The organism is Bacillus sp. YBsi01, from assembly GCF_038406745.1.
Lineage (GTDB): Bacteria > Bacillota > Bacilli > Bacillales > Bacillaceae > Bacillus > Bacillus siamensis.
The window spans coordinates 1,431,678-1,547,020 of the sequence record NZ_CP151679.1; the positions used below are offsets into that span (position 1 = coordinate 1,431,678).

Below are 115,343 nucleotides of genomic sequence, written 5' to 3' on the forward strand. Positions count from 1 at the left end.
TTTTAAATACACCATTCCGACGCCTTCTCCCAATACGATGCCGCCGGTGCGGCGGTCAAAAATATGAAACGCAGGCTCTTCACTTAACAGATTGCGAAGTTCGAACATCCGGTGGGTTTGACCGGATTCCAGCAGACTGACTCCCCCGACCACCGCTGAGTCGATTTCACCGCAAGAAAGCGCCTGTATCGCCATATTCATACCGACAAGCGCTGAAGAACAGGCCGTATCCAAAACGAGACTCGGCCCCTTCAAATCAAAGAATTGAGAAAGATTGGCCGCTAAGTAATTCGGGCCGGCGGCGACTATCGGATTTTTTGCATGCTTCAGACGGTTTTCGTCAGGCATACTGCCGCCGCGTCCTCCTAAATAGACACCGGCTGACCTGCCTTTCATTTCTTGTAAAGAGTAACCGCTGTCTCTGAACAGATGGAGCGCCTCTTCTAATATAAGAAAGGACTGGATATCCATTGCCTTGATGTCTTCTTCGGGAATAAGGAAAAACTCCGGGTCAAAATGCGTTACATTTTTTAAAAGGCCCGCATAATCCGCCTTCTCCGTTTTCCAGCGTTCTTTCGGCACCCTTTGAATGGCCGACGTTCCTTCAGACAGCAGCTTCCAATAAGCTTCAATTGATTCAGCTCCCGGAAAACGGCAGGACATCCCGACAACAGCGATGTCTTGCGCCGCTGGAGCTCCGGAAGGCTGAATGACAGCGGCTGCTGTTTGTTTGGGAATGTACGGGATTACAGGCTTCACCGGTTTTGAAACGGCAGCTTTGATTTCCGGATATGCTGTTTCAAGCCATCCCGCCAGCGCAGCAACCGTAGGGTATTCATACAGCACCGCCGGGTCAAGGTCAGCTTTGATCCTCTTTCCGATCGCTCTGGACACTTGGGAAAGCATGATGGAATCGGCTCCGTAATCTTGAAAAGGTGTATCAGATTCAAATCTTGACGGCTCCAGTCTTAATTCCCGGCAGCAAATGCCCGTCAGCCATTCCTCAACGCTTTCTGTATCGGCCTGTTCCTGCTGCTTTGTTTCAGTAAGGCCGGATGAAAGCAGCAGACGGTCAGGCTCCCATTTTTCCGGGTGGATGACGGCCGGCATAATAACAGACCCGCAATCGCCTGCCATAATGGCATCAAACAGGCTCAGCCCTTCTCTGTCAGTGATGCTCTTTAAACCGCTTTTCTGGTAGACCCGGCTTTTTGATTCGCCCATACCCGTTTCTTTCCAGCTTGGCCATTGGATGCTCAGCACCGGAAAACCTTTTGCGGCCGCAAAATAATCCATATAGGCGTTAGCCAGGGCATAATCACTTTGTCCCGCTCCTAATTCCGGCATCACGCCGGACACTGAAGAAAACAGCGCAAAAAACCGGAGAGGCTCCTTGTGCAGCGCTTGATACAAGAGGTCCAGTCCGTCTGTTTTAGGTTCAAGCACGGGCATCATCTGTTCTCTTGTTTTGCGGATAAAGGCGGGATGATCGAGATCTACGGCTCCCGCTGCGTGTATCACGCCTCCTATCGGCCCCATCTTCTCTTTCACCCGGCTGACGGCCTGCTCATATTCAGGGCCGGAAGATACAGACAGCACTTCCGTTCGGACCCCTTTTTGTTCGAGCTCTCTGATTCTTCTCACTTTATCGGAAAACGGGGAATTCCGTTTGATATGGTCATCCCACTCCGCTTTCGGAGGCATTGTTTCTTTTCCGGTAAGCACGAGTTTCGTGACTCCGTAACGTTCGGCAAAATGCCGGGCGAATAAATATCCGAGTCCGCGGGTCCCTCCGGTGATCCAGAGCACATGGTCTTTCGGAAATGAAAATTCTTTTTCAGCTAAGCTGTTTGTTTCCTTTAACCGCGCGTGATAGCGCACACCGTTTCGGTAACACACTTCGATGTCTTCAGAATCGCGAAAAAACTCCTCTGCGATCTGGTTTGCCAGCTCAGGATCTTCGGCAGTCCGTTCTGCATCCATATGCCGCGAGCGGATATCCTTATACTCACTTTGGAGCATCCGGTACAATCCGGCCTTTTTTGCACCTGAGAGATTTATCGTTTCATTTGCAAAAGGTTCAAGCCCCTTTGTCACACAAAGCAGCTGAAGCTTTCGGCCGCGGTTTCTGTTGTCAATGAGAGACTGCAGACGATGAATCCAGCCGTCATCACGCTTGATTTCCGTCCCGCATCCGGTCACATCAATCAGACCGCCAAACCGGGCCGCGTCCCCGGATATTACCGGTGATTCAGCCTCAATGATTTCAGACTCGGGGAAATAACGGGACAGCTCAACGGCCAAATTTCCTGTCTGGTGATCAGCAGCTATTCCGATGACGCCCCGCACTTCCTTAGCCGGAACACGGCTGCTTTCTGCCCAGCTTTTCTGTAAAAAGCGGATTTCACGAAATGTTTCAGCATGTGTTTCAGCATCACGGACATTGACCAGCGCTGCATCGTCCGGCCAATAACGATCCTTTATAAATGGATAACCGGGAAGGCTGATGCGGTGCGGCAGGCTGCCGTTATAAAGCTCTGACCAATCAATCTTCAGCCCTTTTACCCAAAGTTCCAGAAGCTTCGCGAATTTTTTTCTTTTCATCCATTTACGGACGGCTTCCTGCATATCTTCATCCTTAAAAACGGCTAGAATGTCTTTATGCTGTTTGCTTTTTCCCCTGAAGCAGCCGTCTGTCCCGCCGTCAATAAAACGCTGCAGTTTTTCCGCTAACTGCTCTGTCGACGTCACGATAAACGCCGCACGTTCTTCCATCGCTTCTCTTCCGGTTTGAAGGGTGTAAGCCGCATCCCGGAGGCTGCGGTCTGTGACGTCATTTTTTCTGATCGCTTGAAGAAGCTGCTGCGCCCGCCGCTTCAGGCTGGCCTCCTGTTTGGCGGATAATAAAATGACTGCGGGGTCTTCATCTGTGAATGGCTCAGAAATCTCCCTATCAGGTTCAATATATTCTTCTATCAATATGTGGGCATTTGCCCCGCCCGCGCCAAAAGAAGAGATTCCCGCGATTCTCGAAATCTCTTTCTGCGCTCCGTTTTCCTCAATGACCGGCCGTTTCCAGTCTGCCAATTCACGCTGCACCACAAACGGCGTCCGGTCGAATGCAATATTCGGATTCAATTTCCGGCAATGTAAAGAGGGGGCCAGCTTGCGTTTTTGAAACTGGAGCAGCAGTTTCGTTACACCGGCAATGCCTGCGGCGGCTTCCAAATGCCCGATATTGGATTTAACTGAGCTGATGGCGCAAAAGCCTTTATCTGACGTTTTCGTTTGAAATGCACGGGTCAAACCGTCAATTTCGATCGGATCTCCGAGTTCAGTGCCCGTGCCGTGGGCTTCGATACAGCTGATCATCCGCGGATGTATTCCTGATTTTTCAAGCGCGCCGGAAATCACGTCAGCCTGGGCGCTCGGACTCGGCACTGTATACCCGTTTGTTCTGCCGCCGTGATTGATATGAGTGCCGCGAATCACCCCGTAAATATGGTCCTTATCAGCCATCGCTTTTGACAGCGGCTTTAACAGCACGGCCCCGACGCCTTCACCGGGAACAAATCCGTCCCCGCCTTCACCGAAACTTTTGCACGTTCCGTCTTTTGAAAGCATTCGATAGGCGCTGAGCTCCGCATAAGCCGAAGGATGCGTATACACATTCACACCGCCGGCAATCGCCATGTCACATTCGCCGCGAAGGATGTTTTCACACGCTTCATGAATTGCAGTCAGCGAAGACGAGCACATCGTGTCGACCGGCATGCTCGGCCCTTTCAGATTAAGAAAATAGGAAACTCTGTTGGCCGCTGAACTGAACGACGTTTTCGGCTGCAGGGCGCCGCCGTTTTTCCAGTACATTCCGTACCCGTTTTTCGTAATGCCAGCAAAAACGCCGACCCGGCCGTTATACAGATTCTCAAGCTGTTCCTTCGTATAACCGGCATCCTCCAGCACCTGCCAGCACATTTCAATAAAGAGACGCTCCTGCGGGTCCATATTCAAAGCATCACGGGGTGAAATTTGAAAAAACAGCGGATCAAAGAAAGCGGCATCTTTCAGAAACCCGCCCCGCTTACTGTAGCTTTTCCCTGCTTTCACGGCCGCTTCGGGATCAGGGTTGTAGTACTTGTCCTTTTCCCAGCGCTCTTCGGGAATTTCCGTCACACAGTCTTTTCCGGCTGCTAAGTTATCCCAGTACTCTTCAAGTGTTTCAGCTTGCGGATAACATCCGCTGACTCCGATAATCGCAATCCCTTCTTTTGTCTGATTCTCATTGGAAAAAGAAGGCCGTTTCTTTCGCTTGATAAATGACGGAAGCACCGGAAAATCTTCATTTGCCAAAACCTGTTCTGATATGCCTGAACGGTGCTCATCATCATTTGTCCATTTTCGGCATTCTTTTGGATAATCCGTGACAAAGTGAGCTGCCAGGGAGCCCAGTGTCTTATATTCGTAAAAAACCGTTTTGGAAAGGTCACCGAAAAGCAGAGACAATTCGCGGTTCAATTTCGTCACAGTGACTGAGTCGATTCCGTAGGTTTCCAGCGGCTCTTCAGTATCTATGTTGGAAACAGCAATTTTTGCAGTCAGGCCAAAAAGCGTTTTGAGCTGAAGAAGCGTTTGTTCATACAAACGTTCACTGCGGTGTTCGGCATTGGTTTTTCCGGGAGCGCCCGTCTTGATGACAGGCTGCAGCTTCAACCCCGACAGGGAAGCCCATATTTTTCCTTCCTCGTCACATAAATCAATATAAAAGCTCCCCGCCTTCTCTTGTATCTCGGCCCGTACCTTGTCAGGACAAGATTCATAAAACAAAAGCTCGTTCAATGAAACCGGGGCGAGCGTTTTATATTCTTTGCCGCCAAGCAGCGCGCATGCCTCTGTCACACTTTGCATCACACAGGGAGGGAGGCCGAATCGGGAGGATTCTTTTTGGTTTGTCAATGGAATTGATATGTCTGCCAGCATCCGTCCTGCTGAGGCATAAATACGCTCAATTCCTTTCATGTGCTCATTGTATTGAACGGCATCGTTCTGAGTGATGGCTTCAATTTGCTGCTGATCCATCAGGGAACCGCTGTTTTCCTTCAAGCGGCTGATATCCAGCATGCCAGGCACAGCATCAACTGGCTGAATCGTCCCTTGGCTGTACACATCATGATGACTGGAATCGGCAGAAAATGGATTATAAATCTCAAACCTTTTGGCTTCACCCTCTGCGGGTATCAGCCTGATTTCGATATGGAACGGCTCAGCCTCAGTCAGAATGGGCTTTGACCACACAATATTCGTCAGCCGGACTGCCGCAGTCTCCTTTACTGTCAAAACAGCCGCAGCTCTCGCCATTTCCAAAAGAAGTTCTCCGGGCATAAGCTTTTTATGCTGTAAAGAAACATCAGCGAGAAAAAATTCCCGGCCGCTGAAAGCTGCCGAGAATCCCTGTCCCGTTTCATCGGAAATATGCTGCTGAGCAAGCGGATGAAGGGAAGCCGCTTGGCGAAGTCCCATCCGCATATCATAATCTCGCAAAATGCCGATCGCATCCTGTTTTGTCATTTTTTTATTTTTGACGTCAGAAAAAACCCGGTGCAGAAACTCTTTCATATGGTTTCCTCCATTACGCTAATCCCTGTAAAAACCGATCGTTCTTTTTACAGCGGCTTCTATGCTTATTTCGTTTTTCTCCAATTCATCAAGCAGGCGCTCATAAGTCTCAAGCGGGGACGTATCAGTCCCGTAAGTCTCCCGTTGTCTTATATGCTGCGCACTGTGCGGTATCCAGCAATGTGTTTTCGCAAAAGGATAGACGGGCAGGCTGACTTTTTTTGGCCTTTCGTCCGGATATAATTTATTCCAGTCGACATGTAAACCTTGCACCCATAATTTTGCAAGCATTGCATACTTTCCTGCTTCAATCCATTGATCTACGGTCCCGCTCATTTCTGCGTTATCCGTCATCTCTGTAAACAGCTGTTTCATCGCTTTGTTCCGGCCTGTAAAGAAATTCTGCCCCGTCTCCTTGCCGCTGAGGAAATCATTCAGCGCGTTCGTAAGCTCTTCTTTTGTTTCAGCAATGACGGCAAGGCGCTCTTCCATTTCATCCCGGCCAAGCTGAAGCGTATAAGCGATACCCGCAAGAGCTCCGTCAGCTGAATGTGACTTTTCCAAATATCTGCGAAGCTGTTCCGCACGTTCCTTCAGCTGTTCCGCCCGCTTTGCCGAGAGAATGAATAAGGACGGCTGAAGTTCACCGGCCGTCCATTGTTTCTCTTCAACAGGAGAAACATATTCTTCGAGCACGACATGAGCGTTGACACCGCCAAATCCGAACGAGCTGACACCCGCTCTCCTCGGCAGTTCATTTCCGCTATCATCAGTCGCCGCTTTCCACGGCTGAGTATCGCGGACGAAATAAAACGGGCTGCCGTCGAGGCTGATATACGGATTAACGGTTTCACAATGCAGACTTTTAACGAGCGTTTTGTGCTGCATCTGCAAAATAATTTTTAAAAGACCGGCCATGCCGGCGGCAAGCTCTGTGTGGCCGATATTCGTTTTGACGGAACCGAGGCCGCAATGAGGCTGATCGGGTGCCGTTACTCCGGCTTTCTGATAAAGCGCTGCAAAAGCCGCTTTGAGCCCGTTGATTTCTATCGGATCTCCGAGCGCAGTTCCCGTGCCGTGGGCTTCAATATAACTCACTGTACGGGGGTCGATGTTCGCTTGCTGATAAGCTTTTATCATGACTTCTGTCTGTGCTTTCGGATTTGGCGATGTAAGGGAAGCCGCCCTTCCGCCATGATTTTCCGCCGTTCCGCGAATAATGGCATAAATACGGTCGCCGTCACGTTCCGCATCGGATAATGTTTTCAAAACAATCATGCCCGCCCCTTCAGCTCTGACATACCCGTCCGCTTGATCGGAAAATGTTTTGCAGCGCCCGTCTTCACTGAGCATTCCCGCTTTATTAAAGCTGATATGCATATCCGGCGACACAATAGCATTGACGCCTCCTGCAATCGCGATGCTGCAGTCTCCGGCCTGAATTGCCCTGACCGCACGGTGAACAGCAACCAATGAGCTTGAACAGGCGGTTTCAATCGGTTCGCTCGGCCCATGTATATTCAGAAAATAGCTCATGCGGTTCGGACCGATTGACGGAACCGTTCCGGCGGCGGAAGAACCCTCAATCTCTATATGGAACTTTGAAGCTTCCTGAGCGTAACCGCTGTTTGCCGTGCCTGCAAAAATGCCTGTATTTGTACCTGACAGGCTTTTGGCAGAGCAGCCGGCATCTTCAATCGCTTTCCATACATGCATCATTAAAAGTCTTTGCTGAGGATCCATCATTTCGGCTTCATGCGGAGAAATACCGAAAAATAAAGGATCAAATTGAGCGGTTTCATCAATGAAGCCGCCCCACTTTACATTGCTGGCATTTTTATCTTTCTGCGGATCTCCGTAATACTGTCTCCAGTCCCAGCGCTCCGGCGGTATTTCAGAAATGCAGTCCTTTTCTCCGGCTAAATTCTCCCAAAACATTTCCGGATTTTCAGCCATTGGAAATGCACAGCTGATTCCGATTATCGCCACGGGCTCTTCAGGTGCAGCTGCGGTTTTTGTTTTAGGAAGGCGGGACGAAATCGAGAATGGCTCCGTCTTCATTTTTTTACGCACAATCGGTTTCTCCGTTTCTGTTGCTGTTTCTGCCTGTGAGCCGAATGTATCCGAATGTTCCGTCAGCAAGTATTGGGCAAAACTAAAGACTGTCGGGTATTCAAAAAACACGGCCGGTGTCAGTTCAAGCCTATACCTTTTATTTAGTTCATTTGCAAACTGCGTGAATGAAACCGAATCAAAGCCATAATCTCTCATCTCTGATTCAGCATCTATTTCTTCTTCTTTCACCTTCAGAATGCCTGATATCATATGTTTGAGTTCTGCTTGTACTTTATTTGGCAGATGGACGTGCGTCTTCCTTGACACATGAATGCTGCGGGACGGTTCCGGCGCTTCAGGCATCAGGTTTTTTCGAATCCGTTTTTCGTCGCCCTCTGCCACCATGACCTGGTGTTCTCCGGAGGCAAAAGCGGCATAAAGCGCTTGGATGCCTGAAGCCGATCGCATGGCTTTCATTCCGGTCTGTTTATACATCAGCCGTTCGGTCTCTTTATCCACACGCATACCGCCTTTTTCCCAAAGCGGCCAGTTGACGGACAGGGTCTGCCCGCTCCGCTTGTTGTCCCGCACGAGACGGTTTCGGCGGGCTGCATAAACATCCATAAATGCGTTGGCTGCCGCATAACCGGCCTGCCCTGGATTTCCCATGCCTCCCGCCAAGGAAGAAAACAGAATGAAAAAGTCCAGCCGCACATCTTTCGCTGCTTCATCAAGATTGATAAGCCCTTTCACTTTCGGCGCCATGACGGTCTTCCGTTCATTTTCTGTCTGGTTCAGAATGTAGTTGTCAGCGATCACGCCGGCGCCGTGAATGATCCCGTCGAGTGTTCCGTGCTCCTCCTGTATGCCGCGGACGAGGGCGATGACCGCCGCCCTGTCTGTCACGTCAACCGGTTGATACAATACGCAGGCACCCGACGCTTCCAAGCGCCGTAAGCGGGCGGAGCGATCTTCATCAAGCGCTTCCGCCCTTCCCGTTAATACGAGGACGGCGTTTTTGACGCGGGAGGCTATTTCTTCAGCGAAAATCAGTCCGATGCCGCCCGCTCCCCCGGTGAGGAGGTAAACCCCTTCGTCTTTCCACGGAACGGCGCCGCTTTGAGAGGCCGGCAGATGACGCCAGTTTCTGACGAGACGTTTGCCGTCTTCATAACGGATTTCCGCTTGTTCAGGATGCGCCCGGTTTTCTTTCAGTTTGGCAAGAAGCGATAATGCTGGCTCGTCTGGATCGGCTTGGATGACTTGGCCGTACAGCTTCGGATGTTCAAGGTGAGCCGTTTTCAGAAAAGCGGCCAGCCCCGCCAATACATTGTCTTCCCCCCTGTCGGGGACAAGAAGCTGGATCAGCGTTTTTTTCTTCTGTTTTTCTTTGATAAGACGCTTGACGATCGCTGACAGCTCCGCCGCGCAGGCGTCATAACGGTCTTCAATCGGACCTTCGCCGGCCGCCGCACATACGGCGCCGCTGATGTCTTCCGCATTCATTCCGCAATACAGCGTCACGTATCTGAAAGACTCTTCTTGTCCGCCTTCACCCGGCTGTGATTCCTGCCACTTTGGCTGAAGCAAGAGCGGTTTTCCCTCCGTTTCCTCTTCCAGAAAACGGGCGGTGAGTCCCGTCAATCGGACACATACCTCGCCGTTTTCATCACACAGCTCAAGATGATAGGCGCCGTCCGCTGAGGAGAGCACCGCCCACATCGTCTCCCGGCACGCAGAAAACACCTGCATATCCTGCAGGGCAAACGGCAGAAACGGCCGTCCGGACGCGGAACCGTTTGAGAGCACGAGACCGATAGAAGCCTGAAGGGCGGCGTCCAGCATGCTTGGATGCAGGATGAACGGCTCCTTTTCTTCACGGGCCGACGGCGGAAGAGTGAGCTTTGCGAGCACTTCTCCGCTCCCGGCATAGACGGCGTCAAGCGCCTGATGAGACGGTCCGTAGGTGATGCCGAGGCTGTCGAATGCTTCATAGCACTCAGCCTTTGACATGCGCCGGCCGCCGCAGCGCGCCTGAACCGCTTCCACATCGAGTACCGGAGCACGCTCCGTCTCTTCGAGCACGGCCTTTCCCTGGAAAAAGACAAGCGGCTCTTCCCCTTCGGCATACGCTTCAAAAACGATGTCTCCGTTTTCTTCCGGCTGAAGCTTTACATGAAGCGCCACTCCTTCAGAAAGCGCCGTCACCGGACGGAGCCAAACGATCTGTTTGAGCCTGACACCCGCTTTCCCGCCCGGCAAGTCTTCAGCGGCAAGCGTAACGGCGGCCCGGGCCATTTCTAAAGCAGCCGCGCCCGGAAGCACCGGTTTTCCATTGACGATATGATCGGCAAAGAACGGTTCACGCCCTGAAAAAACAGAAGTAAAGCGCTGGGCGGTAAAGGTCGATGTATTCGCGTGGAGCAGCGGGTGAAGTCTGGCTGCTTTCTCACTTTCCGCTGAGCCTGTTTTGTCAAGTGACACATCAGCTTTTGTGACCCAATATCGGTCTTTGGCAAAAGGGTAAGCCGGGAGACTGACGCGGCCCGGGTTGCGCTGATAAAGAGCTGACCAATCGACGTCAAGTCCTTTAACCCAAAGGTCAAGCAGCTTTCCGTATTTCCCTTTTTTCAGCCAGGCATTTATGGTAAGCGCCATATCTTCATCAGAAGTGAGCGAAGCCGCCAATGAGTGATGTTTGGCAGTCCTGCCCCGCCAGATATAAGCATGTTCGATATTATGATCGTTTGAGAAACTCATAAGCTTCATTTTCAGTTCTTCTATCGACTCGGCCGTAAATGCAAGCCGCTCAGCCATCGGTTCTCTTCCTGCCTGAAGCGTATAAGCGATCTTGGTCAAATCCCCGTCAGAACGTTTTTTTCTTATGACATCATCCAGAAGCTGGCGGGCGCGCTCTGTCAATTGCTGCTCATTTCGCGCTGATAAAATAATAACAGCCGGTTTTTGCGGAGAAACAGACGCGTTTTCCATTGGTTTCAGGCTGTCAGACGGCACATATTCCTGAATGATGACATGTGCGTTTGAACCTCCTGCTCCAAACGAGGAAATGCCGGCAATTCTCGGGTATTCCTTCATTTCACCCGTGATATTCAAGACAGGGCGTTTCCATTCCGTTTCTTTTTGCTGTACGAAAAACGGAGTGTGCTCAAACTCAATATTCGGATTCAATTCCGCCGCATGCAATGAAGGGGCAATCTTCTTATGTTTCAATTGCAAAAGCAGTTTGGTGATCCCCGCAATCCCGGCAGCGCTTTCTAAATGTCCGATATTTGATTTAATTGAACCGATGGAACAAAACTGCCTGTCTTCTGTTGTCAGGCGAAAAGCTTTTGTTAACCCGTCGATTTCAATCGGATCACCGAGCGCAGTGCCCGTTCCGTGGGCTTCCAAGTAACTGACCGTTCTCGGGTGAATGTCTGTCCGTTTCAACGTCTCTGCGATCAGATCAAACTGCGCTTTCGGATTCGGCACCATATAAGCGTTTGTCCTGCCTGCTGCGTTCAGCATGCTTCCTTTGATAACGCCGTAAATATGATCGCCGTCTTTCTCCGCTTGAGCAAGCGGCTTTAACACAATCGCCCCTACTCCTTCACCGTCAACAAAACCGTCCGCACTGTCTCCGAAAGATTTGCATTTATCACCGGGAGACAGCATTGAAAAAGCGGACAGCCGCTCATAGTGGGCCGGATCAACGATAAGATTGACTCCGCCGGCAATCGCTGTTTCACTCATTCCGCTCCGCAGGCTTTCTGCGGCGAGATGGACAGCTGTTAAAGAAGAAGAGCATGCTGTATCCACAGCCATACTCGGCCCTTGAAAATTGAACAAAAACGATACTCTGTTTGCGATAGACCAGTCGCTGGGAACTGTCGGGTAATTGCTGTTCATCACACCGACAAAGACTCCGATTTTCCGGCTGTCACAAAGCGCGGCCGGGGTATACCCCGCATCTTCAATGCTTGAATAAGCAGTCTGCAGAAACAACCTTTCCTGCGGATCCATCCTTTCAGCTTCCGCGGGAGATATACGGAAAAACAGCGGATCAAATTTATCAATGTCATCGATGAAACCGCCCCATTTTGAATAAATGGACCCCCATTTTCCGCGTTCCTCGTTATAAAACGTTTTCCAGTCCCAGCGATCTTTCGGCACTTCAGTAATAGAATGCCTGCCGGTTTTTACATTTTCCCACAGCTCATCAACGTGATCGGCGCCCGGATACCGGCCTGACAGACCGATGACAGCGATATCCTGGATATAGAGATCTCCGTTTGTCCTGCTGCCTTCCTCGTTTTGAGGAATCTTGTTTTGTTTTACATTCAGGTTATCTGTGTGATCAGACAGCTGCTCCTCACGCACACCCATCGCTTTCATAAATGCTCCCCGCTGAGAAAGAAGCAGGTAATCCGCGATTTCTTCTATCGTCTGATATTCAAAAAAGAGGGTGCTGGTCATTTGGTCAAACACGTTACGAAAAGCATTTGTGAGCCTGACGACCAGAATAGAATCCAAACCGTATGCGGTTAAGGAAACCGACGGATCCATTCTCCCGCTCGGAATCTTCAGCGTTTTTCCTATTAATTCCGTCAGATATGTGATCCCCCGTTCTCTTACGTTTGGAATCGGCGCGGCGCTTTCCGCGGGAGCCTGCACCCATCCGGCGTTTTCGAGATGAGCCCGTCCATTCCCGAATTGCCGCTCGAGCGCTTCTTTACGGGAAGACAGAAAGTAATCAGCAAGCTCATCAATGGTTTGATATTCAAAAAACAAAGTGCTGCTGACAGAACCGAAGACGTCTTTTAACGCGTTGGTCAGTCTGACGACCAGTATGGAATCCAATCCGTATGCGGTTAAAGGTTCATGGGATAAAAGACGATGCGCCGGCACTTTAAGCGCTTCACCGATTAACTTCTTCATCAGTTCAACGCTTTTTTCTCTCAAGCTGAAATGCAAGGTATTATCCGAGAGACCATCTGCGTCATACGGACGGCGCACCGGTTTTTCTTCTGATGCCTGCGGGAGGACAAGCCTGACCGTTCCGTCACTTTCAGCCGCTATAATCTGCTGGCCTAAGTCGTGTGCGGCTTCTGCCGGAAACAGAGGATGGGCGAATCCTTCAAGCGAAAGCGCTTCCGCCCAGCCGGCCGGCTTAACCCCCGGACAGCCCGGAATCCGTAAATCATGATCCTCATACAGCCACCAGCCTTCAAGAAGGCCGAACGTCACATGGTTGAATATGGTGCGGCTGTTGATCTCATTTATAAACAGCTGGCCGTTTTTTTGCAGCATTGCTTTCGCATGGCGCAGCGTAGAGCGGATATTTTTTGTCGCATGAAGCACATTGGTCGCGATCACTGCGTCATACGTGCCGATGTCCGGCGCTTCTGTTGATACCGGCTGCTCAGCGTTGAATATTTTATAAGTGACATAAGGATATTCCGGACCGAATATGTCTTCTGCATGTAAAAGAAATGCTTTAGAAATATCCGTGAAACAATATTCGGCAATATGCGCTTCATACGGTTTCAATTTTCTCATGACCGCGGCGCTCGTCCCGCCCGTTCCGGCCCCGATTTCTAAAATGCGGATTTTCGCCTGCGGGTCTTTTTCCAGACGTTCCCGCAAAACTGCAATCAATGTGTCAGCAAGCTTGTCATTGAAAAAATCAGAAATGATATTATTGCGGTAAATGCCTTCCACAAGACGGAAGGAGGAGTCAGGGAACATCACTTCGGTTGCTGGAAGCTTACCGGTTAAAATGTCTGGAAGCACACGCAATGTCTCTTCTGCCAATCTGACATGGGCCCTCATGTCTTTCTGGCGCAGCCAAGTCTCTTTTTTCCGCTCCCATTCCTCCCACATTTGCCCTAGATCCGTTTTTTCCGGAGAAAGCGCTAATTCAGTCAGGAAGACAAAGCTCTCTTTCAGCCATCTGCTGTATTGTTCCGTTATGCCGGCAGCTGATTGAAATAACGGCAAAGTCTCATCAAGCCTTGCGCCCATCTCATAAAGGGTTGATACAAGCATTTTTTCGATGAGGGACTCCATCTCTCTCATGCAGCTCATTACACTTGATGCTTTTAACCTCTCAGCTTCGTCATTCTGCGTGATGTTACCCGCTAATTGTCCGAGTGCGGGAGGAATCTTTTCCGGATAAACCGTTACTTGTTCTTTCAGATCGTCTTTCATAAAAACCGGATCTGTCATTTTGATCAGCGCCAACTGGTCATGAGGTCCGGAAAGCAGGGTTTCCAGCGTTTTCATCGCTTCGGGCGCCTCAATAGAAGCGATGCCGTCCCGCTCCATCCGTTTCCGGTATTGTTCTGAAGCCACGACGCCGACACTTCCCCAAAAACCCCAATTGACAACTTTTACGGCATACGGCGCTTTTTGTGAGATCCGCTTAGCAAAAGCGTCTTTAAACGTGCACCCGGCGGCATAATTGCTCTGTCCCGGCGCTTTTTGAAACGACATCATCGAAGAGAAAAACAACAAGAAATCCAGCGGTTCCCCTTCAGCTACCCGGGCAATCTGCAAGCTGACATCAGTTTTTGCAGAAAGTGAAGCGCGGAACTGATCCTCTTCCATATTGGCAAAGCTTCTGTCTGATAACACGATGGCGGAATGAACGATTCCGAGGACCTGTCCATTTTCCTTCACAATGGTGTCATACGCCCGCTTGAGAGAATCATAATCCGCAGCATCTGCGCTGAAATATTGCGGTGCGGGACCTAAAGCCGCAAGTCTTTTCAGCTTTCTTTCAATCTGTGTATCTTTTTTCCGTCTCCCGATCCAGACAATTTTCGCCTGATAGGTCTGAATCATATACTCAGTCCACACTTCTCCTATTCCGCCTGCTCCGCCGATAATCACATAAACCCCGCCGTGCCGGTATAACGAAGGCTCTTCTGCATGAGGCTGGCAGACTGCCAATTGCTGGCGGTGCCACTGACCTGCACGAAAGACCCACGGATTTCCCTCGGGGTCCGCCGGTAAAGAAAAGACATCGGGAAGATGCCGGTCTCCCCTTTGAGATTCCAAATCAAGAGGCCGGATGCTCCAATTGGTGTATTCTTTTGCGAGCGATCCCGCTAATCCGTGTATGCTTGCATGACTCGGATTGACCTCATCATGTTCATGAATCGGCTGTGCTTGAAACGTGCAGATTGTCAATGATAGTGGTTCCGTGTCAAAATTCAGAAGCAGAAGCGCTTTTACCAGCCGGAAAAGCTGCATGACCCCGTGCTCCTGTCCCCCGGCCGTATCCGCATCATAAACGGATGGAATGGGATGATCCGGTGCCGCCCATATCATGTGTTGAAAAGAGCCTTGCGCTTTCAGTGTTTCAGCCATTTGTTCCGCGCTGTCCAAAGAAGTGATGTCCGGAAAACGGACATCGGAATACATCTCTTTCAAAGCCTGCTGAAAATCCGGCCCGGCCCCGATGACGATTATTTTTTCTTCACGCATGAAAGACATGCCGGTTTCCGGAATGGTGACGGTGTTCCAAACCGGTGTCATAAGCAATTCTGTTTCACGGCTTTTCTTCGGCGTGGCGCCGGCTTTTTGGTTAAACCCGGCGCTTTCCTGCACCTCTTTTATGATAAAATCTTTCACTGCCGCCAACAGCACGCCGCGCTCATCACAAATATGCAGATCAAATTGGTGAACGGAGGCCGCTTTTACCTCCGCATGCACAAATACGGTTTTCGCTAACGGTTCAAGCAGCTGTATTTCTCCGAAGGAAAACGGTACGATAAGCGCAGGCTCTTTTTGAAATTGCAGCACATGCGCCATTGCAGTTTGAACAGCGCCATCCATTAAGGACGGATGCAGGATGTACTGTTTAAAATCGGCTTCCAAGTGTGACGGGAGCGTTAATTTGGCCAGTGCTTTCCTTTCTGTATAAGAGAATTCGCGGATGACCTGAAAACTGTCCTTTTGCACGATTCCCGCCTCAGAGAACGAGTGATAGATGTCTTTCGGCTCCGTTCTCTGCGTAAATGGCGCCGGGAGCTGAAAGACCGGGGCCTCAAAAGGCGCTCCTTTTTCTTTACAAATCACTTCTCCTTGCGAAAAGAGGTTGCCGTCCGCTCCTTTTTCTTTAATGACATAGCTTATACGCTCTTTTTCTGCTTCAAACTCTATCATGACGGATGTTGGGTCTGTCCCTGTCACAATCGGCTCCATGTACCACACACTTTGAAGAGAGACGACCGGGCGTTCTCCCCACAATCCCGCGCCGTATGCCGCCATTTCCAGATGACAGACTCCGGGAAGCACATATTTTTCGTTCACTAAATGATCTTTAAAGAAATATTCATCCTTGGAAAATATCTTTTGAAACGTCCCTTTCCGGGCGGATGAAACATTCTCATCAAGCAGAGGATGCATCGCTTCACGACTTTTGGTATTTTGGGGCTTTTTTGTATACCGCTTTTTTTGATCGGTCAGCCAGGACGTTTCCTTTAAAAACGGATACGTAGGAAGCGGAACTTTCTGATACGGCGTTTCCGGCTTTTTGCAATCTTGAAAGCCTTTCACCCACAGCGCGGCAAATTTCTCAGGATCTGAAACGGATTGGCCTGAAACGTCCGGCCGCCCAGGTGACGCTTTTCCGAAGTAAATATGCCTTCCGTCTCTGTGACCGCTTACAAACCCGTTTAATCGCTGTTTCAGCTCAGAAAGGGATGATGCAATGACAGCAAGCCGGAAGGAGAAAGGCTCTCTGCCTGACAATAGGGTGGCAGCGATATTTTCCAGGCTGTATCCGCCGGCAGAAGGCGAGTTTTCCAATCGGGTAAGAAAAGAGCTTAATTTCCCGGCATATTCTTTCAGCTGCTGTTCGGAATGTGCGCTTAGTACGACCGCATGCGGTTTTTGTTCAGTATTCCCGTCCGCTTGCCGTTTTGGCTGATAAGCACCTACGATCAGATGAGCATTAGAGCCTCCTGCGCCGAATGAACTGATTGCGGCGATTCTCGGTTTATCTCCTTCAGCCGGCCACGGCCGGTTGTTTCGGACGACATAAAATGGCGAATCAGAAAAAGAAATCTTGCGGTTCAGTTCCTCGGAGTGCAGACTGGCGGGAAGCGTTTCATGTTTCATGCTTAAAAGCACCTTGATTAAACCGGCGATCCCTGCAGCCGCTTCCAAATGTCCGATATTGGATTTCACTGAGCCGATTCCGCAGTCATTTTTCTCATCGGTCTGTTTATCAAATGCCATAGACAGACCGCGTATCTCAATCGGATCGCCGAGTGCTGTGCCGGTTCCGTGAGCTTCAATGTAGCTGATATCCGCCGGACTTACCGCGGCTCTGTTTATAGCGGATAAAATCAGGTCCCGGTGCGCTTCCGGATTCGGCACCGTATACCCGGTCGTTTTGCCGCCGTGATTAGTGGCGGACCCCTTAATGACACCGTAGATGTGGTCGTTGTCCGCAATCGCTTTTTTCAATGGTTTTAATAAAACGGCTCCCGCGCCTTCACCGGGCACGTAACCGTCTCCGCCTTCACCGAAACTGCGGCATTTTCCTTCAGAAGACAGGAAATGCGATTGGCTTAAAAACATGTATTTTTGCGGATGTAAGCTGAGGTTGACGCCTCCGGCAAGCGCCATTTCACAGTCGCCCGACATAATGGCCTGACAAGCCTGATGGACGGCGACAAGCGATGAAGAACACGCCGTATCAACAGCGATGCTCGGTCCATGGAGATCAAGGAAATAAGAAACCCGGTTCGGAATGCCCCAATATAAGGAGCCGGGGCCTTTATACTGATCTTTGAGGAAACCTTCTTCGTGTGCAATTAATGAATATTCATTCCAGGTCACTCCGGCGAATACACCGATTTGATCCGTCGGCCTCGCCGCCGGATTCCCGTAACCGGCATCCTCCATCGCTTCCCAGCAGCACGTGACATACAATTTTTGCTGAGGGTCCATTAAATCAGCTTCCCACGGGGAAACAGAAAAAAACAGCGGGTCAAATCGATCCGGATGATCAATAAAACCTCCCCATTTACTGTATGACGCGTATTCTGCCGTTTTCTCTTCCGAGTAATAAGAGCTGTCCCATCTGTCCTCAGGGATTTCGGAGACACAATCTTTATTTTCCATTAAATTGTTCCAAAAATCATGCTGGTTTTCCGCTTTCGGAAACATCCCGCTCATTCCGATAACCGCAATATCAGAGCTCCTGTCCGTTCCCGGTTCAGGCACCTTTTCAGCCGCCTGTACAGGAAGCAATTCTTCTTCCTGCCGGCTTCCCGTATCAGGCTCCGTTTCTTTGAATTCAAGAACGCTTTCGGGATTTCGTTTCTGCGCACTTAAAAACTCACTCAATTTCTCAATGTTCGGATATTCAAACAGCAGCGTTTCAGAAAGGCCGGTAAATTCTTTATGCAATATGGTCATGATTTCTTCACTGATGAGAGACGTCACGCCAAGAGTAAAAAAAGCGGTTTTATCTTCTGCTTCGGTCACCTCGGCACCCAGCTTTTGCGCTATTACCGTTCTTAAAAATTCGTTAATACATTTCATGAGGATACCATCCCTTGTACAAAAGAATTTTTCTGTGCTTTAACAAGTTAATCCGCCGTCAATTGCCATTGTCTGTCCGGTCATAAAGGACGATTCAGGAGAAAGCAGGAAACGAACGAGTCCGGTCATATCGTCTGTTTCGCCTAAACGCCCCATCGGCGTCCTTCTGATAATTTGCGATTTTTGTTTTTCCGGCATATTTTTCGTCATATCGGTGTCCACAAAACCGGGCGCAAGTGAATTGACACGGATTCCTTTGGACCCGAGCTCCCTGGCCAGGCTTCGCGTCAAGCCGTCAAGAGCCGCTTTGGATGCGCTGTAGACAGAAGTGCCTTTAAATCCTCTTGAGCCGATAATGGAGCTTATGTTAACGATTGATCCGGAATTTTGTTTCAGCATGACCCGGGAAACGTTTCGGGTCAGCTTGATGACTGAACCGATATTCAGATTGAGGATGCGGTCAATGTCATCATCATTTGTCAGGGGCAGCAGCTGATCAAGGTTCAAACCGGCGTTATTGACCAAGCCGTCTATTCTGGAAAACTTGCGGTATACTTGAAGAACAAACTGTTTCATGGCGGCATCATCCGCCGCATCCGCCGCTTCCCAATAAAAGCGGCCGCGGTACTTTTCACTCTCTCTCAATGTGTTAATAAAATCAGATTCACTGCGGCTGAAAGCGGCTACTTTGTAATCCTCATCCAAAAGCGCCTGTACAATCGCTTTTCCGAGCCCCCGGCTTCCTCCGCTGACGACCGCTACTTTTCCGTTATTCATATGTACCTCCTGTTTTACACGTTTCTTATTTTTTTAAATCGGTCATTAGACAGTTTCCGATCTGTAACAGAAATGATCTGCGGTATCTGATATGGCTGCAGCTTCTGTCTGCAATGAGCTACGGCCCGCTTTCTGAAAGATTTGATATCTTCCTCTTTTTCAAGCACGGCCTCTGCCGCGACAATCTCGCCCGTAATCGGATTTTTTCGGCCCGTTATGAGCACATCCCGGACATTCGGTATCTCCAGAAAAACGCTTTCCACCTCTGCCGGAAAAACTTTCTCTCCGCCCACATTAATAATTTCACTCTTTCTTCCGAGAATTCTTATATATTCGCCGTCTGTTTCCACCTGGTCACCGGTGTCGTACCATCCGTCTTCATCGAAAGGTGACGGTGCATTTAAATAGCCGAGCATCGCCGACTCAGAACGGACCCAAAGCGTGCCTCCGGTAATTTTGGTCTCTGTTCCGGCACCGCCTACTTTCATCCAAGTGGATTGGCTGTCTTTTGATTTCGTTGAGAATATACCCAGTTCAGTTAATCCGTATGTTTGTTTCAGCCGTACACCCGGAAACAGCCGGTGAATGCCGCGCAGCGTTGATAGGGGCATCGGTTCTGTGCCGTAAGTGATCAGCTGGAGTGAAGAGAGGTTATAGCCGGCATCCGCCTTGGACATCAGCAGCATGTTTAAAAAGGTCGGGGTGGCGGGGAGTACTTGGACAGCATGTTTGTCGACCGCCCGATAAACGGACTCCGGCGTTCTGCTGTCTGATGTGACGATTGTTCCCCCGTTAAACAGAATCGCAAACAGCGTATTAATGCCGCCTATATGATCCAATTTCAGAAAAATGAGCGTACGCAGCGGTTTTCTCTTCGCCGTTTTGTATTTTTCAAGCAGCCGGCCGGCACTTAACACGGATGCTTTGCTTTTGCCGGAGGTTCCCGATGTGAAAATAATAATGCCTGACTCCCCTCTCTCTCGCAGGTCATCAAGCAGAGGGTGAGAGGCGCTTTTAGAACCTTCACGAAGCGTCCAGCTGTCATTTTCATTTATTTCAATGATTTTATTCACTTTCGCGTCTTCAAACATATCGAGATGCTTTTCCCTTGATTCATTGCTGAGAGGGACAACGATATTTCGGTTTAACAGAAGCGCCATCAGCAAAAAAATGGCGTTCGGGGAATAATCCCCGATAAGCGCCACACATTCTCCTTCACGTATTCCGTTTTGTTCAAGTTCTTTCTGAAAAAAGCTGATTCGTGTCAGCAAATCATCATACGTAAAAGTCTGCCCTTTAAAAATGAGAAACTCACTGTCTTGCGTTTCCCTAAGCTTATCAGTCACCCAGCTGATATCTCCCCCGCTTTCTGTTATCATGATTGAGCACTGTCCATATATTTTTGATAAATATCACAAATGCTGCCGACGGTTGTAATGCTGGAAATTGTTTCTCCTTGGGAAAAAGGATCTACTCCGGTTTCCATCTCCATCTGTGCGACTAATTGAGCGATATCCAGTGATGAGAAGCCCAGATCCTCTATGACTCTCACATCATCTCCCGCTTCGACGGCCCGATATGACTGCTGTTCTTGAATGTCCTGGATGATTTGAGCGATGATCTGCTTCATTTCCTTGGTTTGTTCCATTTGCTTTCAGCTCCATTCTTCATTTTATAAACTTCTGATGACCCGTTTATAATCCGGAATATGATCTTGTGAAGAGGTCGGCACCGCCAGCAGCTTATCCACCTTGGAAATGGCCAGCAATGTATGATTTCTTTTCATATAGACTTCAATCTGATAGCTGATTTTCGCCACTGAGATCATACCGAGGGAATCACCGTGAAAGTCGGGATCGCATTCTTCAATGTGTCCCGTCATATAAATATCAAGCTCTTCATCTGCAAAACAATTTCCGTAATAATACGTCTCTCTCTCAAGCAAAAATAAATGCCGCGCGATTGAAACCGGAAAACCCGGCTTCGACCGGCGCGTCATCCATTCAAATTCCGCCGCATCCATTATCTTGCTGAATTTCGCAAACACCATGGCATGCCCCGGCGCAGCATCCTGATCAACAGGAACCCGATATGAAACGGGGTCTGCTGTTTTGAGGTTGCCCGGCTTCATACCGAAAGCATCCGTTCTGATTTTCTTTGACCGCATCAGCGCGTAAGGCGGCTTGGCTAGCTTAGAAAGTTCCGCAATGCATTCAGCCTTAGGCGCTGAGACTTTGCGGGTCGAACCTTCTGTTTGTGTGACGTCGACGACAATTAAACTATTGGCTTTCATAGAAGGAAACCGCCCGCGGTCCCACTCGCTTTTATCAGTGCTGACCGCTCCTTTCGGCCCAAACAAATAATCAGATTCTAATATGGTTTCTCCAAACCGGGAGATATCGACTCCGACGGAAACCTCGTCCCATAATCGGTACTGATCAAGAGGCTTATCTGAAGGAACTTTGAGATGTGTCATAAAATAAGCCGGATACAAAATCAGCCCTTGGTGATCGGCCATCTGATCAGGCCGGAATCCCGTTCCGTCCGTTAAATGGTGACTGTGTGCATTGCCGAATAACAGCAGCAGCGCGTACTCATTCAAATTCCCTAACCCGACATGGCTCATCGTTAATTCATGATTTTCAATCAGCATGGTAGTCCTCCGCAGAAAAAATGTAATGTCTGGTCATACTCATCCTGTAATCGATACCAGCCTTTGCGCAAGAAGGCCGGCTGTTTCTTCCATGAGCTGTTTGCCGATCAAGTCGACATGCCTGTTTCTCCAATTTTCAAGCGGGGTTCCTTTCACCCATTGATTAAACGCGCCGAGCGCAGGGCCGCAATGAATTTGGTAATCTATTTTACTTTCGCTTTTTCCTTCCAGAGCGAGCCTCGTCGTATGGGAAAAATACCATTTAAATACCATCGCCATTTTGTGTTTCGGATTCTGTTCGGCTTTGGCGATCTGTTCAGGAGATTTATCATGTTTCAACTGCTCATACACTTCTTCAAAACTGCGCTGGAAATACTTATCTTCAATTAATGTTTTCGTTTTTTCATCTATTTCATCTAAAGAATTGTATTGTCTGTACAAGTCAAAGAGTTTATTGGCTCTGGCCGGGAAAAACAGGCCTTTTTTCAGCACCTGCACCCTTGCTCCCGCTTCAAACATATCTCCCGCGGGAGCATATGACGTATCCTGCACGTTCGCTTCCTGAAGCAGATCTTTCACTGAATCACTTGTGCCGGCTTCGACCGTGCATTGATTAATAGAACCGGTTCCGATAAATTCGGCGCCGAGCAGAAACGCGGCAGCAGCCGCTTCCGGAGTGCCGATGCCGCCGGCTGCGCCGATTCTTACTTTTTTCGCATAACCGTGCTTCTCCATCATGCGGTCTCTGAGTCTGATCATGGCAGGCATTAATGTATACGGAATCCCTTGGTCGGTATGCCCTCCTGAATCCGCTTCAACGCAAATGTCATCAGCCATCGGAATTTCTTTTGCAAGCGCCGCTTCCCCGGCTGTCAGCCGATTGTCAGACACAAGTCTTTCCAGTATATGAGCCGGAGCCGGATTCAGAAAGGCCTCAGCGACTTCAGGCCGGGATACTTTCGCGATGATTCTGTTTTGAACTGACACCGATCCGTCATGATTCCTGCTTAATCCCTTTGCCCTGTATATAACGAGAGCGGGGGTTATGCCCATAAATGCCGAAGCTTCAATAAGATGAATGCCGTTTTTCAAATATAAATCTATCATTCTGACTTCCTTGTCAGGTGACATCATATGATGAAGAAGGTTCATTCCGAATGTTTCCCCTTGCCGCAGTGCAGACCGGATGATTCCGATGGCCTGTCCGATCCGTTCGATACTCAATCCGCCCGTTCCGTAAAAGCCCAGCATTCCCGCTTTTGCCGCTTTAATGACCATCTGTTCCGAAGCAATTCCCCTGTACATGGAGCCCGTCATGTAAGCATATTGGATGTTATAATCTTTTTTAAAATCTTCGTTCCCTAATCTCATTCCCGCCGTTTTTTGTGAATCAGCTGCCGCACTTGTAACATCAGCAGTATCAGACTCTTCTTTCGGCATAGGTAATGGGACGGCATCTTTTTTAATCTGCCGCGTCAGTTTTGTCAGCACTTCCCCGGGCCCGACTTCTGTAATTTCATTATTTTCAAGTCCCATCAGACGGCGTATCGTATCCGTCCACTTTACCTGATTGGTCATTTGCAAAGTCAGATTTGTTTTGATTTCATCATTCTTATAAGGTGCGGCCTGAAGATTTGAGATCACCGGAAAACGAAGAGGCAAAAACGCCGTTTCTTCTAAATAATCCGCAAACTCTTTTTCAGCATCTTTCATATAGCGGGAATGGAAAGCGCCGCTCACATTTAAAGGAAGGTACATCCTCACGCCGGCTTTTTCAAAGACGGGACGCGCTTTTTCAATGTCTTGTTTCGTTCCGGCGATCACAATTTGTAAAGGTGAATTATGGTTAGCGATATCAATGCCGGTCAGATGATAATCGGATAAAACATCTTTTACTTGTTCAGCCGTAAACCCCAAAACCGCCGCCATGCCTCCGGGAGCTGCCTTGCTCATGAGCTCCCCTCTTTTTTTCACAAGCTGCAAACCGGTCTTAAAATCAAAGCAGCCGGCCGCAAATAACGCATTATATTCTCCTAAACTGTGCCCTGCGGCGTAATCTGGCTCTCTGCCGGACTCTTTCATTTTCTTTAAATAACTGAGTGCACTCACCGTATATAACGCCGGCTGGGTAAATTGCGTTTTCCCCAGCTGGTGATTCGGATCCTCCAGGCACAATTCTTCTATAGAGTAGCCTAATATGTCATCAGCCTGACGTGTCAGATCTTGAAATTCATCAAACAGTCCGGCTCCCATTCCTTTAAATTGAGAACCCTGCCCCGGGAAAACAAACGTAAGCATCTTATCCCCATCCTTTCCGCATCGTCAATTTTGCACATCACATGTGGTTCTCATTACAAAAATGTCTCTTATTTCATATATTGACTGGTGTAAACACCGGCATAAAAATAAAAACACAAACGCGTTTGCGATTCAGCACAGGTTTAAAAATCGCAAACGCATTGTGTTTTCCTTTTCTAACATAATTTATATAAAAACATATTGCTTGTTGACTGAATGTTTCTCATGACAAGCTGCAGTGCCAATATGCCCGAAAACAGCCATGACGGCACACTTCTCCCTTATCATGTATATGTAGATATATACACTACAATCATTTTTATAATCCCTATTTCCTCTTCAACGTGCCGAAACAGCGATTGAAATTTAATAGGTGCTTTACTTTAATTTAATAAATTTAACAAATAGTTGCTATTTAAAGAGAATAATATCAATTTATAGATAATAATGTCAAGGCTTTTTTTCGTTATTTTCTGACATTTATTCCACAGTTTTATGTTCGGTGGATAAAATGTCAGATAATCCTCTGAACCCTTTTCATGTCAAAGAAAATTCATCGCTTCTCTGTCAATTGGGTCTATACTTATTTTTCATTTTCATATATTATGTAAAAAAAAGACGAAATAGAAAATTTTTTAATCATTTTAAATATTATCCATTAAATACTTTCTTTGTATAATAATTTCTTATTATTCTAAGGAGGATCAGTCATGAAATGGTACGCACTTTTTGTGGAGTCGGGAAAAGAAGAAGCAGTGCAAAAATTTCTGCGTCTGCAGTTTGATGAGCAGGCTCTCTACTCAATCATACCCAAGAAAAAAGTCACAGAACGAAAAGCCGGAATCAAATACGAGGCACTCAAAAAAATGTTTCCGGGATATGTGCTGTTTAAAACAAAGATGACAGAGCGGACATTTCATAAAATCAAAGAACTCCCCATTTCATGCAGAATCGTAAACAACGGCGCATATTATTCCAAAGAGCGTAAAACCTATTTCACGACAATTAAGGATGAAGAAATCCTCCCTATTATCAGGCTGATCGGAGAAGGAGACACTGTAGATTATTCAAAAGTCTATATTGAAAATTCAAAAGTAACCGTTGCCTCAGGACCTCTTAAAGGAATGGAAGGCATTATTAAAAAGATCGATAAAAGAAAAAGACGCGCCAAAATCTGCCTGTCTTTTATGGGACTGGACAAAATGGTCAACGTCGGAATTGAAGTGCTCTCCAAACCCTAGCATTTCAAAAAAAGCATCAACAGCATGTGCCGTTGATGCCCTTTTTATATAAACAGACGAAAGCCCGACATCAAAATAACCCCGCTCACCACTGTCACGGTCAGACTTTTTGTTTTCAAGGCAGTATTTTCATCCTGACAATCTGGTTCAAAGGACGCCACGCAGTCATCGGTGCGTTTCTCATCTATATTTGCTAAATGATCGGCTGTAAATGCCTGTTATGAAGATACGGCCCCGATGTGTATAAGAAAAATGCCCGTTCAGAACAATAAGAACGATGTGTTCAGCTGTGAGCAGTTTATATGACTGGATGATCATGAGTTGTTATAATCAATGTCTAAAAACATTCCGGGAGGCGAAATAAATGGCCAGAAAATTATTTACACCATGGACCGTTAAAGATGTAACGATCAAAAACCGTATTGTTATGGCACCGATGTGCATGTATTCCTCACATGAGAAGGACGGAAAACTGCAGCCTTTTCATATGGCGCACTACATATCGCGTGCAATCGGTCAGGTCGGTCTGATTATCGTTGAAGCGACAGCCGTTAATCCGCAGGGACGTATTACCGATCAGGATTTGGGCATTTGGAGCGACGATCATATCGAAGGCTTTGCCAAACTGACGGAACAGGTGAAAGCGCAAGGGTCTAAAATCGGCATTCAGCTCGCGCACGCGGGACGTAAAGCAGAGCTTGACGGAGAAATTTACGCTCCTTCAGCCATTCCGTTCGATGAGCAGTCCAAAACACCGGCTGAAATGACGATAGAACAAATTAAAGAAACCATTCAGGAATTCAAGCAGGCCGCGGCGCGTGCGAAAGAAGCCGGCTTTGACATTATCGAGCTTCATGCGGCACACGGCTACTTAATGCACGAATTTTTGTCACCGCTGTCCAATCACCGTACAGATGAATACGGCGGCTCACATGAAAACCGCTACCGCTTCTTAGGCGAGACCATTGAAGCCGTCAAGGAAGTCTGGGACGGACCGCTATTTGTCCGTGTTTCCGCATCTGATTATACTGATAAGGGTCTGGACATTGCCGATCATATCGGCTTTGCGAAGTGGATGAAGGAGCAGGGAGTCGACTTGATTGATTGCAGCTCAGGCGCACTCGTTCAAGCTGATATTAACGTCTTCCCCGGCTATCAAGTGAGCTTTGCGGAGAAAATCCGTGAGCAGGCCGAAATCGCAACAGGCGCCGTCGGTTTGATAACGACAGGAACAATGGCCGAAGAAATTCTGCAAAACAACCGCGCTGACCTTATTTTTGTCGCGAGAGAACTTCTGCGCGATCCGCATTTTGCAAGAAGTGCAGCGAAGCAGCTGAATACAGAAATACCGTCGCCGGTTCAATACGACAGAGCATGGTGACAGAAGAGACAGCCGGAATTTTTATCATCGGCTGTCTCTGAGAAACGATCGCCGAAGCATCTCCGTCTTCCTTATAGAACCAATTAGAGGGGATGACTCCAATGAAAGCAGCATGGATGGAAAGGACATACCTGATTGACGGCTGTCCGTTTTATACAAAACACCGTAAAGGTGCCGGCGAAGTGACGATCGTCTTTGAAGCCGGCTGCGGCACTTCTTCTGAAACATGGACACCATTACTCACTGACATAGATGAAGAATTTGGGGTTTTCACATATGACAGAGCCGGAATCGGCAAAAGCGGCCAAAGCAGAAACAAGCGAACGGCAGATCACATGGTACAGGAATTAAACGCCCTTCTGCTGAAGGCGGGCGTCAAGCCTCCTTACCTTGTCGTCTCGCATTCATACGGCACGATTATCAGCAGACTTTGGGCGAGCCGAAACCGACGGGATATTCTCGGAATGGTGCTCCTTGACCCGGTTTCTGAAGATCAGGAGACGAAAGTGCTTCCGCTTCTTCCCGAGGAAATGAAAGCGGCCTACCTGAAGCAGTTCAGATTAGAAGGATCACACGCGGAATTTTTGACAAGCCTTCGGCAGATCAAGCACCAGCAGATTCATTTTAACGATATGCCGCTGTTGATTTTATCATCGGGAGAGCGGGATGAGCGCTTAAAGCACGCTCATGAAGAATGGATGAAACTGCACAGAAGCATGCTTGATGTCTCTTATCAAAGCGGATGGATTCAGGCCAAAAACAGTTCTCATGCCATTCACCACGATGAACCGCATATCGTCCACCTTGCCATTTATGATGTTTGGTGTGCGGCGCGCCAGCAAATGAATGCTCCGGCCTATCAGGCGGTAAACTCATAAAACAAAAGCCATTGTGCCGTAGCACAATGGCTTTTTTATCGTGATCTACTTCGTCTCACGATGTAAAGTATACTTTTTCAACCGGGGTGAATACTTTTTCATTTCCAATCGATCCGGATTCGTCCGTTTGTTCTTCGTCGTGATATAGTTTCTGTCCCCTGTCTCTGTGCAGGCCAATGTTACATTCACACGCATCATTTTCACCTCTCAACCAAATCGCAATAATTACGTTTTATTATATATCCTCAAATCAAAATGTCAAGCGTCCATTTTTTAAGAGCGTTCCACTGTGACTTCCATAAAATCAAATGCGATCCTGCTGTTTTCAAATACCGCTTTCGCCTCATGTTCCAGACGCTCTATCGGCGATTCGCCTTGATACCTTGCGCTGATGTGAGTTAAGATCAGCTGTTTCACGCCTGCTTTTTTTGCCGTTTGTGCAGCCTGTTCTGTCGTCGCATGATAGTAATTATGCGCAAGCTTTGCATCTTCTTTGGCAAACGTCGCTTCATGAACAAGTACATCAGCATTGCGCGCAAGCTCGGTTACCCGCTCTGATGCCCGGGTATCCCCTGAAAAAGCGACGATCCTCCCCTTTTTCGGCGGCTCCAAAAAATCCTGTCCATCAATTATTCTTCCATCATCAAGCGTGACTGTTTCGCCTTTTTTGATCTTCTGATAGACGGGGCCGGGCGGAATATTCATTTCCTTCAGTCTGCCGGCCTGCAATGCACCGGGAATATCTTTTTCCTGTACACGGTAGCCGAACGCTTCTACACCGTGAATGACGGATGCTGCGGTAACGATGAATTGCTCATCTTCAAAAACCGTTCCCTCTTCAATTTCATGTACGGTAAGAGGATATGTCAAATGAGTCGCCGTCACATTCAGGCTTGTTTCGATAAATGCTTTTATGCCTTTGGGCCCGTAAATCGTCAGCTCTTCTTCACCGCCCTGAAATGACCGGCTTCCCAACAGACCCGGAAGACCGTAAACATGGTCACCGTGAAGATGGGTGATAAAAATCTTTTCAATTTTCCTCGGTTTGAGTGTTGTATGTAATATCTGATGCTGAGTGGCTTCTCCGCAATCAAACAGCCATACGGAACGCCTTTCTTCAAGAAGCTTCAGCGCGACGGACGTTACGTTTCTCGCCTTTGCCGGCATGCCGGCCCCCGTCCCTAAAAATAATAATTCCACAATGCTTCCTCCTAGATCTTTGTACTACTAAGGATACAGGATCAGGCTGAAAAAGTGAATTCACCCGGCGCTTCTCCGGCCTGATTAATTTTTTTCCGCAAACCTCAAAAAACAGGCTGAAACATTTGCTTTCAACGAATTTTAGATTTAAAATGAAGGAAATATGCGGGGTTTTAAACCATGCTTCAGATAAAGTGAGGTACTCTAAGTGAAAACAAACGACAAACCAAAAGCAGTAATTGTAATATTTGGTGCCACAGGGGATTTGGCAAAACGAAAACTTTACCCATCCATTCACCGTTTATATAAAAATGGTCAGATTGGTGAAGAGTTTGCAGTTGTAGGTGTTGGAAGAAGACCTTGGTCAAACGAGGACCTCCGTGAAACCGTTAAAACGTCTGTTTCTTCGGCTGGGCAAAAAGACATAGATGATTTCACATCTCATTTTTATTACCATCCGTTTGATGTAACGAATCCGGGTTCCTATCAGGAGCTGAATGTCCTGCTTGATCAGCTTGAACATACATATGAAATCCCGAATAACCGAATGTTTTACTTGGCAATGGCCCCTGAGTTTTTCGGCACAATCGCAAAATCGCTTAAAAATGAAGGTGTCACAGCGACCAAAGGCTGGTCCCGTCTCGTAATTGAAAAGCCGTTCGGCCATGACCTGCCGAGTGCGAAAGAGCTTAACAAAGAAATACGGGAAGCTTTCACAGAAGATCAAATTTATCGGATCGACCATTACTTGGGCAAGCAAATGGTTCAAAACATCGAAGTCATCCGTTTTGCGAATGCGCTGTTTGAACCGCTTTGGAATAACCGCTACATCTCAAACATCCAGATTACGTCAAGTGAAGATCTCGGCGTTGAGGATCGCGCGAGATATTATGAAAAATCAGGCGCACTCCGCGATATGGTTCAAAACCACATTTTACAAATGGTCGCTCTGTTAGCGATGGAACCGCCGATTAAACTGAACACGGAAGAAATCCGCAGCGAAAAAGTGAAGGTGCTGAGAGCTCTCCGCCCTGTCGCTCCAAACGAAGTGAGTGATTATTTCGTCCGCGGACAATACCAAGCGGGAACGATCAACGGAAACTCTGTACCGAGCTATACAGATGAGCAAAACGTAGCACCGGATTCCAATACGGAAACATTCGTATCCGGAAAGCTGTTAATCGACAACTTCCGCTGGGCCGGCGTTCCGTTTTACATCCGAACAGGGAAACGGATGAAAGAAAAATCAACGAAAATCGTCGTCCAATTTAAAGACATTCCGATGAACCTGTATTACGGCAATGAAACGAATGTAAATCCGAACCTGCTTGTCATCCACATCCAGCCGGATGAAGGCATCACTTTATATCTGAATGCTAAAAAATTAGGCGGAGCCGCACATGCTCAGCCGATTAAGCTGGACTACTGCAGCAACTGCAGTGACGAAATGAACACACCGGAAGCTTATGAAAAATTGATTCACGACTGTCTGCTCGGCGATGCAACGAACTTTGCCCATTGGGACGAAGTGGCGCTTTCTTGGAATTTCGTCGACGCGATTTCCGAAACATGGGCAGCCGACAAAACCCTTTCCCCGAATTATGTAGCCGGATCAATGGGACCTAAGGCTTCAGACGACCTCTTAGAAAAAGACGGCCTTCACTGGTGGAATATATAAGAAGAAATCAAAAAACCGCGGCGCTGTTCATAAGGCCCGCGGTTTTTACATATCAGAAAAGCCCCCGCAGTTATTGCGGGGGCTTCTTCATTACTTCATCCATTCAGTATGGAAAATGCCTTCTTTATCCGTGCGTTCGTACGTATGCGCGCCGAAGTAGTCACGCTGCGCTTGAATCAAGTTTGCAGGAAGCACTGCCGTACGGTAGCTGTCGTAATATGCAAGTGCGCTTGAGAACGAAGGTACCGGCACGCCTTGGGCTACGGCAAGTGAAATCACTTGGCGAAGGGCGCCTTGGTAGCTTTCTGCAATGTTTTTGAAATAGCTGTCTAACAACAGGTTGTCAAGCTCCGGTTCACGGTCATACGCATCTTTGATCTTTTGCAGGAACGCCGCGCGGATGATACAGCCGCCGCGGAAGATCATCGCGATTTCACCGTATTTCAGATCCCAGTTATATTCTTCAGACGCTGCTTTCATTTGGGCGAAACCTTGTGCGTAAGAACAGATTTTACTCATGAAGAGCGCTTTTCTGACCGCTTCAATCAGCTCTTCTTTGTTTTCAGTGACCGGCTTAACGTCAGGTCCGGACAACAGGCTGCTTGCTTTCACACGCTCTTCTTTCATTGCGGAAATGAAACGCGCAAAAACAGATTCAGTGATAATCGGAAGCGGCACGCCTAAGTCAAGAGCGCTTTGGCTTGTCCATTTACCCGTTCCTTTTTGGCCTGCTTTATCAAGGATGACGTCAACAAGCGGTTTGCCCGTTTCTTCATCTTTTTTAGTGAAAATGTCAGCCGTGATTTCAATCAGATAGCTGTCAAGCTCACCTTTGTTCCACTCAGCGAATACTTCGTGAAGCTCTTCGGCAGACAGTCCGAGCACCTGTTTCAGAATGAAGTATGACTCAGAGATCAGCTGCATGTCACCGTATTCGATACCGTTGTGCACCATTTTCACATAGTGCCCCGCTCCGTCCGGGCCGATATATGTCGTACAAGCTTCTCCGTCCACTTTAGCAGAAATGGCTTCCAAGATCGGCTTCACGAGTTCGTGCGCTTCCTTTTGGCCGCCCGGCATAATAGAAGGTCCCTTAAGCGCTCCCTCTTCACCGCCTGATACACCCGTCCCGATAAAGTGAATGCCGCTTTCGGCAAGCTCTTTGTTCCGGCGCTGTGTATCTTTATAGTATGTATTTCCGCCGTCAATCAAAATATCGTCTTTTTCCAGATGAGGAAGAAGAGATTGAATCGTCGCATCCGTTGCAGTTCCCGCTTTAACCATTAATAAAATTTTGCGGGGTGTTTCAAGAGACTGGACAAACTCCTCAATGCTGTATGTACCGACAACATTTTTGCCTTTTGCCTCTTCTAAAAACTCTTCCGTTTTGCTGCTTGATCTGTTGTATACAGACACAGAAAATCCCCGGCTTTCAATGTTAAGAGCCAGATTTTTACCCATTACCGCAAGACCGATAACTCCGATTTGTTGTTTTGACATATTCTAACGTCCCTTCTTCAAACGTTTAACCATTTTAAAATTTAAATTAAAATAAAATGATATTTATACTAAAGAAATTATCATACATAACCCCTTTTTTCAAGTTATTCACCTTTTCTTTTCATCCTGAAAAAAGTCTCTGTTAAAGCTCGTTCCCCTTGTTTTGCTTTCTTCTTTTTTCATGACGGCGCCTTTTCGGATCATGTGCCGGCCGTATTTTTCATTCAGCTCGTTCATCATCTGAACAATCGGCTCGTCCTTTGCATCCTCCTTGAATGAAAACAGGTCAAGCTGTTTATACGCCTGCTGTTTTTCGACCAGTTCCGTTCCGGTGATGCCGAGAAGCCTCACCGGGTTTTGGTTCCAGTGCTTGTCAAACAGTTCCATCGCCGCATTCATGATGTCTTTTTTCTGATCAGCCGGATTGCTGAGGGTCATGCTTCTTGTGACCGTTTTCCAATCCGCATAGCGGATCATGATGAACAGCCGGCAGGCCATGACCTCCTTACGCTGGAGCCGTTCGCTTACAGACAGCGCGAGGCGGTCAAACACGCCCGTTAATTCATCCCAGTCAGCCGAATCATGCGAAAGGGTGGATGAGTTGCCGACGCTTTTAAATTCATAAATCCGTTCGGGATCGACTTCTGCGCGGTGGATGCCGTTCGCCTTATCCTTCAGCCTCGGCCCGTTTATGCCGAGAAGCATTTTCAGCGCCCGTTCATCCCCTTTTGCCAAATCACCGATCGTTTTGATGCCGAGCGTTTTTATTTTTTCCGCAGTTTTCGTTCCTATACCGTGCATCTCTTCGATCGGGAGAGGCCACAATATGTCCGGCAGCTCTCTTTTTCTTAAAATGGTGATGCCGAGCGGTTTTTTCATATCAGACGCCATCTTGGCGAGAAACTTATTCGGAGCGATGCCGATACTTGACGGAAGCAAAAGCTCTTTTTGCAGCCTTGCCTGAATGTCTGCAGCTGTCTCATACGCCCTGTGTCCGTGCGGTGTGTCCGTAATATCCATGTATCCTTCATCAATAGAAACAGGCTCGACCAAATCCGTATACTCCCTCAGAATGCTGAACATTTCTTTTGACGAACTCCGGTAGCGGTCAAAATTCGGAGGAACGACGATAAGTTCCGGACAGAGGCGTTTCGCCTGCCACACCGGCATGGTGGTCTTTACGCCCCGCGCTCTCGCTTCATAGCTGCAGGTGACGATGATTCCCCTCCGTTCCTTCACGTTTCCGGCAACGGCGAGAGGTTTTCCCTTTAAAGTCGGATCATACGCCATTTCCACAGAGGCATAAAAACTGTTCATATCGATATGAAATATAATTCTCCCTTTTCCGGCCACTCCCGGCGCCTCCTTTCCTTTCATAGACAACCTTATATATATGTAGTAAAATAAGAGCTGAATGGATGTGATAAAATGATTCTTGAGTCAATGAATGACTTTTTATTTTTAGTCGATTTTTTCACAATTATTCTTCCCGCTCTGACCGCGATCGGCATCGCTTTTCTTTTGCGTGAGCGCCGCGCAGGCGAGCATTGGAGAACGAAACGAATAGATGAACATCAAGCAGTCGTTCAGCTGAACCGAACAGACTTTCTTATTATTATATATCATCGCATTACAACTTGGATACGTAAAGTCATCCGCATGAATTCACCGGCGAATGATGATGAAGATGTCAGCTTCCTCCTTTTATAACGGCAAGTGAAGATAAAAAGGAGGAGACATAATTGTCTAAAACATATCAAAAATGGATAGCATTCGGATTATTTTTTATCGTACTGTGCACAGGCCGCTCGGCTTTTGCAGCGACATCTCAGACTCAGACTCAGACGGGAGGCCTCGGGAATATCGGGTTTTTCCACGATTACCTGATCGAGCCGTTTTCGGCACTTTTAAAAGGTGTGGCGGGCCTGTTCCACGGTGAGTACGGACTGTCGATTATTCTGGTGACGATTATCGTCCGGATCGTTGTATTGCCTTTGTTTGTGAACCAATTTAAGAAACAGCGGGTGTTCCAGGAAAAAATGGCTGTGATCAAACCGCAGATCGACAGCATTCAGGCTAAAATGAAACAAACGAAAGATGCGGAGAAACAAAAAGAACTGCAAATGGAAATGATGAAGCTTTACCGTGAGCACAATCTGAATCCGATGGCAATGGGATGCCTTCCGATGCTGGTGCAATTCCCGATTTTGATCGGTTTTTATTACGCCATCCGCTCAACGCCGGAAATCGCTTCACACTCATTTCTGTGGTTCAGCTTAGGGCATTCTGATATTCTTGTATCACTGTGCGCGGGCGCCATGTATTTCTTACAGGCTTATATTTCCCAAAAGTTAAACGAGAAATATTCACCGGCCGCTCAAAATCCGGCCGCGATGCAGTCAGCAAAAATCATGGTCTTTATTTTCCCTGTCATGATGACCATTTTTTCACTTAACGTACCGGCTGCGCTTCCGCTTTACTGGTTTACAAGCGGGCTGTTTTTAACAGTGCAGAACGTGCTTTTACAGCAGACGCATCATAAAAAGAAACAAGCTGCGGCTCAGGCGGAGCCCGCAAAATCATAATATTGAACCTGCCGTGTGAATTCCGGCAGGTTTTTTCATGTGTACCTTACGAAAAAAAGCACCCAATTCATTGGGTGCTTCGTTTTTAGTTGGCTGCTGTTTCGATAATGGCAACGACCATTTCCGCCGTTTTGACGAGCTCTTCAATCGGCATTTTTTCATTTTTCGTATGGATTTGTTCATAACCTACTGACAGGTTGACTGTCGGAATGCCGTGTCCGGCAATGATGTTCGCGTCACTTCCGCCGCCGCTCGTCTGAAGTTCGCTCGGCCGGCCGATTTTTGCTGCCGCTTTTTTCGCGACTTCCACAACCTGATCGCCGTCCTGGTATTTGAAACCCGGATACATGACTGCAATGTCCACTTCTGCGCGGCCTCCCATCTCAGCTGCCGCAGATTCGAAAGCTTCCTTCATTTTCTGGACTTGCGCTTCCATTTTTTCAGGCACTAACGAACGCGCTTCAGCCAGAATATCAACTTGATCGCAGACGATATTGGTTTGCGTGCCTCCTTCAAAACGTCCGATATTAGCCGTTGTTTCTTTATCAATACGGCCGAGCGGCATTTTTGAGATTGCTTTTGATGCGATTGTAATCGCGGAGATGCCTTTTTCCGGTTCTACTCCCGCATGAGCCGTTTCTCCGAAAATGGTTGCTCTCACTTTCGCTTGTGTCGGCGCGGCTACAATAATGTTGCCGACTTTTCCGTCTGAATCAAGCGCAAAACCGTATTTCGCGGTAATGTCTGAACGATCCATTGCTTTTGCTCCGACTAATCCTGATTCTTCTCCGGCCGTGATGATGAATTCAATCGTTCCGTGCTCGATGTTTTGTTCTTTCAGCACTTTAATGGCTTCAAACATTGCGGCAAGGCCCGTCTTATCATCAGCGCCTAGAATCGTCGTGCCGTCGGTTTTGACATAGCCGTCTTCCACAATCGGCTTAACGCCTTTTCCCGGGACAACAGTGTCCATATGCGATGTGAAATAAATCGTATCCGCATCTTTTGTGCCCTTTAAGGTGCAAATTAAGTTGCCGGCCCCATGCCCCGTCACTTCTTTTGTATCGTCTTCTTTTACGCTCAATCCTAAATCAGTAAATTTTTGTTTGAGCACCTTGCTGATTTCCGCTTCGTGTTTTGTTTCTGAATCAATTTGAACAAGTTCCAGAAATTCTTCAAGCAGGCGTTTTTCGTTTACCATTTTCAGTTCCTCCGTTTAAAGCGGTATATTACCGTGCTTTTTTTTCGGTCTTTCCTCTTCCTTATGTGCAAGCATGTCAAATGCCTGAATCAATTTTTTCCTCGAGTCTTCCGGCCGGATGATGTCATCCACCATACCGCAGGCAGCCGCTTTATACGGACCGGCGTTTTCCTTTTCATATATGGCTTTTTTTTCGCGCTTCATTTTTTCCGGATCGTCAGAAGCCTGTATGTCTCTGCGGTATAAAATCGATGCCGCGCCTTCTGCTCCCATCACGGCAATTTCCGCATTGGGCCAGGCAAATACAAGATCAGCTCCGAGCCCTTTCGAATTCATGGCGACATAAGCGCCTCCGTAAGCTTTTCTGATGATGAGCGTCACTTTCGGCACCGCCGCTTCGGCAAAAGCATACAGCAATTTTGCTCCGTGACGGATGATTCCCGCATGCTCCTGCTGGAGGCCCGGCAGAAATCCGGGAACATCAGCGATCGTTAACAGCGGAATATGAAATGCGTCGCAAAAACGGATGAATCTCGATGCTTTGTCAGCGGCATCAATCGTGAGGCTCCCCGCCAAATGTTTCGGCTGGTTTGCGACAAAACCTACCGTGCGACGTCCGAGCTTCAGAAAACCGACAGCAATGTTTTTGGCAAAATACGGCTGAATATCAAAAAACGTTCCGTCATCCGCCAGTTCTTTTATCACCTGTAACACATCGTAAGGTTTCGAACTGTCCGCGGGAACGAGGGTGTTTAATAACGGTCTGATGTCTTCCTTTTTAACGGGCAATGCCGTCTGTCTGCCGTGCGGGAGATAAGAAAGCAAGGTTTTCACCGCGGAAAGAGCCTCTTTTTCCGTTCGTGCGGAATAGTGGGCATTTCCGCTTATCACATTATGTATTCCCGCACCGCCTAAACTTTCCGCGTCAATCCGTTCACCCGTCACCTGTTCAATGACTTTAGGGCCTGTAATAAACATGTGCGACGTCTGTTCCGCCATAATCACAAAATCCGTCAGAGCGGGTGAATAAACAGCACCGCCGGCACATGGCCCGAGGATAACAGAAATTTGCGGAATCACGCCCGAGTAAAGGACGTTCCGCCTAAAAATATGACCGTATCCATTTAATGATACCACACCCTCCTGAATTCTCGCACCACCTGAGTCGTTCAGTCCGATGATCGGGGTTTTATTTTTAGCCGCCAGATCCATCACCGCCGCGATTTTTTCGGCATGTGTCTCACCGAGCGTCCCGCCGAGAACGGTAAAGTCATGAGCAAATAAATACACGGGCCGTCCGTCAATTGTCCCATATCCGGTAACGACGCCGTCTCCCGGAGCATTTTGGCATTCGGGCATGCGGCTTTTGGCAAACGGCTGCAGCTCTGAAAAACTGTCTTCATCCAATAAATAGGCAATTCTTTCTCTTGCCGTCAGCTTGCCTTTTTTGTGCTGTTTTTCATTTCTTTCCGCACCTCCGCCGTTTGTTAAAAAGGAACGTCTTTCGTTTAAGTGTCTGATATGGTCACTCATGCTCATCTTGAGTTTCTCCTTTTTCAATTGTTTCACAAAGCTCAATCAAAACCCCGTTCGCCTCTTTCGGGGAGAGAAATGCGATCTTCTTCCCGCCCGCTCCGCTTTGCGGTTCATGATGGATCAAAGTCATGCGGCTTGATTCAAGCTCCTTGATCGTTTCCTTAAGATCGGCGCACCGGAACGCCAAATGATGCAGCCCCTCGCCTCTTTTCTGTAAAAAAGAGCTGACGGGAGACGCTTCTGACAGCGGCTCAATCAGCTCAAGTTTTGTGCTTCCCGCTTCTAAAAAAGCAACTTTCACATTTTGGCCGCTTACCAGCTCGTCTCCTATATACGTAAGCCCCAGCATCCGTTCATAAAATCCTCTTGCAGCATCAATAGAGCTGACGGCAATACCGATATGATCAAGTTTTTTCATCGCGCGGGCACCTGCTTTCTGTCATAGGATATGGCTTGTTCATACAAGCAAAACACGTTAAAATGATAGACAGTAATCTTAAGGAGTGAAACGATGTCTCAGAAATTCATGAAAAGCGCCGTCATCGTCATTTTAGGCGTATTTATACTGTCAACAGTCCTCTCAGGCATTATGATGTATTTGCGATAAAAAAGCGGGCGGCTCATTGCACGGGGGTTTCCTGCTTTTTTATGAGGGCTTTCCGCTCTTTTGCAATGTCCTCAAATGAGCGGTTTTCTTTTGTAATCAATACTTTTGTTCCGGGAGGGATAATCCGAAAAATATGGATGACATCCCGGTTTTTCATGCGGATGCAGCCGTTTGATACAAACCCTCCGATCAGCTCTTCTCTGTTTGTCCCGTGAATGCCGTATATCCTGCCGTCGGTTCCTTTCGCATCAAAACCGATCCAGCGGACGCCGAGCGGATTTTCCGGCGCGCCTCCCTCTACATTTTTCTTCCGGTAATACGGATTTACAGCCTTGACCGTTACCGTAAATTCTCCTTCAGGCGTCAGATCATCTGTTTTTCCCGTCGCCACCTGATAAATGCCTTCTATTCGATTATCCTTCACAACCGCAAGCGCATTTGTGGTTTTATTGACGATAATGTAAGGGTCACCCGGCAAAGGATTCGCGCCAAGCGGCCAAAGCGGAGACAGCAGCAGAACAGCTGACAATAAAAAAAATCGCATGGGCTCCCCTCCTTTTTTCATTAGAATGACCAATGAACGGGGGACTCATGCGATGATCCATGTGTTTTTTACAGCTTGATGCCTTTGAAATAACTTTTAATCACGAGATATTGTTCCATCTCACCGAGCAGGTGGAATAAAGCCGCCCGCGCTTCAAATTCCTCGCGTGTTGCCGGGAGCGGCATTTCTTCAAATTCCGTTCTCATTTCCGCCAGTCTTTTTAAAAATTTATGGGCGGTATTGCCGGGATGAATGGCTTCCCTTAATTCATGGATAAAATGGGCAATCATTTTTCCCTGCTCCACCGTTATTGAAACAGAGGTAATCTTCGGCAGCAGCCTTTCGATAATTTCAAATTGTTTCTGTCTCATTTTAAAATAATGATAGTAGAGATTTTCATGGCGCAAAATATGATTCTGGACGTCCCGGTACGCGAGGTTTTTCGCCTCTTGAATCATCTGATGCGTCTCCGGTATTTCTTTCCCCGTCCAATCTTGCTCACCTGTTAACAAATATCGTTCGATTTCGGCGAAGATGACGGCAAAGTTGTCCTCGATTTTTTTCCGGTACGCCGCAAGTTTTCTGTCGAGGCTCGGCATATACAGATTCATTAACAGCGCGACGCCGATACCTACGGTGATCAGCTGGAACTCATTCCAGATAAACGCCGGCGTAATGCCGCCGGACATATATAAATGAAGAATGATAACTGAGCTGGTGACGATCCCCTCGTTTATTTTTAAAACGACTGTAGTCGGAATGAACAGCACGAGCAATATTCCGATCACAAACGGATAATAGCCGATCAGTCCGAAAAAGACATATGAAAAGACGATCGCCAATAAACAGGCGGCAAATCGGGCCCACGAGGCCTGAAGCGACCGCTTTTGCGTAATTTGGATGCACAATATGGTGATGATTCCTGCGGATGCGAAGTTTTGCAGATGCAACAGCTGGGCTAAATAAATGGCCAGCGCCGTTCCAAGTGCGGTCTTTAGTGTGCGGTAACCGATTTTAAACATTGCTTGCTCCATTCTGTTTGTTTCGTTCTCAAAAAAAAGAAGAAGAGCATTCTTCTTCTTTTCTTACAGTTATATTTTATAATATTTTTTCTAAAAAGTCCTGTGCTCTTTTTGACTTCGGAGAAAGAAAAAATTCTTCCGGCGGCCCGTCTTCCACTATTGTGCCATCATCCATGAATAATACGCGGTCTGCGACTTCCTTGGCAAACCCCATTTCGTGCGTGACGATCACCATCGTCATGCCCGTCTGCGCGAGCTCTTTCATTACCTCAAGGACTTCTTTGACCATTTCCGGGTCAAGGGCTGAGGTCGGTTCATCAAACAGCATGATGTCAGGATTCATAGCAAGCGCCCGCGCGATGGCGACACGCTGCTTCTGCCCGCCTGACAAGCGGTTCGGATAGTCGTTCCGTTTTTCAAGCAGCCCGACTTTTTCGAGGAGCGCGCACGCCTTTTCTTCCGCCGCCTTTTTGGACTCTTTCTTCACACTGACCGGCGCGTATGTGATATTATCAAGCACCGTTTTATGAGGAAACAGATGAAAATGCTGAAATACCATGCCGATATTTTCCCGCACTTTCAGTTTATTCGTTTTAGCGGCGGTGATTTCTTTTTCCTTAATGGCAATCGTTCCGCCGCTCGGGGTTTCCAGCAGATTTAAGCAGCGCAGAAACGTTGATTTGCCCGAGCCGGAAGGCCCGATGACGGCGACGACTTCACCTTCTTGGATCTGTGTTGAAATGTTTTTCAATACTTCATGTTTCCCGAATGATTTTGAAAGGTTGTCGACCTTAATCATTGGCTTTCAGCTTCCTTTCTACGCCTTTTCCGATGAATGCTAAAATCAAAACGAGCACGTAATAGATTAAGCCCGCCACAATAAGAGGCTCTAAATAGTTGTATGTTGCGGCGCCGGACTGGTAGGCCCGTCTCATGATATCGCCGAGACCGATAACCGTGACGATAGCCGATTCTTTCGTCAAAGTGATTAATTCGTTTATAATGGCCGGAGAAATGTTTTTGAATGCCTGCGGCAGCAGCAGATCTTTCATCATTTTTCCGTACGGCACGCCGAGAGCGACGGCAGCCTCTTTTTGTCCTTTGTCAATCGCGTTGATTCCCGCTCTGATAATTTCAGAGACGTAAGCGGCAGAATTGAGCGATAAGGCGGTGACCGCAGCCCAAAATTGGTCGATCTGAAAGCCGAGGAGCTGCGGCATACCGAAATAAATGATCATCAGCTGCAGCACGAGCGGCGTGCCGCGAAAAATTGAAGTATAAAAATCCGCAATCCATTTCAGCGGACTGATCGTGCTGATTTTAAACAGACTGAGAATGATGCCTAATACAAGGCCGATGACCGCTGAAACGAGCACAATTTTTAATGTGACGGCAAGGCCTTCCAATATAAAAGGAATTTGGGGTATTGTCGCTGAGAAATCCAAATTCATACGTGTGATCTCCTTTACCTATATTCAAGATAAAAAGCTCAACGAAAAGTTGAGCTTTCTTTTATTTCTCGTTGGTGAACCATTTTTTCTTCAGTTTTTCGATTTCTCCGTTTTTCTCCATTTCTTTCAGCGCTTTGTTAAACTTCGCTGTCAGATCACTGTCTTTGCGAAACGCAATCGCGGAGCCCGATTCGTCTGATTTCGCATCTGCTGAGACAAAGCCCTGCAGATCATGATTTGAACTGAAATAGCCCTGTGCCACGATGTCTTCGATAATTGCGGCATCAAAACGTCCGGATTTAATCTCTTCCGTTAAGTCTGAAATGCGGTTGCGGTCTTCGAGCTGAAAACCGTATTTTGAAGCAAGCTTCTTGCCTTTTTCTTCTTGAATGGAGCCGAGCTGAACACCGACGGTTTTGCCTTTCAGATCATTCAGAGATTTAATGCTGCTTCCCTTTTTCGTAACGATCATATTGTTAGCAGTATAATAAATATCTGAGAAATCTACTTGCTTTTTCCGTTCCGGCGTAGGTGTCATTCCTGATAAAATCATATCAACCTGCTTAGACTTCAGCGATGTAATCAGACTGTTGAAGTCCATGTCCTGCACCTCAACGTCATAGCCGGTCTTTTTGCCCAGAGCTTTTGCCAGATCAACGTCAAATCCGACGATCTGATCGCCGTCTTTATATTCAAACGGTTTATAATCAGCCGATGTACCCATAATCAGTTTGTTCTTTCCGCCTTCTGAGCCTGAATTGCCTGATCCGCAGGCGGACAGTGCAAAGGTGATACATGCGGCAGTCAATACCAACAGCCATTTCTTCATGATTATTTTCCCCCATATCTGCTTATCTCTTAAACTTGAATATTTATTCGTTAATCTGTATTTTAAACACTTTTTACTAGTTATGCAATACTATTTTCAAAAAATATAATTCCCTTTCTTTATTTATTATAGTCATTGTTTTTCGAATGAGTGACAGCTGATTGCCGGTGCATAAATATTTATATTTATACAAACACCATATAAAAAAAACCCCGCAAGCGCTCGGCTCCGGGGTTTTCCTATTTACTTATACTTCTTCACAATATTCTTCAAATGCTTCCTGCAGTTTTGTGACGACGGCCATCGGCTCATGCCCTTCAATTTCATGGCGTTCCACCATTTTCATGATTTTCCCGTCTTTTAAAATCGCAAAGGACGGAGAGGACGGCGGATAGCCTTCAAAGTATTCTCTCGCTTTTGCTGTCGCTTCTTTATCCTGTCCGGCAAAAACCGTCACAAGCTGATCCGGGCGTTTATCATAATGTACGGAATGGTACGCCGCAGGTCTTGCAATTCCGCCTGCGCATCCGCACACAGAATTGACCATAACAAGTGTCGTTCCTTTTTTCGAAAGCGCATCGTCCACTTCCTCAGCGGTTTTCAGCTCCGTATAACCGGCGGCTGTGATTTCCTGGCGGGCTTGACGCACGACATCATTCATAAATAAATTAAAATCCATATTCAACTGGGACCTCTCCTTTTTGATCATCTTCTCTTATGATAGCAAGGAACCTGCCCTATCGGCAAATGACACCGCTCATCTCTGATTGTTTTTTGTCCCTTTTATGTTTTCGGTGTAAGTTTATGACCTTTTAAAAACGGGAAACTTGTTAAAGAGATTGTCTGAAATAAAGGAGCAGTCGTATGAGCCAACGGAAAGCAGTATTAATTTATAACGGAAATGCCGGTCAAAAACAGATTGATAAAACCCTCGGCACGGTCGTCCCCATTTTGGCCCAGTCAGCTGACGAGCTTTTGATTAAACCGACCAAACATCAGGATGATGCCAGTCAGTTTTGTGAAAATCTCGACAGCTCGGTTGACCATTTATACATTTTAGGCGGAGACGGCACGGTGCATCAATGCATCAACAGCATCAGCAAGCTTGATCACAGACCCGCTGTCGGCATTTTGCCGGGGGGAACGTGCAACGATTTTTCACGGGCGCTTGGCATCCCGCAAAACCTTCAAAAGGCTGCTGAAACGCTCGCAGCCGGGCATAAACGAATGATAGACGTCTGTAAATCGGATGATGGCTATTTTTTGAACTTCTGGGGGATCGGGCTGATCACTGAAGCATCGAGCCATATTAATGAAAAAGAAAAGGCATTGCTCGGGAAAATCAGCTATTTCACGAGCGCCTTGCGGACGATGACAAGCGCGAACCCTTTTCCCGTCAGATTGACGATCGACGGTGAGGTGAAAGAAGACGAAGCCGTTATGGTGCTTGTTATGAACGGGCATTTTATCGGGACAAACAGAGTACCCCTGCCTGATGCCAGCCTTCAGGACGGGTTAGCCGATGTGTTAATCTGCCGCAGTACAAGCCTTGCCGCTTTGCGGGAGCTGATGACGATGGAGCAGGGTTCATTTGATGATTTTAAAGGGGAGCTTTCGTATATTCAGGCTTCCAAGATTGAAATCGAAACCGGACGTGAGATGGACGCGGATACGGACGGCGAGGTATATGGAAAGGCGCCTTGCACGATCGAAGTAAAAAAACATCATCTTACCATGCTCGTTCCCGAAGATTCAGAATGAAACTGAAAAAAACTCCCTTTGCCGCCAGGGCAAAAGGGAGTTTTTTTTAATAGACTGAAGTATTTTCGTCAATGTTTTCTAAGATCTCTTTGACGCGTCCGAGGAAACGGCCGCATACGAGCCCGTCAAGCACTCTGTGATCTAAAGACAGGCAAAGATTAACCATATCACGCACGGCAATCATCCCGTTATTCATGACAACCGGACGTTTGACGATTGATTCTACCTGAAGAATGGCTGCCTGCGGATGATTGATAATGCCCATAGACTGAACAGAGCCGAAAGATCCCGTGTTATTGACGGTAAAGGTGCCGCCCTGCATATCATCGGCGGCAAGTCTTCCGTCTCTCACTTTTTTCGCAAGATCCGTTATTTCTCTGGCTATGCCTTTAATCGTTTTTTCATCAGCATGCTTAATAACCGGAACAAACAGCGAATCTTCTGTGGCAACGGCAATGGAGATGTTGATGTCTTTCTTTTGGACGATTTTGTCCCCCGCCCACATGCTGTTCATTTGCGGGAACTCTTTAAGAGCCTGCGCCGCCGCTTTAACAAAGAAAGCGAAGAATGTTAAATTGAAGCCTTCTTTTTGTTTAAACGAGTCTTTAATGCTGTTTCTGTACGCCGTCATGTTCGTGACGTCAACTTCCATCATCGTCCAGGCATGCGGAATTTCTGTTTTGCTTTTATGCATATTGGCTGCGATGGCTTTTCTGACGCCTGTAACCGGAATTTCAATATCACCGGCTGACAGAGCTGGTGCCGGCGCTTGTTTTTGCTGCTGTTTCGGCGCTTGTTGCGTTGTCTGGACGGCAGCCGGTGCCGGTGCTTCCGTCTTCTGCTGCATTCCCGAATCAATGATCTTTTGAATGTCTTTTCGCGTAATTCTTCCGCCTGCACCCGTTCCTTCAACTTCTTCAAGCTGAATGCCGTGTTCTCCCGCTAATCTGAGCACGGCCGGCGAATATCGCGCTTTATTTGACTGATCTTTACCTGCACGGTTTGAATCGGTGTCTGCGGTGTCTGCAGGGGGATTCTGCACTTCTTCCCGCTTCGGCGCTTCTTCGGCTGCCGTTTCTTCTGTTTCAATTTTGCAAATGATCTCGCCTACTGCAAGAGTCTGCCCTTCTTCCCCTACTAGTTCTGTAATCGTACCGGTAAAAGAAGACGGCACCTCTGCATTCACTTTATCTGTCATGACCTCCGCGATGGGGTCATATTTATTCACTTGATCACCCGGGGATACCAGCCATTTGCTGATCGTCCCTTCCGTCACGCTCTCTCCGAGCTGAGGCATAGCCATTTGTTCAACCGCCATGTCAAAAACCTCCTTACGTCTTTAAAACTCCGCTAATTCTCTCATCGCGGCTTCTGCTTTGTCAGGATTCATCATGAAGTATTTTTCCATTGCCGGCGCATAAGGCATCGCCGGAACGTCAGGACCCGCAAGCCGCTTGATCGGTGCGTCTAAATCAAATAAGCAGTTCTCAGAAATAATGGCGGCGACTTCGCTCATAATGCCGCCTTCTTTCGTATCTTCTGTGATCAGCAATACTTTACCCGTTTTAGATGCGGCTTCAATGATGGCTTCTTTATCTAACGGATAGACCGTACGCAAATCTAATATGTGCGCGGAAATTCCGTCTTTTTCAAGACGCTCGGCAGCCTGCAGAGCGAAATGGACGCATAAACCGTACGTAATGACAGTAATGTCGCTGCCTTCGCGTTTTACATCCGCCTTACCGATCGGAAGGACGTAATCGTCAGCAGGGACTTCGCCTTTAATCAGGCGGTACGCCCGCTTATGCTCGAAAAACAGTACGGGGTCTTCGTCACGGACAGCAGCTTTTAACAGCCCTTTTGCATCATAAGGAGTTGAAGGCATGACAATTTTAAGGCCCGGCTGGTTGGCAAAGATGGCCTCCATAGATTGGGAATGATACAACGCCCCGTGCACGCCGCCGCCATAAGGCGCTCTAATGACCATCGGACAGCTCCAATCATTGTTTGAACGGTAGCGGATTTTTGCCGCTTCTGAAATGATTTGGTTGACCGCAGGAAGAATGAAATCGGCAAACTGCATCTCCGCGATCGGACGCATGCCGTACATGGCGGCGCCGATGCCGACACCCGCAATCGCTGATTCCGCAAGCGGCGTATCCATCACCCGCTCTTCTCCGAACTGCTCATAGAGACCTGCCGTGGCTTTAAACACGCCGCCTTTTCTCCCGACGTCTTCCCCGAGAACAAAAACGCGCGGATCTCTTTCCATTTCTTCTTTCATTGCTGCATTAATACTGTCAATATAAGACATTACAGACATAAGTATTCCTCCCTACTTCGCATAAACGTGATCAAGCGTTGATTCAGGAGATGCATATGGCGCTTTCTCCGCTTCGTCTGTCGCTTCGTTTACGATCGCCATGATGTCATCCAGCATGGTCTTTTCTTCTTCTTCACTAAGAAGCCCGGCTTCTTGAAGGTATGTTTTGTATATAAGAAGCGGATCTTGTTTCTTTGCTTCTTCTACTTCTTTGCGTTCTCTGTAGCTGCTGTCGTCGTCGTCACTCGAATGCGGCGTCAAACGGTAGGAAACCGTTTCGATTAATGTAGGGCCTTCGCCTTTAGACGCACGTTCGCGCGCTTCTTTCACGACCCGATAAACTTCCAGCAGATCGTTTCCGTCAACAGTGACGCCCGGCATACCGTAGCCTACCGCCCGGTCGGAGATATTCTCGCAGGCCACCTGTTTGTCATACGGGACAGAGATGGCATACTTATTGTTTTCACACATGAAAATGACCGGCAATTTATGCACGGCGGCAAAGTTCGCCCCTTCGTGAAAATCTCCCTGATTGGAAGAGCCTTCTCCAAAGGTCACGAAAGAAACGATATCCTTTTTATCCATGCGTCCCGCAAGCGCGATCCCGACTGCGTGAGGGACCTGCGTCGTAACAGGAGAGGAGCCCGTTACGATTCTGTTTTTCTTTTGACCGAAGTGTCCCGGCATCTGCCTTCCGCCTGAGTTCGGGTCAGCCGCTTTCGCAAAACCGGACATCATCAAATCCTTTGCAGTCATACCGAATGCAAGCACAACCCCCATATCTCTATAGTAAGGAAGCACATAGTCGGTATCGCGGTTTAAAGCATAGGCCGCGCCTACTTGTGCCGCTTCCTGCCCTTGACATGAAATAACGAACGGAATTTTGCCCGAGCGGTTTAACAGCCACATTCTTTCGTCGATTTTTCTGGCTAACAGCATGGTTCTATACATTTCAACGGCTTCCGCGTCAGAAAGCCCTAATGCTTGATGGCGGTTTGTAGTCATTCAAACCCCTCCTTCTTTCCTTTTAAAAATGAATCGCGTTTCCGTCTGCGGCTAGTGCAGCTTCTCCAATCGCCTCTGAAAGCGACGGGTGCGGGTGTATGGACTGGCCGATTTCCCACGGCGTCGCATCGAGCACCTTGGCAAGCCCCGCTTCAGAGATCATATCAGTGACGTGCGGACCGATCATATGAACACCGAGAATATCATCTGTGTTCCGGTCGGCGACGATTTTGACAAAGCCGTCGCTTTCCCCGTAAACAAGAGCTTTTCCGATCGCCATGAACGGAAACTTTCCGATCTTAAGTTCGTGTCCTTTGCGTTCGGCTTCTTCTTCTGTCAAACCGACACTCGCAGCTTCCGGATTTGAATAAATGCATTTTGGCACAAGAGCGGCATCAAGAGGCGCCGGATTAAGACCCGCCATATGCTCAACGGCAATGATGCCTTCACGGGATGCCACATGTGCAAGCTGCAGTCCGCCGACAACATCACCGATCGCATAAATGTGCGATTCCTTCGTCTGTCCGGCTTCATTTACGACGACAGAACCGTTTTCCGTTACAATGTCCGTGTTTTCAAGGCCGATTCCTTCAATGTTCGGCTGGCGGCCGATGGAAACAAGCATTTTTTCTGCATGATACGTTTCGCTTTTTCCATTCTTTTCAGCATCAATTGAAACACCGTCCGCTTTCTTCAATGTATCCGGAAGCACTTTCGCACCCGTCACGATCTTAATTCCTTTTTTCGTTAACAGTTTTTCCATTTCGCTTGAAATATCACGGTCCTCAGTCGGCAAAATGCGGTCCGCATATTCGATCACAGTGATATCGACGCCGAAATCGTTCAGCATGGATGCCCATTCAATACCGATGACACCGCCGCCGACGATCATCATGGATTGGGGCAGACGTTCAAGCTCAAGCGCTTCATCTGACGTCAGAATATATGTACCGTCAGCTTCTAAACCCGGCAGCATTTTCGGTCTCGAACCGGTTGCGATAATCAATTGTTTCGGTATCAGCATGTCGTTTTCTTCGCCATTTGCGTATTCAACGGAAACTGTACCTGGAAGAGGTGAGAAGATGGAAGGGCCGAGCATACGTCCGTACCCGTTGAATACATCAATCTTCCCCTTTTTCATCAGGTGGGCTACACCGCCGGCCAGCCGGTCAACGATTCCCTGCTTTCGTTTTTGCACACTGTCAAAACGGAGGGAGACACCTTCCGTTTCAATGCCGAACGATGCCGCTTCCTTTGCGGTTCGATACACTTCCGCGCTTCTTAACAGCGCTTTACTCGGGATACATCCTTTATGCAGGCATGTTCCGCCGAGTTTTTCTTTTTCTACAACGGCCGTTTTTAAGCCGAGCTGGGCCGCTCTGATGGCGGCGACATAACCGCCAGTTCCGCCGCCCAGAATGACCACATCATACTCAGTCGCCATCTGTTTTCACTCCTTCGCCGATCTGATATTGTTTTGCCTGCTCCTCACCGGCTAAAACCCGAAGCGCGCCTTGCGCGAGAGATTGCAGTTCATTTTCTCCCGGATACACCAGTACATCCGAAATCCAATCTATGTACGATCTGATGGCGGATACGAAACGTTTCCCGTACGCTAATCCGCCCGTCAGGACGATAATGTCTACTTTTCCTTTTAAAACGGCGCTTGCCGCCCCGATTTCTTTTGCTACTTGATAAGCCATGGCATCATAAATGAGCCTTGCATGCTCATCTCCGTCCTGAATTCGTTTTTCCACTTTCAACGCGTCCGTTGTTCCCAGGTAGCCGGACAGTCCGCCGGTGCCGACAAGTTTTTTCATCATATCGGCTTTTGAATATTTACCGGAAAAACACATTTCCACCAGATCTCCAGCCGGAACGGTTCCCGCACGTTCCGGACTTAAAGGTCCTTCACCGTGAAGCCCGTTGTTGACATCCGTCACCCTTCCGCAGTCATGAACGCCGACTGTGATCCCTCCGCCCATGTGGGTGACGACCATCTTCATCTGTTCATACCGCTTGCCGAGGGACGCCGCCGCCTGACGGGCAACGGCTTTTTGGTTTAAAGCATGAAAAATGCTTTTCCGCTTGATTTCAGGCATCCCTGATACTTTAGCGAGCGGAGTCATCTCATCCACCACGACCGGATCGACGATGTATGCCGGGATATTTAGCCCGTCAGCAATTTCCCTGGCAATAATTCCGCCCAGATTGGAAGCATGCTGGCCGTTGTAGCCGTTTTTCAAATCAGTGATCATGGCGTCATTCACTTCATATGTTCCGCCCTCAATCGGTCTGAGCAGGCCGCCTCTGGCACAAACGGCATCAAACTTTGAAATGTTGATGCCCTGTTCGTGCAGAGACTCAAGTATGCTTATTTTTCGAAATTCGTATTGGGCGATTATGCTGTTAAATGTTTTCAGCTCTTCTTCGGGGTGCCGCAGCGTCTTTTCAAATATACAGCGTTCATTGTGAAAGACGCCGATTTTCGTTGATGTTGAGCCTGGATTCAGAATGAGAATGCGTTTTTCCTGTTCGAACATTTTCATACCTCCAGATCAATTTCCTACCGTCTGCTTAATATGCTTTGGCCGTTTTGCAGAAACTGGCTTCTTGAACGGCGCATGCGCTCAATTCGTTCCTCAGCAAGACGGTCAGCCGCTAAGTATGTCGGAATGCCGTCACGCGCAGAAATATCGAGCACCCGTTCAATGTTTGCATAGATGCCTTCAACCTTTTTCAAAGCCCGCTCTGCATTGTAGCCGTAAAGCTCATCTGCTACATTGATGACGCCGCCGGCATTGATGACATAGTCCGGTGCGTATACGATTCCCATCTCATGAATGGTATCGCCGTGACGTGTCTCTTTCAGCTGGTTATTGGCCGCTCCCGCAATGACTTTCGCCTTCAGCTGTTTAATCGTGTCATCGTTAATGACAGCGCCGAGAGCACACGGAGCATAAATATCGCACGCCTGTGAGTAAATGTCGTCCGGATCGACTGCACGGGCGCCAAAGTCCTCAACGGCACGTTTAACAGATTCTTTATTGATATCCGTCACGATTAAAGAAGCGCCTTCTTCGTGAAGGTGGCGGCAAAGATTATAAGCCACATTTCCCACGCCTTGCACAGCAATTGTTTTTCCTTCCAGTGAATCAGTGCCGAACGCCGCTTTAGCAGCAGCTTTCATCCCTTTGTATACGCCGTACGCCGTAACCGGAGACGGATTTCCTGAGGAACCGAATGCAGGAGAAATCCCTGTTACATAGTCTGTTTCATCATGAATAATATCCATATCTTCAACGGTGGTGCCGACGTCTTCCGCCGTAATATATCTTCCGTTTAAGCCTTGGATGTACCGGCCGAATGCGCGGAACATTTCTTCATTCTTATCCTTGCGCGGGTCCCCGATAATAACGGTTTTCCCGCCGCCCAGGTTTAGTCCGGCAGCCGCATTTTTATAAGTCATGCCTTTTGCGAGTCTTAATGCATCTTCAATCGCAGCTTCTTCACTGTCATATGTCCACATTCTTGTTCCGCCGAGTGCAGGACCGAGCGTCGTATCATGAATCGCGATGATCGCTTTTAATCCAGATTGTTCATCTTGGCAGAATACCAACTGTTCGTAATCATAAGTCTCCATATATTTAAAAATTTCCATAGGTTCGTTCCTCCTACTGTTCTTGTGATGCGCAAATCGCAAGCGCAATTGAATACAGTTTATTTTCTGCGGTATCCGCTCTGCTCGTTAATGCAATCGGCGCCTTCGCACCGGCGATGACGGCAGCAACATTTGCTTTCGCAAAATAAATCATTGACTTATAAAGCATATTTCCAGCCTCAATTGAAGGAACCAAGAGAATATCCGCCTGGCCCGCAACGCTTCCGGAAATTCCTTTTTGGAGCGCGGCCGCTTGGGATACGGCATTATCCAAAGCAAGCGGTCCGTCCGCAATGCAGCCCGTAATTTGTCCTCTATTGCACATTTGGACGATTGCAGCGGCGTTCAGCGTCGCCTCCATTTTCGGGTTGACCGTTTCAATTGCGGCAAGGACTGCTGCTTTCGGCATAGGGTTCCCTACTGAATGTGCGACATGAACCGCATTTTGCAGAATATGCCGAAGCTCTTCAAGAGACGGGGCAATGTTCAGCGCCGAATCCGTTACATACATCAGCCGGTCATAGTCCGGCACCTCAAAAACGGCTACATGTGATAACACCTTTTTTGAACGCAGCCCTTCCTGTCGGTTTAACACCGATTTCAGAAGAGTTGAGCTCGGCAGATTCCCTTTCATTAAAATATCCGCCTCTTGTTCACGCACTGCCCGCACTGCTTTTGCTGCAGATTCTTCAGGTGAATCGGCGTGGACGATTTCAGCATTAAACTTCGGCTCGTTTGCCAGGAGTTCTTTCAGCTTTTCACTGTCACCCGTCAGTAAAAATCGTGCCGATAAGTGTTCTGCCGCCATTTTGAGGGCTTGGATCACTTCTTTATCTGCTGCGTGGGCCACTGCAATGGTTTTTGCGTTTTTTGCCGCGGCTTTTTCAACTAGGTCTCTCAGCTTCATTTTGTACCACCTTCCTTGTGCGAATCCGCTTTTATCAATGCAAGTTCCGTGCCAAATATGCGGGAGGGTTATTCCGGCTTTTTTTCAAGAAAACATGCAGCTGGTTGCGCTGTTTCTGCAATTTATTGCATGCCGTCATTTGCAAGGCCGTACTTGTCCATTTTGTAGTACAGATTCCGAATGCTGACGCCAAGCGCTTTTGCCGTTTTGGTTCGGTTGAATTTGTGCTTTTCAAGCGTTTTTTGAATGACATGCGCTTCAAATTTTTCAACGGCTTGAGAGAGTTTTTCTCCTTCCACATCCGGAAAATCACTCTGGGCGCCGTTTTTTTCATTCAGCTCTGTTTCAAAAACAGGCAGATGCTGCTGTTCGATCCGCTCCATGTTCGGCTCTAAAAATATCATCGCCCGGCCGAGCACATTTTCAAGCTCTCGTACGTTTCCAGGCCAGCTGTAGGCTGATAAAGCACGCAGCGCGTTGGGCGAGAGTCCCTTTACATTGCGTCCGTAATCCTGATTGATTTTTTCAATGAGCCGAATGCTCAGCGCTTCAATATCTTCTTTACGCTGCCGAAGCGGCGGGATGGAGATCGGATAACGGTTAATCCGGTAATACAGGTCTTCCCGGAACGTCCCTTCCGCCATGGCTTTTTCGATGTTGACATTTGTCGCTGCAATAATTCTGACATTGACAGGAATTGCTTTAGCGCCGCCGACTCTGATAATTTCTTTTTCCTGCAGAACCCTGAGCAGTTTCGCCTGGGTGCTTTGGGTCAGCTCCCCGATTTCATCTAAGAAAATGCTGCCGTTATTCGCTTCTTCAAAAAGCCCTTTTTTGCCCCCGCGCCTCGCGCCCGTAAACGCGCCTTCCTCATAGCCGAAAAGCTCGGATTCAAGCAGGGATTCAGACAGGGCTGCACAATTGACCCTGATGAATTTATTGTATTTTCGGTCGCTTTCGTTATGGATGGCGTGGGCGAAAAGTTCTTTTCCGGTGCCGGATTCTCCCCGCAGCAGAATCGTCGCCGGCGTTTTCGCCCCAAGCTTGGCCTGTTCAAGGGCGACCAGCATTTGTTCACTCGTGCCGATAATGTCATCAAACGTGTATTTCGCTTCAAGCGTGCGGATGATCTGGCGCGCCCGGTTCAATTCAGCCGTCAGCGTTTTAATTTCTGACACATCGTGAATGACGCCGACGCTGCCTTTTAAAATACCGTCGACAATAACAGGGGCAACATTCACGATGACATCCTTTTTATTGGGGCCGACTTTCATCCTTACCCCCCGTACGGGCCGCCTTGTCCCCAATACTTTCAGATGCATGCTTTCCCCTTCCGAAATATCGGTGGAGGCGGGTTTTCCGATGACTTCGCTTTCTGCCAGCCCGGTCATTTTTGTATACGCTTTGTTGATTAACATTCCGATGCCGTTTTCATCAACGACGGAAATGGCTTCGTCTGACGATTGAATAATCGCTTCAAGCATAGTGCGGATTTGTTTTAAGTTCGTGACCTCTTCTGCCAGTTCAACCGCGTCCGTGATGTCTTTAAACACACATAACGCCCCGAGAAGCTTCCCGCCTTCATCAATGATCGGCAGTCTTGTCGTGACAATCTGAAGGTGCTTTCCGAGGAGTTGCTTCTGGTTATACTCCGGCTCTCTCGTTTCCAGAATCCGCGGCAGTTTTGTATTCGGCACTACGTCTTTAATTTGGCGGCCGATGACATCTTCCCGTTTTTGACCGACCATTTTTTCAGCCATCTGATTAAATAAAATGATCGTTTCATTGACGTCTATAAAAATCATGCCGTCGTGCGTTGAATTAAAAATCCGGTCATGCTTATACGTCTGGGACTTCAGCATTTGAATAAGTTCCTGTTTTTCCTCCATCAGCTGAAACATCATGTACGCCAATTTTCCCGGCATGACGATGGTTTGTTCTTTTTTCTGTTGGAGAAGCTCATCCATGACCGCCTTGTCGCCCGTTGTATGGATGATGATATCTATATCTTCGGTTATGTAAGATTTCCAATCTGATGAGGTTGCAATTCCATATTTCCGGGCTTCTTGCAGCCCTTGCGCCTCCGGATCTTGATCAACCACCGCAATAATTTGGATCAGCTTTGTTTTCATCAAAATCTGTAAGAGCGCCGTGCCTCCTTTACCAGCACCTATAATCAGCACCTTCTGCATCCCGATACCCCTTTATATGAAAAAATTTGCACACCTGTATTTTCCGTTGCAATAATTTGCACAACCCCTATGTTACCATGTTTTCATCTCTTGACAAAATATTTTTTCGATTGGACAATAAAGGAAATCACATCGTAAAGGGGTTTTCTGAATATGAGCCGGCTTGTTGCGCTTTTGATTCTCGTCCTCCCCGGCGCTGTCGCGGCGCTCGGCATTAAGCTGATGAGAGATGCATTATTCGGGCATGTGTTTGCCCCGTTTCCGTCCTTTTTTCTTCAGGGAGCTGCCGGACTGGCGTTTTTTTTATTCGGCCTTTATATTGTGGCAGGGTTTATTCTGTACAGAGATCGGAAACGCAACCAAGTCAGCCCGCGGTTCAGGAAAAAAAAGCTGTAAAAAAAGCCCTTGCAAAAAAGGGCTTTTTCAGTCGTCCGGCAGTATCGTTTTAGCAATGGATTGATCCAGTTCTTCATAGTCATCGTAAGCGATCGTTTCATATAATTCTTTTCTCGTCTGCATATCGGAAAGCCCCGTTTTTTGCGAGCCTTCTTCTTTTATAAGGCGGAAAATACGCTCAAAGGCCTTGGCCGCCGTTCTGAGTGATGTGACCGGGTAAATGACCATGTGACAGCCCATATCGGAAAATTCTTCCGCACTGTAATACGGCGTTTTTCCGAACTCGGTCATATTTGCGAGAACCGGTACACTGGTTTGTTTGGAAAACGCTCTGAATTCGCTTTCGGATTGAAGCGCTTCCGGAAAAATAGCGTCAGCACCCGCTTTTATATAAGCGGCCGCTCTTTTTATGGCGCCCTCCAGCCCTTCCTGCTGTCTGGCGTCTGTCCTTGCAACAACGAGAAGAGTTGGCGCGGCTTGCTTAACCGCTTTGATTTTCTGCGCCATTTCTTCAATCGGCACGAGCTGCTTCCCATTCAGATGCCCGCATTTTTTCGGCAGGCGCTGATCCTCCATCTGCACGGCGGCTGCGCGCGCTTCATACATTTCTTTCGCCGTCCGGGCAGCGTTCAGGATACCTCCAAAACCCGTATCAATATCCACAAGGACGGGCAGATCAGACGAGCGGACCAAATCTTTAACCCGTTCAGCCATTTCCGCCGACGTGATGATGCCTAAATCGGGCAGCCCTCTGCTCGCCGTGTAAGCCGCACCTGATAAATAAAGAGCCGAAAACCCCGTTTTCTTGGCGATAAGAGCAGCCATCGCATCATGAGCGCCGGGGATCTGCAATACATCCGGTGCTGTCATCAGCGTACGGAACCGCTCTGCAAGCTCCTCTTGAGACGACTGCCTGCTGACGATCCACGTCATGTTTGTCACCCTCCTATTTTATATGAGAAATAAGTCCATAAATTCAATAACGCTGAGCTGCTGCATCCGTCCGCTATGTCTGCAGGCTTCTTCTATTTTACGCTGCTGCTTCAATGAAAAATGAGTGCTGATGTTTGCTGAAAACTTGGCAAGAATATTCGGTACGGCTTCGTTTCTGCGGAACCGGTGCCCGAGCGGGTATTCACATTCGATCCGTTCCGTAGCTGTGCCGTCTGTAAAATGCACCTGTACGGCATTTGAGATGGATCGCTTATGCGGGTCCAAGTAATCCTTTGAGTACGCTTTGTGTTCCGTCACCTCCATTTTGCCCCGCAATGTATCAATTCGCGGGTCAGATGCCGTTTCCTCTTCATAATGATCTGCCTTTATATCTCCGAAAAGAAGCCCGATTGCCGTAATGTACTGAAGGCAATGATCCCGGTCTGCCGGATTGTGAAGCGGCCCTTTTTTATCGATAATCCGGATTGCTGATTCATGCGTCATAATCGTGATCCTGTCGATTTCCCCGATGCGGCCTTTCACCTGCGGATGGAGCCGGACCGCGCATTCCGCCGCTGTCTGGGCGTGGAATTCTGCCGGATAGGATACTTTAAACAATACATTCTCCATCACATAGGACCCAAGCGGGCGGGCAAGCTTTATTTCCTGCCGGTTAAATAATACGTCTTGAAATCCCCACACCGGTGCGGTCAGCGCCGTCGGGTACCCCATTTCACCTTTTTGCGCCATCAGGGCCAAATACACGCCTCTGCTCGTCGCGTCACCGGCCGCCCATGATTTGCGCGACCCGGTGTTCGGCGCATGCCGGTACGTTCTGAGGCTTGAATTATCAATCCAGGCGTGAGATACGGCGTTATTGATTTCCGCTTTTGAGCCTCCCAGCATGTGGGCGCAAACAGCCGCAGTCGCCACTTTCACAAACAGCACATGGTCAAGCCCGACTCTGTTTAAACTGTTTTCTAAAGCGAGGATTCCTTGAATTTCGTGCGCTTTGATCATTGCGCGAAGCACATCGCGCACGGTAAGCGGTTCTTTCCCTTCAGACATTCTCACTCTGGAAATATAGTCCGCACAAGCTAATATGCCTCCGAGATTGTCAGACGGATGACCCCATTCAGCCGCAAGCCACGTATCATTATAATCGAGCCACCTGTTGATGCATCCGATATTAAAGGCGGCCGTGACGGGGTCTAATACAAAAGGCGTGCCCGGGACCCGGCTGCCGTTCGGCACAACGGTTCCCGGGACAATCGGGCCGAGCAGCTTTGTACATTCGGGATAGCTGAGCGCCAAAATTCCGCAGCCTATCGTATCAAGAAGCACATGTCCTGCCGTAATGAAAGCTTCTGAACTGTCAATCTCCTGATGGAGCACGTAATCAGAAATCTCTTCGATCACGGCGTCCATTCGGCGGGTTTCTGTCATGTTTTCATCTTCCTTTCTTATCTGTTTACAGGCGCGCTCCGGTATAGCGGACACGCGGGCGGAAAAGCCGGTTTCTGCTGTGCTGTTCAATGACGTGCGCACACAGGCCGACGGTTCGTGCACTGAAGAATATAGGCGTGTACAGCGGTATCGGAATGCCGAGCATGTAATAGACCGGCGCTGCGTAGTAATCTAAATTCGGATAAAGGCCTTTTTTCTCCCGCATGACGGTTTCGCCGGCTTCACACATGTGATAGAGACGGAAATCTCCCGAGAGATCAGACAGCTTTTTCAATGCTTCTTTCATCATGAGCGCCCTCGGATCCATTTTTTTCATGTAGACGCGATGGCCGAAGCCCATGATTTTTTCTTTGTTTGCGAGTTTCTGAGTTAACAATTGAATAAACCCGTCTGTATCCTTCGCTTCTTCAAGCATGTACATAACCGCTTCGTTCGCTCCGCCGTGAAGGTTTCCCTTAAGCGAGGCGACGGCTCCGGTGAGAGCGCCGTAAATATCCGATTGCGTCGAAGCGATGACACGGGCCGTAAATGTTGAGTTCGGCAATTCATGCTCACTGTATAAAAGAAGCGACCTGTCGAATATTTCTTCTTCCAAGGAGGACGGCCTTTTTCCGGTAATCATATATAAAAAGTTTGCGCTGTACGATAAGGTTCCGACAGGCGCTAAAGGTTCCTGACCGTTTATGACACGATAGCTGTTGACGGTCAGATTGGGCATTTTGCCTATCAGCCCGCGGACACGGTGCCGATTTACAGAAGAGGTGCGGTCATCAATATTCTTGTCAAAGCCGCTAAGTGCGGACAAGCCTGTCCTCAGACCGTCCATCGGATGAGTATGTTCAGGCAGCAGACGGCATATATGCAAGATTTCCTCGGGAAGGTCTCCGCCGCGCCGGATGTCATCTTCAAGCGCCGCCTTCTCTTTCGCATCAGGAAGTCTGTCTTCCAATAAGAGATGGACAATATCCATATATCCGGCCGTTTTAGAAAGCTCGATCAGATCATGGCCTTTGATTAAAATCCTGCCCTGCTGTGTATCCAGAAAAGAAATCCCCGTTTCCACCGCAATGACGCCATCTAAACCGGGAGAATAAGATTCCATGGTTTCGCTCCTTTTCCGCGCTTTTTATTGAAGAAGATACTTAGAAATAATCAGCCTTTGAATCTCATTGGTGCCCTCATAGATTTGCGTGACTTTCGCATCCCGAAATAAACGCTCCGCGGGATACTCTTTCATATAGCCGTAGCCGCCGTGAATCTGCACAGCCTCCACTGCCGCTTTCATCGCCGCATCAGACGCGAATTGCTTTGCCATCGATGCTTCTTTTCCGCACGGAAGCCCGCGCTGATACAGATCAGCGGCATGATAGACCAATAGTTTGGCAGCTTCCGCATTCGTCGCCATGTCAGAAAGTTTAAAAGAAACCGCCTGATTCGAGGCAATGGGCCTGCCGAACTGGCTGCGGGTTTTGGCGTATTCCGCCGAGCAGCCGAGCGCCGCTTCGATAATTCCGAGCGCCTGAGCCGCTATGCCGATCCGTCCGACATCTAAGTTTTTCATGGCGATTGAAAAACCCTCGCCCTCTTCGCCGAGCCGGTTTTCAATTGGAATTTCCGCTTGGTCAAATTGCAATTCGACGGTATTGGAACCTAACAAACCGAGCTTTTTTTCTTTCTTTCCGACAGAAAAGCCTGGTGTGTTTTTTTCAACGATAAAAGCGGAAATCCCCTTTCTCCCTTTTCCCGGGTCCGTTAAGGCAAATGTCAGATACAGATCTGCCGCTCCGCCGTTTGTAATAAAGATTTTAGAACCGTTCAGAATATATGAACCGCCTTTTCGCACAGCCGTTGTTTTCAGGCTTCCCGCATCAGATCCGGATTGAGGCTCAGTAAGCGCAAAAGCCCCGACGTATTCGCCCGCTGCCAGCTTTGGAATATACCTTTGTTTTTGGGCTTCTGTCCCGAAATGCAGAATCGGGTTTGTCCCTACCGATGTGTGGACGGATAAAATGACGCCGACAGCCGCGCTGACTTTTGATATTTCATGAATCGCTAAAATGTAAGATGTTGTATCAGCCCCCGCTCCGCCGTATGCTTCCGGGACGGGGATGCCCATTAACCCCGCTTCTCCCATTTTTTTAATCAGCCGGTCCGGAAATTCATCGGTTGTTTCCATGATTTCAACCATCGGTGCGATTTCCTTGCGTGCAAAATCGCGCACCATTTTTCTCATCATGATGTGCTCTTCTGTAAAATGCACGGCTGCAGGCCTCCCCCATGATTTTTATGTCATCTGTTGTACTCATAAAAACCGCGCCCGCTTTTTTTGCCGAGCCAGCCGGCGCTGACATATTTTCTGAGCAGCGGGCATGGGCGGTATTTCGAATCTCCGAACCCCGCATAGAGAACCTCCATTATGGAAAGGCAAGTATCCAATCCGATGAAGTCGGCTAATGTTAAAGGCCCCATCGGATGACGCATGCCGAGCTTCATCACTTCATCAATCGCTTCCTTTGAAGCCGCCCCTTCGTAAAGGCAATAAACGGCCTCGTTAATCATCGGCATTAATATACGGTTAGATATAAAGCCGGGAAAATCATTGACTTCGACAGGCGTTTTTTTCATCCGGACGGCAAGCTTCTTTACTGTTTCAGCCGTGTCTTCCGACGTAGCAAGCCCTCTGATGACCTCGACAAGCTCCATGACAGGAACCGGATTCATAAAATGCATGCCGATTACTTTGTCAGGCCTTTTTGTGACAGCGGCAAGCTCCGTAATGGGAAGAGAAGACGTATTGCTTGCCAATACGGTATGAGGGGGACACATTTTGTCAAGTGTGCCGAGTAATTCAGTTTTTGCTGTTTTGTTTTCGGCAATGGCTTCTATTACAAAATCAGCATCTCCCGCTTCTGTGAGCGCTGCCGGGGAGATGCGGCTGAAAACGGATTCTGTTTCATGCCGTGTCTTGCGTCCTTTCGCCTGATCTTTCTCCAGATTTGTCTTTATGCGGTTAAGGCCTTTTGTCACCGATTCCGGCTCCACATCGTATAACATGACGGAAAACCCAGCTTCTGCAGCCGTCTGCGCGATACCTGCTCCCATCTGACCGGCACCTGCGACCATGATTGTTTTCATCTTCATCTGACGCTCCCCTCGTTATATCAGTACACCTCCAGCAGGACGGCGTCTCCTTGGGCCGCTCCGCTGCATATCGCCGCTATGCCTAAACCTCCTCCGCGCCGCTTTAATTCGTATATCAAACTCATGATGATTCTGGCGCCGCTTGCGCCGATCGGATGGCCGAACGCGATCGCCCCTCCGTTTACATTCACTTTCTCCCGGCTGAATCCGGCAATCTTTTCGCTGACGAGCACGACGGACGCAAATGCTTCGTTTACTTCAAACAAATCAATATCGTCAACGGACAGTCCGGTTTTTTTCAGAAGCCGGCTGATCGCTTCTCCCGGTGCGCTGGCAAGCTCAGACGCTTCCAGTCCGACAGACGCAAAGCCAAGTATCGCAGCGAGCGGTCTGACATGCTGCTTCGCGGCCTTTTCCTCTGACATCAGCACAAATGCTCCGGCGCCGTCATTTACACCGGGAGCGTTTCCCGCTGTAACCGTTCCGCCGGCTGTAAAAATAGGCTTAAGCTTTGCGAGCTGCTCAAGGCTTGTATCAGGGCGCAGCCCCTCATCCTGCGTAACAGTATGCTGTTTGCCCTTTTTATCGGTCCAGGTAACCGGAACGATTTCTTCTTGCAATTTGCCCGTCTCAGCCGCCTCAGCCGCGCGTTTTTGGCTTTTAAGAGCGTAATTATCCTGTTCATCTCGGGAAATGCCGTACTTTTCGGCCGCAGCGCTTCCGTGGACAGCCATATGCACCTGATCGAACGCACAGGTCAGCCCGTCATGGACCATTAAATCCTGAAAAACCCCGTCTCCCATTCTTATACCCCAGCGGCCGGCCGGAATGGCGTACGGGATGTTGCTCATGCTTTCCATTCCGCCTGCAATCAGCACGTCGGCATCATCTGCCCGGATGATTTGATCACAGAAGGTAACGGCTCTAAGCCCCGATGCACAAACCTTATTAATGGTTTCAGCCGGAACGGACCATGGAAGCCCGGCATACCTTGCAGCCTGCCGTGCCGGAATCTGCCCCGCACCCGCTTGGACAACCATTCCCATCGCCGCTCCTTCTGCTTCGCTTTCACCGATGCCGGCGCGCTTGATTGCTTCTTTTATGGCAATGCCGCCAAGCTCGGCTGCTTTTACCTCTTTTAATGCACCGCCGAATTTTCCGAACGGTGTTCTTGCCGCACTGACGATAACCGTTTTCCCCACACTTTTGCCTCACTTTCAGTAAAATAAAAGATAACGCTTACATAAAACGCCCTGTTACACTATATGAACCTCCTGATCACGTTATGATCGCCCCTCCGGTTTCTGCCCATAAAAAAAAGACTGTCTGAACAGTCTTCTTAATGGCGGCATTCTTCTTTTATAGAAACAGCCAGCTTTGGATAATCGGTAAAAAATGCGTCTGCTCCCGCTTTTATCAGCTGCTTCATATCTTCCGGACGATTAACGGTGAACGGACGGAGCTTCACTTGGTGTTTTATTAGATGTCTGACCGCTTCAGGGCTGACCGCCGGCGTACCAAGCTTAGGATGATAACCTGAAGCAGGGATTGAAGCGAGATACTGTTCAGGCCGGTACAGCACATCCATCGTCAGCACCGCCCGTTCAATCTCAGGCGCCAAGGCATGGCAAAGCGCGAGGCTCTCATGATTAAATGAAGAAAAAATAACGCGCTTTTCCAATCCGTAATACCTGACTTTTTTGATCACTTCTTTTTCCATTCCCTCGTAGCGGAATACACTGTTTTTCAGCTCAATATTGATCAGAAAATCGGCGCGCTCCGCAAAACGCAGCACGTCTGACAAAAGCGGAATTCTGACTCCTTTAAAAGAATCTTTCCATTTTCCGGCGGCATCGGCGGTTCTGATTTTGTCATACGCCGTATCTTTCACAAATCCTTGTAAAGACGTCGTTCGGTCAAGGGTTTCATCGTGAATGACCACGATACGGCCGTCTTTTGTCATCTGTACGTCAAGTTCGATTCCGTCCGCCCCGTCCTCAATCGCTTTTGTGAACGCGGGCATCGTATTTTCGGGATAGTCGCCCGACGCCCCCCGGTGGGCAAAAATAGTCGTCATATGTTTCACCTCAGGTGTTTGTCATCGGTTTTCTCTATTATAATCGTTATGCACATAAGGTGGGCGCTATTTACACATATTTTACGATTATTGGCCGCTGTAATAGGTTTCGATTCCATTTACAATGGCGTCGGCGGCGTGTTCTTGCCCGTTAGCGTTTTTCAGCTTGTCCGCATCTTGAGGATTTGTGATAAAGCCTAATTCAGCCAGCACACTAGGCATTTTTGAATATGTAATGACATAAAAAGGGGCTTCTTTTACACCTCTGTCCCTCATCTCTAGAGACGAGACAAGCTGCTGTTGGATATCAGAAGCAAGCCTTTCGCTGTCTGCTCCTTCATATGTTGAATTAAAATACGTTTCTGTACCCGATGCCGTCGATACGGCTGAGTTCGTATGAAGGCTGACGAATAAATCGGATTGGCTGGCGCTTGCTTTCGCCACCCGCTCGTCCAAACTTAAAAAAGTATCATCAGTCCTTGACGCAACAGGTGTTGCACCTTCTGCTTCCAATTTGGCAGCTACCTTGTTTGACACCGCTAAATTGATGTTTTTCTCCAGCAGTCCATTTCCCCCGGCCCCGCTGTCTTCTCCGCCATGGCCGGCATCAATATAGATGGTCTTCCCTTGCAAAGGTTCGGCTGCATAAGCGGACGGCGCAAGCAGAAGAAGGGCGGCACCGAATGCAGCAGCGCTTTTTGTCAGTAGGCCCACGTTTTTTCCTCCCCGTTTTTCACATATCTGTTTCTTTTTTCAGTTCTTCAAGCCGTAATTGTCCGTTGCTCTCTTTTTTATAGGTGATTTGCACCGCCGTATGTTCAGGCAGAGACTGGAATTCAAGCCGCTTAGCAAAAGGCACCTTCACCTCGTGCCGCTCTCCGTCAATTTCCAGTGCGATCATATCGTTTCCGGCCGCTTTTATAAATGTTCCTTCCTGTGTAAATGACGGCGCCGAATCCGCCTCCGCGGTATACTCGCAGCCTGACAGCAGCCATGCAGTGAAGATCAGAAGGATGACAGACTTCACACAGATCACCTCACGTTTTCTCATTCGGCTTTATCTTTGTACAGAATGGCGGATTTGTAAAGGGCGCCTTCGTCCCTCCAGCGTTTTTCCATATTTGGAATAAAGGCTTTCTGACCCGCTGATTACCTGAACTTAGAAAGAAAGCGAGCTGATCCGTCCATGAAAAAGGTTCTGTCTTATGGCCGGATATGCAAAATTTAACGGAAACGGACGACTTTCTATTCATTTTGAAAAAATGACAGATCGGCAAAAAAAGAGAGCCCGTCATGCGCTCTCCCGAACAGAATGATTCATATTTATTTTGAGCTTTTCATAAAATGAACGGGACAACTTAAAAGAGCAGCGTATTGACGGCAATGATGAGAATAATCACTCCGCTCAGCACCGTGCTGAACTGTCCGACATGGAAAGTACCGATGCGCAGTGACGCAGCTTTTTTCCCAAGCAGGCAGCCGATCCATATGGTCAGAAAGCTTCCGATCGCCGCAGTGATGGAAATGGCAGCGGGAGAAAGCCCGATCAGGCCCGCGCTTAATCCGTTGGTCAGCGCATTTGCGGATACGGCCACCCCGAGAACCATGGATTCCAATATACCGATTTCTCCCGAACCGTCAGCATCCGCTGTCTCCGGATTTTGCAGCAGACCGGCGAAACGGCCTTTTTTTCCAGATGTGTCAGCAGGCGCTGTATTTTCTTTTTTTCTCGGCACGGCCAGCAGGATGATGCGAATGCCGATCACAGATAAAATAAAAGCCGCCAGCAAAACGGGAAAAAAGCCCGGTAAAACGGCTGAAATCCATTTGCCGAAATAAATTCCGATATAACTGAATAAAAAACAGATAAAAGCGATCATTATATTTGATGCGTGCGATATTTTGATCTTTCTGATGCCGTATGACATCCCCACTCCTAAATTATCAATGCTCGAGGACACTGCCAAACCTAAAATCAATAACCAAGCCATGTTATGTTCTCCCCATTCTTTGATGTCTTTTCAACATGTTGTGCTGTTCCAATCTACACTATCCTATTCATCAGCACAGAAAAGGTACCTTTTCTGCAAAAATTATTGACTGATTATCATCATTCCGGCGGAAACGAGGTGACACCCTTGGCAGAAAATGAACATAAGACATTGGGCCCCCTTTTAAAATCACTGCTTGATAAGCACTCTCTCTCCATGAGAAAACTCGGCGCATTAGCCAACATTGATACGGCCACCATCTCCCGGATTATAAACGGCAAGCAGAAGGCCAATTTAAAGCATCTTCAGGAATTTTCAAAGCACCTCCGCACCCCGCTGGAGGAATTGCTTGAAGCGTCAGGAATAGACATCGGCCATGAAAAAGAGACTGCGCCGCAAGATCCGATGCACGCGATTCAGGATATGCTGAACATGGGGGAGATGTTTGATCAGCCTTTTTCCCGTGAACAAATTGAACGCGAGCTGACCAGGTATGAACAATATGCCAAAACCCAGCAGGGCCATCGTCTGATTTGTGATGAGTTTCAAAAGAAAATGAATAATGAAGAAAGCGTCGGCCCTTTTATTGATCACTTGAAAAACATGCATCATCAATATATGGATGAATCAACACCGGCTGAAGACCGTCCGATTCTAGGGAGTGCGCTCCTGTATTATATTTTAGCGACAGACGTGATTCCGGATTACATGTTTCCGATCGGCTATCTGGATGATGCCATCGCCGTTCAAATCGCTTTGCATCGGCTGAAAAAAAAGTAAAGGCGCCTAAAAAGCGCCCTTTTTTGTTGAAAAATATGAAACACCGCATTACGGTTTTGTCAAAACAGAGACAGCTGTCATATGATACATTAACCTAACAAAAAGGAGGGTGTCTTCTATGGACAGCAACACAGTTGTGGCAGTGTGCGCTCTGTTAAGTGTTGTGATTCAGATCGGAACGATATTCGCCGCAGGAAAGTGGAAAAAAGAATAAAAAACAAATTTGACGGTTTTTTCACACAAGCGTATGCTTATAAATAACCTTGTAAAAGATAAGAAAGAAGATATGCATATGAAAAAAATCATTCTCCTATTCGCCGCCGCTGTCATATTCAGCTCGATCGGCCATCAAATTTCAGGCGGGTATAAAGACCCTGAAAAGGAACGGAGAAAACCGTTCCAGTCGTTTAAATGGTTCGGCCGGTCATAACCTCAGGAAGAAGAACAAGCAAAATAATTGCACACAATTAAAACATAAGCTAGAATACGGACGAGTTAAACTTTTAAGGAAGAAGGCGAAATAATGAAGCAAACATATAAACCGCTGTTTGAACCTTTTACGTTCGAAAGCGGCGTTACCATACCAAACCGTATTTCCGTTGCACCGATGACACACTATTCATCAAACGATGACGGAACGATTTCCGAACGTGAATTGAGCTACATTACTCCCCGTTCAAAAGAAATGGGCATGGTTATTACGGCATGTGCAAACGTAACACCTGACGGCAAAGCGTTTCCCGGCCAGCCCGGCATCTATGATGATTCTCACATTCCCGGCTTGAAAAAACTCGCTCAAGCGATCCAGTCTCAAGGAGCGAAAGCCGTTGTGCAGATTCACCATGGCGGATTGGAATGCCCTCCTGAACTCGTACCGAATAACGACGTCGTCAGCCCTAGCGGTTCAGAAGAAGACGGCAGACAAACTTCCCGGGCTCTCACTGAACAAGAGATTGAGCACATTGTAAAAGCATTCGGCGAAGCGACACGCAGAGCGATTGAAGCCGGCTTTGACGGTGTTGAAATTCACGGGGCAAACGGATACCTGATTCAACAATTTTATTCTCCGAAAACAAATCAGCGCACAGACCGCTGGGGCGGAAGCGATGAAAAGCGCCTTGCGTTCCCGCTTGCAGTCGTTGACGCTGTCAAACAGGCGATTGATGCACACGCTGAACATCCATTTGTTCTCGGCTACCGCCTGTCACCGGAAGAGCCGGAAACGCCGGGGCTTACAATGAAAGAAACATTCATGCTCGCTGATGCACTTGCGGAAGAAAACTTGGATTATCTGCATATTTCACTGATGGATGTCAATTCCAAAGCCCGCCGCGGCGCAGATACTTCACGGACACGGATGGATTTATTAAACGAACGCGTCGGCCACAAAGTGCCGCTGATGGCGGTCGGTTCCATCTATACCGCGGACGAAGCGCTCGCCGTATTAGAAAGCGGGATTCCGCTGGTGGCTCTGGGACGTGTCATTTTAATTAACCCTGAATGGGCGGTGCTGGTCAAAGAAGGCCGCGAACAGGAAATCGAAAAAGCCATTAAAGCATCTGAAATTGAGAAATACCGACTTCCTGAACCGTTATGGGAAATGATCCAGAATACAGGCGGCTGGGTGCCGTTTGAAAAGTAATCAAAAAAACTGCCGGACGTCCGGCAGTTTTTTTGTTTCATAACTTTTTACCGCTTTGTTTACTCCTATTTCAGATTTGCAGCGTACATATAGTAAATAGATTAATAGAAAGGAGACCGTATATGATGGCTGGTTTTCCTATTACGATTAACAGTCTTTCCGGGAACGGGGTTCTCAATATCGGCGGTGCGTTTTCGATAAGCCCTTTAACCGTATCAAAAACCGTCTACGGCTCAGGAGGAGGAAATACAGGGATTGTTCTGCAATTAAACCAATTCAGCACGTCTCAATCACTAAACTCGCAATTCTCTGATCAAAATGTAACGAAAACACTATGATATCTGTATTTCCCTCCCTTTCCGGCTCACAGCAGCCGGTTTTTTTTGCCGTTTTGTTTAATCTTATTTCATATTACAGCGTACATATAGATAGTAGACTGTGAGAGAAAGGAGAAAAAATAGAATGAGCGGTTGCCCGATTACGATAAACAACGTATCAGGAAACGGCGTTGTCAATGTTGGCGGCGCCATATCCATCAGTCCGCTGACTGCATCAAAAACCGTTTTCGGTTCCGGAGGGGGAAATATCGGCATTGTCATTCAAAACAATGCTGTAAGCCAGTCCAAAATGTTTGAACACCAATTTTCAGATCAGAATATTGTGAAGTCAATTTAAGGGCTGCCATGCAGCCCTTACTGCATAAATAAAGCAGGCGCACTGATTTCCCGAAAACTCGATTTTAAACATCAGCAGTCACCTTCTCATGTTTTGAATGATTTCAGTTCAGTGTGAATAAAATGCAGATTGAAAGCATGAAAACACGTCAGTACTGAATCTCATTAAGGAAAGAAGGAATCGCGATGAAAAAACTTTGCCGGGAAGTTTGGATTGAAGTTGACCTTGATGCGATCAAAAAGAATGTACGGGCGATCCGCCGCCATATTCCGAAGAAGTCAAAGATTATGGCCGTCGTAAAAGCAAATGCTTATGGCCACGGCTCTGTGGAAGTAGCGCGGCAGGCACTGGAAAGCGGCGCGAGCGAGCTCGCAGTTGCCAGCGTTGAAGAGGGAATTGTGTTACGGAGAGCGGGAATTAAGGCACCTATCCTTGTGCTCGGCTTTACAGCTCTCAGCTGTGTAAAAAAATCTGCCTTGTGGAATATAACATTATCAGCATTTCAAGTCAGCTGGGTCAAAAAAGCAAATCAGATATTGGAAAAAGAAGCTGATTCGAAACGGCTGTCCATTCATATCAATGTGGATACCGGAATGGGCCGGCTCGGTGTACGCACAGAAGAAGACCTTTTAGCAGTTGTAAAAGCGCTCAAGTCGAGTACATACCTGTCATGGGACGGGATCTTTACCCATTTTTCAACAGCGGATGAACCTGATACTGAATTGACAATGCTGCAGCATGAAAAGTTTATCAGCTTTCTCCGCTTTTTAAAAAATCAAGACATCCCGCTGCCTACTGTCCATATGTGCAACACAGCCGCCGCTATCGCTTTTCCCGAATTCAGCGCCGATATGATCCGTTTAGGCATCGGTTTATATGGACTATACCCGTCCGCTTATATAAAGGAGCTGAACCTCGTAGATCTCACGCCCGCACTCAGCTTAAAGGCGCGTATCGCTTATGTGAAAGCCATGGTGACAGAGCCCCGGACCGTCAGTTATGGCGCCACATATATCGCTGAACCGGGTGAAATCATCGCGACAATTCCGATCGGCTATGCTGACGGCTACTCGCGCGCCCTTTCCAACCGCGGGTTTATTCTTCACCGCGGCAGAAGAGTGCCGGTGGCGGGGAGAGTGACGATGGATATGATTATGGTCAGTTTGGGTGATAGTGAGGGCAAACAAGGAGAAGAAGTCGTCATTTACGGCAAACAAAAAGGAGCCGAGATTTCCGTTGATGAAATTGCCGAAATGCTCGGTACGATTAACTACGAAGTCGTATCTGCGTTAAGCCGCCGCGTCCCCCGCTTTTATATCAGAGACGGCGAAATCATCAAAGTATCAGCTCCCGTATTATATGTGTAGATGCCGTAAATCCCGCTTTTATGCGGCTTCAAGATTCCTCAGGCTGGAGGGATCTTCGTGAGCAAAAACTCAAAACGCCTTCTCTTCCGCATTCATGCACGGAAAAGAAGGCGTAAAAAAGTCATCTTGCCATAAAGCTTGCGTTACGAAGCTTTATGCTCTAATCTCAGCTTGTCAGCAACCATCGCAATGAATTCTGAGTTGGTTGGTTTTGCTTTTGTCATGCTTACGGTATACCCGAACAGCGAAGAAATGGAATCAATATTTCCCCTGCTCCAAGCGACTTCAATCGCGTGGCGGATGGCCCGTTCTACACGGCTTGCGGTCGTGTTGAATTTTTTGGCGATGTCGGGATAAAGGACTTTTGTGATGCTGCCGAGGAGTTCAATATCGTTGTACACCATGGAAATGGCTTCCCGCAAATAAAGATAGCCTTTAATATGGGCAGGCACACCGATCTCATGGATAATGCTTGTAATGCTGGCATCGAGATTTTTCCGTTTCGGCTCCGGCTGGCTGCGAATGATGCTGCTTTGTGCAGACGGCGCACGGTGTGTGACGCTGCTGACATTTCCGCTTACCTGGCGGATATGGCCGACAAGGTTTTCCATATCAAACGGCTTCAGGATGAAATAGGACGCGCCTAAATCGACGGCTTTTTTCGTAACGTCTTCCTGACCGAATGCCGTCAGCATGATAACGTTCGGCTGTTTCTCAAGCTCTGATTCACGGAGCCGCTCCAAAACCGCCAGTCCGTCCAGATGCGGCATAATAATATCTAAAACGAGCACATCGGGATTTTTATCTTTAAACAAAGAAAGACATTCCTGCCCGTTATAAGCAACGCCGATTACTTCCATATCATCCTGTCCCTCTATATATTCACTCAACAGGCTTACAAGCTCTCGATTATCATCAGCAACACAAACTTTAATTTTCTCCACGTTTCTTCCTCCCCCAATGTATTAACAGGACACAACCTATTTGACTGCTACATGTTACATTCGACAAAACCACTACTTCCCCTTTTAAAAAATCCATATTTACCAATAATAGTGGAATATCTTTGTTTTTCTAGCATTTTCTAGGTTTTTCGACTAAAAATTAAGTTTGACAAATCAGGAAACGTGAATTTGTCGAAAAATCTTCATGTCTTATTTTACATGAATCCTGGAAAGAAGTGAAGAACGCGCACATAAAAAAACTGCCGGATGATCCGGCAGTCAGCTTGCTTTGTCTTTTCCATAAACATCAACACCCGCTTCAGAAAGCATCCATTCGATATGAACGCCGTAGCCGCTTGTCGGATCATTGACAAACACGTGGGTTACGGCCCCGACGACCTTCCCGTTTTGGATGATCGGGCTTCCGCTCATTCCCTGAACGATTCCGCCGGTTTTTTTCAGCAGTTTCGGATCGGTCACTTTTAACACCATTCCCTTAGTCGCCGGGAATTTTTGCGGAGTGGTGCTGACGATTTCAATATCAAATTTCTCTACTTTATCGTTTTCAATAACCGTCAGCATTTGCGCCGGTCCTTTTTTCACTTCATTTGACAAAGCAATCGGAAGCGCTTTGTCTGAGATGTTGTTTTTAATCGGCTGATGCAGTTTCCCGAAAATGCCGAACGGACTGTTGCGGTTAATATCGCCGATCGTTTTCCGTTCTGACGAAAACCTTGCCAGTTTTTCGCCGGGATTGCCGCCTTTTCCTTTTTCAATTGATGTTACAGTTGAACGGACGATTTCGCCGTCTTCCACAACAATCGGTTTTTTCGTATCCATATCAGAAATGACGTGGCCCAATGCGCCGTATTTTTTTGTTTTCGGTTCAAAAAATGTCATCGTGCCGATACCGGCTGCCGAATCACGAATATAAAGTCCGATTCGATATTTTCCCTCAGCTTCGTCCTTTGTCGGAATCAGCTTTGTCTTGATTTTTTGCTTATCGCGTTTCACCAATAAATCCAAAGATTCCCCGGTCTTACCCGCTTTTTGAATAAACGGGGCGATGTCGCTCATTTTTTCAATTTTATGTCCGTTCATTTTAATAATGATGTCGCCAGATTCAATTCCCGCTTGTTCTCCCGGAGACTTTTTCCCATCCTTTGTCATCACCTGGTGAAAGCCGACGACCAAAACACCGACTGAATGCAGTTTTACACCGATGGACTGTCCGCCCGGAATGACCTTCAATTCAGGAAGGACACGCACTTTCGTTTTTTTAATGGGAAACCCGGCAAGATCATATACTACTTCTGACCGGCCTTGTTTTTGCCCTGTTATGCTTGCATGACCGTGCTCTTCTCTCAGCGTAAAGGCTTCTGATAATTCACCCTTTTCAGCGCTTATTGATGCATTGACCGGAACGGCTTGTGTCTGGTTTTCAAAGACGCTCATTTCTGACGGTATCAGTAAATATTCTTTAAATGGCTTAAAAAAGCCTACACTTAGTAAAGAAACAAGGAGAATTACACCTATTGCTTTCCTCATGTTATCGTGCATTCATTCCTTCACTCTCCTCGCTCCTATCCCACACCACTTTCTTTTTCTGCTACCTCTATACTTTTGCCTTCCTGCGCTTGATTTATAACCGGCATACGAAGAAAAACATTGGATACACTGTTAGAGAAATGGAACAAAAAAATAAGCTGCCTGTATCAGCAGCTTATCCTGTCGTTTTTACCTGTCCGGCCTGTTTTAAAAGCTCTTGCGCATGCCGTTTTGTCAGGTCGGTCACTTCAACACCCGCAATCATACGGCCGATTTCCGCTACCTTATCCTGCTTTGAAAGCGGCGTTACATGCGTTGTCGTCCGTCCGTCTTTGAATTCTTTTGCGATCAAAAGGTGCGTATCCGCCATAGCGGCAACCTGCGGCAGGTGTGTAATGCAGAGCACCTGTGAACCGGTCGATACTTTATGGATTTTTTCCGCGATGGCTTGGGCAACCCGCCCGCTTACGCCAGTGTCCACTTCATCAAAGATGATGGAAGTGACATCCTGCTGGGAAGAAAAAATACTCTTCAGCGCCAGCATCACCCTTGAAAGTTCGCCGCCGGATGCGACCTTTGACAGCGGTTTTAACGGCTCACCTGTGTTCGTTGAAATTAAAAATTTCACGAGGTCAATTCCCTTTTGGGTAAGCTGCACGGGCTGGCCGTTGACAACCGGCGCTTCACTGGCAGACGGATCGGTTTTCACGAGGAATTCCGTATCAAACGTTGATTTGCCCATATACAGGCTTTTTAATTCCCGATGAATTGCTTCCGCCAGTTTTTTGGCCCAGGCTTTTCTGATTTTTGATAAATTGGCGGCTTCTACGGCCACATCTTTGCCGACGGACTCCAGTTCCTTCTTCAGCGCTTCAAGGTGGCTGTCGCGGTTTTCGATTTGATCAATTTCCTCTTCTATTTTGGAGCCGTATTCCAGAATGTCTTCGACCGTCGCTCCGTATTTACGCTTCAGCTGTTTAATCTCGTTTAAACGGGTTTCAATAAAATTCAGCCGTTCCGGGTCATACTCCAGATCATCTAGCAGATTGCGCATTTGAAAGGTTGCATCCTCCAGCAGATAATAGGAACTTGACACACTTTCTGACAGCTTTTGCAACGGTTCATTGATATCCGAAATGTCTTCAAGCTGGGCAGAGGCCATTCCTACCCAGTCAAGCCCCCCCTGTTCGCTGCGGAGCGCATTATAGGCGTTTTGCAATGATTCATAAATTTTTTCAAAGTTGGATATTTGCTTCCGCTCTTCTTGAAGAAGCTCGTCTTCATTCAATTCGAGCTTCGCTGATTCGATTTCTTCAAGCTGAAATTGGATCAGATCTAACCGATGCGCCATTTCCTGTTCGCTTTCCGACAGCTTCTTCACTTTTTTGAGCAGCTTCATATAACGGTCGTAGCCTTCTTGGTATGCCTGAAGCGCTGATTCGGCCTCAGCGCCCGCAAATTTATCCAAAAGCTCTAAATGTTTGTCATCTTCCATTAACAGCTGGTTGTCATGCTGCCCGTGAATATCTAATAAAAGTCTGCCGATCTCCCTCAAAGCCGCAATCGTTACTAATTTTCCGTTGACACGGCAGACGCTTTTTCCCCCGGCATTAATGTCTCTTCTCATGACAATCATGTCGTCAGATGCGTCTATTCCCTGCTCACGGCACACCTCAAAAACGGGATGGCCGCTGTCCAAAAGAAACAGTCCTTCAAGCTCGGCCTTTGTTTCACCGTAACGGACAAATTCAGACGACCCGCGGCCGCCGACTAACAGGGAAACGGCGTCTATAATAATTGACTTGCCGGCCCCTGTTTCTCCCGTCAGGACGGTGAGCCCCCGTTCAAACGAAATCGTCAGTTCCTCTATAATGGCAAAGTTTTTTATTGATAGTTCAGCTAACAAACAGCATTCCACCTTTTATCTGATAATTACGCTACAGCAGCTCCAAAAGACGGCTTTGAACGCCCTCCGTATCTTCAGGCGTCCTGCAGATGATTAAAATTGTGTCATCTCCGCAGATCGTGCCCATGATTTCTTCCCATTCGAGATTATCCATCAAAGCGCCGATTGCCTGCGCATTCCCCGGCATCGTTTTTAATACGATCATGTGGCTTGCTGAGTCAATTTTTACGAACGCATCCATTAATGAACGCTTCAGTTTTGACAGCGGGTTGAACCGCTGATCCGCCGGCAGGCTGTATTTGTAGGAACCGTTATTGGTCGGCACCTTTACGAGATGCAGTTCTTTAATGTCCCTGGAAACAGTCGCCTGGGTTACCTTATACCCTTCTTCTCTCAGCATGTCAACTAAGTCATCCTGCGTTTCAATCTCATGGCTTGTAATAAGCTCTCTGATTTTTATATGCCTTTGGCCTTTTGTCATGTAAGCACCTCTGTTTTCAAGCTGTTCTTGTCATTATGTTAACCGCTTCTTGATAAAAAGTACATGATGGCAGAAAAAAGGAATAATAGCCCCCTATTATTCCGGTACATCTGTCTTTTTGGCTTTTAATGTTTCATGTGCTTCGCGGACGGTACGGAGAATATCTTCTTCCGGCAGTTCAGCACCGTTTCCGTCTTCTCCCTCCCACTTCAAATGAAGCAGAAACTCGATATTGCCGTCTCCCCCTGTAATCGGTGAGAAGGACAGTCCTTTCACTGTATATCCTTCAGAAGCGGCAAACTGATTCATACGGCGGAGAACGTCAGCATGAACGCCGGGATCTCTGACAATGCCTTTTTTTCCGACTGATTCACGTCCGGCTTCAAATTGCGGCTTCACCAGTGCGATACAATCGCTTCCCGGCACAAGCAGCGTTTTTAAAACCGGCAGAATAAGACGGAGTGAGATGAAAGAAACATCGATCGTCGCGAATTCCGGCAGACCCTCTGTGAAATCGGAAGGCTCGGAATAGCGGAAATTCGTCCGTTCCATGACGACGACCCTCTCGTCCTGTCTCAGCTTCCAAGCGAGCTGATTATAGCCGACGTCTACTGCATAGGACCGTTCGGCGCCGTTTTGGAGGGCGCAATCTGTAAATCCTCCAGTAGACGAGCCGATATCAATCATCGTTTTGCCTTTTACTGAGACGGGAAACACCTCAAGAGCTTTCTCAAGCTTTAATCCGCCTCTGCTGACGTATTTAAGAGGGTTTCCTTTTACCGTTAACGGAAGATCCCGGGCGATTTTTTCACCCGGTTTGTCCAATCGGTTTTCATTTGAGTATACGATGCCCGCCATAATGGCGCGTTTCGCTTTTTCCCGCGTTTCCGCAAGGCCTTTTTCTACAAGAAGTACATCTAATCGTTCTTTTTTTGCTGTCATGATCCAATTCCTTTATGTGTCTTCGGCGGCATCAGCAGTTTAATCCGGTTCATAACCTCAGCCTTTGTGAGACCGATTTCTTCAAGCAGGGCGGTTACGCTTCCGTGCTCAATGAACCGGTCAGGAATGCCCATTCTGTCAATCGGCGTATGATACATGCCGAGGTCATGAGCGAATTCAAGAATCGTGCTTCCGAATCCGCCTTCAAGCACGGCTTCTTCAATCGTTAAAATCGGCAGACCTTCATTAAGAATCGCCTTCATCATTTGTTTATCAATCGGTTTTATGAACCGCGCATTGACGACACGCACGGACAGGCCTTCTTTTTGCAGTTCTTCAGCCGCTTCCAGCGCCATTTCAATGGTCGTTCCGAACGTTAAAATCACCGCGTCTTTTCCGGGACGGAGCACTTCCCATGTTCCGATCGGAATGGTTTTCAGCTCTTTATCCATCTTTACACCGAGCCCGTTTCCGCGCGGGAAGCGCATCGCGATCGGACCTTCCTCATAAGCAAGAGCTGTATTGACCATATGGCGGCCTTCATTTTCATCCTTCGGCATCATTAAAACGAGGTTCGGTATATGACGCAAAAAGGCAATGTCAAAGACGCCTTGATGGGTCTCCCCGTCAGCGCCGACCAAACCCGCGCGGTCAATACCGATAAATACATTCGCGTTTTGACGGCAGATGTCATGGACGACCTGATCATACGCCCGCTGCAGAAAGGTCGAATAGATCGCGAGAAACGGCTTCATGCCTTGAAGCGCCATTCCCGCGGCCATCGTCGCCGCATGCTGTTCTGCGATTCCGACATCAAACATGCGCTCTGGAAATTCTTTCGCAAACCCTTCCAGCTTAGAACCGACCGGCATGGCCGGTGTAATCGCGACAATTCTGTTATCCTCGCGCGCCAGCTCCTGCACGGTCCCGCTGACGAGTCCGCTCCATGAAGGCGCCGCGGCTTTCGGCTTGACGAAATCACCCGTATTGATTTTGTACGGACCCGTTCCGTGCCATGTCCCGATTGTGTCGGTCTCTGCCGGTTTATAGCCTTTGCCCTTTTTTGTGATGACATGTAAAAGGACAGGACCTTTTGTTTTTTTGGCGTATTGCAGGTTTTCAAACAGCTCGTGGTAGGAATGACCGTCTACCGGGCCTAAATACGTAAAACCCAGCTCTTCAAAAAACATGCCTGACACAAGCATATATTTTAAGCTGTCTTTTATCCGCTCAGCCGTGGCGGCCAATTTTCCGCCGACGGCCGGGATGCGCTTAAATAAATACTCAAGCTCGTCTTTTACCCATTGATACTTGCCGGCCGTGCGAAGCCGGCCGAGCATAGAATGAATCGCCCCGACATTCGGCGCAATGCTCATCTCATTATCATTCAGGATGACGATCATATCTTTTTTCTCATCACCGATATGGTTCAGTGCTTCAAGCGCCATTCCTCCGGTTAAAGCGCCATCCCCGATAATCGGGATGATATATTCTTTCGTCCCTTTAATATCGCGGGCGGCAGCCATTCCCATCGCGCCTGAGAGCGATGTTGAGCTGTGGCCTGTTTCCCATACGTCATGTTCGCTTTCGCTGCGTTTCGGGAAACCGCAAAGCCCTTTATATTGGCGCAAGGTTTCAAACTCCTTGCCGCGTCCGGTTAACAGTTTATGAACATAGGACTGATGTCCGACATCCCATAAAAATTTATCTTTCGGACTGTCAAATTCTTTGTGAAGCGCAATCGTCAGCTCGACAACCCCAAGGTTCGGCCCGATATGGCCGCCTGAGGCAGACAGCGATGTGATGAGAAAATTGCGGATTTCCTCACCCAGCTCTTCCAGCTGTTCAATTGACATCTTTTTAAGAAATGACGGGTCCTGTATTGATAAAAGATCCAAAGCGGATCAACTCACTTTCAGCATGAATTTCTGCAAATTAAACAGTGTCTTTTTGAAAAAAGAAAAAGACTCTCTTTTTATTTTCATCGAAACTGCTTACATTTTACCATAGGAGCGGCAGCCCCTTCAAATCAGGATCGTTTTAATGATCTCTCGCCGCTATTAAATCGCAGAGGTCATGCAGCAGTTCTTTCTGAAGAGATAGGCCGCTGATGATCCGTTTCGCCTCGCTGATATGATACGAAAGCTTCTCTTTCGCACCTTCAAGCGTTAAAAGCGACGGATACGTTGACTTTTCATTCGTCGTGTCTGAACCGACCGGTTTGCCGATCTTCTCCTCATGCCCTTCAATATCAAGGATGTCGTCTCTGATTTGAAATCCGATGCCGATATGGCTGCTGAACAGACGCAGCTTTTCGATTTCATCCTCCGGCGCATCTGCCAAAATAGCGCCTGCCGTCACGGAAAAGCCGAGGAGCTTGGCCGTTTTCCGCTCATGGATGGATTCCAGCTCCTCAAGCGTTACCTGCTTTTGTTCCGCTTCCATGTCGGCAGCCTGCCCGCCGACCATTCCTTCCGTTCCTGCCGCTTTGATCAGCTCCTCGACGAGGCGGAGCCGTTTTTCCGCTGAAACCGCGTCAGACACGTGAGATGTGATTAATTTAAAGCTTTCTGTCAGAAGCCCGTCTCCGGCCAATACGGCTGCCGCTTCTCCGAAGACTTTATGGTTTGTCGGCTTTCCCCGGCGCAAATCATCATCGTCCATGCAAGGCAGATCATCATGAATTAAGGAATACGTATGAATCATTTCAACAGCGCATCCGACCGGAATCCCGTCTTTTTCATCTTTTCCGTAAGCATTCAAAACGGCTAAGACAACGAGGGGGCGCAGCCTCTTTCCGCCCGCTTCCAAAGAATACAGCATAGATTTTTTGAGGGTTTCAGGCATGGCGAGCCGTTCTGTATACAAGGAAAGATTCCGCTCAATCAGTTGTTTGCGCGATGCTAAAAATGCGTCCAGTCTATTTGTCACCTTCGTCTTCCTCCTGAACGCTGAAAGGTGCAAATTCTCCGTTATCTTTTAAAATAAAGTCCATTTGTTTTTCGACATGCTGAAGCTTTTCATGGCACATTTTTGAAAGGGCCATTCCTTCCTGAAAATAATTAATCGCCTGCTCCAGCGGCACGTCTCCTTCTTCAAGCTTTGCGACAATGCCTTCAAGACCTTTCATCGCCTCTTCAAATGTCAGCTCTTCACTTTTTTTGGTTTCTGTCATTATCGTTCGCCTCTCTTTTGCAATACTTCACACGTCAAAACGCCGTCTGTCATCTTTACTTCAAGCGTATCATGTTGTTCCACTTGATCAACGCTTTTGATCAGCTCTTTGTCTTTATAGGCCAGACTGTATCCTCTCTCCATAACTTGAAGGGGACTTAATGCATTCAGTTTACCAAGAACCGTCTGAAACTGCGAATGAAGCTGCTTCAGCTGGACATTCATGCTCCGCGTCAGCTGATTTGAGCGCTCTTCGTACCGTTTTTTCGCCTGTTTCAGCTGGGTTTCAGGGTGAAGCGCCGTTAATCTGTACGTATTCCGCTCCAGCTGCCTTTCTTTCCGCTCCGTAAGCCCTGTGAGCTGTGCTTGGAATTGCTGATACAAAAGGTCAAACTGCTGTTCTTTTTGGGTATACAATCGTTTCGGAAAACGGAATGCGTAAGATGACTGAAGCGATTGAACCCGTTCTTTTTTCTTGCCGATATGCTGCTGCATCGCTCTTGTCAGGCGGACTTCCGCCGTTTTTGTCCGTTCCATTAAGTCCGTCGTGTGAGGAACGGCGATTTCTGCCGCTCCCGTCGGCGTTGCAGCCCGGATATCCGCGACGAAATCACTGATTGTAAAATCTGTTTCATGTCCGACGGCCGATATAACCGGAATGGCGGAAGCAAAAATCGCCCGGGCGACGATTTCTTCGTTAAACGCCCACAATTCTTCGATCGAGCCCCCTCCCCTTCCGACGATCAGAACGTCACACATCTTTTGCGAATTGGCTTCTTCAATGAGCTTCACAATCGATCTGCTGGCGTTTTCACCCTGAACGAGCGCGGGAAGCACAATGACTTTCACCAGAGGATATCTTCTTTTGAGTGTGGTAATGACGTCTCTGACGGCCGCTCCCGTCGGTGACGTGACAACCCCGATCGTGGCTGGAAAAGCGGGGATGGCCTGCTTATGCCGGTCATCAAACAACCCTTCGCCGGCAAGTTTTTTCTTTAATTCTTCATAGGCTAAGTAAAGCGCCCCAACACCGTCCGGCTGCATTTCTTTCGCGTACAGCTGATAGCTTCCGCTCGGTTCATAGACGGAGATGCCGCCTCTTACGATGACCTTCATTCCGTCCTCAGGCTTAAACGCAAGCCTTGAACTTTGCCTTTGAAACATGACGGCCTGCATGCGGGCATGCTCATCTTTTAAAGTAAAATAGATGTGGCCTCTTGTATGGATTTTAACGTTGGACAGCTCACCTTTAATCCAAATGTCTTCAAGATGAGGGTCTACATCGAATTTTCGTTTAATATATTTGGTCAGTGCGGAAACCGTGACATATGCCGCTTCACTCACATCCTGCACTCCTTTCATAAAGGCTTTTTGCCCTGAACTAAGAAAAAAACCCGCTCTGGCTGAAAGGAGCCTTAAGAAGCGGGTATCGTGCTCATTGTCACACTTTTTGTGACTGCCTCCGGTTATCTATGATAACGTACGTCTGGCAGATTTAACAGTATTATGCGCAAGCATCGTGATGGTCATCGGACCTACTCCGCCCGGGACCGGCGTAATGAAAGATGCTTTTTCTTTCGCTTCATCAAACTGAACATCTCCGCAGAGTTTTCCGCTTTCGAGGCGGTTGACGCCGACATCAATGACAATGGCGCCCTCTTTGATTTGATCAGCTGTGATGAAGTTCGCTTTACCGACCGCAACCACAAGAATATCTGCTTTTTTCGTATGCTCAGACATATTTTTTGTACGGGAATGGCAATATGTGACGGTCGCATTTTCGTTCAGCAGCAGCTGGCCGACCGGTTTACCGACAATATTGCTTCGTCCGACTACAACAACTTCTTTGCCGGAAAGATCTACGTTCGTCTTTTTCAATAACTCGACAATTCCGTGCGGTGTGCAAGGCAGAAATGTATCTTCTCCAAGCAGCATTTTCCCGACGTTGAGAGGGTGGAAACCATCAACATCCTTATCAGGGGAGATCCGCTCGATGACGGCTTTTTCAGAAATATGATCCGGGAGCGGCAGCTGGACGAGAATGCCGTGAAATTCCGGATTTTGATTGTACTCGTCAATCACTGTTAAAAGCTCCGCTTCGGTTAAGCTTGAGTCAAAACGGTCAAGCTTAAACTTCATTCCCATTGTTTCAGCGGCTTTTTTCTTGCCTGTCACATATGAAACAGAGGCGGGATCGTCGCCGATTAAAATGACCGCCAAGCCCGGCACTACGCCTTGTGCTTTCAGCTCTTCTACTTCTTTTGCCAATTGTTCGCGTTTTTCTTTAGCCGTTTCTTTTCCGTCGATGATTGTTGCAGTCATTTTCTTTCCTCCTATGATTCAATATCAGTTTTAATGTTAGAAAGAACCCCGTTTACGAATTTTGCAGCTTTATCGTCGCCGAACCGTTTTGCCAGCTCGATGGCTTCGTTTAATGACACGTTAGCAGGAATGTCGTCAGTATAAACCATTTCATACACCGCCAGACGGAGGATCGCGCGGTCTACATTTGCAATCCGGTCAAGCTTCCAATTGACGAGATGGCCGGAAATCATTTCATCAAGCTGCACCTGATGTTCAAGCACTCCGTACACCAGCTGTTCAAAGAAGTCATCTGTTTTTCCGCCATCAAGCGCGTGCTCGATGGCCTCGTTCGGTGCAATATCGCTGACATCAATCTGAAAAAGTGCCTGCAAAGCTTTTTCTCTAGCTGTTCTTCTTTTCATTTTCTTTCTCCTTCAGATCCTCTTTATCCGCTTGTCGTTAAGCCTAAAGAGATCATAACATATTTTTTTCCCAATCGCATGTCGAAATTTAGGTTTTTTCACCCTAATGCCGAATGTTTTCACAAACCCTTTGAATTTCATTCGGATTTCACAGCATGAAGAAACTCGGCTGCCGTTTGTAAGCCGGCTTTCTTCATGCCTGAAAAGAAGGGAAACGTATAAAAAACCAAAGGGCTGCCCATCCCCTTGGTTTTTATACGCTCATTACATTTCTTCGTCGATTTCGACTTCTTGGGCTTTCGTGTCAAATTGAATGCCGACGATATGAATATTGATTTCATTGATGGTCAGAGACGTCATATTTAATAAGGTTTGGCGGATATTCTCCTGAACGCTTGCCGCCACTTTCGGGATCGAAATCCCGAATTGAACGACGCAATAGACGTCAATAGTAATCCCGTCATCGGCTAAATCGACCTTTACGCCTTTGCCGTGATTGATTTTGCCGAAGCGTTCTACGACGCCCGTGGCGAAATTGCCGCGCATTTCAGCTATTCCTTCAACCTCGGAAGCGGCGATGCCGGCAATAACTTCAATGACTTCAGGAGCAATTTCAACTTTGCCTAAATGACCCTCATCATGATCCATTTTAAGCACACTGTTGTCTTCCATTCAATTCACCTCCCGCAAAAATTATGAGCCCATTACATCATATGTTTCTAAAAACTTTGTATTAAACTCTCCGCTGACAAATGTTTCATGTTCAAGCAGTTTCAGATGGAACGGAATCGTTGTTTCAATACCTTCAATCACAAATTCGCTCAGCGCGCGTTTCATCCGTGCGACCGCCTCATCACGCGTTGTTCCGTATGTGATGACTTTGGCAATCATGCTGTCATAGTACGGCGGGATCGAATAGCCCGGATATGCGGCTGAATCCACGCGCACGCCGAGTCCGCCCGGCGGCAGGTACATGTTAATCTTACCAGGTGAAGGCATGAAGTTTTTCGCAGGATTTTCAGCGTTGATGCGGCATTCAATCGCCCAGCCGTTAAATTCAACGTCTTCCTGTCTGAGCGAGAGCTCCTCTCCGGATGCCACTTTGATCTGTTCTTTGATCAGATCCGTTCCCGTCACCATTTCTGTGACAGGGTGCTCTACTTGAATACGCGTGTTCATCTCCATGAAGTAATAGCGCTGTTCTCTGTAGTCATAAATGAACTCTACTGTACCGGCTCCCGTGTAACCGACGGCCTTCGCTGCTTTTACCGCTGCTTCACCCATCTGCTCTCTGATTTCAGAATCAAGCGCAGGTGACGGCGACTCTTCAAGAAGTTTTTGCAGACGTCTTTGGATAGAACAGTCACGCTCTCCAAGATGGATCGTGTTTCCGTAATTATCGGCAAGCACCTGAATTTCAACATGGCGGAAATCTTCTATGTACTTCTCGATGTACACACCCGGATTTCCGAATGCCGTAGCGGCCTCCTGCTGGGTGATTTCGATGCCTTTAATCATCTCTTCTTCTGTGCGTGCGACCCGGATGCCTTTTCCGCCTCCGCCCGCAGTGGCTTTTATAATCACAGGATACCCAATTTCACCCGCAAGCGAAACCGCTTCTTCGGTATTTTTTATGATTCCTTTTGAACCGGGCACAATCGGCACGCCCGCCTGCTGCATCGTGTCACGTGCGATATCTTTTGTCCCCATCTTCGAAATGGCGTCAGCCGAAGGGCCGACAAACGTCACGTTTAATTCCTCGCACAGCTCGGCAAAATCGGCGTTTTCAGCTAAGAATCCGTATCCCGGATGAATCGCATCCGTACCGGTCAGCTTTGCGACGCTGACGATGTTCGTTACATTTAAATAGCTGTCTTTTGATGTTTTCGGCCCGATACAAAAAGCCTCATCGGCCATTTGAACATGCAGGGCCTCTTTATCTGCCTCAGAATAAACGGCTACAGTTTCAATGCCAAGCTCTTTGCAGGCCCGGATGATTCTGACGGCAATTTCTCCTCGGTTGGCGATCAATAGCTTTTTAATCATAATAGCAGGTCTCCTTACTCAGCTTTTACAAGAAATAGAGGTTGTCCGTATTCGACCAGCTGGCCGTTTTCAACTAACACTTCAACGATTTCTCCTTTTACTTCCGCTTCAATCTCGTTAAAGAGTTTCATTGCTTCTACGATACAAACCACTGTATTTTCGTTCACTTTTGAACCTTGGTTTACGTAAGGGCCGGCTTCCGGCGATGAAGAAGCATAAAACGTTCCGACCATCGGAGACGTAATTTTGTGCAGGTTTTCATCTTGTTTCGGCGCTTCCTGAACAGGATCGGCTTCGCGCGCTTCCGGTTTTGCAGCCTGCGGAGCAGGTGCGTAAGCGGCGGGAACAGCTGGAGCTTGTCCCGTTATATTCACTGCCGGCGCTTCATTTTTTTTCAGCTTCAGACTTACGCCTTCCATCTCGTAAACAAATTCGTCAATGGAAGATTCATCGATTCTTTTTATCAGTTCATGAATTTCGTTGATTTTTAACATCAGTTCCACTCCTATGTATAAAAAATAGAAATTTATGGGTTGCTACTAAAAGTACATACTATGTTTATCTTACAGGAGCGGTTGTGTAAATTCAACACTGATCTAAAATGACAGCAAAAAAGCCCGCAGCGGGTGCGGGCGGTTCAGGCATCTTATTTTGTCGGTTCAAACGTTACGGCGACGTCTTTCATATTCTTGATTTCTTTTTCCACCAGGTCAATGATGGCGGAAGCTTTTGCGTTGGAATGTTTGTCAGACATGACCGTAATGTTGATTTTGTCACCTTCGGCATCCACGAGCGCATCTTTGTAGCCTTGCGTTTTAATGAGCGTTTCCAGCTGTTTTTCTGTCCCTTCCGCATTGCTCAGCGCCGTCATTTTATCGTAGGCTTCGCTTTTTTCTTTTGCTGTCGCATCATCGCTTGAAACGATGCTGTTTAACTGTTCTCTTTCTTTGCTTCTCGCGTCTTCAAGTTCCATGCGGTATGCGGTAAATAAATTTTCATCAGCTGTTTCTGTGGCGACCGATCCGTCTTTTTCCGATGCTTCGGCTGACGTTTCTTTATCCTCTTTTGTGCCTTTAGAATCTTTCGTTCCTTTTGTTCCGTCTTCTTTTTCTGTGCCGCTTTCGCTCTTTTCTTCCGTTTTAGGAGCCGGCGTTTTTTCTGTGGCGATTTCCCCGCTGCTTTTTTCGGTTTTCATCTGCACGGCATTTTTGCTTTCCGGCGACATAATATAATAAACACTTAATACCACGACGAGACTGAGCATTGTTAAAAGCCAAACCGTTTGTTTTTTCAGCATGATTTATGAATCCTCCTTGATTTTTTTAGGGGCAACCGCTACACGGTAGCTCGGAACATCAAGCACCCTTGTGACGGCATCAATGATGGTTTTTTTTATTTGAACGTTGTCCACTCCTTGAGCGACAACGAGTACACCGCGGATATCGGGTTTTTTCGTCTGAACGACGACCGGAGTTTCCTGATCCCCGTTTCGAATCATGACAATTTGTTCTTCAGAGGTTTGATCGGTTACGCTTCTTTTGCCGCCTTCTTTATCGGTTTCTTCAGTGGTGGTGTCTTTTTTCGTTTTATTTTTCTCAAACACTTTTAAAGATGTGGCGTCTACGTTTACGACTATTGATACATCCTCCACGCCGATAATTGTTTCAAGGATCTCTTTCAGCTGGTTTTCATAGTCTCTCTCGTAATCATCAATCGTGTTTTTGGCGCTGCTGTCTTTTGATGCTTTAAAAACGGGTGCGCTTTTTTGCCCGCTCTTATCGTCCGTACGGCCGGACATGACGGTCTGCGCCGTTTCGCCCTTCCCGGTTTTTTCCGGTGAAGAGAACATCTGGCTGACCAGCATAAAAGATACGCCGAGCACAAACACGAACAGAAAGTAATGATATTTTGTCAGTTTTGGTTTTTCTCCGTCTTTCGCCTGTCCGATCATCAGCTGTTTTTTGAGTATGGTCCATAGTCCGTTTTTATTCATGGCCGTTTTTCTCCCCGCCTTCCATATAAACCGTAATTTTCTCACTGCCGATTTCCCATATATCCGCAAGTTTTTCTTTGATGTTTGCAGCCTCCTTTTTGCCGGATGCGCCTTCGGGTTCGTATTTGCGGTCTGTGCGGATGTCGATCGGTGCGACGGTTTGCACGGTTTTTTCAGAAGATGGGGCCATATACACGCTGATCGTTTTTACATCTTCTTCTGAACGAACCTGTTCTTCCGCTGTAAGGCGGATGTTGTCTATTTTGTATTCGTCATGACTGAACATCTCCTCCGCTTTCTTTTTTAGTTGGACAGCCATTTCTTCTAAAACATATGCGCGGTTTGATGCTTGTATTTCTTTTTTTTCTGATTTGATTTGATTTTTTATGTCCGCGGATTGAGATTGCTCTTGTTTTGTCAAATAATCGAAGATGATCTCCGGGTCTGTTTTGAAAAGTTTGAATATCGGGTTGAGCATGACAATGATTAACAGCAGGCTGACAACCATCTTTGCGTATTTTTGCATACTGGAGCTGGGCAGCAGCATGTCGATGACGATGGCAAATAAGATAAACAAAATAATGCTTGTCAGCCATTCTGTTAAAAAGCTCATATCCAATGGGCCTCCTTTATTTCATCATCATGGTGAGATTGCCTGCTGTAATAATGACTGTGATGCTGAGGAAAAACATGAGAGAGACAATGGCGAGCGCCGCGAAAATATAGAGCACGCTTCTGCTGATGACGCCGAGACACGTAATGACGGGCCCGCCTCCGAGCGGCTGCAGAATGGCAGCCGCGAGCTTATAAATAAAAGCGAGAGAAAGCACTTTGATTGCTGGAAATGCGGAGATGCAGATCAAAATTCCGACACCGAGGATTCCCACAGTGTTTTTTAATAAGAGTGAGGCGCTGATGACCGTATCGGTCGCATCCGTAAACATCCGGCCGAGCACGGGAATAAAATTGCCCGTTATAAATTTTGCAGTCCTGAGGGTGATCCCGTCTGTCACGGCAGCCGAAGCCCCCTGGACGGAGATGACGCCGAGAAACACGGTGAGGAATACGGCAAGCGCGCCGATCGCGATATTTCTGAGGAGATTGGCAAGCTGTGTGACTTTATATTGATCTGTCATCGTGCTGACGATGCTTAAAATCGCTGACAGGAAAATAAGCGGCATAACGATGTTTTGAATAAGCAGGCCGCTCGTATTCATCAGAAATAAAATAACGGGGTGAAAAAAGGCAGCGGAAACGGCTCCACCGGAAGATGCCAAAAGCGCGAGCAAAAGCGGGATCAGCGCGAGAATGAAGCTTGTCATCGTCTGAATCGCTTCACTGGCATAATTGACGGCGACATGAAAGCTGTTTAAAGCGAGAATAATCAGTACCATATAAACAATCGCATAAGCCACTTTGCTGACGGTGCTCTGCTGGAACGCATTTTGCAGCAGCTGCAGAATGACGCAAAAAATGGTGAGAAGGATCAAAGTTCCCAGAAGTTTTCCGTTTGCGAGCACTTCATGAAACAGATAGGAAAATAAGGCCTTCAGCCACGCCTCAGGCGAGAACGTTTTTTCTCCGTTAATAAAGTCGATGATGCTTCCCTTTTGGCTTTCCGGCAGAAGGCCGCCGTATTCTGTCATAATGTCGTCCCAGAACTTTCCGATGCCTTCTGTTTTCAGCGCTTCGGCCTGCTTTTTCGCCGCTTCATCAGCCGTTTCTTGGTGAACTGCGGTTTCCTGCGCCGCACCGTCTGTTCCGGCAGCTTGTACACATTCAGTCTGAAAAATTAAGAGGAGGATGAACAAAAAAGCCCCCGCCCACCGAAAGCGCTTCATTGTTTGCGCCCCCTTTCCCTTTATGATTAAGAAGGAATAAGTCCGAGAATCGTTTCAATAATAACAGTCAGTATCGGCACGGCCATCACGAGGATCAAAATCTTCCCGGCCAGCTCTATTTTCGAAGCAATCGCTCCCTGGCCAGCATCTTTTGTCAGCTGTGCTCCGAATTCAGCGATGTAGGCGATGCCGATAATTTTTAAAATGGTTTCCACATAGACCATATTGACATTTGCATTGACGGCTATTTTTTCTATCATTCTGATAATGTCGTAAATCTGGTCGACGAGATAAAGAAAGATCACGCAGCCGCTGAAGACGACAATCATAAACGCGAAAGTCGGTTTCTGTTCTTTTACGATCAGGGAGAGAAACGTGGCGATCAGGCCTAAACCTACAATTTGAACAATCTCAATCTGTAAGCCCCCCTATCCTTGGAATAGAAACACAGCTTTGATCTTTTTGAACAGGTCATCGACAATCGTCGCCACCATAAATAAAATATAGATAAAGCCAAGCAGCGTCACCCATTGGGCGTATTCTTTTTTTCCCATTTGGTCAAGTATGGTGTGCAGAAACGCAACCACGATACCGACTCCGGCGATTTGAAAAATGACATTTACGTCGACTCCCATTTTATGTTTGCTCCCCTCATGTTTACATCAATAGAAGAATGAGTAACAGTCCGGCTAAAAACCCTAAACTTTTCACCATTTTTTCATTTTTCGCCTGCGCCCGTCCGGCATCCGCTTCCGCCGCTTCCAAATGTGTAAGCGCAAGCTTGATATGTTTCTGCTGAGAAACTCGGTCATGGAGCCCGAGCGTCTCTCCGAATTGCTTCAGCACATCGTATTCGCTTTTTTTCATCGCCATGGAGGGCCAATTATGTTTCAAGCTCTGTTCCCAGGCTGTTTTGGCGGAATCGCTCCCCTGCTCAAGCCTCCTGCTGAAAGCTTGGAACAATGATGATACAGGCTTGGAAAGCTGTGCGGCGATTTGTCCCGAAGCAATGTGCAGCGGCGTATGCCCGAACATAATTTCCGCTTCAAGCGATTGCAGCGCCGCACGCAGCTGACGGATTTGTCTCGGCCTTTCAATATAGATTTTGGCGATCTCAAATCCCGTCCATGTTGTCGCCGTCAGAATGAACACAGCGCCCAAAAGCTTCAGCATGTCATCACACTTTCAGCATGCGGAACCGGTTCTCCGTCCTTTCCATACATCCTGCTGATCGTTCCCGGACCGCGGCGTCTTGACAGCTCTACATACCGGTCAAACACTTTTTCCTCCCAAAGCATTTTCAGCGACGGCCTCTTGATCAAGTCTTTCATATTCCATCCGTGCGCGGATACGATAACGGTTACGCCGGCATGGAGCGCCTCCATCAGCGCTTTTGAGTCTTCCATTCTCCCGATCTCATCTGCGATCATGACATCGGGACTCATAGAGCGGATCATCATCATCAGCCCTTCCGCTTTCGGACAGGCGTCAAGAACATCCACTCTGCGGCCGAAACTGTGCTGGGGAATGCCCCGCAGGCAGCCGGCAATTTCTGAACGTTCATCTACGATAGCGGTCTTTTTCGCCGGAATACGTTTCGATCCGGTGCTTGAAAGCCGGGCCAAATCACGAAGCAAGGTCGTTTTCCCTGTTTGCGGAGGGCCGATGATCAGCGTATTCAGCCAGTTTTCTTTCCATAAGAAAGGGATGAGCGGTTCTGCGATGCCAAGCTTCTCCCGGGCGATTCGAATATTAAAGGAAGTAATATCCCGGAGTCCTTTGACGGCTCCGTTTTCGACGATGACTCTTCCGGCGAGCCCCACACGGTGGCCTCCTCTGATTGTGATATATCCTTTTTTCAGCTCTTCTTCAAGCGTGTACATACTGTAATTGCTGAGCCGGCTGAGGATCAGCTGTGCGTCGCCGGCCGTACAGATATATGACAAAAACAAAGGTTGTCCTTTTCGGATCAGTTCAACCGGCCTGCCGACGCGGATTCTGATTTCCTCTGTATCCCGCCACGCTTCTTCAGACACGGCGGAGATGGCATGTCTCAATAATTCAGGGAGAACCTCTGTAATTTCATTCAATAGAGTCTCCTCCTTTTTTACCGATTGGCTTCTTTAAAATGTATGATCCGGGACAGACTTTATGACACCCGGACCCCTATTTGTGAACACCGGCTAGAATCAGCACAACCCCCGCGAAAATCAAAATCAATTTTGCATATGAAAGCTGTCCGGCAATCTGATAAATACCGATCGTCATCGTGATGATAAAAATCAGCGGGCCGACGATTGCCAAAATACTATTTACCACAACCGCTTTTCTGATGTCATTTGTAACAAGCATGATAATGGCCGCCGATAATTCAATGAGAGAGGACAAAACTCGTAAACCGGCCATCGTTAAAACAGTAGAATTGATTGAACCAAACAAAAATTTCATTGCAATCCCCCAACTTCAAGCATTTTGTTACACTATATGCTCTAGCTGACGGAAGTAGTCTCACTATTTTCATATAGAAGAAAGATTCTGTTTCAGAACGCAAAAAAAGCCTGCCCCGTAAAAGGAGCAGACTTCGTATGTCTTTGACTATGCTCTTGACACGTAAGAGCCGTCGGATGTATTTACAACAAGCGTATCGCCTTCGTTCACGAAGAACGGTACGTTTACGACAAGACCTGTTTCCGTTTTGGCAGGTTTTGTGCCGCCTGACGCCGTGTCGCCTTTAATTCCCGGCTCTGTTTCAACAACTTTCAGTTCAACTGTGTTCGGCAGTTCAATACCGAGCGTTTCAGATTGATACATCATGATGTGCACAGACATATTTTCCAAAAGATATTTTAATTCTTCTTCGATTTGGTTTTCGTTCAATTCAAGCTGTTCATATGAGCTTGTATCCATGAACACGTGCTGATCTCCGTTGGCATAAAGATACTGCATCGTTTTTGTTTCGATTTGCGCTTTCGCCACTTTTTCACCAGCACGGAATGTTTTCTCCTGAATAGCACCCGTGCGCAGATTGCGAAGTTTAGAACGGACAAATGCCGCGCCTTTTCCCGGCTTTACGTGCTGGAAGTCAACGACGCGCCAAATGCCGCCGTCTACTTCAATCGTTAATCCTGTACGAAAATCGTTAACTGAAATCATGTTTGATGTCCTCCTATATTCCAATCACAAAATAATTAATTCTTTAGGGGAATGCGTAATTGTCCGGTTGCCGTCCTCTGTGATGATGATATCATCTTCGATTCTTGCGCCCCCAACTTCCGGTATGTATATGCCCGGCTCAACCGTTACCGCCATGCCCGGCTCAAGAACGGCCGATGACCTGAAAGACAGCCCCGGTGATTCATGGACCTCCATTCCGAATCCGTGTCCTGTTGAATGGCCGAAATACTGTCCGTAGCCTTTTGCGGTGATGTGATCCCTCGTCAGGGCATCCGCTTCTTTTCCCGTCATGCCGGGTTTAATATGCAAAACGCCAAGCGCCTGGGCATCGTATACGACCTGATAAATTTCTTTCAGTTTATCACTTGGCTCTCCGACCGCGACGGTGCGTGTGATATCAGAACAATAGCCTTTATAATACGCGCCGAAATCGAGCGTGACCAAGTCTCCCTTTTCAATCAATTTGCCGCTTGCCACTCCGTGCGGAAGGCTGGATCTCACTCCCGAGGCGACGATCATATCAAAGGAAGAACCGTCTGCTCCCTGACGTCTCATATAAAATTCAAGCTCATTCGCAACTGAAATCTCTGAGATGCCCGGTTTGATAAACGTCAGAATATGTTCAAACGCATCATCCGCAATCTTCGCAGCTTCCTCTAATATCTTAATCTCTTCACTTGACTTAATCAAGCGCAACTTTTCAACGGAATCCGCGACGGGAACCATCTCCGCTTCCTGCAGCACCGCTTGGTAGGATGCATATGTTCCGTACGTCATGCTGTTTTGTTCAAAGCCGAGTTTTTTAATGCCGTACTCAAGAATCGTATCCGCAGCGGTTTGGATTAAGCTTCCGCCGTGCTCGATAATATCAAAGCCTTTCACTTGCGCCTTCGCCTGCTCGGTGTAACGGAAATCCGTGATAAATGCCGCGCGTTCTTTCGATATGACCGCAAGACCTGACGAACCCGTAAATCCCGTCATATACTGCAGATTGGCGGAGCTTGTCACCAACATTCCGTCTATATCCAGCTGACCGAACAGATTTCGCAATTTCTCAAGTTTCATTCCTTTTCTCCTCCTCGCCGATTCTTGACTGCCGCCTGACACCGCGGGAGCATCCCCATCCGGTTTTCAGCATAAAAAATGTTCACTTCTCGTGAACATTTTACCATACCGGACAGGGATTTACACTTATTCACTTGTTGCCGAGCGCCCTTGCAAGCTTGTCTGACGTAAGCTCATTGTAGTTGAAAGAAATCGAGTAGCCGACAAACAAACCATACAGAATGTAAAGGCAAATTGTCGTCACGATTGTATCTGATTTCAATTCAGTGACAGATTTCACGTCTTCGAAAATCGGATTGAATAAGAAAAAAACCGCACACCATAAAATGACGCCGTATACCATCCCCGGCCACATCGTTTTAAAACGCTTCAGACAGACGAAATATATAAATGCCCCGGCAATCGAAATGAATCCGATGACAACGATGCTGACCATCGTGCCGAGCCATTGTTTTTTCCATTCTCCGATCATAAACGGCTGAAGAATCATGTTGGGACTGATCTCTGAAAAATGAAAGATATATCCGAGATAGCCGATCAAACTCCAAAATACACCGCCGGCAAATCCGATACCGCAAATTCTGCCGGTAAATGAAACAGGCTGCTGATCATCACCCTGCTTCTTTTTTTCTTCCTGTTCTGAATGTTTTTCGCTGGTCATCATGGCACCTCCAGTCATAGAATGCCCCAAAATTGAAAAGTCATAAAAAGTTCCGCCATATTTTCATTTAATGAGTAAATTCTAAGGAAACCGGGTATACTGCTTGTAGAAAAAGCATTGATTTTCCAGCTGTCAAACTAGAGGTTTACCGCTGTTTCCTGTACAATAGAGTGAAAGGAAATGGTTAGTAAATCCTAAGAAAACAGGCAGGTTGATAAACAATGTCTAAACACAAAACACCGCCCGCATACGGCGGTCAGGCTGTCGTTGAAGGGGTAATGTTCGGCGGCAGAAAAAATTATGTTACCGCCATCCGCAGGAATGACGGAAGCATTGATTTTTTCAAGCTTCCGAGAGTGCCGAACCCCAAGCTTTCGGTTTTAAAAAAGATTCCTTTTTTGCGGGGAATCGTCGCAATTATCGAGGCAAGCGCCAACGGCACAAAACATTTAAACTTCTCCAGCGAACGTTACGGGCTTGACCCCCAAGATGACGCCAAGCTGGAACAGGAAGATAAGAAGGGTTCGGGATTATCGATGTTTTTCAGCCTGGCGGTGATCGGCGTTCTATCGTTTTTGTTCAGCAAATTCGTTTTTACGCTCGTCCCGGTCTTTTTAGCTGAGCTTGTAAGGCCCGTTTTTTCCTCAGACGCAGCGCAGATCGGCATCGAAAGCCTGTTTAAGCTTATCCTGCTTCTCGGCTACATTTATTTTTTATCAATGACGCCGTTAATTAAAAGAGTGTTTCAATATCATGGAGCCGAACATAAGGTCATAAACTGTTATGAACAGAATTTACCAATTACGATAGAAAATGTTCAGAAACAGTCGCGGCTGCATTACCGATGCGGTTCAAGCTTTATCTTATTTACGATCATTGTCGGCATGTTTGTCTATTTACTCGTTCCGACAGATCCGCTTTGGGTGCGGATTTTAGACAGGATTGCGCTTATACCAGCCGTCCTCGGCATCTCCTTTGAAGTGCTCCAGCTGACGAACAGGGTTCGGAATATCCCCGTTTTAAAGGTGCTCGGTTATCCCGGCCTGTGGCTGCAGCTTTTAACGACAAAGGAACCGGAAGATGACCAAGTCGAGGTTGCCATAGAAAGCTTTAACGAGCTTCTCATACTGGAAGACATTTCAGAACAGAGCGAAAAGCCGTCTCACAACGCAATCTGAACCGTTACCTGTTATTATTTTCGGAGGTGGGCAGTTATGAATCATCGTGTACAACCTTTTTTTGCTGTATTAATAGCGCTTGGCGCATTCGGTTTCATTTATGCGGCGGTCACAAACCCCGGACAGATGATCTCAAGAGCGATCACCGTCATTATCGCAGGCATCATTATTTATTTTATCGTGAGATCGGTCCTGAACCGCCGCGCCGGACGTGACGGAACCGCTTTCAGAAAAGCGGCCAAACAATCGCGGCTCCGAATGAAGGAGCAAAAAGCGAAGCACCGCGCCGGCCACAGGGGGCGGGTCAGCCATTTGCGGAGCGTGCCGAGCAGCAGCAGACCGAAGCCGATGATTCTTAAGAAAAAAAGCCAGACCCAGCTTACCGTCATAGAAGGTAAAAAGAATAAAAAGAAAAACAGAGCGCTTTTTTAATAGCTCCATTGCTTCAAAAATTGCTCTGTTTTGCTTTTTCCTAGCTCAATGAGAGCTAGTTTTTTTTGCGGTGTGAGGTGAAACTCCGTCGCCATCACATGTTCCACGGGAATAAAAATAATATTCTGTTCGTACTTTGTCGCGATATGTCTGGCATCATGAGCGTCTTTCATCGTTTCAAACAAAGCGCCGAACAGCTCAAAAGCGTTCCGGATTGATTTCTTCGGACGCTCTTTTTCATTAGGGGAAAGTGAAATTCCGATGACCGGCCGTTTGCGCTCTTTTGAAAACAGCCAAATCGGAAAATTGCTTAACACGCCGCCGTCAACAACTGTTGAAATGCCTTTTTCGGTCTTTAATTTAATCGGTTCAAAAAAATAAGGGATGCTGCAGCTCATTCTGACAGCTCTGGCAACCGGGAACACCTCCGGATTTAATCCGTAGCGGGGAAGGTCGTCGGGAAGCACGATCATCGTTCCGTTCGTCAGATCTGAAGCGATCAGACGGAGCGATCCTTTTTTCATATCGCCGAACGCGATGATGCCCTTCGCTTTTAATTTATCCGCAATCCACTTTTCCAGCACATCGCCTCTGTATAATCCGAGGCGCCAATATATCGACACCCACTGCAGGATTTTCAGCGGGAGGAATGAGCATCTCTGATCAAGCAATTGCCTTCCGTCCACATCATCGATGATCGCATGAACCTCTCTGCTCGTGTAGCCCGCAGCGATCAATGCGGCAATAATCGCGCCGGCGCTTGTTCCGGCGAGCCTTTCAAAGCGAAAGCCCTTTTCTTCCAGCGCTTCATAAGCGCCGGCAAGCGCCACCCCTTTTATTCCCCCGCCCGAAAATACGCCGTCAATCTGCATAGCGCGCCCTCTCCCTTCCATCCAAGGTGTATTATTATTTTAAGAAACGGCTTGGGGAAATAGACCAAAGAATGAAGACATTAAAAAAAGGGCGCCCTATTTGGGCCGCCCTTTTATTCACCGGGAGTTTCGGTTTTTTTCTGTACGGATTTCAATTCTTTTTTCCGGCTGTCGTCATCTTCAAAATACTGGACGAGATCGCCGATGCGGTCAATGCTGTTCCAGCTCAGATGATGTTCGATTCCTTCTACATCATTGTAAATCTTCTCTTCATCAACACCAATGATTCGTAAAAACTGCTCAAGCAATTCGTGTCTGTATACGAGCCGTTTGCCGATCTTTTTGCCTTTTGACGTCAATACGAGCCCGCGATATTTTTCATAAATCAAATACTCATCTTTATCTAGTTTTTGAACCATTTTCGTTACAGAGGAGGGATGGACTGCCAAAGCTTCCGCGATATCAGAAACCCGTGCATATCCTTTTTCTTCTATCAGCATATAAATCTGTTCAATATAATCTTCCATACTTGGTGTTGTCATCGTACCCCTCCCAAAAAGCACCTTAACTTAATAAACCATTACAAGTTTACACTAACGGTTATGAAAAAACAAGGATGCTTCCGGCCTGTCAAGCCTTAATCAGCGCTTATAATTCCATTCGTCAGACGCGTATTTCGTCTCGGCCAGCTCATTGACAAACGCAAGCTCTTCAGGAGTGAGCGTGTAAGGTTCAAGATGAATGTTCAGGCCTTCCTCAAAACCGGCTTTAAAAGCGGTTCTGGCTTCATCCATCGTTACCGGTTTTTGGGCTAAGGCGTTGATGGCTACCGCTTTGTTTTTGAAATTCCGCTGCATGCGCTCACGGACTCTGTCGCTCGGATATAAAAACAGATCAAACAGCTTGTCCTCATCAATGTCAAGCAGAATGGAGCCGTGCTGAAGAATAACGCCTTTTTGGCGTGTCTGGGCGCTTCCCGCAACTTTCCGTCCTTCGACGACCAGCTCATACCACGAAGGCGCATCAAAGCAAACGGACGAGCGCGGATTTTTCAGGCTTTCTTTTTCTTTCTCCGTGCGCGGAATCGCAAAGTAGGCATCAAGCCCAAGGTTTCTGAATCCCTGCAGAATGCCTTCTGAAATGACACGGTACGCCTCTGTCACCGTGGCCGGCATTTCCGGGTGATCCTCTGAAACGATGACGCTGTATGTCAATTCTTTATCATGCAGAACACCCCGTCCGCCTGTCGGTCTTCTGACAAACCCGAGACCGTGTTTATGTACTGCGTCAAAGTTAATTTCCTTCTTAATATTTTGAAAATATCCGACAGACAATGTTGCCGGATTCCACCCGTAAAAACGGATCACCGGGGGAATTTTCTTTTGGCTGTGCCAATATAAAAGCGCTTCATCCAGCGCCATGTTAAATGCCGGGCTTTCGTTCCCTGAGTCAATAAACCGCCATGTTTCTTTTTCCATACACTGAACCCTTCTTTATCGTTTTAATAAAATCAGTTTATCAAACTGCCGTGAAAATGAAAAATATTTCGTTTCATTAAGGATGACAATCGCTTCATGCTTTACTATAATAGTATTTGTCCCAAAACGTCCGGTAAGCCTTGTTTTCAGGAAGCAGGGTTTTGATTTTATAAGCTAAAGGAGTAGAATCGCATTGTCTAATATGATTGCTTTAATTATTGTTGCGGCGTTTATCGTTTATATGATCGTGTCGTATTTTTACCAACAGCGTTTAATGAAAACACTTACGGAAGAGGAATTCCGCGCGGGCTACAGAAAAGCGCAGCTGATTGACGTCCGTGAACCGAATGAATTTGAAGGCGGCCATATTCTCGGCGCGCGCAACATTCCGCTTTCACAGCTGAAACAGCGCAAAAGCGAAATCCGTCCTGATAAACCCGTTTATCTGTACTGCCAAAACAATGTCCGCAGCGGCCGCGCGGCACAGACGCTCCGCAAACACGGCTGCAAGGATATTTACAACCTGAAAGGCGGATTTAAAAAATGGGGCGGAAAAATTAAAGCAAAGAACCAATAATGAAAAAGAGCTTTCCGTTTATACGGAAGCTCTTTTTTTTACACCCCTTCAGATGTATGTTCGTATTTTAAAACCGGCTTTCTTGCGGCCTTGGTTTCATCCATTCTTTTGACTACCGTGGTATGCGGCGCCTCCTGAACGATTTCAGGCGATTCCTCCGCCTCCCGCGCAATTTGAATCATCGCATCTATAAACGCATCAAGCGTTTCCTTGGATTCCGTTTCCGTCGGTTCGATCATGATGCTTTCTTCAACATTCAGCGGGAAATACACAGTCGGCGGGTGATAACCGAAATCTAAAAGCCGTTTAGCGATATCAAGCGTTCTTACGCCGAGCTTTTTCTGCCTTCTTCCCGATAACACAAATTCATGCTTGCAATAACGATCATACGGGAGATCATAATAAGGCGCGAGTCTTCTCATCATATAATTTGCATTTAAAACCGCGTTTTCAGTCACAGCTTTTAAGCCGTCAGGCCCCATGGAACGGATATACGTGTAAGCTCTGACATTAATGCCGAAGTTGCCGTAATAGGGCTTTACGCGCCCGATCGATTGCGGGCGGTCATCGTCAAAAGTCAAACGGCCCTCTTTTTTCGTGAGAACGGGTTTCGGCAGATACGGAATGAATTCTTTTTTTACTCCGACCGGCCCCGAACCCGGTCCTCCCCCGCCGTGCGGCCCGGTAAATGTTTTATGCAGATTAAGGTGAACGACGTCAAATCCCATATCTCCCGGTCTTGCTTTACTTAAAACGGCATTTAAATTCGCTCCGTCATAGTAAAGTTTTCCGCCGGCCTGATGGACGATTTCAGCCATTTCCGTAATGTTTTCCTCAAATAACCCGAGGGTGTTCGGATTCGTCAGCATCAGCGCCGCTGTTTCTTCATTTACCGCTCTTTTCAGATCTTCAATGTCAACCAGTCCGTGTTCATTCGACTTGACGGTAATCGTTTCAAAACCGGCGACCGTAGCGGATGCCGGATTCGTGCCGTGGGCTGAATCAGGGACAATGACCTTCGTCCGTCCGAAGTCCCCGCGCGCTTCATGATAGGCGCGGATCATCATCAGGCCGGTCCATTCGCCGTGAGCGCCCGCGGCAGGCTGCAGCGTCACCTCGTCCATGCCCGTAATTTCCTCCAAATGTCCGCTTAAATCGTATAAAAGCTCAAGCGCCCCCTGAACCGTGTCCTCGTCCTGAAGCGGGTGAATGGCGGAAAAGCCAGGGAACCGGGCAATTTTTTCATTTAATTTCGGATTGTATTTCATCGTACAGGAGCCGAGCGGATAAAAACCTGAATCAACTCCGTGGTTTCTTCTGGAAAGAGCGGTATAATGCCGCATAATATCAAGCTCTGATACTTCCGGCAGCTTTGCGTCTTCATCGCGGATGTAGTCACCGGGAAGAAGGCTTTCAAGCTCTGTTTCCGGCACATCAAGCTCCGGAAGGCTGTAACCGATACGCCCTTCGCGGGACATTTCAAAAATAAGCGCCTGATCTTGATTATTCATGTTGATCCCCCAATCCCGCAATAAGCGAATCGATCTCTTCTTTTGTTCTCAGCTCTGTGACGGCAATGAGCATATGCTGATTCAATTCCGGATACGCAAGGCCTAAGTCATATCCGCCGATGATGCCGTCTTTGAGGAGCCGCCGGTTTGCTTCCTTGACGGGGAGGTTCAGCCTGACGGCAAATTCATTAAACATCGGGCCGTCAAATGCTACGTGCAAGCCGGCTTTTTTCGCTTGGCGTCTCGCGTAATCGGCTTTCAGTATATTTTGGCGGGCCATGTCTTTGACGCCGTTTTTTCCGAGCGCAGTCATCGCGACTGAAGCTGCTAACGCATTCAGCGCCTGGTTTGAGCAGATGTTAGAGGTGGCCTTGTCTCTTCTGATATGCTGCTCGCGCGCCTGAAGGGTGAGAACAAAACCTCTCCGCCCGTTTTCATCCTCCGTCTGGCCGACAAGCCGGCCCGGCACCTTTCTCATCAGTTTTTTCGTTACTGCAAAATAGCCGCAGTGCGGGCCGCCGAACGCCGCAGGTATACCGAAAGGCTGCGCGTCCCCGACGACGATATCAGCTCCGTATGCTCCGGGCGGAGTCAAAATACCGAGGGCGAGCGGGTTAGAAGAAACAATCAGCTGGCTGTTCCCTTTATGTGCGAGCGGCTCAATGTCCTTTAACGGCTCAATTTGTCCGAAGAAGTTCGGATACTGAACGATCACGGCGGCCGTCTCATCACAAACGGCATGTTCCAATGCTTCAAGATCTGTGACGCCGTTTTTCGCGGGCACCTCTACAACCTCAATATATTGGCCCTTTGCGTATGTTTTCAGAACATCCCGTGATTCCGGATGAACGGCTGCGGAAATGACGATTTTTTTCTTTTTCGTATGTCCCGATGCAAGCATCGCCGCTTCCGCAAGCGCCGTTCCCCCGTCGTACATAGAGGAGTTTGCGATATCCATTCCCGTTAATTCACAGATCATCGTTTGAAATTCAAAAATCGCCTGCAGCTCCCCTTGTGAGATTTCAGGCTGGTAAGGCGTATAAGCCGTGTAAAACTCTGATCGGGAAATCACATGATCGACGATAACCGGCTGATAGTGATCGTACACTCCTGCGCCCAGAAAAGATGCATATGTAACAGCGTCTTTATTTTTCGCCGCAAGCTTTGTCAGCTCTCTCGTCAGCTCCGTTTCAGATTTTGCTTGTTTAATTTGGTAGTCTTTTTGAAACCTCACATCTTCCGAAATATCGGCAAACAGTTCATCAATTGAATCTGCGCCGATGGCTTTCAGCATTTCTTTTTTATCCTGTTCTGTCGCGGGCAAATATCGATGCTTCATATGACTCTCCTTTTTCAGCTCTGTTTTGGGCGTTTATAAAACGGTGTGCGGACAATCTTTGCTTTTACCGTTTTTTTGCGGATTTCCACTTCGACTTCCGTTCCGATTCCACTGAATTCCGTTTTGATTAAGGCAAGGCCGATATTTTTCTTTAACGTCGGGGATTGTGTGCCTGTCGTGACTTCCCCGATCAGGGCACCGTCTTTTTTTACGGCATAACCGTGTCTCGGAATCCCCTTTTCAATCATCTCAAGCCCGACCAGCTTACGCGGAGCTCCTTTTTCTTTCTGTTCACTCAATACAGACTTCCCAAAAAAATCGGAATCTTTCTTGTGTTTTACGGCAAATCCGATCCCGGCTTCAATCGGTGTAATGTCTTTCGTCAATTCCTGACCGTATAAAGCGAGCTTCGCTTCAAATCTCAGCGTATCACGCGCGCCGAGGCCGCACGGAACGATTCCTTCATTCTCTCCCGCTGTAAGAATCTCCTTAAACAGATGAACCGCATCTTCATTTTTACAATAGAGTTCAAACCCGTCTTCACCGGTATAGCCTGTTCTTGAAAGCAGGACTTGGCGGCCGGCAACGTCAGCTCCATCAATAAACGTAAACGGTTTTAAGGAAGACAAATCACGTTCAGTCAGCTTCGCAAGAACCGCCTGAGCATTCGGCCCCTGAACGGCTAGCAGTGAAATCCCGTCAGACTGATTCGTCAGCGTGACATCCCCTTCCGCGTGTTCTGTCAGCCAAGCGATGTCTTTTTCAATATTGGACGCGTTAATCACAAGCAGATAGCAGCTCTCGCTTTTCTGATAGATCAGCAAATCATCGACCGTACCGCCGTCAGGATAACACATGGCGGTATAGAGGGCGCTTCCCGGATTTAAATCGGCAACGTCATTTGTCATCATTTTTTGCAGAAAAGACAGGGCGTCTTTACCGGAGACTTCGACTTCTCCCATATGGGATACATCAAACAGACCCGCCTTTGTGCGGACGGCTTCATGCTCCTCTTTAATAGAAGAAAATTGAACCGGCAGCTCCCATCCTCCAAAATCAATCGTTTTTCCGCCGTATTCTTTATACATGTCATAAAGCGGTGTTCGTTTCAGCATCATCTTCCCCCTTCAGTCATTGGCGCATTGTAAAGACATATAAAAAAGGACAGAGAAACACCTCATGAAAATGAAGGTTTCTCTGTCCCGGCACCTGAAAGTTTACTTTATGAAAACATCATAAAGACGTCCCCTTTGGTGGTCTGCTGCTTCAAATCGCAGACACTCTCCAGAGTTGCGTCGAGCAAGAGTTCTTTTGCCTGAGAGATTCACTCCGCAGTTTGCTCCTTCGGCGCCCGGATGCACATTTTTCGTCCGAGTCTCTCCCCTTGCTGTCATTCGCTCATATTTACCAATTGTTATGGACATACTAAAGCAATATCTTTTAGTGAAATGATTACTTATATCCTACCACCCTCACTTACGTCCGGCAACAAAAATGATGATAAATCAGTTTTTTAAAAGAAAGGCGGTTTTGTTACATATGACAGCAGAGATCATATTTGATGCAAACTGGCCGGGAGAGTTTTCTGAGCGGCTGAAAACGGACGGTCCCTGGTCAAATTGGGAGATGTACAAACTGTCGGCTGAAGTCCAGCAGACCCTTGCCATTCCTGAATTCGAAGGGTTGAGGGCTCCTTTATACCTGCCTGATTTCACTCCGCTTCCCCATCAGCTTGAAGTCGCGCAGAAAGTCGTTGAAAAAATGAACGGCAAAGCGATTTTGGCTGATGAAGTGGGGCTCGGAAAAACGGTCGAAGCGGGACTGATTTTAAAAGAATACATGATTCGCGGGCTGGCCAAAAAAATCCTGATTCTTGTGCCGGCATCACTCGTGTCCCAGTGGGTGAAAGAGCTTCAGGAGAAGTTTTTAATACCCGCTGTTGAACAGAAAAAAAGCTATGTGTGGGAACAGTGCGATATCGTCGTTTCTTCTATTGATACGGCCAAGCGTTCGCCTCACAAGGAGATTGTGCTTTCGATTCCGTATGATCTCGTCATTATTGACGAAGCGCATAAGCTCAAAAACAGCAAAACGAAAAATTATGAATTTGCGAGAAGTCTTGTGAAGAAATACTGCCTGCTTCTGACGGCGACTCCGATTCAAAACCGGATCGAAGAAATTTTCAATTTAGTGTCACTGTTAAAACCCGGCCACTTAGGAAATGAAAGCGGATTTCAGGAAACGTTCAATCAAAAGGACGGGATTGACGCTCATGAGCATTTGAAAGAGCTCGTCAATAAGGTGATGATCCGCAACACACGGAGCGACACGGGGCTTACATGGACGAAGCGCCACGTGGAAACAGTGCCGATCACCTTTTCACCGACGGAACAGGCGCTCTACGATGACATTAACGCACTGAAAAACGGCACGGAAAAGCCCGCAAGCGCATTTTCCATTATGACACTGCAACGGGAGTGCTGTTCAAGCAGGGAAGCCGTGTATATGACACTTAAAAAAATGCTTGATCAAAAAGACAAACAAGCGCCCGCTTTCGATGAACAGACGATCGCCAATTTAATGGACCGCATCAATCAAGTCACGCAAAACTCAAAAGCGATTCAAGTTGTTGACTTGATTAAAAAGATTAATGACAAGGTCATTATTTTTACTGAGTATCGGGCGACACAGATCTACTTGCAATGGTTTCTCCAGCAGAACGGCATAAGCTCCGTTCCGTTCAGAGGCGGATTTAAACGCGGGAAAAAAGACTGGATGAAGGATCTCTTCCGCGGCAAAGTGCAGGTCCTGATCGCTACAGAAGCCGGAGGGGAAGGGATCAACCTGCAATTTTGCAACCATATTATCAACTATGACCTTCCGTGGAACCCGATGCGGCTTGAACAAAGAATCGGAAGGATTCACAGACTCGGTCAGGAAAGAGATGTCCACATCTACAATATGGCGACAAAACATACGGTGGAAGAGCATATCTTAAAACTCTTGTATGACAAAATTCATTTATTTGAAAATGTCGTCGGAGAACTAGATGACATTTTAACAAAAATCAAAGTGAGCAATTTTGAAGATCATTTACATGATATTTTATGCCACTCGCTGACAGAGGAAGAAATGCGGATCAAAATGGACAACCTTACCTCTTTCTTATCGTACGGTACGGAAAAACCCGCCAGAAAAAAAGGCTCTTAATCTAAAAGGAGGAAGCGCGACATGAGACAGCAGGAGGTTCACCAATTTTTACTGCGCTTTTTTGAAGCGAACCACTGCCCGATTACTGAACACGGGCCGGGTTTTATGACGGTTCAGTTGACGGTCGAGATGGACAAACAAATTATGAACCGCCCGTTTTATTGGCATTGGCGTGAAAAAACGGGCGGCGAACCGAACCCGATGAAGATCACGTTCATCACTGATAAAGAAATGGCTCCGGAAGATATGGACGGCGAGTTTATTTACTTTGGAGCCCCGCGCCTCTTTCAAATCTTTCAAGCAGTTAAACAAAATGGGAGATTTACAAGAATATATGAGAAAATTGTATCAGCCGGAGCCAGAGTGCCGCTTCAGCCCTGGCTTGGATTAAATGTAGTGATTTCATACCAATCCGACATGAAAAAAGACAGACTTTTGTCTTTAGGCCTGCATCTTGTTTCTGGAACAATCGTTGAGGGATTTCAGCAGAAGCTTGCACCTCTGCCGATGACATCACAAATATCAGACTATTGCTTTACCATATCGCCGATGATTAAGCCGGAAAGCGGGATTAAAAGGATGGAGCATTACTTAAAAGACGCTGCCGCCAAAGAGCCGTCAGACTGGGCTGACAGCGCGATCGCCAGATGGAAAAAGGACCTCAGGCTGCTCGATCAGTTTTATGAGCAGACAGAAGAAAAACCTGAGGAATACCATTTGGAAAAACAAGCGCTGAAAGCCTTATATCAGCCGAAAATTCATATTCAGATTGAAAACGGCGGTTTATTTTTCCTGCAAAGTAATTTTTCTGGATAAGCGTTATCCATTCGACACCTTTCCCGTTTTTTCTGGAAATTCTATATTATAATAAAAGTATATAGAAAAAATTTCTGGCGTTTCGCATGCGATGAATCACTTCCAGACATGTAAAGATAAGGTCATGGGCGGATTGGCTGAAATACATAAACAAGTATTTTAGGAGGAGAAAATGCATGAAAAATGCAAAAATGGAATTTTCGCAATTAGATAAGGAATGGGTTGAGCTGATATTAGAAGCTCAAAAAGCAAATATCAGCCTGGAAGAAATACGCAAATACCTGCATTCGCATAAAAAGTCTTCTCAACATATCCAGGCCGCCAGAAGTCATACCGTAAATCCTTTCTGAATGTGCTATAATATCACAAGGAAGGTGATGACATTGATTGGCCAGCGTATTAAACAATACCGAAAAGAAAAAGGCTACTCACTATCAGAACTAGCTGAAAAAGCTGGGGTAGCGAAGTCTTATTTAAGCTCAATAGAACGAAATTTACAGACGAACCCCTCCATTCAATTTCTAGAAAAAGTCTCCGCTGTTCTGGACGTCTCGGTTCATACTTTACTTGATGAAAAACATGAAACCGAATACGATGGTCAATTAGATAGTGAATGGGAGAAATTAGTTCGTGATGCGATGACATCCGGGGTATCAAAAAAACAATTTCGTGAATTTTTAGATTATCAAAAATGGAGAAAATCGCAAAAAGAGGAGTAGTGCCGCCATATGTGCACAACTCCTCTTTTATCTGCCCGACGTTCGGATTAGTTTTTATCCTCACTGTGAGCCTTTTCGTTTTCCTTCACGTAACCGTCTTTATCCGTATGATCTTTTGTAATGGTCAAGCCGTTCCATTGCGTCGCTTCAAAAGAGAATTGAAGAGAAATCGCATTGCCTTGGAATTTGTTTTGGACACTCAGTCCGTCTGCACCTTTTGCGGTATCATTTTTAAATTGGATTTCCATCCGCACCTGATCATAATCAACAGGCGTTTTCGGAACTCCGTCATACTCAGGCGCCGTCTTGCCGTTAATGGTTGCCACATTGACTTTTCCGCTTGCACTCAAGAATTTCGGATCAATGTGTTTGCTGATCGCTTCGGCAGCTGCTTTATCCTGTTTTGTTGACATTAAGTATAAGTCTTTCAGGCTGGCTGCCTTCAAAATGATATTTTTAGGATAGCCGTTGCCGCCTTCTTTGCCGACTGTCAGAACCGTAATTTCAAACTGACTGAGGAAATCTTCCGCAGATTCGTTTCCTTTTTTCGCTCCTTTGAAGTCAGTAAAATTCAATGCCATCAGCACTTCTTTAATGGCAAGCGAACCATTATTTCTGAATTCAAAATCTTTCGTCAATTTATCACCTGGTTTTAAGTTTGATAAATTAACATTGGCTGATTGTTCTTTAGCCGATAAATCAAGTGTTCCTGACGCAAATGTAGCGTCCGTCGACTTCACATCATTAAATGCGGCCCATGTGCCTCCTCCCACTAATGCTAAACCGAGTGCGGCTGAGGCAACGCCCAAGCTTAATTTCTTTTTCATACCCATGTTTGTATTCCCCCTACTTTTTCTTTTTTGTTATCAAATCCTGTCGCCAGGTTGCAACCGTATTCATGTGGACATCGTCCCGTTTTTCGCATGTTCTTCCAGCGCTTTCGTCTTCCGCTCGATATCGCGGAGAGCGCTGACAATAACTGTTATTGAGTAAATCAAAAGCATGACGCCGGGAACGATTAGCAGAATCGCCGTTCCGATCGGCTGGCTTGCCAAATGTATGACATATCCCGCATACGGAAGCTGATATCCCGTATACTGAGCCGCCACGTTTTCAGCTTGAACAGGAGCGGCATCCGGAGCGGCATTATGGTCTCCTTTTGTCTCAAACATCAGGTGCCCGCCCTTTTTTGTGATCCCGATAATTCTGTGTGTTACGGCTGATCCGTCATTTTGTGTAAAAGTGATGACATCGCCTTTTTTTAAATCATTCACGTCAGAAATTTTCTTTACCGCTATGAGCGAACCCGTCTTAAATTCCGGGTCCATTGAACCCGACAGCACGGATTTCAGCGTATAGCCGAAGATGGCCGGCTCACCGCCGGAAGCCCGGGTCGAGATCACCGTTAACGTCAGCACAATAATCAAACTGAAAATGACGGCATACAAAATATTACTGATCAGTTTCAGCGTTCTTTTCATGTTCTTCCCCGCTTTCTTTTACCGGCTCAGCCGGTTGTTTTTCTGTTTTCTTCTGATCGGAAGCCGTCGCCTTTTCCTGGCATTTGACAAGCTTCATCGGTTTTGACCACTCATACTTTTCATCATTCGCAGGATACCCTTCAGGCTTGTAAACCTTGAATGCGTATATGCCTGGCTGCAGGGCCCGCTTTGACTCAATTTTATAAATCGTTTTGCTTTTTTTATCAGTAATAAGCCCTTTATCCACAACATTTCCGTTTTGCAGAGGCTGTTGCTGAGAGGCGATTTTATGGAGTTCCCATTTCCAGTCAGAAACAGTCCGCTCTTTTCCCCTATTCTCCAGCTCGGCATAGAGTCGAAGCGGCGCACACACGGCGCCCGACGTATCAGTTTGATTTGTTATATGTAAATCACTTTGATCCCAGCGTTCGTCATAACGGCAATTGTCATCTGAATATCGAAAATCTCCGCACGTTTGAACCGGAAGACTGAAGCTTTTCACATCATTAAAGGAGGAACTCGTGTCACCCGTAAACTGAGCACATATCGTCACGGACAGGCAGAAAATGAACGTAAGCCGCAAAAACAGCATTATCCTCCATCTCCCCTTACCCCTTTTCTCCATTCGCCACAATCGGAACATGCCTTACCCCCTGTAAAACTGTTAATAAATATAACAATCGTTCTTTTTAAAGAACTGCACAAACAAAGTATAATCAAGGTTTATCGTCTTGAAAAATGTCAAAAACGGTCAAATTGTTCGTTTTTAAGAATATAATCTTTTAAAAACATCGTTTTGCTCCAAATTACACACCTTTTTGGAATTTTTTCTAATAAAATGTGAGAAAATAATGAAGTGTTCAGAACAAATTGGAAATCATATACAGCGAAAGGACGAAGAATGATGATCAAACAAAGTCTGATTTGCCTTTCTCTTCTTGTTTTCGGGGTTTCAGGAATGGATCAGGCGGAAGCGGCGCCTTACTATGCTGTTCACCATAAATCAAAATGGGAAAAAATCGCGGAAAAAGAAGCTAAAAAAAGATATCCGCTCGCTCAAACGTTATTTATTCAAAAGGTGTGGGACCGTAAAAGAACAGATGAAGCGGTAAAACAATACCACCTGACATTGCGGGAAGGCGCTAAAGAATTTGGTGTGTTTGTTACGATTTCTTTTAATCCCTACAGCCAAAAAGTAAATAAAATTGCCGTCATTGAGGAATACCAATAAAGGCCCTCCTGTATCAGGAGGACCTTCGTGTGTTACACTTTATTTTTTCCGCTGCATCCACAGCTTAAAACCATACGGCAATATTCCGAACCAGTGCTGGGAAGCCGGCACTTTCTTTTCTTTCCGCACTTCTTTTCGCTCTTTCCGTTCCTGTTTCGGCGTATCGAAATATTTAACGAATTGCTCAGTCATATATTTTACATAATCGTTTGTTTTCACGGCTCTCACCTCATATTGCTGTCTTTACTATGAAGTGTTGTCCCGCCGCCTCTTTTTTATACTTCTGTCCATTGAATCAGCTGTTTCTTCTTCTGATTGAACAAAAGGTGAACCTCCCGTCTCGTCCCTGACGCTGTTTCCGCCTGAATTGTAACCTGAACCGCTTCCGGGTTATCGCTTTCGGTGATCTGAAAGGAAACGGTTCCGTACGGAAAACGATGTGTATCGGTTCGGTCCTTTTGTCCCTGTATCACATGACGGCTTGACAGCAGCGCGCCGTTTTGAAGCAGGTTCTCACCGATCCAGTACTCCCCGACCTCTTTTGCAAAGGTTTTTCGGGTGATGAAATCAGTTGAAGTATAGCTGATGACAAGTAAAACCGCGGCAGAAACAAACAGAACCGCTGGATATATAAACCCGTCAGATTTGTACATTTAATCACCTTTTAAAGAGCTGTAAACCGGAATGGCTGCCTGATTCTTTTTACCTGTATCGCTTGAGATCTCTAATAAAAGCAGGCCGTTTTTCACACCAGCCGTTAAAGATGCCGCATGATGCAGGATCGGCACGTGGCCTTTTCCGTTCACTCTTTTCCTTATCATCATATGGTAGATTTCAAAACGCACTTCTTCGCCTCCTGCTTTCCGGCAGCTTAATGCCCGTCCGCCGTCCGCCGGCTTTACAGTCTCTGCCTGTTTACATTCATTCATAATCTGCTGAACGGCAATATGATACTCCCGGCTGTCTATTCCGCCGTTATCGCTTTGGCCTGATAAAAACAAATGTAAAATCGGGCTCAGGGTGCTTGATAAGAAGAGACAGACTGCCAAGGAAAACAAAACATTAAGAAGCGTAAAGCCAGTCTGTTTTGAGAATGCTGAGACACATTTCTTTTTCGCCGCGGACAGCCGCACAGACTTTGTAATAATCACCTTCCTCCTTCCACGTCACACCGGGAGACGGCTGCTTTTTTCCGGACATCATATAAGCGCTGATGCGTTCCTGGAGAAGCTGGCGCGCTTTTTGGCGTTCCTCTGTTTTCAGATTATCCGTCAGCATGTCCGTCCAGACCGGAACGATAGAAATCATAAGAAACAGCCAAATGGCCATTGCTGATAGTGTTTCAATAGTAGAGAACCCTTTATTTCCGTTCTGCATGGACATTTCCGCTCCCTAGGTAAACTGTTATTTCATAAGTGACCCCTGCGTGCTTCAATTGAATCTTTCCGCCGGAATTCGGATGGCCTTTTTCATTAAATTCAAGGCTCTCCGGCAAGGTCATAAGTGTAATATGAAGCGAATCAAATGAACGCTCGACAGCCTTTCCGGCTGACTGGAATTTGTATTTATGCTCTTTTGGGAGAAAAATGATTTTTGTTCTTTTATGCTCTGCGACAGCCGTTTCCTGTACAAGCTGAATATCTTTTTGGAGCTGTTCCGTTTTTTGCCGAACGGCCAGATGGGTATAAACCGGCGGAAGTGCCGTGAACAAGACCGTCAGCAGAACGGACGCCAGGCTTAACACAATCAGGCTTTCAAGAAGGGTGAATCCGCTTTCTGTCAGCCTGTTATTGTTCAACTGTAACTTCCCCGCCGCTAATTAAGATCTGTTTTCCATTCGGACAGGCTGTATTCTTTTTGATATATCCCTCTGACTGTAAGTCTTTCATATCCGGCATTTTTCCTTCATGGTCGATTTCGTACGCCGTCACTTGGGCTTTCACCATATTCTGCAGTCCTTCACAGCCTTTATGCTGTATGCTTTGATTATGTTTTGTAACGTTAGGAATCGTTATTAAAAGCAGAATTGAAACGATAAATAACACGATCAGCATTTCAATTAAAGTAAATCCATCTTGATTTTTCAGACGAAGCACTCCCTTACATTTGGTTCATCATCTGGTACATCGGCATCATCATTGACATATAGACAATCAGAATCATACCGGCCACAACGCCGTAAATGACAGGCTGGAGAATGCCTGTATACTTCTCCGCGTTTTGTTCAAGGCGCTCCATCATAAACTGACTGTACGTATAAAGCTCGCGATGAAGCCTGCCGTTTGCCTGTCCGTGGCTGACTGCGGCCGCTAGATCTTTTTCATAACACGGATGCCCGGAAAGAGCGGATTCTATTGTCTCACCTGCTTTCAAACGTGTAATGAGCATATCCGCTTCTTCACGATAAAAAGGCAGAAAAGATTGTTCCTTAAAAGCCGTTAAGCTGTCATAGATAGAAAGACCGGATTTCAGAAGACTGCTGAGCTGTAAAGAGAAAAAGTAGCTGTTAAAAAGAACGGCTGCTTTTCCTATTAAGGGGATTTTCACAACAATAAGCATTTTGTCTTGGGGGGATTTTTTCTTACATAAAAACCAAACGAACAAAAACAAGCTGAGAGCGGCTGACAGCACCAGTGCGCAAGCTTCGTGAAAATGCTGAAAAAATGAAAAAATGAAACTGACGCAACCGGAAGTATTCATATTCATTGATTGATAAATCCCTGAAAATTGCGGGATGATCATACTTTGAAGAATATAAAACATGACACAGACGGAGCAGATTAAAAACATCGGATACCGGAGCATTTTTTTGACTTGATTCATCTGCATGAGCTTTCTCTGTAACAATTCGCCGCTTTGTTTCATCGCCCCGGGCAATTCTCCGTGTTTTTCCGCGAAATAGCAGATAGAGACGGCTTCTTTATGAAAAGACAATGCCTCAAGCACTTCGTAAAACGCATCGCCTTCCCTAAGCCGGCGGATTCCGTCCGTCAGCTCTGCAAGCTGGCGTTTATGAAGCTGGAGTTTCAGCAGTCTGAGCCCTTCGATCAGACTGTACCCTTTTTCGGTCATTTCACCGAGCCTTTTCAAAAAAGCCGCTTGATCCTTCAACGGCCAGGTTCTTTTAATCCGCTTCATGATACACCCACCGATCGTAGTTGTCAGTCGTGACATAGCCGAGCGCGATTCCTTTTCGGATCAGCCTGCGGAGCGTCTGATATTGAAAATTGGCGTGCTCTCCTTTTGCTTCCTGAAAGCATTGGGTGAGATTTTTCCCGTAAAGCAGTTCATAGATTCCCGCACGGCGCGTCTGCCTGTACAGCCGGCAGTACACGGAACAGTTTTCCGCTTTGCAAAACGGACACGTTAAATCAACCAGACGCTGAGCGGCAATGGCAATAACGGTTTGTTCAATTTCCGTCATGTTCACCCCAAACTCCAGCAGCCTGTATATAGCGCCCTTAGCATCTCTTGTATGCAAGCTTGAAAGAACAAGATGCCCCGTCATAGCCGCGCGGACTGCGATTTCAGCCGTCTCGGCATCCCTGATTTCCCCTAAGATGATCATATCGGGGTCATGTCTTAAAATCGCTTTTAAACCGGCGGAGTATGTGACTCCGGCTTTTTCATTCACCTGAACTTGTAAAACATCTTCATCTCTCGTTTCTACGGGATCTTCAAGCGTGACAATCCGCCGGTTAAAATGACGTTTTGCATAATTGACAAGCGAGTAGAGAGTGGTCGTTTTTCCAGATCCGGTCGGACCGGTAAAAAGAATCAGGCCGTGGGAATGCTTCAGAAAGGACAAGAGTGCGGCGCCTGCCCCCGGGAATAAGGACAGTTTATCCAGAGGGGGAATCTGCCGCTTAGGCAAAAGCCTGATGACAAGACTTTCATCATTCATTGTCGGTAAGGTTGACATCCTTAAATGAACGGTTTCAGATGGAAGCGGCAGAGACAATGATCCGTTTTGCGGCTTTCGTCTTTCTCCTATATCCATCGCCGATAAAAACTTAAAATGAGAAATAAGCCTTACGCATTCCTCTTTTTTTAAAACTCTTTTTTTCACAAGAGCATGACCAATGCGAAAATGAATGAAAGCATCCCTTTCACGCGGCACGATGTGTATATCTGAAGCTCTTGCCGTATAGGCCTCGTTTATAATGTTCCTGCTGTATGTTTCTATATTCTCCATAAGATTTCCCTCCTTCCGACACGTATTGTAAATCAAATAGACAAGAGCCGGCAAAAGAGAAATAATATTTTTTACACAGTGTAAAACGTAAAAAGATCAAAAATCAGCTGCATGATATTGATTTACTGAATGAAATCCGGAACCATTCAGTCATTTTCGGCCGCCAAAAAAGCAGGCATGTGCCTGCTCTTCTTAGCGTTTCTTCTCTTTCCGCAAATATTTCTTTTGATTCTCCCGCAGAATATCCCCTGTCCAGCCCTTCTGCCGCAGATAAATGTAAATCAGCAGGGTGGATACGATAATAAGCACGATGGAACAAATATATGAATATTTCCAATGAAGCTCCGGCATATTATCAAAGTTCATCCCCCAGAGAGCGCCAAGCGCCGTCATCGGTGTAAAGAGAGTTGTAAAGATCGTCAATGCTTTTACAATTTCATTTCCTCTTTGAGAGGTAATGACCTCCTCGGCATGCAGCAGATTGCTCAGCTCCTGATCGAACTCATTGATATATGTAATCCCTCTTTCCATCTTTTGATGAGCCCTGAGGTAATCTTTCTGCCTGTCATTTTTCGGAAGAAACGCTTCTTTTAAAGCCATTTCCACTTTTTTAGCCCCCAGTATCAGGCCTTTCCAAATGAACAGCTCATGGCGCAGCTTATGCACGTTTTCCAAGATTCCTTTGCTGTTGTCATCATGAATCTGCCATTTGAGCGTCCGCTGCTTGACTTCAAATTCATCCAGTCCGATCAGATAGGAATTCATCAGCTCTCCCAGCAGAACAAAAAAGCCTTCAATCGGATTTTCACAGGTTTGAATCTGCTGTGTGGCATGCTTTTCTTTTACACCGCGCAGCAGCGAAAAATCAAAATTAATCGTAAAAAAGAAGTCTCTCGTAATATAAAAGTGAAATACGGTATGGTTTTTTTCATCATCTAATCCTTGATGATAGATTAAAGATCCGAAAACTGCTTCATTATTTTGATCATTTGTATCTGCACGCAGAAAGTTTATATGATTTTCATGTTCAAACCACTTTTCGCATTGCGGCCAGTGATTGTGGTGGATCATTTTTTTTGCTTCCGCTTTTTCATGCGGACCGAGCTGGTACCAAAACCAGTCCGTCCCCGAATGTATCTTCATCTCTTGTCAGCCTCCAGTTTCGCTTTCTTGTTTTTAATTACCGTAAATGAAGCAGGCTAAACCAGGTTTGATGTTTGAGCAGCTTTCCAGAGTGGTATTATTCCGAAAAAAGGGAGGTGCAAGCCTTCCTTCGCGGAAGGCGTTACATTGTATATCATCAAACTGACTGCCATCGTATTATTTATTTTATTAACGGCGTGTTTTGTCGCCATAGAGTTTTCAATCGTTAAAGCAAGGCGCTCCCGCATCAATCAGCTCATTCAGGATGGTGTGAAAGGGGCAAAAGCAGCCAAGCATGTCATTACACACCTTGATGAATATTTATCGGCATGCCAATTGGGCATCACCGTCACCGCTTTGGGAATCGGCTGGCTTGGTGAACCGACAGTCAAAGCAATGCTTCAGCCGTTATTTTTAAAAACCGGAGTTCACGAAGCGGTTGCCCAAGTACTGTCATTGATCATCGCCTTTCTGCTGGTTACATATGTGAATGTCGTCATCGGCGAACTCGCCCCGAAAAGTTTTGCTATCCAAAAAGCCGAGCGGATTACACTTTTGTCTGCCAGACCAATCATTTTGTTTTATAAGTTAATGTTTCCGTTCATCTGGCTGCTTAACCATTCCGCCCGCCTGATTACAGCCCTGTTCGGCTTGAAGCCGGCTTCAGAACATGAAATGGCTTATACGGAAGAAGAATTGCGGGTGCTGCTTGCCGAAAGCTACCGAAGCGGCATGATTAAAAAAAGCGAGCTGCATTACGTAAATAACATTTTCACATTTGATAAGCGCACTGCGAAAGAAATCATGGTGCCCCGGAATGAAATGGTGAGCCTGCCGTTAGACAGCGGATCAGGACATATGCTCCGCGACATTATCAAAACAAATAAATATACCCGGTATCCTGTCGTAAAGGGAGATAAAGATCATGTTGTCGGCATCATCAATATAAAAGAAGTTTTATTCAGATTCCTGTCTGAAGGGGCATCGTTTACTAAACACGAGCTCAGCCCTTACATTCAGCCGGCCATCCACGTGATTGAGACGATCCCGATTTATCAATTGTTCGTTAAAATGCAGCGGGAACACGCCCATATGGCCATTCTCATTGATGAGTACGGCGGAACCGCGGGATTAGTAACCGTGGAAGACATCATTGAAGAGATCGTCGGCGAGATCCGGGACGAATTTGATACGGATGAGACACCTTCCGTTCAAAAGCTTGGAGACAGCCGTTATCTTCTGAACGCCAAATTGCTGATCAGTGACGTCAATGACGTACTCGGAACTGAGATTACGGCCGATCAAGTCGATACACTCGGGGGCTGGTTCCTTACTCAGCATATTGATGCAAAACCCGGAAGCACCATTGATTTTGAAGGGTACACATTTACAGTAAAAGAAATCGACAGCCATCATATCATTACGATTGAAGCTGACAAAGCTGAATAGCTGAGGGGGGAATCCCTCTCGGCCATTCAGCTTTATATCATCTTAATGATTCTTTTACGACAAAACCGTTTTTTGCCAGCGCCTTCGCCAGACTCTGCTCTGTTTTCACCTGAGAAAAGTCGATGCCGAGCTTCACGACGGTTTGCGCGATTTCCGGCCGAATGCCTGAGATTGTCGTTTCTATGCCAAGAAGTTTTGTGCTGTCAATCACTTTAAAAATTTGATAAGCGACCATCGTATCCACAATCGGCACACCTGATATATCTAGAAATAAATAAGAAAGCCGGAGCGAAGAACATTGGTCAAGCACCGATTCCAAAATCATTTTTGCCCGGTAAGTGTCAATTTCGCCGACAAGCGGCAAAATTCCAATACCGTCGGCAATCGGCATAATCGGCGCACTTAGTTCGTTAATCATTTCTTTTTGGGCGTTTAATTGCGTTATCGTCACTTTATGATATTCCTCTGTAAATACTTCAATCATATGGTCAATTGCTTGGTTCAGCTTCTCTCCCCATGTAAATACCGCATTTGTATCAGGCTTTTCAGACATCGTTTCACTGCATGTCTGTATGCGGTTCCAGACCAATCTCCGGAACTCCTTAAAGCTTGCGACGCTTTCATAGACCGGGACTTCATGCACGGCCCTGTCTCTTGCGAACTGCAGCGCCCACTTTGTCAGCTCCTCTTCTTCGCCGTCTTTCCCCGATAAAATGCCGGCAACGATTTCAATTAACAGGCGGTGCTGCGTTTCCGCTTTCCGCTCATCTGAAGGCCGCCCCGGTTCGTGGATGAGCAGCCATTCACGTATGATTTCGCCTGATTCTTCCATTAATACTTGAGATAATACTTCATTTAAATGTTTCACGGGTTTCCTCCATTCAAATCTGACTTGTATGTATAAACCGGCGCCGGATGCACATACTGTAATTAGCATTCGATGGGCTATAGCCAAGCGGTAAGGCAATGGACTTTGACTCCGTGATCGTTGGTTCGAATCCAGCTAGCCCAGTCCTGGAACCGCAAAAAACGAAGATTAGCTGATAATGTTTGATCAGCGGATCTTCGTTTTTTTCTTATGATACAGATTGATGTACCGTTTTTTTCTTCGTCAGCTTCATCAATTCTCCTGGATTATATCCGACAACAAGCTTTTTGCGATCGATCAGGATCGGACGCCGCAGCAGCTTCGGCTTTTCAATCAAAAGCTTCAGCACTTCATTTACAGTCATTTCTTCAATGTTCAGGTTGAGGTTTTTAAATGTTTGGCTCCTCGTCGCTAATATTTCATCAATTCCTTCGGTTGTTAAGGATAAGATTTGCTTCAATTCATCAATTGACGGTGTCTCCCTGAATAGGTGGCGCTCTTGAAAGTCAATATTGTGGGCTTTTAACCAATGTTTCGTTTTTCGGCATGATGTGCAGCTCGGGTATGAATAAAAAATAAGATCTTTCATTTTTAAAAATTCCTCCCTCGGATTATCCGTCTCTTTGTTAACATAAGTACCCTGAACTTTTTTTCGCTAAACGTATTTCAAAAAGATTTTTCGGATCTTTTTTAGAGAACGGCATAAGATATAAAACACAGGGAAAGACATAAATTCCACAATAAATATAATCATGAAAATGTTTACATTTTAACTGCCGATCTATTATAATAAACTTCAGATAGACTCTCGGGAGGGGATAAGGAATGAATCGCATGTTCCGGGTGTTAGGATTTTGGACGGGGATTTTTGCAGTCATGTTTTTTTTAGGCGGCATGAAAGACGCATCTCTTTTGTTTTTTGGACAGACGATCTTTTTTGTATTTCTTTCTTATTTGAATCTGACTGAGCGGATGTATATTTATATTTTCGGAGCGTACTTAACCGTATTTTTCGCCGGATTTACATATTACTCTATTTTTATTATGACACCGGGCGGCGGAACCCACTGACTGAAAAAGACAGACCGATTACGGTCTGTCTTTTTTCGTTTACAATGAAAATCCATTAATAAACGGATTTCGCTCCTGCTCTGTCTGGATGTCCGTTTCCGCGCCATGACCGCTTAACACAAGTGTATGTCCGGGAAGCGTGAGCAGTTTTTGATGGATGGAATCAAGCAATACGTCCTGATTTCCTCCATGTAAATCCGTCCGGCCGATGCCTCCCTGAAAGAGCACATCGCCTGAAATCACCAAATCAGCGTCCTTCACATAATAAGAAACGCTTCCAGGTGAATGTCCCGGCGTAAACAGCGTCTCCAAATGGAAAGGGCCGATGTCCAATATGCCGTCGCCTTCAATCAGCCGATCGGCGGGCCGTGCCGTGACAGCGATGCCGCGCAATATGCCTGATCCGTTTAAGGAAGAGTCCTCCAGCCACTTTTCTTCATTTTTGTGAAGATATACGGGAACATCCCATCTGTCTCTTACCTCGTCAAGCGCGCCGATATGGTCAAAATGGGCGTGCGTCAGCAAGATCGCAAGCGGCTTCAAATTGTTTTCTTTTATGTAATTGTTGAGTTTGTCCGCTTCCCCGCCCGGATCGAAAATTAGACAAGATTGATCCTCGCTGACGAGAAAATAGGCGTTTGCCTGAATCGGACCGGCCGGCATTCGTCTCCATTTCACTTTTATCACCTCTTTATGTATATGCCCTTATTATGAAGGTTTTCTGCCGAAGATTCAATGAATGCGGCTGGGAAAACACTATCGACAAACAAAATGAAAACGGTTAAAATAAAATGGAAAGATTTTCAGGTTCCAATGACAAAGGGGGAGCATGATGTTACTTGTTGTAATCTTCGGCCTTGTCGCATTATTAGCTGTGTTAGGAGTCCTGCGGGCTGTCAGACAGAGAAATATCCTGGGATTTTTGTTAGCCGCCGCCACACTGGGCGTGTTCGGCTGGTTTACCGTAATGACCGTTGTTACAAGCGGATATCCGACTGCACATTAAAAGCCTGTATCCATTAGGATACAGGCTTATTTTTTATTGCTGCAAATGTTTGCTGACACTTTTGATTTTGCTCTCCAGCGTCGTTTCTTTATCACGCCTGTCATCAATGCGGATATTGGTCGCCACTCTGTGCAGCCCTTTTTGGAACGGGGCTTCGTGGATCTCCTGAATGACCGCGAACAAGTCGCTCAGCTCCCCTTCAATCAAAGTGTTCATCGGTGTGAGCTGAAATTTGATTTTGCCGGCTGCTTTGTAGCCTTCCAAAATCTTTTGCACATCCGCTACATACTCACTGACGCTCGGTGTTTTTGTTCCGATCGGAATAATTGTCAC

The 115,343-nt window shown here is 47.1% G+C and carries 112 protein-coding genes, 1 tRNA gene and 1 riboswitch (2 of these 114 cut by a window edge); of the genes, 27 read left to right on the forward strand and 86 right to left on the reverse strand.

All coding sequences use genetic code 11. The annotated features are described in order from the left end of the window. The 7 genes in view from AADZ70_RS07040 to fabD are tightly spaced (at most 39 nt apart) and all read right to left on the reverse strand, a layout consistent with a single transcriptional unit that may run on beyond the window. Positions 1 to 5,616, reverse strand: partial view of a type I polyketide synthase gene (locus AADZ70_RS07040; RefSeq protein ID WP_342007923.1) — the 5' portion only. Its footprint begins 681 nt before the window's first position; only the first 5,616 of its 6,297 coding nucleotides appear in the window; its start codon is at positions 5,614 to 5,616; the stop codon falls past the left edge of the window. A gap of 18 nt (positions 5,617 to 5,634) precedes the next feature. Then, positions 5,635 to 18,234, reverse strand: a complete 12,600-nt coding sequence (locus AADZ70_RS07045; RefSeq protein WP_342007924.1) for a type I polyketide synthase — start codon at positions 18,232 to 18,234, stop codon at positions 5,635 to 5,637. Between the two features lie 39 nt (positions 18,235 to 18,273). Further along, a complete protein-coding gene (locus AADZ70_RS07050) occupies positions 18,274 to 19,011 on the reverse strand; it encodes an SDR family oxidoreductase (protein WP_049626971.1) in 738 nt (245 codons plus the stop codon). 14 nt (positions 19,012 to 19,025) lie between these two features. Then, a complete protein-coding gene (locus AADZ70_RS07055; RefSeq protein WP_342007925.1) occupies positions 19,026 to 20,390 on the reverse strand; it encodes a long-chain fatty acid--CoA ligase in 1,365 nt (454 codons plus the stop codon). Beyond that, complete coding sequence (locus tag AADZ70_RS07060; RefSeq protein ID WP_003153264.1) at positions 20,387 to 20,659, reverse strand: acyl carrier protein; 273 nt, start codon at positions 20,657 to 20,659, stop codon at positions 20,387 to 20,389. Before AADZ70_RS07060 ends, AADZ70_RS07055 begins: the two co-directional genes overlap by 4 nt. 24 nt (positions 20,660 to 20,683) lie before the next feature. Further along, positions 20,684 to 21,664 (reverse strand): LnmK family bifunctional acyltransferase/decarboxylase, encoded by a 981-nt coding sequence (locus AADZ70_RS07065; RefSeq protein WP_016939201.1) that lies wholly within the window; start codon positions 21,662 to 21,664, stop codon positions 20,684 to 20,686. Positions 21,665 to 21,703: 39 nt separating this feature from the next. Beyond that, complete coding sequence (gene fabD, locus AADZ70_RS07070; RefSeq protein WP_342007926.1) at positions 21,704 to 23,962, reverse strand: ACP S-malonyltransferase; 2,259 nt, start codon at positions 23,960 to 23,962, stop codon at positions 21,704 to 21,706. Positions 23,963 to 24,672: 710 nt separating this feature from the next. Between fabD and loaP the strand changes: the two genes are divergently transcribed. From loaP to AADZ70_RS07085, 3 genes are all read left to right on the forward strand, one after another. Next, positions 24,673 to 25,203 (forward strand): antiterminator LoaP, encoded by a 531-nt coding sequence (gene loaP / locus AADZ70_RS07075; RefSeq protein WP_003153257.1) that lies wholly within the window; start codon positions 24,673 to 24,675, stop codon positions 25,201 to 25,203. A 364-nt stretch (positions 25,204 to 25,567) separates the two neighbouring features. Next, entirely contained in the window at positions 25,568 to 26,584 is a 1,017-nt protein-coding gene (namA, locus tag AADZ70_RS07080; RefSeq protein WP_342007927.1) for an NADPH dehydrogenase NamA, read from the forward strand. Positions 26,585 to 26,685: 101 nt separating this feature from the next. Then, on the forward strand, positions 26,686 to 27,462 hold the full coding sequence (locus AADZ70_RS07085) for an alpha/beta fold hydrolase (RefSeq protein ID WP_016939204.1): 777 nt from the start codon (positions 26,686 to 26,688) through the stop codon (positions 27,460 to 27,462). 45 nt (positions 27,463 to 27,507) lie between these two features. Here AADZ70_RS07085 and rpmG read toward each other — a convergent pair whose 3' ends face one another. Both rpmG and rnz read right to left on the reverse strand, forming a co-directional pair. Beyond that, positions 27,508 to 27,657, reverse strand: a complete 150-nt coding sequence (gene rpmG, locus AADZ70_RS07090) for a 50S ribosomal protein L33 (protein ID WP_003153246.1) — start codon at positions 27,655 to 27,657, stop codon at positions 27,508 to 27,510. Positions 27,658 to 27,735: 78 nt separating this feature from the next. Then, the gene (gene rnz, locus AADZ70_RS07095; protein ID WP_342007928.1) at positions 27,736 to 28,662 is read right to left on the reverse strand and encodes a ribonuclease Z; all 927 of its coding nucleotides are present in this window, start codon (positions 28,660 to 28,662) and stop codon (positions 27,736 to 27,738) included. 208 nt (positions 28,663 to 28,870) lie between these two features. Here rnz and zwf point away from each other — a divergent pair, with 208 nt between their 5' ends. Then, positions 28,871 to 30,340, forward strand: a complete 1,470-nt coding sequence (zwf, locus tag AADZ70_RS07100; protein ID WP_049626977.1) for a glucose-6-phosphate dehydrogenase — start codon at positions 28,871 to 28,873, stop codon at positions 30,338 to 30,340. Positions 30,341 to 30,430: 90 nt separating this feature from the next. Here the strand turns inward: zwf and gndA are convergent, their stop codons facing one another. Both gndA and AADZ70_RS07110 read right to left on the reverse strand, forming a co-directional pair. Next, on the reverse strand, positions 30,431 to 31,840 hold the full coding sequence (gene gndA / locus AADZ70_RS07105; RefSeq protein WP_007408395.1) for an NADP-dependent phosphogluconate dehydrogenase: 1,410 nt from the start codon (positions 31,838 to 31,840) through the stop codon (positions 30,431 to 30,433). A 108-nt stretch (positions 31,841 to 31,948) separates the two neighbouring features. Continuing rightward, positions 31,949 to 33,193: a DNA polymerase IV gene (locus AADZ70_RS07110; protein WP_045927162.1), complete on the reverse strand. Its 1,245-nt coding sequence runs from the start codon at positions 33,191 to 33,193 to the stop codon at positions 31,949 to 31,951. A 75-nt stretch (positions 33,194 to 33,268) separates the two neighbouring features. Between AADZ70_RS07110 and AADZ70_RS07115 the strand changes: the two genes are divergently transcribed. Both AADZ70_RS07115 and AADZ70_RS07120 read left to right on the forward strand, forming a co-directional pair. After that, the gene (locus AADZ70_RS07115) at positions 33,269 to 33,550 is read left to right on the forward strand and encodes a hypothetical protein (RefSeq protein ID WP_003153239.1); all 282 of its coding nucleotides are present in this window, start codon (positions 33,269 to 33,271) and stop codon (positions 33,548 to 33,550) included. Positions 33,551 to 33,582: 32 nt separating this feature from the next. Then, positions 33,583 to 34,425 carry a membrane protein insertase YidC gene (locus AADZ70_RS07120; RefSeq protein WP_047475670.1) on the forward strand — a complete coding sequence of 281 codons (843 nt, stop codon included), beginning with the start codon at positions 33,583 to 33,585 and terminating at the stop codon, positions 34,423 to 34,425. 85 nt (positions 34,426 to 34,510) lie between these two features. Here the strand turns inward: AADZ70_RS07120 and AADZ70_RS07125 are convergent, their stop codons facing one another. Genes AADZ70_RS07125 through mce form a run of 3 tightly spaced genes read right to left on the reverse strand, consistent with a single transcriptional unit; the run spans position 34,511 to position 37,580 of the window. Next, positions 34,511 to 35,626: a M20/M25/M40 family metallo-hydrolase gene (locus tag AADZ70_RS07125; RefSeq protein ID WP_045927160.1), complete on the reverse strand. Its 1,116-nt coding sequence runs from the start codon at positions 35,624 to 35,626 to the stop codon at positions 34,511 to 34,513. 15 nt (positions 35,627 to 35,641) lie between these two features. Further along, a complete protein-coding gene (locus AADZ70_RS07130; protein WP_342008050.1) occupies positions 35,642 to 37,159 on the reverse strand; it encodes an acyl-CoA carboxylase subunit beta in 1,518 nt (505 codons plus the stop codon). Further along, the gene (gene mce, locus AADZ70_RS07135) at positions 37,152 to 37,580 is read right to left on the reverse strand and encodes a methylmalonyl-CoA epimerase (RefSeq protein ID WP_342007929.1); all 429 of its coding nucleotides are present in this window, start codon (positions 37,578 to 37,580) and stop codon (positions 37,152 to 37,154) included. The genes AADZ70_RS07130 and mce overlap by 8 nt, the downstream gene beginning before the upstream one ends. 93 nt (positions 37,581 to 37,673) lie before the next feature. Here mce and prli42 point away from each other — a divergent pair, with 93 nt between their 5' ends. Continuing rightward, a complete protein-coding gene (prli42, locus tag AADZ70_RS07140) occupies positions 37,674 to 37,769 on the forward strand; it encodes a stressosome-associated protein Prli42 (RefSeq protein ID WP_016939040.1) in 96 nt (31 codons plus the stop codon). A 13-nt stretch (positions 37,770 to 37,782) separates the two neighbouring features. Here the strand turns inward: prli42 and AADZ70_RS07145 are convergent, their stop codons facing one another. The 6 genes from AADZ70_RS07145 to brxB form a co-directional block, all read right to left on the reverse strand. Beyond that, on the reverse strand, positions 37,783 to 38,313 hold the full coding sequence (locus AADZ70_RS07145; RefSeq protein ID WP_049626983.1) for a L,D-transpeptidase: 531 nt from the start codon (positions 38,311 to 38,313) through the stop codon (positions 37,783 to 37,785). 68 nt (positions 38,314 to 38,381) lie between these two features. Beyond that, positions 38,382 to 39,335 (reverse strand): aromatic acid exporter family protein, encoded by a 954-nt coding sequence (locus AADZ70_RS07150; RefSeq protein WP_016939038.1) that lies wholly within the window; start codon positions 39,333 to 39,335, stop codon positions 38,382 to 38,384. A gap of 76 nt (positions 39,336 to 39,411) precedes the next feature. Next, positions 39,412 to 40,134, reverse strand: a complete 723-nt coding sequence (locus AADZ70_RS07155; protein WP_016939037.1) for an amino acid ABC transporter ATP-binding protein — start codon at positions 40,132 to 40,134, stop codon at positions 39,412 to 39,414. Further along, the gene (locus AADZ70_RS07160; protein WP_016939036.1) at positions 40,127 to 40,786 is read right to left on the reverse strand and encodes an amino acid ABC transporter permease; all 660 of its coding nucleotides are present in this window, start codon (positions 40,784 to 40,786) and stop codon (positions 40,127 to 40,129) included. The genes AADZ70_RS07155 and AADZ70_RS07160 overlap by 8 nt, the downstream gene beginning before the upstream one ends. A gap of 61 nt (positions 40,787 to 40,847) precedes the next feature. Further along, positions 40,848 to 41,615 (reverse strand): transporter substrate-binding domain-containing protein, encoded by a 768-nt coding sequence (locus tag AADZ70_RS07165; protein ID WP_016939035.1) that lies wholly within the window; start codon positions 41,613 to 41,615, stop codon positions 40,848 to 40,850. Positions 41,616 to 41,862: 247 nt separating this feature from the next. After that, the gene (gene brxB / locus AADZ70_RS07170) at positions 41,863 to 42,300 is read right to left on the reverse strand and encodes a bacilliredoxin BrxB (RefSeq protein ID WP_015417784.1); all 438 of its coding nucleotides are present in this window, start codon (positions 42,298 to 42,300) and stop codon (positions 41,863 to 41,865) included. A gap of 179 nt (positions 42,301 to 42,479) precedes the next feature. On the opposite strand from brxB, the gene AADZ70_RS07175 reads away from it, so the two are divergent. Next, positions 42,480 to 43,376, forward strand: coding sequence for a YegS/Rv2252/BmrU family lipid kinase (locus tag AADZ70_RS07175; RefSeq protein ID WP_016939034.1), 897 nt, complete (start codon positions 42,480 to 42,482; stop codon positions 43,374 to 43,376). Positions 43,377 to 43,422: 46 nt separating this feature from the next. Here the strand turns inward: AADZ70_RS07175 and AADZ70_RS07180 are convergent, their stop codons facing one another. The 8 genes from AADZ70_RS07180 to AADZ70_RS07215 form a co-directional block, all read right to left on the reverse strand. Next, positions 43,423 to 44,694, reverse strand: coding sequence for a dihydrolipoamide acetyltransferase family protein (locus AADZ70_RS07180; RefSeq protein ID WP_342007930.1), 1,272 nt, complete (start codon positions 44,692 to 44,694; stop codon positions 43,423 to 43,425). A 21-nt stretch (positions 44,695 to 44,715) separates the two neighbouring features. Further along, a complete protein-coding gene (gene bfmBAB, locus AADZ70_RS07185) occupies positions 44,716 to 45,699 on the reverse strand; it encodes a 3-methyl-2-oxobutanoate dehydrogenase subunit beta (protein WP_016939032.1) in 984 nt (327 codons plus the stop codon). A gap of 12 nt (positions 45,700 to 45,711) precedes the next feature. Continuing rightward, complete coding sequence (locus AADZ70_RS07190) at positions 45,712 to 46,704, reverse strand: thiamine pyrophosphate-dependent dehydrogenase E1 component subunit alpha (protein WP_060964809.1); 993 nt, start codon at positions 46,702 to 46,704, stop codon at positions 45,712 to 45,714. Between the two features lie 22 nt (positions 46,705 to 46,726). Beyond that, complete coding sequence (lpdA, locus tag AADZ70_RS07195; protein ID WP_016939030.1) at positions 46,727 to 48,148, reverse strand: dihydrolipoyl dehydrogenase; 1,422 nt, start codon at positions 48,146 to 48,148, stop codon at positions 46,727 to 46,729. Beyond that, positions 48,138 to 49,253 carry a butyrate kinase gene (buk, locus tag AADZ70_RS07200; protein ID WP_095241629.1) on the reverse strand — a complete coding sequence of 372 codons (1,116 nt, stop codon included), beginning with the start codon at positions 49,251 to 49,253 and terminating at the stop codon, positions 48,138 to 48,140. Before buk ends, lpdA begins: the two co-directional genes overlap by 11 nt. 17 nt (positions 49,254 to 49,270) lie before the next feature. Then, entirely contained in the window at positions 49,271 to 50,365 is a 1,095-nt protein-coding gene (gene bcd / locus AADZ70_RS07205; RefSeq protein WP_007612452.1) for a branched-chain amino acid dehydrogenase, read from the reverse strand. Positions 50,366 to 50,378: 13 nt separating this feature from the next. After that, the gene (gene yqiS, locus AADZ70_RS07210; RefSeq protein ID WP_342007931.1) at positions 50,379 to 51,272 is read right to left on the reverse strand and encodes a phosphate butyryltransferase; all 894 of its coding nucleotides are present in this window, start codon (positions 51,270 to 51,272) and stop codon (positions 50,379 to 50,381) included. Between the two features lie 122 nt (positions 51,273 to 51,394). Beyond that, the gene (locus tag AADZ70_RS07215) at positions 51,395 to 53,464 is read right to left on the reverse strand and encodes a sigma-54-dependent Fis family transcriptional regulator (RefSeq protein ID WP_049626989.1); all 2,070 of its coding nucleotides are present in this window, start codon (positions 53,462 to 53,464) and stop codon (positions 51,395 to 51,397) included. 153 nt (positions 53,465 to 53,617) lie between these two features. On the opposite strand from AADZ70_RS07215, the gene AADZ70_RS07220 reads away from it, so the two are divergent. Next, the gene (locus AADZ70_RS07220; protein ID WP_049626990.1) at positions 53,618 to 53,860 is read left to right on the forward strand and encodes a DUF2627 domain-containing protein; all 243 of its coding nucleotides are present in this window, start codon (positions 53,618 to 53,620) and stop codon (positions 53,858 to 53,860) included. 27 nt (positions 53,861 to 53,887) lie between these two features. Here the strand turns inward: AADZ70_RS07220 and prpB are convergent, their stop codons facing one another. From prpB to ytaF, 10 genes are all read right to left on the reverse strand, one after another. Beyond that, positions 53,888 to 54,793, reverse strand: a complete 906-nt coding sequence (prpB, locus tag AADZ70_RS07225) for a methylisocitrate lyase (RefSeq protein WP_016939025.1) — start codon at positions 54,791 to 54,793, stop codon at positions 53,888 to 53,890. 18 nt (positions 54,794 to 54,811) lie between these two features. Then, positions 54,812 to 56,239, reverse strand: coding sequence for a bifunctional 2-methylcitrate dehydratase/aconitate hydratase (locus AADZ70_RS07230; protein WP_342007932.1), 1,428 nt, complete (start codon positions 56,237 to 56,239; stop codon positions 54,812 to 54,814). A 25-nt stretch (positions 56,240 to 56,264) separates the two neighbouring features. Then, the gene (gene mmgD, locus AADZ70_RS07235; protein WP_342007933.1) at positions 56,265 to 57,362 is read right to left on the reverse strand and encodes a citrate synthase; all 1,098 of its coding nucleotides are present in this window, start codon (positions 57,360 to 57,362) and stop codon (positions 56,265 to 56,267) included. A 24-nt stretch (positions 57,363 to 57,386) separates the two neighbouring features. Beyond that, positions 57,387 to 58,520 (reverse strand): acyl-CoA dehydrogenase, encoded by a 1,134-nt coding sequence (locus tag AADZ70_RS07240; protein ID WP_016939022.1) that lies wholly within the window; start codon positions 58,518 to 58,520, stop codon positions 57,387 to 57,389. A 29-nt stretch (positions 58,521 to 58,549) separates the two neighbouring features. Continuing rightward, complete coding sequence (locus AADZ70_RS07245; protein WP_016939021.1) at positions 58,550 to 59,401, reverse strand: 3-hydroxybutyryl-CoA dehydrogenase; 852 nt, start codon at positions 59,399 to 59,401, stop codon at positions 58,550 to 58,552. 20 nt (positions 59,402 to 59,421) lie between these two features. Continuing rightward, positions 59,422 to 60,603 carry an acetyl-CoA C-acetyltransferase gene (locus AADZ70_RS07250; protein WP_342007934.1) on the reverse strand — a complete coding sequence of 394 codons (1,182 nt, stop codon included), beginning with the start codon at positions 60,601 to 60,603 and terminating at the stop codon, positions 59,422 to 59,424. A 137-nt stretch (positions 60,604 to 60,740) separates the two neighbouring features. After that, positions 60,741 to 61,478, reverse strand: a complete 738-nt coding sequence (locus tag AADZ70_RS07255; RefSeq protein ID WP_342007935.1) for a glycerophosphodiester phosphodiesterase — start codon at positions 61,476 to 61,478, stop codon at positions 60,741 to 60,743. Between the two features lie 87 nt (positions 61,479 to 61,565). Further along, positions 61,566 to 62,192 carry an N-acetylmuramoyl-L-alanine amidase gene (locus tag AADZ70_RS07260; RefSeq protein ID WP_198697861.1) on the reverse strand — a complete coding sequence of 209 codons (627 nt, stop codon included), beginning with the start codon at positions 62,190 to 62,192 and terminating at the stop codon, positions 61,566 to 61,568. Between the two features lie 19 nt (positions 62,193 to 62,211). Beyond that, positions 62,212 to 62,529 (reverse strand): hypothetical protein, encoded by a 318-nt coding sequence (locus AADZ70_RS07265; RefSeq protein ID WP_342007936.1) that lies wholly within the window; start codon positions 62,527 to 62,529, stop codon positions 62,212 to 62,214. Between the two features lie 307 nt (positions 62,530 to 62,836). Further along, a complete protein-coding gene (gene ytaF / locus AADZ70_RS07270; protein ID WP_342007937.1) occupies positions 62,837 to 63,469 on the reverse strand; it encodes a sporulation membrane protein YtaF in 633 nt (210 codons plus the stop codon). A 147-nt stretch (positions 63,470 to 63,616) separates the two neighbouring features. Here ytaF and AADZ70_RS07275 point away from each other — a divergent pair, with 147 nt between their 5' ends. The 6 genes from AADZ70_RS07275 (at position 63,617) to alr (ending at position 67,933) form a co-directional block, all read left to right on the forward strand. Then, positions 63,617 to 64,249 (forward strand): helix-turn-helix domain-containing protein, encoded by a 633-nt coding sequence (locus AADZ70_RS07275; RefSeq protein WP_188154552.1) that lies wholly within the window; start codon positions 63,617 to 63,619, stop codon positions 64,247 to 64,249. 286 nt (positions 64,250 to 64,535) lie between these two features. Next, the gene (locus AADZ70_RS07280) at positions 64,536 to 64,679 is read left to right on the forward strand and encodes a hypothetical protein (protein WP_223152353.1); all 144 of its coding nucleotides are present in this window, start codon (positions 64,536 to 64,538) and stop codon (positions 64,677 to 64,679) included. A 93-nt stretch (positions 64,680 to 64,772) separates the two neighbouring features. After that, complete coding sequence (locus AADZ70_RS07285) at positions 64,773 to 65,891, forward strand: NADH-dependent flavin oxidoreductase (protein ID WP_016939012.1); 1,119 nt, start codon at positions 64,773 to 64,775, stop codon at positions 65,889 to 65,891. 125 nt (positions 65,892 to 66,016) lie between these two features. Continuing rightward, the gene (locus AADZ70_RS07290) at positions 66,017 to 66,229 is read left to right on the forward strand and encodes a spore germination protein (protein WP_327815271.1); all 213 of its coding nucleotides are present in this window, start codon (positions 66,017 to 66,019) and stop codon (positions 66,227 to 66,229) included. 124 nt (positions 66,230 to 66,353) lie between these two features. Then, positions 66,354 to 66,566: a spore germination protein gene (locus AADZ70_RS07295; protein ID WP_016939010.1), complete on the forward strand. Its 213-nt coding sequence runs from the start codon at positions 66,354 to 66,356 to the stop codon at positions 66,564 to 66,566. A 185-nt stretch (positions 66,567 to 66,751) separates the two neighbouring features. Beyond that, on the forward strand, positions 66,752 to 67,933 hold the full coding sequence (gene alr / locus AADZ70_RS07300; protein ID WP_016939009.1) for an alanine racemase: 1,182 nt from the start codon (positions 66,752 to 66,754) through the stop codon (positions 67,931 to 67,933). 143 nt (positions 67,934 to 68,076) lie between these two features. Here alr and spo0A read toward each other — a convergent pair whose 3' ends face one another. The 26 genes from spo0A to AADZ70_RS07430 all read right to left on the reverse strand — a co-directional run bounded on the left by spo0A (position 68,077) and on the right by AADZ70_RS07430 (position 90,434). Continuing rightward, complete coding sequence (gene spo0A / locus AADZ70_RS07305) at positions 68,077 to 68,877, reverse strand: sporulation transcription factor Spo0A (RefSeq protein ID WP_003153177.1); 801 nt, start codon at positions 68,875 to 68,877, stop codon at positions 68,077 to 68,079. 279 nt (positions 68,878 to 69,156) lie between these two features. Then, a complete protein-coding gene (spoIVB, locus tag AADZ70_RS07310) occupies positions 69,157 to 70,437 on the reverse strand; it encodes a SpoIVB peptidase (RefSeq protein WP_198697863.1) in 1,281 nt (426 codons plus the stop codon). A 163-nt stretch (positions 70,438 to 70,600) separates the two neighbouring features. Further along, on the reverse strand, positions 70,601 to 72,331 hold the full coding sequence (gene recN / locus AADZ70_RS07315) for a DNA repair protein RecN (RefSeq protein WP_049626999.1): 1,731 nt from the start codon (positions 72,329 to 72,331) through the stop codon (positions 70,601 to 70,603). A 31-nt stretch (positions 72,332 to 72,362) separates the two neighbouring features. Beyond that, complete coding sequence (gene argR, locus AADZ70_RS07320) at positions 72,363 to 72,812, reverse strand: transcriptional regulator ArgR (protein ID WP_003153173.1); 450 nt, start codon at positions 72,810 to 72,812, stop codon at positions 72,363 to 72,365. A 96-nt stretch (positions 72,813 to 72,908) separates the two neighbouring features. Then, entirely contained in the window at positions 72,909 to 73,754 is an 846-nt protein-coding gene (locus AADZ70_RS07325) for a TlyA family RNA methyltransferase (protein WP_016939006.1), read from the reverse strand. Continuing rightward, positions 73,751 to 75,652, reverse strand: a complete 1,902-nt coding sequence (dxs, locus tag AADZ70_RS07330; protein WP_342007938.1) for a 1-deoxy-D-xylulose-5-phosphate synthase — start codon at positions 75,650 to 75,652, stop codon at positions 73,751 to 73,753. Before dxs ends, AADZ70_RS07325 begins: the two co-directional genes overlap by 4 nt. Before the next feature lie 142 nt (positions 75,653 to 75,794). Further along, positions 75,795 to 76,685, reverse strand: coding sequence for a polyprenyl synthetase family protein (locus AADZ70_RS07335; RefSeq protein ID WP_342007939.1), 891 nt, complete (start codon positions 76,683 to 76,685; stop codon positions 75,795 to 75,797). Further along, positions 76,675 to 76,929, reverse strand: a complete 255-nt coding sequence (locus tag AADZ70_RS07340; protein WP_342007940.1) for an exodeoxyribonuclease VII small subunit — start codon at positions 76,927 to 76,929, stop codon at positions 76,675 to 76,677. The genes AADZ70_RS07335 and AADZ70_RS07340 overlap by 11 nt, the downstream gene beginning before the upstream one ends. Beyond that, positions 76,929 to 78,272 (reverse strand): exodeoxyribonuclease VII large subunit, encoded by a 1,344-nt coding sequence (xseA, locus tag AADZ70_RS07345; protein ID WP_342007941.1) that lies wholly within the window; start codon positions 78,270 to 78,272, stop codon positions 76,929 to 76,931. The genes AADZ70_RS07340 and xseA overlap by 1 nt, the downstream gene beginning before the upstream one ends. 126 nt (positions 78,273 to 78,398) lie before the next feature. Beyond that, positions 78,399 to 79,250 carry a bifunctional methylenetetrahydrofolate dehydrogenase/methenyltetrahydrofolate cyclohydrolase FolD gene (gene folD / locus AADZ70_RS07350; protein WP_016939002.1) on the reverse strand — a complete coding sequence of 284 codons (852 nt, stop codon included), beginning with the start codon at positions 79,248 to 79,250 and terminating at the stop codon, positions 78,399 to 78,401. Between the two features lie 11 nt (positions 79,251 to 79,261). Then, positions 79,262 to 79,654, reverse strand: coding sequence for a transcription antitermination factor NusB (nusB, locus tag AADZ70_RS07355; protein ID WP_016939001.1), 393 nt, complete (start codon positions 79,652 to 79,654; stop codon positions 79,262 to 79,264). Between the two features lie 264 nt (positions 79,655 to 79,918). Continuing rightward, positions 79,919 to 80,326, reverse strand: a complete 408-nt coding sequence (locus AADZ70_RS07360; protein ID WP_016938999.1) for an Asp23/Gls24 family envelope stress response protein — start codon at positions 80,324 to 80,326, stop codon at positions 79,919 to 79,921. A gap of 21 nt (positions 80,327 to 80,347) precedes the next feature. Next, positions 80,348 to 81,700, reverse strand: coding sequence for an acetyl-CoA carboxylase biotin carboxylase subunit (gene accC, locus AADZ70_RS07365; protein ID WP_264818814.1), 1,353 nt, complete (start codon positions 81,698 to 81,700; stop codon positions 80,348 to 80,350). Between the two features lie 14 nt (positions 81,701 to 81,714). After that, the gene (gene accB / locus AADZ70_RS07370; protein WP_016938997.1) at positions 81,715 to 82,194 is read right to left on the reverse strand and encodes an acetyl-CoA carboxylase biotin carboxyl carrier protein; all 480 of its coding nucleotides are present in this window, start codon (positions 82,192 to 82,194) and stop codon (positions 81,715 to 81,717) included. Between the two features lie 152 nt (positions 82,195 to 82,346). Further along, positions 82,347 to 82,997: a SpoIIIAH-like family protein gene (locus AADZ70_RS07375; RefSeq protein ID WP_099744643.1), complete on the reverse strand. Its 651-nt coding sequence runs from the start codon at positions 82,995 to 82,997 to the stop codon at positions 82,347 to 82,349. 3 nt (positions 82,998 to 83,000) lie between these two features. Then, complete coding sequence (gene spoIIIAG, locus AADZ70_RS07380) at positions 83,001 to 83,693, reverse strand: stage III sporulation protein AG (protein ID WP_045926703.1); 693 nt, start codon at positions 83,691 to 83,693, stop codon at positions 83,001 to 83,003. Then, positions 83,686 to 84,306 (reverse strand): stage III sporulation protein AF, encoded by a 621-nt coding sequence (gene spoIIIAF, locus AADZ70_RS07385; protein WP_099744644.1) that lies wholly within the window; start codon positions 84,304 to 84,306, stop codon positions 83,686 to 83,688. The genes spoIIIAG and spoIIIAF overlap by 8 nt, the downstream gene beginning before the upstream one ends. 16 nt (positions 84,307 to 84,322) lie before the next feature. Then, positions 84,323 to 85,534, reverse strand: a complete 1,212-nt coding sequence (gene spoIIIAE / locus AADZ70_RS07390) for a stage III sporulation protein AE (RefSeq protein WP_045926705.1) — start codon at positions 85,532 to 85,534, stop codon at positions 84,323 to 84,325. Positions 85,535 to 85,560: 26 nt separating this feature from the next. Further along, positions 85,561 to 85,950 carry a stage III sporulation protein AD gene (gene spoIIIAD / locus AADZ70_RS07395; RefSeq protein WP_076982559.1) on the reverse strand — a complete coding sequence of 130 codons (390 nt, stop codon included), beginning with the start codon at positions 85,948 to 85,950 and terminating at the stop codon, positions 85,561 to 85,563. A gap of 12 nt (positions 85,951 to 85,962) precedes the next feature. Further along, on the reverse strand, positions 85,963 to 86,169 hold the full coding sequence (gene spoIIIAC, locus AADZ70_RS07400; protein ID WP_003153142.1) for a stage III sporulation protein AC: 207 nt from the start codon (positions 86,167 to 86,169) through the stop codon (positions 85,963 to 85,965). Between the two features lie 22 nt (positions 86,170 to 86,191). Further along, positions 86,192 to 86,707, reverse strand: coding sequence for a stage III sporulation protein SpoIIIAB (gene spoIIIAB, locus AADZ70_RS07405; protein WP_016938992.1), 516 nt, complete (start codon positions 86,705 to 86,707; stop codon positions 86,192 to 86,194). Next, positions 86,701 to 87,624, reverse strand: a complete 924-nt coding sequence (spoIIIAA, locus tag AADZ70_RS07410) for a stage III sporulation protein AA (RefSeq protein ID WP_064777767.1) — start codon at positions 87,622 to 87,624, stop codon at positions 86,701 to 86,703. Before spoIIIAA ends, spoIIIAB begins: the two co-directional genes overlap by 7 nt. 76 nt (positions 87,625 to 87,700) lie before the next feature. Continuing rightward, positions 87,701 to 87,982: a YqhV family protein gene (locus tag AADZ70_RS07415; protein ID WP_016938990.1), complete on the reverse strand. Its 282-nt coding sequence runs from the start codon at positions 87,980 to 87,982 to the stop codon at positions 87,701 to 87,703. A gap of 147 nt (positions 87,983 to 88,129) precedes the next feature. Further along, the gene (efp, locus tag AADZ70_RS07420) at positions 88,130 to 88,687 is read right to left on the reverse strand and encodes an elongation factor P (RefSeq protein WP_003153123.1); all 558 of its coding nucleotides are present in this window, start codon (positions 88,685 to 88,687) and stop codon (positions 88,130 to 88,132) included. Between the two features lie 24 nt (positions 88,688 to 88,711). Further along, positions 88,712 to 89,773: a Xaa-Pro peptidase family protein gene (locus AADZ70_RS07425; RefSeq protein WP_016938989.1), complete on the reverse strand. Its 1,062-nt coding sequence runs from the start codon at positions 89,771 to 89,773 to the stop codon at positions 88,712 to 88,714. 130 nt (positions 89,774 to 89,903) lie between these two features. Beyond that, positions 89,904 to 90,434 (reverse strand): YqhR family membrane protein, encoded by a 531-nt coding sequence (locus AADZ70_RS07430; RefSeq protein ID WP_016938988.1) that lies wholly within the window; start codon positions 90,432 to 90,434, stop codon positions 89,904 to 89,906. A gap of 221 nt (positions 90,435 to 90,655) precedes the next feature. Here AADZ70_RS07430 and AADZ70_RS07435 point away from each other — a divergent pair, with 221 nt between their 5' ends. Together AADZ70_RS07435 and AADZ70_RS07440 are read left to right on the forward strand one after the other, a co-directional pair. Then, positions 90,656 to 91,612, forward strand: coding sequence for a DUF1385 domain-containing protein (locus tag AADZ70_RS07435; RefSeq protein ID WP_342007942.1), 957 nt, complete (start codon positions 90,656 to 90,658; stop codon positions 91,610 to 91,612). A 36-nt stretch (positions 91,613 to 91,648) separates the two neighbouring features. Then, positions 91,649 to 92,044: an SA1362 family protein gene (locus AADZ70_RS07440; RefSeq protein ID WP_016938986.1), complete on the forward strand. Its 396-nt coding sequence runs from the start codon at positions 91,649 to 91,651 to the stop codon at positions 92,042 to 92,044. On the opposite strand, the gene AADZ70_RS07445 is transcribed toward AADZ70_RS07440, so the two are convergent. From AADZ70_RS07445 to AADZ70_RS07455, 3 genes are all read right to left on the reverse strand, one after another. Next, complete coding sequence (locus AADZ70_RS07445; RefSeq protein WP_016938985.1) at positions 92,041 to 92,916, reverse strand: patatin-like phospholipase family protein; 876 nt, start codon at positions 92,914 to 92,916, stop codon at positions 92,041 to 92,043. The genes AADZ70_RS07440 and AADZ70_RS07445 overlap by 4 nt on opposite strands. Before the next feature lie 113 nt (positions 92,917 to 93,029). After that, positions 93,030 to 93,458, reverse strand: a complete 429-nt coding sequence (mntR, locus tag AADZ70_RS07450; RefSeq protein WP_016938984.1) for a transcriptional regulator MntR — start codon at positions 93,456 to 93,458, stop codon at positions 93,030 to 93,032. A 99-nt stretch (positions 93,459 to 93,557) separates the two neighbouring features. Next, positions 93,558 to 94,394, reverse strand: coding sequence for a biotin/lipoate A/B protein ligase family protein (locus AADZ70_RS07455; RefSeq protein ID WP_016938983.1), 837 nt, complete (start codon positions 94,392 to 94,394; stop codon positions 93,558 to 93,560). 193 nt (positions 94,395 to 94,587) lie between these two features. On the opposite strand from AADZ70_RS07455, the gene AADZ70_RS07460 reads away from it, so the two are divergent. Further along, positions 94,588 to 94,971 (forward strand): rhodanese-like domain-containing protein, encoded by a 384-nt coding sequence (locus AADZ70_RS07460; RefSeq protein WP_013352854.1) that lies wholly within the window; start codon positions 94,588 to 94,590, stop codon positions 94,969 to 94,971. Positions 94,972 to 95,009: 38 nt separating this feature from the next. Here the strand turns inward: AADZ70_RS07460 and gcvPB are convergent, their stop codons facing one another. From gcvPB to gcvT, 3 genes are read right to left on the reverse strand one after another with little or no spacing between them, the layout of a single operon-like run. Further along, positions 95,010 to 96,482, reverse strand: coding sequence for an aminomethyl-transferring glycine dehydrogenase subunit GcvPB (gene gcvPB, locus AADZ70_RS07465; RefSeq protein ID WP_342007943.1), 1,473 nt, complete (start codon positions 96,480 to 96,482; stop codon positions 95,010 to 95,012). Continuing rightward, positions 96,475 to 97,821 carry an aminomethyl-transferring glycine dehydrogenase subunit GcvPA gene (gene gcvPA, locus AADZ70_RS07470; RefSeq protein ID WP_342007944.1) on the reverse strand — a complete coding sequence of 449 codons (1,347 nt, stop codon included), beginning with the start codon at positions 97,819 to 97,821 and terminating at the stop codon, positions 96,475 to 96,477. Before gcvPA ends, gcvPB begins: the two co-directional genes overlap by 8 nt. Positions 97,822 to 97,835: 14 nt before the next feature. Further along, positions 97,836 to 98,936, reverse strand: coding sequence for a glycine cleavage system aminomethyltransferase GcvT (gcvT, locus tag AADZ70_RS07475; protein ID WP_342007945.1), 1,101 nt, complete (start codon positions 98,934 to 98,936; stop codon positions 97,836 to 97,838). 178 nt (positions 98,937 to 99,114) lie between these two features. Continuing rightward, positions 99,115 to 99,215: riboswitch (glycine riboswitch) on the reverse strand. A 145-nt stretch (positions 99,216 to 99,360) separates the two neighbouring features. Between gcvT and AADZ70_RS07480 the strand changes: the two genes are divergently transcribed. From AADZ70_RS07480 to sinR, 4 genes are all read left to right on the forward strand, one after another. Further along, positions 99,361 to 101,031: an SNF2-related protein gene (locus tag AADZ70_RS07480; RefSeq protein ID WP_045926712.1), complete on the forward strand. Its 1,671-nt coding sequence runs from the start codon at positions 99,361 to 99,363 to the stop codon at positions 101,029 to 101,031. A 21-nt stretch (positions 101,032 to 101,052) separates the two neighbouring features. Next, a complete protein-coding gene (locus AADZ70_RS07485) occupies positions 101,053 to 101,847 on the forward strand; it encodes a YqhG family protein (RefSeq protein ID WP_016938978.1) in 795 nt (264 codons plus the stop codon). A 176-nt stretch (positions 101,848 to 102,023) separates the two neighbouring features. Further along, positions 102,024 to 102,197 carry an anti-repressor SinI family protein gene (locus tag AADZ70_RS07490; RefSeq protein WP_016938977.1) on the forward strand — a complete coding sequence of 58 codons (174 nt, stop codon included), beginning with the start codon at positions 102,024 to 102,026 and terminating at the stop codon, positions 102,195 to 102,197. 33 nt (positions 102,198 to 102,230) lie between these two features. Beyond that, positions 102,231 to 102,566, forward strand: coding sequence for a transcriptional regulator SinR (gene sinR / locus AADZ70_RS07495; RefSeq protein WP_003226345.1), 336 nt, complete (start codon positions 102,231 to 102,233; stop codon positions 102,564 to 102,566). Between the two features lie 47 nt (positions 102,567 to 102,613). On the opposite strand, the gene AADZ70_RS07500 is transcribed toward sinR, so the two are convergent. From AADZ70_RS07500 to tapA, 3 genes are all read right to left on the reverse strand, one after another. Further along, the gene (locus AADZ70_RS07500; RefSeq protein ID WP_047475632.1) at positions 102,614 to 103,399 is read right to left on the reverse strand and encodes a TasA family protein; all 786 of its coding nucleotides are present in this window, start codon (positions 103,397 to 103,399) and stop codon (positions 102,614 to 102,616) included. 63 nt (positions 103,400 to 103,462) lie between these two features. After that, complete coding sequence (locus tag AADZ70_RS07505) at positions 103,463 to 104,047, reverse strand: signal peptidase I (RefSeq protein ID WP_016938975.1); 585 nt, start codon at positions 104,045 to 104,047, stop codon at positions 103,463 to 103,465. Continuing rightward, complete coding sequence (gene tapA / locus AADZ70_RS07510) at positions 104,019 to 104,690, reverse strand: amyloid fiber anchoring/assembly protein TapA (RefSeq protein WP_029575370.1); 672 nt, start codon at positions 104,688 to 104,690, stop codon at positions 104,019 to 104,021. The genes AADZ70_RS07505 and tapA overlap by 29 nt, the downstream gene beginning before the upstream one ends. 258 nt (positions 104,691 to 104,948) lie before the next feature. Here tapA and AADZ70_RS07515 point away from each other — a divergent pair, with 258 nt between their 5' ends. After that, complete coding sequence (locus AADZ70_RS07515) at positions 104,949 to 105,278, forward strand: DUF3889 domain-containing protein (protein WP_016938972.1); 330 nt, start codon at positions 104,949 to 104,951, stop codon at positions 105,276 to 105,278. 39 nt (positions 105,279 to 105,317) lie between these two features. Here AADZ70_RS07515 and AADZ70_RS07520 read toward each other — a convergent pair whose 3' ends face one another. The 9 genes from AADZ70_RS07520 to AADZ70_RS07560 all read right to left on the reverse strand — a co-directional run bounded on the left by AADZ70_RS07520 (position 105,318) and on the right by AADZ70_RS07560 (position 110,616). Further along, the gene (locus AADZ70_RS07520; protein WP_016938971.1) at positions 105,318 to 105,497 is read right to left on the reverse strand and encodes a YqzE family protein; all 180 of its coding nucleotides are present in this window, start codon (positions 105,495 to 105,497) and stop codon (positions 105,318 to 105,320) included. Positions 105,498 to 105,553: 56 nt separating this feature from the next. Next, positions 105,554 to 105,931 carry a competence type IV pilus minor pilin ComGG gene (gene comGG / locus AADZ70_RS07525; protein WP_342007946.1) on the reverse strand — a complete coding sequence of 126 codons (378 nt, stop codon included), beginning with the start codon at positions 105,929 to 105,931 and terminating at the stop codon, positions 105,554 to 105,556. Then, positions 105,932 to 106,429 carry a competence type IV pilus minor pilin ComGF gene (gene comGF, locus AADZ70_RS07530; protein ID WP_342007947.1) on the reverse strand — a complete coding sequence of 166 codons (498 nt, stop codon included), beginning with the start codon at positions 106,427 to 106,429 and terminating at the stop codon, positions 105,932 to 105,934. Continuing rightward, the gene (gene comGE / locus AADZ70_RS07535; protein WP_045926718.1) at positions 106,341 to 106,655 is read right to left on the reverse strand and encodes a competence type IV pilus minor pilin ComGE; all 315 of its coding nucleotides are present in this window, start codon (positions 106,653 to 106,655) and stop codon (positions 106,341 to 106,343) included. The genes comGF and comGE overlap by 89 nt, the downstream gene beginning before the upstream one ends. Then, positions 106,639 to 107,076: a competence type IV pilus minor pilin ComGD gene (comGD, locus tag AADZ70_RS07540; protein WP_045926719.1), complete on the reverse strand. Its 438-nt coding sequence runs from the start codon at positions 107,074 to 107,076 to the stop codon at positions 106,639 to 106,641. The genes comGE and comGD overlap by 17 nt, the downstream gene beginning before the upstream one ends. Next, positions 107,066 to 107,332: a competence type IV pilus major pilin ComGC gene (comGC, locus tag AADZ70_RS07545; RefSeq protein WP_045926801.1), complete on the reverse strand. Its 267-nt coding sequence runs from the start codon at positions 107,330 to 107,332 to the stop codon at positions 107,066 to 107,068. Before comGC ends, comGD begins: the two co-directional genes overlap by 11 nt. Before the next feature lie 46 nt (positions 107,333 to 107,378). Further along, positions 107,379 to 108,416 (reverse strand): competence type IV pilus assembly protein ComGB, encoded by a 1,038-nt coding sequence (gene comGB, locus AADZ70_RS07550; protein WP_342007948.1) that lies wholly within the window; start codon positions 108,414 to 108,416, stop codon positions 107,379 to 107,381. Further along, positions 108,403 to 109,473, reverse strand: coding sequence for a competence type IV pilus ATPase ComGA (comGA, locus tag AADZ70_RS07555; RefSeq protein ID WP_045926720.1), 1,071 nt, complete (start codon positions 109,471 to 109,473; stop codon positions 108,403 to 108,405). The genes comGB and comGA overlap by 14 nt, the downstream gene beginning before the upstream one ends. Before the next feature lie 192 nt (positions 109,474 to 109,665). Then, entirely contained in the window at positions 109,666 to 110,616 is a 951-nt protein-coding gene (locus AADZ70_RS07560; protein ID WP_049627017.1) for a magnesium transporter CorA family protein, read from the reverse strand. A gap of 147 nt (positions 110,617 to 110,763) precedes the next feature. Between AADZ70_RS07560 and AADZ70_RS07565 the strand changes: the two genes are divergently transcribed. Continuing rightward, positions 110,764 to 112,065, forward strand: a complete 1,302-nt coding sequence (locus AADZ70_RS07565) for a hemolysin family protein (RefSeq protein WP_188154561.1) — start codon at positions 110,764 to 110,766, stop codon at positions 112,063 to 112,065. 37 nt (positions 112,066 to 112,102) lie between these two features. Here the strand turns inward: AADZ70_RS07565 and AADZ70_RS07570 are convergent, their stop codons facing one another. Further along, the gene (locus AADZ70_RS07570) at positions 112,103 to 112,933 is read right to left on the reverse strand and encodes an STAS domain-containing protein (RefSeq protein WP_188154562.1); all 831 of its coding nucleotides are present in this window, start codon (positions 112,931 to 112,933) and stop codon (positions 112,103 to 112,105) included. Positions 112,934 to 113,006: 73 nt separating this feature from the next. Here AADZ70_RS07570 and AADZ70_RS07575 point away from each other — a divergent pair. Further along, positions 113,007 to 113,077 (forward strand) — tRNA-Gln (locus AADZ70_RS07575). Positions 113,078 to 113,141: 64 nt separating this feature from the next. On the opposite strand, the gene AADZ70_RS07580 is transcribed toward AADZ70_RS07575, so the two are convergent. Further along, positions 113,142 to 113,522: a Spx/MgsR family RNA polymerase-binding regulatory protein gene (locus AADZ70_RS07580; RefSeq protein ID WP_016938960.1), complete on the reverse strand. Its 381-nt coding sequence runs from the start codon at positions 113,520 to 113,522 to the stop codon at positions 113,142 to 113,144. 236 nt (positions 113,523 to 113,758) lie between these two features. Here AADZ70_RS07580 and AADZ70_RS07585 point away from each other — a divergent pair, with 236 nt between their 5' ends. Beyond that, entirely contained in the window at positions 113,759 to 114,004 is a 246-nt protein-coding gene (locus AADZ70_RS07585) for a DUF2626 domain-containing protein (RefSeq protein ID WP_003153078.1), read from the forward strand. 39 nt (positions 114,005 to 114,043) lie between these two features. Here AADZ70_RS07585 and AADZ70_RS07590 read toward each other — a convergent pair whose 3' ends face one another. Then, complete coding sequence (locus AADZ70_RS07590) at positions 114,044 to 114,682, reverse strand: MBL fold metallo-hydrolase (protein ID WP_016938959.1); 639 nt, start codon at positions 114,680 to 114,682, stop codon at positions 114,044 to 114,046. A 154-nt stretch (positions 114,683 to 114,836) separates the two neighbouring features. Between AADZ70_RS07590 and AADZ70_RS07595 the strand changes: the two genes are divergently transcribed. After that, a complete protein-coding gene (locus AADZ70_RS07595) occupies positions 114,837 to 115,010 on the forward strand; it encodes a DUF2759 domain-containing protein (RefSeq protein ID WP_003153076.1) in 174 nt (57 codons plus the stop codon). Positions 115,011 to 115,043: 33 nt separating this feature from the next. Here AADZ70_RS07595 and AADZ70_RS07600 read toward each other — a convergent pair whose 3' ends face one another. Continuing rightward, on the reverse strand, positions 115,044 to 115,343 hold the 3' portion of the coding sequence (locus AADZ70_RS07600) for an MTH1187 family thiamine-binding protein (protein WP_045926724.1). Its footprint extends 15 nt past the window's final position; the window shows 300 of its 315 coding nt (coding positions 16–315); its start codon lies off the right edge, out of view — the gene reads right to left on this strand; the stop codon is at positions 115,044 to 115,046.

Coding starts and splice junctions, on each gene's coding strand:
- AADZ70_RS07045 (WP_342007924.1), bottom strand. CDS start 18,234: ATGAAATGTATTAACGAATTTTTAAGAACGGTAATAGCGCAAAAGCTG.
- AADZ70_RS07050 (WP_049626971.1), bottom strand. CDS start 19,011: ATGAATAACGGAAAAGTAGCGGTCGTCAGCGGAGGAAGCCGGGGGCTC.
- AADZ70_RS07055 (WP_342007925.1), bottom strand. CDS start 20,390: ATGATAACAGAAAGCGGGGGAGATATCAGCTGGGTGACTGATAAGCTT.
- AADZ70_RS07060 (WP_003153264.1), bottom strand. CDS start 20,659: ATGGAACAAACCAAGGAAATGAAGCAGATCATCGCTCAAATCATCCAG.
- AADZ70_RS07065 (WP_016939201.1), bottom strand. CDS start 21,664: ATGCTGATTGAAAATCATGAATTAACGATGAGCCATGTCGGGTTAGGG.
- fabD (WP_342007926.1), bottom strand. CDS start 23,962: ATGCTTACGTTTGTTTTCCCGGGGCAGGGTTCTCAATTTAAAGGAATG.
- loaP (WP_003153257.1), top strand. CDS start 24,673: ATGAAATGGTACGCACTTTTTGTGGAGTCGGGAAAAGAAGAAGCAGTG.
- namA (WP_342007927.1), top strand. CDS start 25,568: ATGGCCAGAAAATTATTTACACCATGGACCGTTAAAGATGTAACGATC.
- AADZ70_RS07085 (WP_016939204.1), top strand. CDS start 26,686: ATGAAAGCAGCATGGATGGAAAGGACATACCTGATTGACGGCTGTCCG.
- rpmG (WP_003153246.1), bottom strand. CDS start 27,657: ATGCGTGTGAATGTAACATTGGCCTGCACAGAGACAGGGGACAGAAAC.
- gndA (WP_007408395.1), bottom strand. CDS start 31,840: ATGTCAAAACAACAAATCGGAGTTATCGGTCTTGCGGTAATGGGTAAA.
- AADZ70_RS07115 (WP_003153239.1), top strand. CDS start 33,269: ATGATTCTTGAGTCAATGAATGACTTTTTATTTTTAGTCGATTTTTTC.
- AADZ70_RS07125 (WP_045927160.1), bottom strand. CDS start 35,626: ATGGTAAACGAAAAACGCCTGCTTGAAGAATTTCTGGAACTTGTTCAA.
- AADZ70_RS07130 (WP_342008050.1), bottom strand. CDS start 37,159: ATGAGTGACCATATCAGACACTTAAACGAAAGACGTTCCTTTTTAACA.
- mce (WP_342007929.1), bottom strand. CDS start 37,580: ATGAAAAAACTTGATCATATCGGTATTGCCGTCAGCTCTATTGATGCT.
- prli42 (WP_016939040.1), top strand. CDS start 37,674: ATGTCTCAGAAATTCATGAAAAGCGCCGTCATCGTCATTTTAGGCGTA.
- AADZ70_RS07145 (WP_049626983.1), bottom strand. CDS start 38,313: ATGCGATTTTTTTTATTGTCAGCTGTTCTGCTGCTGTCTCCGCTTTGG.
- AADZ70_RS07150 (WP_016939038.1), bottom strand. CDS start 39,335: ATGTTTAAAATCGGTTACCGCACACTAAAGACCGCACTTGGAACGGCG.
- AADZ70_RS07155 (WP_016939037.1), bottom strand. CDS start 40,134: ATGATTAAGGTCGACAACCTTTCAAAATCATTCGGGAAACATGAAGTA.
- AADZ70_RS07160 (WP_016939036.1), bottom strand. CDS start 40,786: ATGAATTTGGATTTCTCAGCGACAATACCCCAAATTCCTTTTATATTG.
- AADZ70_RS07165 (WP_016939035.1), bottom strand. CDS start 41,615: ATGAAGAAATGGCTGTTGGTATTGACTGCCGCATGTATCACCTTTGCA.
- AADZ70_RS07175 (WP_016939034.1), top strand. CDS start 42,480: ATGAGCCAACGGAAAGCAGTATTAATTTATAACGGAAATGCCGGTCAA.
- AADZ70_RS07180 (WP_342007930.1), bottom strand. CDS start 44,694: ATGGCGGTTGAACAAATGGCTATGCCTCAGCTCGGAGAGAGCGTGACG.
- bfmBAB (WP_016939032.1), bottom strand. CDS start 45,699: ATGTCTGTAATGTCTTATATTGACAGTATTAATGCAGCAATGAAAGAA.
- AADZ70_RS07190 (WP_060964809.1), bottom strand. CDS start 46,704: ATGACTACAAACCGCCATCAAGCATTAGGGCTTTCTGACGCGGAAGCC.
- lpdA (WP_016939030.1), bottom strand. CDS start 48,148: ATGGCGACTGAGTATGATGTGGTCATTCTGGGCGGCGGAACTGGCGGT.
- buk (WP_095241629.1), bottom strand. CDS start 49,253: ATGAAAATGTTCGAACAGGAAAAACGCATTCTCATTCTGAATCCAGGC.
- bcd (WP_007612452.1), bottom strand. CDS start 50,365: ATGGAAATTTTTAAATATATGGAGACTTATGATTACGAACAGTTGGTA.
- yqiS (WP_342007931.1), bottom strand. CDS start 51,272: ATGAAGCTGAGAGACCTAGTTGAAAAAGCCGCGGCAAAAAACGCAAAA.
- AADZ70_RS07215 (WP_049626989.1), bottom strand. CDS start 53,464: ATGCAGAAGGTGCTGATTATAGGTGCTGGTAAAGGAGGCACGGCGCTC.
- AADZ70_RS07220 (WP_049626990.1), top strand. CDS start 53,618: ATGAGCCGGCTTGTTGCGCTTTTGATTCTCGTCCTCCCCGGCGCTGTC.
- prpB (WP_016939025.1), bottom strand. CDS start 54,793: ATGACGTGGATCGTCAGCAGGCAGTCGTCTCAAGAGGAGCTTGCAGAG.
- AADZ70_RS07230 (WP_342007932.1), bottom strand. CDS start 56,239: ATGACAGAAACCCGCCGAATGGACGCCGTGATCGAAGAGATTTCTGAT.
- mmgD (WP_342007933.1), bottom strand. CDS start 57,362: ATGGAATCTTATTCTCCCGGTTTAGATGGCGTCATTGCGGTGGAAACG.
- AADZ70_RS07245 (WP_016939021.1), bottom strand. CDS start 59,401: ATGAAGATGAAAACAATCATGGTCGCAGGTGCCGGTCAGATGGGAGCA.
- AADZ70_RS07255 (WP_342007935.1), bottom strand. CDS start 61,478: ATGACGACTATTTTTGCCCACCGGGGGGCGTCGGGCGACTATCCCGAA.
- AADZ70_RS07265 (WP_342007936.1), bottom strand. CDS start 62,529: ATGAGAAAACGTGAGGTGATCTGTGTGAAGTCTGTCATCCTTCTGATC.
- ytaF (WP_342007937.1), bottom strand. CDS start 63,469: ATGGCTTGGTTATTGATTTTAGGTTTGGCAGTGTCCTCGAGCATTGAT.
- AADZ70_RS07280 (WP_223152353.1), top strand. CDS start 64,536: ATGCATATGAAAAAAATCATTCTCCTATTCGCCGCCGCTGTCATATTC.
- AADZ70_RS07285 (WP_016939012.1), top strand. CDS start 64,773: ATGAAGCAAACATATAAACCGCTGTTTGAACCTTTTACGTTCGAAAGC.
- AADZ70_RS07290 (WP_327815271.1), top strand. CDS start 66,017: ATGGCTGGTTTTCCTATTACGATTAACAGTCTTTCCGGGAACGGGGTT.
- AADZ70_RS07295 (WP_016939010.1), top strand. CDS start 66,354: ATGAGCGGTTGCCCGATTACGATAAACAACGTATCAGGAAACGGCGTT.
- alr (WP_016939009.1), top strand. CDS start 66,752: ATGAAAAAACTTTGCCGGGAAGTTTGGATTGAAGTTGACCTTGATGCG.
- spoIVB (WP_198697863.1), bottom strand. CDS start 70,437: ATGCACGATAACATGAGGAAAGCAATAGGTGTAATTCTCCTTGTTTCT.
- argR (WP_003153173.1), bottom strand. CDS start 72,812: ATGACAAAAGGCCAAAGGCATATAAAAATCAGAGAGCTTATTACAAGC.
- AADZ70_RS07325 (WP_016939006.1), bottom strand. CDS start 73,754: ATGACAGCAAAAAAAGAACGATTAGATGTACTTCTTGTAGAAAAAGGC.
- AADZ70_RS07340 (WP_342007940.1), bottom strand. CDS start 76,929: ATGACAGAAACCAAAAAAAGTGAAGAGCTGACATTTGAAGAGGCGATG.
- folD (WP_016939002.1), bottom strand. CDS start 79,250: ATGACTGCAACAATCATCGACGGAAAAGAAACGGCTAAAGAAAAACGC.
- nusB (WP_016939001.1), bottom strand. CDS start 79,654: ATGAAAAGAAGAACAGCTAGAGAAAAAGCTTTGCAGGCACTTTTTCAG.
- AADZ70_RS07360 (WP_016938999.1), bottom strand. CDS start 80,326: ATGGAAGACAACAGTGTGCTTAAAATGGATCATGATGAGGGTCATTTA.
- accC (WP_264818814.1), bottom strand. CDS start 81,700: ATGATTAAAAAGCTATTGATCGCCAACCGAGGAGAAATTGCCGTCAGA.
- accB (WP_016938997.1), bottom strand. CDS start 82,194: ATGTTAAAAATCAACGAAATTCATGAACTGATAAAAAGAATCGATGAA.
- AADZ70_RS07375 (WP_099744643.1), bottom strand. CDS start 82,997: ATGCTGAAAAAACAAACGGTTTGGCTTTTAACAATGCTCAGTCTCGTC.
- spoIIIAG (WP_045926703.1), bottom strand. CDS start 83,693: ATGAATAAAAACGGACTATGGACCATACTCAAAAAACAGCTGATGATC.
- spoIIIAF (WP_099744644.1), bottom strand. CDS start 84,306: ATGAGCTTTTTAACAGAATGGCTGACAAGCATTATTTTGTTTATCTTA.
- spoIIIAE (WP_045926705.1), bottom strand. CDS start 85,534: ATGAAGCGCTTTCGGTGGGCGGGGGCTTTTTTGTTCATCCTCCTCTTA.
- spoIIIAC (WP_003153142.1), bottom strand. CDS start 86,169: ATGGGAGTCGACGTAAATGTCATTTTTCAAATCGCCGGAGTCGGTATC.
- spoIIIAB (WP_016938992.1), bottom strand. CDS start 86,707: ATGCTGAAGCTTTTGGGCGCTGTGTTCATTCTGACGGCGACAACATGG.
- AADZ70_RS07415 (WP_016938990.1), bottom strand. CDS start 87,982: ATGAAATTTTTGTTTGGTTCAATCAATTCTACTGTTTTAACGATGGCC.
- efp (WP_003153123.1), bottom strand. CDS start 88,687: ATGATTTCAGTTAACGATTTTCGTACAGGATTAACGATTGAAGTAGAC.
- AADZ70_RS07425 (WP_016938989.1), bottom strand. CDS start 89,773: ATGAAACTTGAGAAATTGCGAAATCTGTTCGGTCAGCTGGATATAGAC.
- AADZ70_RS07430 (WP_016938988.1), bottom strand. CDS start 90,434: ATGACCAGCGAAAAACATTCAGAACAGGAAGAAAAAAAGAAGCAGGGT.
- AADZ70_RS07435 (WP_342007942.1), top strand. CDS start 90,656: ATGTCTAAACACAAAACACCGCCCGCATACGGCGGTCAGGCTGTCGTT.
- AADZ70_RS07440 (WP_016938986.1), top strand. CDS start 91,649: ATGAATCATCGTGTACAACCTTTTTTTGCTGTATTAATAGCGCTTGGC.
- AADZ70_RS07445 (WP_016938985.1), bottom strand. CDS start 92,916: ATGCAGATTGACGGCGTATTTTCGGGCGGGGGAATAAAAGGGGTGGCG.
- mntR (WP_016938984.1), bottom strand. CDS start 93,458: ATGACAACACCAAGTATGGAAGATTATATTGAACAGATTTATATGCTG.
- AADZ70_RS07455 (WP_016938983.1), bottom strand. CDS start 94,394: ATGGAAAAAGAAACATGGCGGTTTATTGACTCAGGGAACGAAAGCCCG.
- gcvPB (WP_342007943.1), bottom strand. CDS start 96,482: ATGAATAATCAAGATCAGGCGCTTATTTTTGAAATGTCCCGCGAAGGG.
- gcvPA (WP_342007944.1), bottom strand. CDS start 97,821: ATGAAGCATCGATATTTGCCCGCGACAGAACAGGATAAAAAAGAAATG.
- gcvT (WP_342007945.1), bottom strand. CDS start 98,936: ATGCTGAAACGAACACCGCTTTATGACATGTATAAAGAATACGGCGGA.
- AADZ70_RS07480 (WP_045926712.1), top strand. CDS start 99,361: ATGACAGCAGAGATCATATTTGATGCAAACTGGCCGGGAGAGTTTTCT.
- AADZ70_RS07485 (WP_016938978.1), top strand. CDS start 101,053: ATGAGACAGCAGGAGGTTCACCAATTTTTACTGCGCTTTTTTGAAGCG.
- AADZ70_RS07490 (WP_016938977.1), top strand. CDS start 102,024: ATGAAAAATGCAAAAATGGAATTTTCGCAATTAGATAAGGAATGGGTT.
- AADZ70_RS07500 (WP_047475632.1), bottom strand. CDS start 103,399: ATGGGTATGAAAAAGAAATTAAGCTTGGGCGTTGCCTCAGCCGCACTC.
- AADZ70_RS07505 (WP_016938975.1), bottom strand. CDS start 104,047: ATGAAAAGAACGCTGAAACTGATCAGTAATATTTTGTATGCCGTCATT.
- tapA (WP_029575370.1), bottom strand. CDS start 104,690: ATGTTCCGATTGTGGCGAATGGAGAAAAGGGGTAAGGGGAGATGGAGG.
- AADZ70_RS07515 (WP_016938972.1), top strand. CDS start 104,949: ATGATGATCAAACAAAGTCTGATTTGCCTTTCTCTTCTTGTTTTCGGG.
- comGG (WP_342007946.1), bottom strand. CDS start 105,931: ATGTACAAATCTGACGGGTTTATATATCCAGCGGTTCTGTTTGTTTCT.
- comGE (WP_045926718.1), bottom strand. CDS start 106,655: ATGCAGAACGGAAATAAAGGGTTCTCTACTATTGAAACACTATCAGCA.
- comGC (WP_045926801.1), bottom strand. CDS start 107,332: ATGCTGATCGTGTTATTTATCGTTTCAATTCTGCTTTTAATAACGATT.
- comGB (WP_342007948.1), bottom strand. CDS start 108,416: ATGAAGCGGATTAAAAGAACCTGGCCGTTGAAGGATCAAGCGGCTTTT.
- comGA (WP_045926720.1), bottom strand. CDS start 109,473: ATGGAGAATATAGAAACATACAGCAGGAACATTATAAACGAGGCCTAT.
- AADZ70_RS07560 (WP_049627017.1), bottom strand. CDS start 110,616: ATGAAGATACATTCGGGGACGGACTGGTTTTGGTACCAGCTCGGTCCG.
- AADZ70_RS07580 (WP_016938960.1), bottom strand. CDS start 113,522: ATGAAAGATCTTATTTTTTATTCATACCCGAGCTGCACATCATGCCGA.
- AADZ70_RS07585 (WP_003153078.1), top strand. CDS start 113,759: ATGAATCGCATGTTCCGGGTGTTAGGATTTTGGACGGGGATTTTTGCA.
- AADZ70_RS07595 (WP_003153076.1), top strand. CDS start 114,837: ATGTTACTTGTTGTAATCTTCGGCCTTGTCGCATTATTAGCTGTGTTA.